General features: G+C 58.7%; 99 protein-coding genes, 2 tRNA genes and 1 other RNA gene (1 of these 102 running past the window's edge). 41 read left to right on the forward strand and 61 right to left on the reverse strand.

Features of this window, described 5'->3' with window-relative positions; all coding sequences use genetic code 11:
• Positions 1-547 precede the first annotated feature (547 nt).
• The 9 genes from msrQ to mrcB all read right to left on the reverse strand — a co-directional run bounded on the left by msrQ (position 548) and on the right by mrcB (position 10,368).
• Positions 548-1,168, reverse strand: a complete 621-nt coding sequence (msrQ, locus tag BLV67_RS25760) for a protein-methionine-sulfoxide reductase heme-binding subunit MsrQ (protein ID WP_069786528.1) — start codon at positions 1,166-1,168, stop codon at positions 548-550.
• A complete protein-coding gene (gene msrP, locus BLV67_RS25765) occupies positions 1,168-2,181 on the reverse strand; it encodes a protein-methionine-sulfoxide reductase catalytic subunit MsrP (protein ID WP_069786527.1) in 1,014 nt (337 codons plus the stop codon). The genes msrQ and msrP overlap by 1 nt, the downstream gene beginning before the upstream one ends.
• Positions 2,182-2,244: 63 nt before the next feature.
• The gene (pssA, locus tag BLV67_RS25770) at positions 2,245-3,102 is read right to left on the reverse strand and encodes a CDP-diacylglycerol--serine O-phosphatidyltransferase (protein WP_056859782.1); all 858 of its coding nucleotides are present in this window, start codon (positions 3,100-3,102) and stop codon (positions 2,245-2,247) included.
• A gap of 144 nt (positions 3,103-3,246) precedes the next feature.
• Positions 3,247-4,263 carry a ketol-acid reductoisomerase gene (gene ilvC, locus BLV67_RS25775; protein ID WP_003176099.1) on the reverse strand — a complete coding sequence of 339 codons (1,017 nt, stop codon included), beginning with the start codon at positions 4,261-4,263 and terminating at the stop codon, positions 3,247-3,249.
• Between the two features lie 47 nt (positions 4,264-4,310).
• Entirely contained in the window at positions 4,311-4,802 is a 492-nt protein-coding gene (ilvN, locus tag BLV67_RS25780; RefSeq protein ID WP_003176102.1) for an acetolactate synthase small subunit, read from the reverse strand.
• A gap of 2 nt (positions 4,803-4,804) precedes the next feature.
• Entirely contained in the window at positions 4,805-6,529 is a 1,725-nt protein-coding gene (locus tag BLV67_RS25785; RefSeq protein ID WP_065911210.1) for an acetolactate synthase 3 large subunit, read from the reverse strand.
• Positions 6,530-6,960: 431 nt separating this feature from the next.
• Entirely contained in the window at positions 6,961-7,290 is a 330-nt protein-coding gene (locus BLV67_RS25790) for a YqcC family protein (protein ID WP_065911202.1), read from the reverse strand.
• Positions 7,290-8,027, reverse strand: a complete 738-nt coding sequence (locus BLV67_RS25795; RefSeq protein WP_065911201.1) for a tetratricopeptide repeat protein — start codon at positions 8,025-8,027, stop codon at positions 7,290-7,292. The genes BLV67_RS25790 and BLV67_RS25795 overlap by 1 nt, the downstream gene beginning before the upstream one ends.
• Positions 8,028-8,043: 16 nt before the next feature.
• On the reverse strand, positions 8,044-10,368 hold the full coding sequence (gene mrcB / locus BLV67_RS25800) for a penicillin-binding protein 1B (RefSeq protein WP_069786526.1): 2,325 nt from the start codon (positions 10,366-10,368) through the stop codon (positions 8,044-8,046).
• A 118-nt stretch (positions 10,369-10,486) separates the two neighbouring features.
• On the opposite strand from mrcB, the gene BLV67_RS25805 reads away from it, so the two are divergent.
• From BLV67_RS25805 to BLV67_RS25815, 3 genes are all read left to right on the forward strand, one after another.
• On the forward strand, positions 10,487-12,043 hold the full coding sequence (locus tag BLV67_RS25805) for a bifunctional aminoglycoside phosphotransferase/ATP-binding protein (RefSeq protein WP_065911200.1): 1,557 nt from the start codon (positions 10,487-10,489) through the stop codon (positions 12,041-12,043).
• Positions 12,044-12,136: 93 nt separating this feature from the next.
• A complete protein-coding gene (locus BLV67_RS25810) occupies positions 12,137-12,481 on the forward strand; it encodes a pentapeptide repeat-containing protein (RefSeq protein WP_056859776.1) in 345 nt (114 codons plus the stop codon).
• A gap of 202 nt (positions 12,482-12,683) precedes the next feature.
• On the forward strand, positions 12,684-12,956 hold the full coding sequence (locus BLV67_RS25815) for a TfoX/Sxy family protein (RefSeq protein ID WP_017139226.1): 273 nt from the start codon (positions 12,684-12,686) through the stop codon (positions 12,954-12,956).
• A gap of 242 nt (positions 12,957-13,198) precedes the next feature.
• On the opposite strand, the gene BLV67_RS25820 is transcribed toward BLV67_RS25815, so the two are convergent.
• Genes BLV67_RS25820 through BLV67_RS25830 form a run of 3 tightly spaced genes read right to left on the reverse strand, consistent with a single transcriptional unit; the run spans position 13,199 to position 15,878 of the window.
• Positions 13,199-13,966 (reverse strand): heme ABC transporter ATP-binding protein, encoded by a 768-nt coding sequence (locus tag BLV67_RS25820; RefSeq protein WP_069786525.1) that lies wholly within the window; start codon positions 13,964-13,966, stop codon positions 13,199-13,201.
• Positions 13,966-15,003 (reverse strand): FecCD family ABC transporter permease, encoded by a 1,038-nt coding sequence (locus tag BLV67_RS25825; protein ID WP_065911198.1) that lies wholly within the window; start codon positions 15,001-15,003, stop codon positions 13,966-13,968. Before BLV67_RS25825 ends, BLV67_RS25820 begins: the two co-directional genes overlap by 1 nt.
• The gene (locus BLV67_RS25830) at positions 15,000-15,878 is read right to left on the reverse strand and encodes a heme/hemin ABC transporter substrate-binding protein (protein ID WP_069786524.1); all 879 of its coding nucleotides are present in this window, start codon (positions 15,876-15,878) and stop codon (positions 15,000-15,002) included. The genes BLV67_RS25825 and BLV67_RS25830 overlap by 4 nt, the downstream gene beginning before the upstream one ends.
• Before the next feature lie 156 nt (positions 15,879-16,034).
• Here BLV67_RS25830 and BLV67_RS25835 point away from each other — a divergent pair, with 156 nt between their 5' ends.
• Positions 16,035-16,352 carry a Rieske (2Fe-2S) protein gene (locus BLV67_RS25835; RefSeq protein WP_069786523.1) on the forward strand — a complete coding sequence of 106 codons (318 nt, stop codon included), beginning with the start codon at positions 16,035-16,037 and terminating at the stop codon, positions 16,350-16,352.
• Here BLV67_RS25835 and sfsA read toward each other — a convergent pair.
• Together sfsA and BLV67_RS25845 are read right to left on the reverse strand one after the other, a co-directional pair.
• The gene (gene sfsA / locus BLV67_RS25840) at positions 16,349-17,062 is read right to left on the reverse strand and encodes a DNA/RNA nuclease SfsA (RefSeq protein ID WP_069786522.1); all 714 of its coding nucleotides are present in this window, start codon (positions 17,060-17,062) and stop codon (positions 16,349-16,351) included. The genes BLV67_RS25835 and sfsA overlap by 4 nt on opposite strands.
• Complete coding sequence (locus tag BLV67_RS25845; protein WP_065911194.1) at positions 17,062-18,234, reverse strand: pyridoxal phosphate-dependent aminotransferase; 1,173 nt, start codon at positions 18,232-18,234, stop codon at positions 17,062-17,064. Before BLV67_RS25845 ends, sfsA begins: the two co-directional genes overlap by 1 nt.
• Before the next feature lie 321 nt (positions 18,235-18,555).
• Between BLV67_RS25845 and dksA the strand changes: the two genes are divergently transcribed.
• The 14 genes from dksA to BLV67_RS25910 all read left to right on the forward strand — a co-directional run bounded on the left by dksA (position 18,556) and on the right by BLV67_RS25910 (position 38,089).
• On the forward strand, positions 18,556-18,999 hold the full coding sequence (gene dksA / locus BLV67_RS25850) for an RNA polymerase-binding protein DksA (protein WP_003194150.1): 444 nt from the start codon (positions 18,556-18,558) through the stop codon (positions 18,997-18,999).
• Between the two features lie 95 nt (positions 19,000-19,094).
• A complete protein-coding gene (gluQRS, locus tag BLV67_RS25855; protein WP_069786521.1) occupies positions 19,095-19,982 on the forward strand; it encodes a tRNA glutamyl-Q(34) synthetase GluQRS in 888 nt (295 codons plus the stop codon).
• A gap of 62 nt (positions 19,983-20,044) precedes the next feature.
• A complete protein-coding gene (locus BLV67_RS32715; protein WP_003176118.1) occupies positions 20,045-20,221 on the forward strand; it encodes a hypothetical protein in 177 nt (58 codons plus the stop codon).
• Positions 20,205-23,159 (forward strand): sensor histidine kinase, encoded by a 2,955-nt coding sequence (locus BLV67_RS25860; RefSeq protein ID WP_167365893.1) that lies wholly within the window; start codon positions 20,205-20,207, stop codon positions 23,157-23,159. Before BLV67_RS32715 ends, BLV67_RS25860 begins: the two co-directional genes overlap by 17 nt.
• Positions 23,160-23,181: 22 nt before the next feature.
• Positions 23,182-24,612: a sigma-54-dependent transcriptional regulator gene (locus tag BLV67_RS25865; RefSeq protein ID WP_069786519.1), complete on the forward strand. Its 1,431-nt coding sequence runs from the start codon at positions 23,182-23,184 to the stop codon at positions 24,610-24,612.
• A 708-nt stretch (positions 24,613-25,320) separates the two neighbouring features.
• Positions 25,321-26,724, forward strand: a complete 1,404-nt coding sequence (locus BLV67_RS25870; RefSeq protein ID WP_056859766.1) for a polynucleotide adenylyltransferase PcnB — start codon at positions 25,321-25,323, stop codon at positions 26,722-26,724.
• A gap of 2 nt (positions 26,725-26,726) precedes the next feature.
• Positions 26,727-27,212 carry a 2-amino-4-hydroxy-6-hydroxymethyldihydropteridine diphosphokinase gene (gene folK, locus BLV67_RS25875; protein ID WP_069786518.1) on the forward strand — a complete coding sequence of 162 codons (486 nt, stop codon included), beginning with the start codon at positions 26,727-26,729 and terminating at the stop codon, positions 27,210-27,212.
• Positions 27,213-27,527: 315 nt separating this feature from the next.
• Entirely contained in the window at positions 27,528-28,328 is an 801-nt protein-coding gene (gene panB, locus BLV67_RS25880; protein ID WP_069786517.1) for a 3-methyl-2-oxobutanoate hydroxymethyltransferase, read from the forward strand.
• On the forward strand, positions 28,325-29,176 hold the full coding sequence (gene panC, locus BLV67_RS25885) for a pantoate--beta-alanine ligase (protein WP_058419971.1): 852 nt from the start codon (positions 28,325-28,327) through the stop codon (positions 29,174-29,176). The genes panB and panC overlap by 4 nt, the downstream gene beginning before the upstream one ends.
• Positions 29,177-29,400: 224 nt before the next feature.
• Positions 29,401-31,065: a glucose-6-phosphate isomerase gene (pgi, locus tag BLV67_RS25890; protein ID WP_065911187.1), complete on the forward strand. Its 1,665-nt coding sequence runs from the start codon at positions 29,401-29,403 to the stop codon at positions 31,063-31,065.
• 105 nt (positions 31,066-31,170) lie between these two features.
• Positions 31,171-33,108 (forward strand): acetate--CoA ligase, encoded by a 1,938-nt coding sequence (gene acs / locus BLV67_RS25895; protein WP_069786516.1) that lies wholly within the window; start codon positions 31,171-31,173, stop codon positions 33,106-33,108.
• 18 nt (positions 33,109-33,126) lie between these two features.
• Entirely contained in the window at positions 33,127-33,996 is an 870-nt protein-coding gene (locus tag BLV67_RS25900) for an oxygenase MpaB family protein (RefSeq protein ID WP_069786515.1), read from the forward strand.
• A 56-nt stretch (positions 33,997-34,052) separates the two neighbouring features.
• Complete coding sequence (locus tag BLV67_RS25905) at positions 34,053-35,069, forward strand: class I SAM-dependent rRNA methyltransferase (RefSeq protein WP_069786514.1); 1,017 nt, start codon at positions 34,053-34,055, stop codon at positions 35,067-35,069.
• A gap of 86 nt (positions 35,070-35,155) precedes the next feature.
• The gene (locus BLV67_RS25910; RefSeq protein ID WP_069786513.1) at positions 35,156-38,089 is read left to right on the forward strand and encodes a DUF748 domain-containing protein; all 2,934 of its coding nucleotides are present in this window, start codon (positions 35,156-35,158) and stop codon (positions 38,087-38,089) included.
• A gap of 294 nt (positions 38,090-38,383) precedes the next feature.
• Here BLV67_RS25910 and BLV67_RS25915 read toward each other — a convergent pair whose 3' ends face one another.
• From BLV67_RS25915 to rlmE, 16 genes are all read right to left on the reverse strand, one after another.
• The gene (locus BLV67_RS25915) at positions 38,384-39,004 is read right to left on the reverse strand and encodes a BON domain-containing protein (protein ID WP_065911183.1); all 621 of its coding nucleotides are present in this window, start codon (positions 39,002-39,004) and stop codon (positions 38,384-38,386) included.
• 296 nt (positions 39,005-39,300) lie between these two features.
• The gene (pnp, locus tag BLV67_RS25920; RefSeq protein ID WP_069786512.1) at positions 39,301-41,406 is read right to left on the reverse strand and encodes a polyribonucleotide nucleotidyltransferase; all 2,106 of its coding nucleotides are present in this window, start codon (positions 41,404-41,406) and stop codon (positions 39,301-39,303) included.
• 195 nt (positions 41,407-41,601) lie between these two features.
• Positions 41,602-41,871, reverse strand: coding sequence for a 30S ribosomal protein S15 (rpsO, locus tag BLV67_RS25925; protein ID WP_003176135.1), 270 nt, complete (start codon positions 41,869-41,871; stop codon positions 41,602-41,604).
• Positions 41,872-41,986: 115 nt separating this feature from the next.
• Positions 41,987-42,904, reverse strand: a complete 918-nt coding sequence (truB, locus tag BLV67_RS25930; protein ID WP_065911182.1) for a tRNA pseudouridine(55) synthase TruB — start codon at positions 42,902-42,904, stop codon at positions 41,987-41,989.
• Positions 42,905-42,907: 3 nt separating this feature from the next.
• Positions 42,908-43,303, reverse strand: coding sequence for a 30S ribosome-binding factor RbfA (rbfA, locus tag BLV67_RS25935; protein ID WP_003176137.1), 396 nt, complete (start codon positions 43,301-43,303; stop codon positions 42,908-42,910).
• Positions 43,304-43,462: 159 nt separating this feature from the next.
• Positions 43,463-45,985, reverse strand: coding sequence for a translation initiation factor IF-2 (infB, locus tag BLV67_RS25940; RefSeq protein WP_065911181.1), 2,523 nt, complete (start codon positions 45,983-45,985; stop codon positions 43,463-43,465).
• Positions 45,986-46,012: 27 nt separating this feature from the next.
• The gene (gene nusA / locus BLV67_RS25945) at positions 46,013-47,494 is read right to left on the reverse strand and encodes a transcription termination factor NusA (protein WP_043051766.1); all 1,482 of its coding nucleotides are present in this window, start codon (positions 47,492-47,494) and stop codon (positions 46,013-46,015) included.
• Positions 47,495-47,541: 47 nt separating this feature from the next.
• Positions 47,542-48,000 (reverse strand): ribosome maturation factor RimP, encoded by a 459-nt coding sequence (rimP, locus tag BLV67_RS25950; RefSeq protein ID WP_032865935.1) that lies wholly within the window; start codon positions 47,998-48,000, stop codon positions 47,542-47,544.
• 140 nt (positions 48,001-48,140) lie between these two features.
• Positions 48,141-48,217 (reverse strand) — tRNA-Met (locus BLV67_RS25955).
• 96 nt (positions 48,218-48,313) lie between these two features.
• Positions 48,314-48,399, reverse strand: a tRNA-Leu gene (locus tag BLV67_RS25960).
• 22 nt (positions 48,400-48,421) lie between these two features.
• Entirely contained in the window at positions 48,422-48,805 is a 384-nt protein-coding gene (secG, locus tag BLV67_RS25965) for a preprotein translocase subunit SecG (protein WP_010206600.1), read from the reverse strand.
• Between the two features lie 4 nt (positions 48,806-48,809).
• A complete protein-coding gene (gene tpiA, locus BLV67_RS25970) occupies positions 48,810-49,565 on the reverse strand; it encodes a triose-phosphate isomerase (RefSeq protein WP_043051841.1) in 756 nt (251 codons plus the stop codon).
• A gap of 66 nt (positions 49,566-49,631) precedes the next feature.
• Positions 49,632-50,969 carry a phosphoglucosamine mutase gene (gene glmM / locus BLV67_RS25975; protein WP_065911180.1) on the reverse strand — a complete coding sequence of 446 codons (1,338 nt, stop codon included), beginning with the start codon at positions 50,967-50,969 and terminating at the stop codon, positions 49,632-49,634.
• A gap of 16 nt (positions 50,970-50,985) precedes the next feature.
• Positions 50,986-51,837: a dihydropteroate synthase gene (folP, locus tag BLV67_RS25980; RefSeq protein ID WP_069786511.1), complete on the reverse strand. Its 852-nt coding sequence runs from the start codon at positions 51,835-51,837 to the stop codon at positions 50,986-50,988.
• A gap of 8 nt (positions 51,838-51,845) precedes the next feature.
• Positions 51,846-53,756, reverse strand: a complete 1,911-nt coding sequence (ftsH, locus tag BLV67_RS25985) for an ATP-dependent zinc metalloprotease FtsH (protein ID WP_032865933.1) — start codon at positions 53,754-53,756, stop codon at positions 51,846-51,848.
• 200 nt (positions 53,757-53,956) lie between these two features.
• The gene (rlmE, locus tag BLV67_RS25990; RefSeq protein WP_017139255.1) at positions 53,957-54,607 is read right to left on the reverse strand and encodes a 23S rRNA (uridine(2552)-2'-O)-methyltransferase RlmE; all 651 of its coding nucleotides are present in this window, start codon (positions 54,605-54,607) and stop codon (positions 53,957-53,959) included.
• Between the two features lie 105 nt (positions 54,608-54,712).
• Between rlmE and BLV67_RS25995 the strand changes: the two genes are divergently transcribed.
• The gene (locus tag BLV67_RS25995) at positions 54,713-55,021 is read left to right on the forward strand and encodes a YhbY family RNA-binding protein (protein ID WP_069786510.1); all 309 of its coding nucleotides are present in this window, start codon (positions 54,713-54,715) and stop codon (positions 55,019-55,021) included.
• Between the two features lie 8 nt (positions 55,022-55,029).
• On the opposite strand, the gene BLV67_RS26000 is transcribed toward BLV67_RS25995, so the two are convergent.
• The 8 genes from BLV67_RS26000 to grpE all read right to left on the reverse strand — a co-directional run bounded on the left by BLV67_RS26000 (position 55,030) and on the right by grpE (position 65,495).
• Positions 55,030-55,434 carry a hypothetical protein gene (locus BLV67_RS26000; protein ID WP_056858278.1) on the reverse strand — a complete coding sequence of 135 codons (405 nt, stop codon included), beginning with the start codon at positions 55,432-55,434 and terminating at the stop codon, positions 55,030-55,032.
• A 28-nt stretch (positions 55,435-55,462) separates the two neighbouring features.
• Positions 55,463-55,939 (reverse strand): transcription elongation factor GreA, encoded by a 477-nt coding sequence (gene greA, locus BLV67_RS26005; RefSeq protein WP_025857108.1) that lies wholly within the window; start codon positions 55,937-55,939, stop codon positions 55,463-55,465.
• A complete protein-coding gene (gene carB / locus BLV67_RS26010) occupies positions 55,936-59,157 on the reverse strand; it encodes a carbamoyl-phosphate synthase large subunit (RefSeq protein ID WP_058419962.1) in 3,222 nt (1,073 codons plus the stop codon). Before carB ends, greA begins: the two co-directional genes overlap by 4 nt.
• Positions 59,158-59,262: 105 nt before the next feature.
• Positions 59,263-60,399 carry a glutamine-hydrolyzing carbamoyl-phosphate synthase small subunit gene (gene carA, locus BLV67_RS26015; protein ID WP_069786509.1) on the reverse strand — a complete coding sequence of 379 codons (1,137 nt, stop codon included), beginning with the start codon at positions 60,397-60,399 and terminating at the stop codon, positions 59,263-59,265.
• A 259-nt stretch (positions 60,400-60,658) separates the two neighbouring features.
• Positions 60,659-61,465: a 4-hydroxy-tetrahydrodipicolinate reductase gene (gene dapB, locus BLV67_RS26020; protein WP_069786508.1), complete on the reverse strand. Its 807-nt coding sequence runs from the start codon at positions 61,463-61,465 to the stop codon at positions 60,659-60,661.
• A 10-nt stretch (positions 61,466-61,475) separates the two neighbouring features.
• Positions 61,476-62,600, reverse strand: coding sequence for a molecular chaperone DnaJ (gene dnaJ, locus BLV67_RS26025; RefSeq protein WP_056858273.1), 1,125 nt, complete (start codon positions 62,598-62,600; stop codon positions 61,476-61,478).
• 318 nt (positions 62,601-62,918) lie between these two features.
• Positions 62,919-64,832, reverse strand: coding sequence for a molecular chaperone DnaK (gene dnaK / locus BLV67_RS26030; protein WP_058419959.1), 1,914 nt, complete (start codon positions 64,830-64,832; stop codon positions 62,919-62,921).
• Positions 64,833-64,934: 102 nt separating this feature from the next.
• Complete coding sequence (gene grpE, locus BLV67_RS26035; RefSeq protein ID WP_017139264.1) at positions 64,935-65,495, reverse strand: nucleotide exchange factor GrpE; 561 nt, start codon at positions 65,493-65,495, stop codon at positions 64,935-64,937.
• Positions 65,496-65,749: 254 nt separating this feature from the next.
• On the opposite strand from grpE, the gene recN reads away from it, so the two are divergent.
• Complete coding sequence (gene recN, locus BLV67_RS26040) at positions 65,750-67,423, forward strand: DNA repair protein RecN (protein WP_069786507.1); 1,674 nt, start codon at positions 65,750-65,752, stop codon at positions 67,421-67,423.
• Positions 67,424-67,521: 98 nt separating this feature from the next.
• On the opposite strand, the gene fur is transcribed toward recN, so the two are convergent.
• On the reverse strand, positions 67,522-67,926 hold the full coding sequence (gene fur / locus BLV67_RS26045; RefSeq protein ID WP_017139266.1) for a ferric iron uptake transcriptional regulator: 405 nt from the start codon (positions 67,924-67,926) through the stop codon (positions 67,522-67,524).
• 98 nt (positions 67,927-68,024) lie between these two features.
• On the opposite strand from fur, the gene BLV67_RS26050 reads away from it, so the two are divergent.
• Positions 68,025-68,552 carry an outer membrane protein assembly factor BamE gene (locus tag BLV67_RS26050; protein ID WP_069786506.1) on the forward strand — a complete coding sequence of 176 codons (528 nt, stop codon included), beginning with the start codon at positions 68,025-68,027 and terminating at the stop codon, positions 68,550-68,552.
• 63 nt (positions 68,553-68,615) lie between these two features.
• Here BLV67_RS26050 and BLV67_RS26055 read toward each other — a convergent pair whose 3' ends face one another.
• Positions 68,616-68,918 (reverse strand): RnfH family protein, encoded by a 303-nt coding sequence (locus tag BLV67_RS26055; protein ID WP_069786505.1) that lies wholly within the window; start codon positions 68,916-68,918, stop codon positions 68,616-68,618.
• Positions 68,911-69,345, reverse strand: a complete 435-nt coding sequence (locus BLV67_RS26060) for a type II toxin-antitoxin system RatA family toxin (RefSeq protein ID WP_056858270.1) — start codon at positions 69,343-69,345, stop codon at positions 68,911-68,913. Before BLV67_RS26060 ends, BLV67_RS26055 begins: the two co-directional genes overlap by 8 nt.
• Before the next feature lie 167 nt (positions 69,346-69,512).
• Here BLV67_RS26060 and smpB point away from each other — a divergent pair, with 167 nt between their 5' ends.
• Positions 69,513-69,995 carry an SsrA-binding protein SmpB gene (gene smpB / locus BLV67_RS26065; RefSeq protein ID WP_003176160.1) on the forward strand — a complete coding sequence of 161 codons (483 nt, stop codon included), beginning with the start codon at positions 69,513-69,515 and terminating at the stop codon, positions 69,993-69,995.
• Positions 69,996-70,023: 28 nt separating this feature from the next.
• On the opposite strand, the gene BLV67_RS26070 is transcribed toward smpB, so the two are convergent.
• Positions 70,024-70,791: a GntR family transcriptional regulator gene (locus BLV67_RS26070; protein WP_017139269.1), complete on the reverse strand. Its 768-nt coding sequence runs from the start codon at positions 70,789-70,791 to the stop codon at positions 70,024-70,026.
• 252 nt (positions 70,792-71,043) lie between these two features.
• On the opposite strand from BLV67_RS26070, the gene BLV67_RS26075 reads away from it, so the two are divergent.
• The 8 genes from BLV67_RS26075 to BLV67_RS26110 all read left to right on the forward strand — a co-directional run bounded on the left by BLV67_RS26075 (position 71,044) and on the right by BLV67_RS26110 (position 83,243).
• The gene (locus tag BLV67_RS26075; protein WP_069786504.1) at positions 71,044-72,738 is read left to right on the forward strand and encodes a lactate permease LctP family transporter; all 1,695 of its coding nucleotides are present in this window, start codon (positions 71,044-71,046) and stop codon (positions 72,736-72,738) included.
• A gap of 72 nt (positions 72,739-72,810) precedes the next feature.
• The gene (locus tag BLV67_RS26080; protein WP_069786503.1) at positions 72,811-75,633 is read left to right on the forward strand and encodes an FAD-binding and (Fe-S)-binding domain-containing protein; all 2,823 of its coding nucleotides are present in this window, start codon (positions 72,811-72,813) and stop codon (positions 75,631-75,633) included.
• 125 nt (positions 75,634-75,758) lie between these two features.
• Positions 75,759-76,037, forward strand: a complete 279-nt coding sequence (locus tag BLV67_RS26085; RefSeq protein WP_065911172.1) for a hypothetical protein — start codon at positions 75,759-75,761, stop codon at positions 76,035-76,037.
• Between the two features lie 104 nt (positions 76,038-76,141).
• Positions 76,142-76,538: a transfer-messenger RNA gene (ssrA, locus tag BLV67_RS26090) on the forward strand.
• A 173-nt stretch (positions 76,539-76,711) separates the two neighbouring features.
• A complete protein-coding gene (locus tag BLV67_RS26095; RefSeq protein WP_069786502.1) occupies positions 76,712-77,980 on the forward strand; it encodes an integrase domain-containing protein in 1,269 nt (422 codons plus the stop codon).
• Positions 77,981-78,877: 897 nt separating this feature from the next.
• Positions 78,878-81,442, forward strand: a complete 2,565-nt coding sequence (locus BLV67_RS26100; protein WP_244160773.1) for a phosphoenolpyruvate carboxylase — start codon at positions 78,878-78,880, stop codon at positions 81,440-81,442.
• A 64-nt stretch (positions 81,443-81,506) separates the two neighbouring features.
• A complete protein-coding gene (locus BLV67_RS26105; RefSeq protein ID WP_065911170.1) occupies positions 81,507-82,562 on the forward strand; it encodes an NAD(P)-dependent oxidoreductase in 1,056 nt (351 codons plus the stop codon).
• A 27-nt stretch (positions 82,563-82,589) separates the two neighbouring features.
• The gene (locus BLV67_RS26110) at positions 82,590-83,243 is read left to right on the forward strand and encodes an RraA family protein (RefSeq protein ID WP_068931357.1); all 654 of its coding nucleotides are present in this window, start codon (positions 82,590-82,592) and stop codon (positions 83,241-83,243) included.
• 789 nt (positions 83,244-84,032) lie between these two features.
• Here BLV67_RS26110 and BLV67_RS26115 read toward each other — a convergent pair.
• The 12 genes from BLV67_RS26115 to BLV67_RS26170 all read right to left on the reverse strand — a co-directional run bounded on the left by BLV67_RS26115 (position 84,033) and on the right by BLV67_RS26170 (position 95,615).
• Positions 84,033-84,728 (reverse strand): M24 family metallopeptidase, encoded by a 696-nt coding sequence (locus BLV67_RS26115; protein WP_065911168.1) that lies wholly within the window; start codon positions 84,726-84,728, stop codon positions 84,033-84,035.
• Positions 84,722-85,858, reverse strand: a complete 1,137-nt coding sequence (locus tag BLV67_RS26120) for an FAD-binding oxidoreductase (protein ID WP_083269331.1) — start codon at positions 85,856-85,858, stop codon at positions 84,722-84,724. Before BLV67_RS26120 ends, BLV67_RS26115 begins: the two co-directional genes overlap by 7 nt.
• Positions 85,859-85,876: 18 nt before the next feature.
• Entirely contained in the window at positions 85,877-86,767 is an 891-nt protein-coding gene (locus tag BLV67_RS26125; RefSeq protein WP_239694223.1) for an alpha/beta fold hydrolase, read from the reverse strand.
• Complete coding sequence (locus BLV67_RS26130) at positions 86,764-88,086, reverse strand: ATP-grasp domain-containing protein (RefSeq protein WP_244160775.1); 1,323 nt, start codon at positions 88,084-88,086, stop codon at positions 86,764-86,766. The genes BLV67_RS26125 and BLV67_RS26130 overlap by 4 nt, the downstream gene beginning before the upstream one ends.
• The gene (locus tag BLV67_RS26135; RefSeq protein WP_069786498.1) at positions 88,035-88,967 is read right to left on the reverse strand and encodes an alpha/beta hydrolase; all 933 of its coding nucleotides are present in this window, start codon (positions 88,965-88,967) and stop codon (positions 88,035-88,037) included. Before BLV67_RS26135 ends, BLV67_RS26130 begins: the two co-directional genes overlap by 52 nt.
• A 14-nt stretch (positions 88,968-88,981) precedes the next feature.
• Positions 88,982-90,268 carry an MFS transporter gene (locus BLV67_RS26140; RefSeq protein WP_069786497.1) on the reverse strand — a complete coding sequence of 429 codons (1,287 nt, stop codon included), beginning with the start codon at positions 90,266-90,268 and terminating at the stop codon, positions 88,982-88,984.
• A 61-nt stretch (positions 90,269-90,329) separates the two neighbouring features.
• Positions 90,330-91,298, reverse strand: coding sequence for a class I SAM-dependent methyltransferase (locus BLV67_RS26145; protein ID WP_069786496.1), 969 nt, complete (start codon positions 91,296-91,298; stop codon positions 90,330-90,332).
• Between the two features lie 46 nt (positions 91,299-91,344).
• Positions 91,345-91,641, reverse strand: a complete 297-nt coding sequence (locus BLV67_RS26150; RefSeq protein WP_069786495.1) for a Rieske (2Fe-2S) protein — start codon at positions 91,639-91,641, stop codon at positions 91,345-91,347.
• Positions 91,622-93,073, reverse strand: a complete 1,452-nt coding sequence (locus BLV67_RS26155; RefSeq protein ID WP_244160776.1) for an iron-containing redox enzyme family protein — start codon at positions 93,071-93,073, stop codon at positions 91,622-91,624. Before BLV67_RS26155 ends, BLV67_RS26150 begins: the two co-directional genes overlap by 20 nt.
• Before the next feature lie 291 nt (positions 93,074-93,364).
• The gene (locus tag BLV67_RS26160; protein ID WP_069786494.1) at positions 93,365-93,658 is read right to left on the reverse strand and encodes an Ada metal-binding domain-containing protein; all 294 of its coding nucleotides are present in this window, start codon (positions 93,656-93,658) and stop codon (positions 93,365-93,367) included.
• Between the two features lie 39 nt (positions 93,659-93,697).
• The gene (gene ada, locus BLV67_RS26165; RefSeq protein WP_069786493.1) at positions 93,698-94,801 is read right to left on the reverse strand and encodes a bifunctional DNA-binding transcriptional regulator/O6-methylguanine-DNA methyltransferase Ada; all 1,104 of its coding nucleotides are present in this window, start codon (positions 94,799-94,801) and stop codon (positions 93,698-93,700) included.
• A 97-nt stretch (positions 94,802-94,898) separates the two neighbouring features.
• Positions 94,899-95,615 carry a 2OG-Fe(II) oxygenase gene (locus tag BLV67_RS26170; RefSeq protein WP_204839893.1) on the reverse strand — a complete coding sequence of 239 codons (717 nt, stop codon included), beginning with the start codon at positions 95,613-95,615 and terminating at the stop codon, positions 94,899-94,901.
• 503 nt (positions 95,616-96,118) lie between these two features.
• On the opposite strand from BLV67_RS26170, the gene BLV67_RS26175 reads away from it, so the two are divergent.
• Together BLV67_RS26175 and BLV67_RS26180 are read left to right on the forward strand one after the other, a co-directional pair.
• The gene (locus BLV67_RS26175; protein ID WP_069786492.1) at positions 96,119-96,373 is read left to right on the forward strand and encodes a DUF6124 family protein; all 255 of its coding nucleotides are present in this window, start codon (positions 96,119-96,121) and stop codon (positions 96,371-96,373) included.
• A 215-nt stretch (positions 96,374-96,588) separates the two neighbouring features.
• Complete coding sequence (locus BLV67_RS26180) at positions 96,589-96,864, forward strand: hypothetical protein (protein ID WP_069786491.1); 276 nt, start codon at positions 96,589-96,591, stop codon at positions 96,862-96,864.
• A 188-nt stretch (positions 96,865-97,052) separates the two neighbouring features.
• On the opposite strand, the gene BLV67_RS26185 is transcribed toward BLV67_RS26180, so the two are convergent.
• Complete coding sequence (locus BLV67_RS26185; protein ID WP_069786490.1) at positions 97,053-97,826, reverse strand: SDR family oxidoreductase; 774 nt, start codon at positions 97,824-97,826, stop codon at positions 97,053-97,055.
• Positions 97,827-98,048: 222 nt separating this feature from the next.
• On the opposite strand from BLV67_RS26185, the gene BLV67_RS26190 reads away from it, so the two are divergent.
• Positions 98,049-98,930: a LysR family transcriptional regulator gene (locus BLV67_RS26190; protein ID WP_069786489.1), complete on the forward strand. Its 882-nt coding sequence runs from the start codon at positions 98,049-98,051 to the stop codon at positions 98,928-98,930.
• Between the two features lie 170 nt (positions 98,931-99,100).
• Here the strand turns inward: BLV67_RS26190 and BLV67_RS26195 are convergent, their stop codons facing one another.
• Positions 99,101-100,267, reverse strand: coding sequence for an MFS transporter (locus tag BLV67_RS26195; protein WP_069786488.1), 1,167 nt, complete (start codon positions 100,265-100,267; stop codon positions 99,101-99,103).
• 230 nt (positions 100,268-100,497) lie between these two features.
• Between BLV67_RS26195 and BLV67_RS26200 the strand changes: the two genes are divergently transcribed.
• Both BLV67_RS26200 and BLV67_RS26205 read left to right on the forward strand, forming a co-directional pair.
• On the forward strand, positions 100,498-101,523 hold the full coding sequence (locus BLV67_RS26200) for a hypothetical protein (RefSeq protein WP_069786487.1): 1,026 nt from the start codon (positions 100,498-100,500) through the stop codon (positions 101,521-101,523).
• A gap of 127 nt (positions 101,524-101,650) precedes the next feature.
• Complete coding sequence (locus BLV67_RS26205) at positions 101,651-103,087, forward strand: ArnT family glycosyltransferase (protein ID WP_069786486.1); 1,437 nt, start codon at positions 101,651-101,653, stop codon at positions 103,085-103,087.
• A gap of 15 nt (positions 103,088-103,102) precedes the next feature.
• Here BLV67_RS26205 and BLV67_RS26210 read toward each other — a convergent pair whose 3' ends face one another.
• A complete protein-coding gene (locus tag BLV67_RS26210) occupies positions 103,103-103,591 on the reverse strand; it encodes a TIGR00645 family protein (protein ID WP_017139291.1) in 489 nt (162 codons plus the stop codon).
• A 162-nt stretch (positions 103,592-103,753) separates the two neighbouring features.
• Between BLV67_RS26210 and BLV67_RS26215 the strand changes: the two genes are divergently transcribed.
• Entirely contained in the window at positions 103,754-105,577 is a 1,824-nt protein-coding gene (locus BLV67_RS26215; RefSeq protein ID WP_069786485.1) for a hypothetical protein, read from the forward strand.
• A gap of 140 nt (positions 105,578-105,717) precedes the next feature.
• On the opposite strand, the gene BLV67_RS26220 is transcribed toward BLV67_RS26215, so the two are convergent.
• Both BLV67_RS26220 and BLV67_RS26225 read right to left on the reverse strand, forming a co-directional pair.
• On the reverse strand, positions 105,718-106,035 hold the full coding sequence (locus tag BLV67_RS26220) for a PA4575 family protein (RefSeq protein WP_065911150.1): 318 nt from the start codon (positions 106,033-106,035) through the stop codon (positions 105,718-105,720).
• A 318-nt stretch (positions 106,036-106,353) separates the two neighbouring features.
• Entirely contained in the window at positions 106,354-108,792 is a 2,439-nt protein-coding gene (locus BLV67_RS26225) for a Lon protease family protein (RefSeq protein WP_069786484.1), read from the reverse strand.
• A 280-nt stretch (positions 108,793-109,072) separates the two neighbouring features.
• On the opposite strand from BLV67_RS26225, the gene BLV67_RS26230 reads away from it, so the two are divergent.
• The 3 genes from BLV67_RS26230 to BLV67_RS26240 all read left to right on the forward strand — a co-directional run bounded on the left by BLV67_RS26230 (position 109,073) and on the right by BLV67_RS26240 (position 112,072).
• Positions 109,073-109,561, forward strand: a complete 489-nt coding sequence (locus BLV67_RS26230) for a DUF3015 domain-containing protein (protein ID WP_017139294.1) — start codon at positions 109,073-109,075, stop codon at positions 109,559-109,561.
• Positions 109,562-109,676: 115 nt separating this feature from the next.
• The gene (locus BLV67_RS26235; RefSeq protein ID WP_065911148.1) at positions 109,677-111,530 is read left to right on the forward strand and encodes an Lnb N-terminal periplasmic domain-containing protein; all 1,854 of its coding nucleotides are present in this window, start codon (positions 109,677-109,679) and stop codon (positions 111,528-111,530) included.
• 236 nt (positions 111,531-111,766) lie between these two features.
• Complete coding sequence (locus tag BLV67_RS26240) at positions 111,767-112,072, forward strand: chorismate mutase (RefSeq protein WP_069786483.1); 306 nt, start codon at positions 111,767-111,769, stop codon at positions 112,070-112,072.
• 157 nt (positions 112,073-112,229) lie between these two features.
• On the opposite strand, the gene BLV67_RS26245 is transcribed toward BLV67_RS26240, so the two are convergent.
• Entirely contained in the window at positions 112,230-112,520 is a 291-nt protein-coding gene (locus BLV67_RS26245; RefSeq protein ID WP_069786482.1) for a DUF3077 domain-containing protein, read from the reverse strand.
• A 566-nt stretch (positions 112,521-113,086) separates the two neighbouring features.
• Here BLV67_RS26245 and BLV67_RS26250 point away from each other — a divergent pair.
• Positions 113,087-113,443, forward strand: coding sequence for a hypothetical protein (locus tag BLV67_RS26250; RefSeq protein ID WP_017139297.1), 357 nt, complete (start codon positions 113,087-113,089; stop codon positions 113,441-113,443).
• A gap of 109 nt (positions 113,444-113,552) precedes the next feature.
• A complete protein-coding gene (locus tag BLV67_RS26255) occupies positions 113,553-114,041 on the forward strand; it encodes a GreA/GreB family elongation factor (RefSeq protein ID WP_065911145.1) in 489 nt (162 codons plus the stop codon).
• Here the strand turns inward: BLV67_RS26255 and gdhA are convergent.
• Positions 114,038-115,343, reverse strand: the 3' portion of a protein-coding gene (gene gdhA / locus BLV67_RS26260; protein ID WP_069786481.1) for an NADP-specific glutamate dehydrogenase. The gene runs 32 nt beyond the window's last position; the window shows 1,306 of its 1,338 coding nt (coding positions 33-1,338); the start codon falls outside the window, past its right edge — the gene reads right to left on this strand; it ends in the stop codon at positions 114,038-114,040. The two genes, BLV67_RS26255 and gdhA, sit on opposite strands and share 4 nt — an antisense overlap.

The raw sequence follows: 115,343 nt of genomic DNA on the forward strand, positions 1-115,343 counted from the left end.
TGCATGTGTTAGGCCTGCCGCCAGCGTTCAATCTGAGCCATGATCAAACTCTTCAGTTCAAACATCTTTGGGTTTTTAAGAAACCCTAAACTTGGCTCAGCAATCGTTGGTTACATCTTTGATTTCTCGCGGAGTAACTTGTGATGCTGATAATCTTGTTGACTATCAGTCTGACTCCACAAGCACCCACACGAATTGCTTGATTCAGTTGTTAAAGAGCGGTTGGTTAAGATCTTTCGTCTCAACCGAGGCGCGCATTCTACAGCAGCGTCATTTGCTGTCAAGTGATTATTTTCAGAAGCTTTCGAAGAATTCTTCAACAACTTCAACCACTTGCGCTTACGATCTCTCGCTAGCGGGAGGCGAATTCTACAGCGTTACACGCCGCTGTCAACACCTCTTTTTCAACTCCCTTCTGGCTCCGATGAACTGAAGCAACTTGCTGCCGAAAACTTCATAACTCTTTGTTTACCAAGGAGTTTTTCGTTTCGACTGCGCCGGAAGTGGGGCGAATTATAGACAGATATAAAACGCCGTCAATCCTTAATTACGCTTTTGTTGCAGAAAGTGGTTTTTTCGCAATAAGGCGGGGAATCCGGCGCATCACTGGCGGGATCCGCAGCACCAGCAGCAGCGCCCCTATAGATGCATAGATAGCCCACTCCTTCAGGTCGGCCCGCACAATCCACAACATATGCAACAAACCGAGCCCAAGAATTACGTACACCAGTCGGTGCAGCTTCTTCCAACGGCTGCCCAACCGACGCTGGCTATAGCGATTGGACGTCACTGCCAGTACCAACAGGCCAAGGAAACCCAACGCACCGACAATAATGTAGGGCCGTTTACGCAGCTCCACGCCGAACTGCGACCAATCCAGCCCCAGGATGAATACGCAATACGCGGCCAGATGCAGCGCCACATACGCAAAACACCACAGCCCCAGTTGTCGGCGCACGGCAATCCACCCTGCCCACCCGCTGAGCTTCTGCAGCGGCGTCATGCTCAACGTGATCAGCAACAGGATCAAGGTGCCAAGCCCCAACCGATCCATCAACACTTTGCCTGGATCAGGCCCGAGCACAGCACTCCATGCCTCGTACAGCCAGAAAAATGGCCATATCGCGGCCGCTATAAAGACGCCAACGCGCCAGATCGGATAACGCATCAGTAATTCTTCCGCAGATCCAGGCCCGTATAGAGAGAAGCGACCTCATCCGAATAGCCGTTGAACATTTGCGTCTCGCGCACATTCGGGCTGAACAGACCGCTCGGCAAACGGCGCTCACGCGCCTGAGTCCAGCGAGGGTGGTCGACGGTCGGATTCACATTTGCGTAGAACCCATACTCATTGGCCGCAATACTTTGCCAAGTCGTCTTCGGCTGCTCGCTGACCAGACTGATCCGCACAATCGACTTCACGCTCTTGAAGCCGTACTTCCACGGCACAACCAGACGCAATGGCGCGCCGTTCTGGTTCGGCAACTCCCGCCCATACATCCCCACGGCCAGGATCGCCAACGGGTTCATTGCCTCATCCAGACGCAGCCCTTCTACATAAGGCCAGTCGATCAAGCCGAAGCTGGAGCGCTGCCCCGGCATGCTTTTGGGATCCTGCAGCGTTTCAAAGCGGATGTACTTGGCTTTAGCGGTCGGCTCAACCTGCTTGAGCAAGGCTGAAATAGGAAAACCCATCCACGGGATCACCATCGACCACGCCTCGACACAACGCAGACGGTAGATACGCTCTTCCAATTGATAAGGCTTCATGAAGTCTTCCAGGGCATAGCGCCCAGGTTTACCGACTTCCCCATCAATCACCACACTCCAGGGTTCAGTCTTGAGTGAACCGGCGTTCTTTGCCGGGTCGCCCTTGTCCGTACCGAACTCATAGAAGTTGTTGTAGTGGGTGGCATCCTTGAACGGCGTGATGGCTTCGTCTTTTACCGTAACCGCCTGCCATTGGGTCTTGGGCAGTTTCTCGGCAAACCAGCCTGGGGCATTACCCGGCTCGACATCGGCATAACGCGCCGCATCGTCGGCACTGGCCCAACGCGGCAGCGCAGTGGCAGCAACGCCTGCCAGCGCACCGCCGAGCACGCTGCGACGAGAAAGATAGAAGGATTCAGGCGTGACATCCGACTCGTGACAATCGGACGTTTTAGGGATCTTGATTAACATGGCAACTCCGCAGCATTGGAGAACTGATGCACCAATAGACTGCGGAGTATGGGGGAAATTACATTAAGGCAATGTTTTGTCGCGGCGCAGATGCAACAGGTATTGAATCGGCCCCGAAGCGGCGTACACCAGGAACGCCAACAGCAGAATACGCGGCGGATCGCTGAAGACCACCGCAAACACCAGCACCACCACCAGGATCGCCACGAAAGGCACGCGCCCCTTGAGGTCGAACTCCTTGAAGCTGTTGTACTTGATGTTGCTGACCATCAGCATGCCGGCGGCTGCAACCATCAAGGCCACCAGGAACGACATCTTCGACCCCTGGATGCCGTAGTCACTGAACGCCCAGACAATACCGGCCACCACACCTGCCGCCGCCGGGCTGGCCAGGCCGATGAAGTAACGCTTGTCGGCAGTCCCCACTTGGGTGTTGAAGCGCGCCAGACGCAACGCCGCGCCGGCGACATAGATGAAGGCAACCATCCAGCCGACCTTGCCCATATCCCCCAGCGCCCAGGCAAACGCCAGCAGTGCCGGGGCAACGCCGAAGGCCACCATGTCCGACAGCGAGTCGTACTCGGCACCGAAAGCGCTTTGGGTATTGGTCATGCGCGCCACCCGGCCATCCAGGCCGTCGAGCACCATGGCCACGAAGATGGCGATAGCGGCAAAGCCGAAATACTTGCTGGCACTCGCCGCATCACCCGCCGCCAATGCGCTTTGCGCGCTCATGGAGTTGATAATGGAGTAGAACCCGGCAAACAGGTTGGCCGTAGTAAACAGATTGGGCAGAAGATAGATACCACGATGCCGGACCTTGCGACCTTCCGCATCATGCCCTTCTTCGACATGCTCATCGATCGGTAGCAGGCTTTCGGCGTCAGAAGCCTGGTTTGGCTCTTCGGGACGTTCGGTCATGGACTTTACCTTGCAACGGTGTGAAAAGAATTCGACAAATACTTGCAGCGCGTGTTCGCCCGCAAACGATGCAGCTTTATACCAGAACCCGCCCCCAAACGAAAAAACGCGGCCTAAGCCGCGTTTTCTCTTGATGCGTACGACTTAGTTTTTGGCTTTGTCGACGATCTTGTTGGCACCGATCCACGGCATCATGGAGCGCAGTTGCTCGCCGATCACTTCGATACCGTGAGCGGCGTTGTTACGACGCTTGGCGGTCATCGAAGGGTAGCCGGTAGCGCCTTCGCTGATGAACATTTTGGCGTATTCGCCGTCCTGAATACGTTTCAGGGCGTTGCGCATGGCCTGACGGGATTCGGCGTTGATCACTTCCGGGCCGGTCACGTACTCGCCGTATTCGGCGTTGTTGGAGATCGAGTAGTTCATGTTGGCGATACCGCCTTCGTACATGAGGTCAACGATCAGCTTGAGTTCGTGCAGGCATTCGAAGTAGGCCATTTCCGGCGCGTAGCCAGCTTCAACCAGGGTTTCGAAACCGGCCTTGACCAGCTCAACGGTACCGCCGCACAGAACGGCTTGTTCGCCGAACAGGTCGGTTTCGGTCTCGTCCTTGAAGGTGGTTTCGATGATGCCGGTACGACCGCCACCAACGCCAGCGGCGTAGGACAGTGCAACGTTTTTGGCGTTGCCCGAAGCGTCCTGGTAGATCGCGATCAGGTCAGGGATGCCGCCGCCTTTGACGAACTCGGAGCGCACGGTGTGGCCCGGTGCTTTCGGCGCGATCATGATCACGTCGAGGTCAGCGCGTGGCACAACCTGGTTGTAGTGAATGGCGAAGCCGTGGGAGAAGGCCAGGGTGGCGCCTTTCTTGATGTTCGGCTCGATTTCGTTCTTGTAGAGCGCGGACTGGAATTCGTCCGGGGTCAGGATCATGACCAGGTCGGCAGCTGCAACGGCGGAAGCAACGTCAGTCACTTTCAGGCCGTGGGCTTCAGCCTTGGCAACAGTGGCCGAGCCTTTGCGCAGGCCGACAGTCACGTCAACGCCGGAATCTTTCAGGTTGCACGCTTGGGCGTGGCCCTGGGAACCGTAGCCGATGATGGCGACTTTCTTGCCCTGGATGATCGACAGGTCACAATCTTTATCGTAATAAACTTTCATGAGGTTCCTCTATATATCCAGGCCGTAAGGCCATTCGCTAATTTGGGTTAGATGCTGAGTACTTTGTCGCCACGGGCAATCCCGGTGACACCACTGCGTACCGTTTCCAGAATCGAGGCCGTCCCGATCGACTGGATGAAGCTGTCCAGCTTGTCGCTTGTACCGGTCAGTTGAACGGTATAAACGCTGGCGCTTACATCAACGATCTGCCCGCGATAAATATCGGTAGTCCGTTTGATCTCGGCACGTTGGGCACCCGTCGCCTTGACTTTAACCAGCATCAGCTCACGCTCGATGTGGGCACTTTCCGATAAGTCGACAAGCTTGACCACTTCGATCAGTTTGTTGAGGTTTTTGGTGATCTGTTCGATCACCTCATCGTGACCAACAGTCGTCAACGTCAGGCGCGACAGGGTCGGGTCTTCGGTTGGTGCTACAGTCAGGCTTTCGATGTTGTAGTTGCGTTGCGAAAACAGGCCGACAACACGAGACAGAGCGCCGGGTTCGTTCTCCAGAAGCAGGGAGATAATGTGCCGCATGATTAGGTACGCTCCGTCTTGTTCAGCCACATGTCGCGCATAGAGCCGTCTTTGATCTGCATCGGGTAGACGTGCTCGCTGGTGTCCACTTGAATATCGAGGAACACCAGGCGGTCCTTCATGGCGAACGCCTCTTCCATCTTCGGCTTCAGATCTTTCAAATCAGTGATGCGCATGCCGACGTGGCCGTAGGCTTCAACCAACTTGATGAAATCCGGCAGCGATTCCATGTAGGAATGGGAGTGACGGCTGTTGTAGCTCATGTCCTGCCACTGACGAACCATGCCCAGCACGCCGTTGTTCAGGCACACGATCTTCACCGGAAGACCGTACTGCAGGCACGTCGACAGCTCCTGGATGTTCATCTGGATGCTGCCCTCGCCCGTCACGCAGGCGACGTCAGTGTCCGGGAAGCTCAGTTTCACACCCATGGCCGCAGGGAAACCAAAGCCCATCGTGCCCAGGCCACCGGAGTTGATCCAGCGGTTAGGCTTGTCGAACGTGTAGTACTGCGCAGCGAACATCTGATGCTGGCCCACGTCGGAGGTCACAAAGGCATCGCCCTTGGTCACTTCGCACAGGGTTTCGATCACGGTTTGTGGCTTGATGATGCTGCCGTCGCCCTTGTCGTAAGGGAACAGGCCGCGGTCGCCGCGCCATTCATCGATCTGCTTCCACCAGCTGGCAACCGATTCCTTGTTCGGCGTTTCGCCGATGTCCTTGAGCGCCGCAACCATTTCGGTCAACACGCTTTCTACCGGACCTACGATCGGCACGTCGGCCTTGATGGTCTTGGAGATGGACGCCGGGTCAATGTCGATGTGGATGATCTTGGCATTCGGGCAAAACTTGCTCGGACCGTTGATCACACGATCATCAAACCGCGCGCCCACCGCCAGGATGACGTCGGCGTGGTGCATGGTCAGGTTGGCGGTGTAGCTGCCGTGCATGCCGAGCATGCCGACGAACTGACGGTCCGTACCCGGGAATGCGCCGAGGCCCATCAGGGTATTGGTCACCGGCAGGTTGAGCAGTTTGGCCAATTCGGTCAGAGGTGCAGAACCGCCGCCCAAAATCACGCCACCGCCGGAGTACAACACTGGGCGCTTGGCCGCCAAGAGCATTTCTGCCGCCTTGCGGATTTGCCCCGAGTGCCCACGCACGGCCGGGCTGTAGGAGCGCAGCTTGGCTTTTTTCGGGAAGACGTATTCGAACTTTTCCGCCGGGTTGGTCATGTCTTTCGGGATATCGACCACCACAGGGCCCGGGCGACCGGACTGTGCGAGGTAGAAGGCCTTTTTCATGACTTCCGGGATTTCCGACGCATGCTTGATCATGAAGCTGTGTTTCACGATCGGCCGGGAGATACCGATCATGTCGGTTTCCTGGAATGCATCGGTACCGACCATGGTGCTGGGCACCTGGCCAGAAATGATCACCATCGGGATGGAGTCCATATAGGCAGTCGCGATGCCGGTAATGGCATTGGTTGCGCCTGGGCCGGAGGTTACCAGTACCACACCGGCTTTACCGGTGGCACGGGCATAGCCGTCAGCCATATGGGTCGCGGCCTGTTCGTGGCGAACCAGGATGTGGGTAACAGCCGGTTCCTTGAACAGTGCGTCGTAAACATGCAGCAGAGCACCACCTGGGTACCCGTAGATATAGTCGACGCCTTCGTCACGCAAAAAGCGGACGAGCATCTCACCGCCAGATAAAAGCTCCACGTTGTTCACCTCTAAAACGCCAGAATACCGTCCGTTAAAAACCGACGGGTCTTAATAGGTTTACTTCTCAACAGAGCATGAGCGACGGTGGTCGCCGACTACGTCAGCACTGACTGAGCAAGTATTGGGATCGTCCCAAGTGTTGCGGGCTTTTCCCACCCAGCGCGAGGTAACGCGTTGCGGGTGTTACAGGTCGGCGCGGATATGCGCCTCATGATCTGCTGAGCGGGCCTGCTTCTGGCAGTCCCGATACAGCGGACTTTGGATTCTTCTGTTTCAGCCCCTTCAAGTCAAGCAATAATTGCGCTTTTTTCCAACTAAGCGCATGAGAACGAAGATTAAAGGGGTTTGAGGAGGGATAAAACTCGCCTGAATGTCGTCAAGCGGTAGAAATGTGCGCAAGACTGCCGGAAAACCCGGCAGTCAGGCAATTAACGAGCGTCGACGATCAATTGGTCGAACTTTTTCAGCGCATTGCGTAGGCCAAGGCTCTCAAGCGGGCGATCGGCGTAAACCATCTCCGCCATCTCAAGAATCCCTGATGCATTGGGCAACGGCAGGTCCTGCTCGAGGATCTGCTTCATGCGCACCAGGAAGATCCATTGCAACCACTGGTGAAAGTCCAGCGTATCCACCGAAAACGGTTCGACACTGCCAAGCGCTTCAGCGCTGGGGGACACTTCGTCCCACCAACCCTGCACGCGTAACTCACGTTCAATCAGCAACAGCTGTTCGGCAATTGCCGGAAACCGTGCATCCATCAGAGGCTGACCTTGGCTTTTTGCCGCGCCTGGGCAGCACCGGCGGCGTCGCCTTGTGCGGCACGCGCGTCACCAATCAAAGCCCACAGGTTGGCTTGCAGGTCCGGGCGACCGTTGGCCAACGTCAGGCCGCGACGGGCGAACTGCTCGGCTTGCGGCGCGTCGCCCTGGGCCAGGCGCACCTGGGCCAGACGATACAGCACTTGCGGCTCACGCGGCGCCACACGCTGGGCGCGCTCAAGGCTCGACGATGCCCCGTTCAGGTCACCCCCCGATTGTTGCTGCTGGGCGGTGGTCAACAGAGCCAGTACCGGCCCGTCCAGCTGCTCGTCAGCCGACAGGCCGCCCGCGTTAGACGAAGACGGAATACCGCTCGGCGTCGACGGCGGCATGTTGTAAGTGCCCTGGTTGATCGGCGCGGTCTGGATCGGCGCGGAGCCAGCCGGCCCCGATGTGCTTGGCCCTGGCGTCCAAGGCTCGGCACTGATCGGCGCCGACGTCGCAGCACCGCCGCCCGGCACCATCACCACCACACCCGAATCCTGCGGTATGGACTGAGGCGTAGCCTGGGCAGGACGCTTGACCACGGTCTGACGGAAACCGCCAGTGGCCGAGATACGGTCGTTATTGGAAACGTTCGTGCTTGAGTCCACCACGGGAATGGAACCGCGCTGCACGCTGGAGCAACCGCCGAGCATAACCAGGGCGGTAATAGCTGGAATCCACAACTTGTTCACTTGAAACCCTCTTTGCTTAATGCATCCAGCCCTTGACCCAATCCATCACCGAATCCGCGTCAGCGGGGGCACTGCCACCGCACGCAGCACCAGCAGGTGGCTCGCTGCCGCGAATATACGGCATCTGTACCGCGCCCGGACAGTTGGCGTCGGAGCCTTGTCCCGTGTGCGGATCAATCCACGCCTGCACGATGTTGTCCGGCTGCGGCATGTTAAGCGGCAACGGATCGGCCTTGCGCATGAAACTGGTCCACACCTGCAGCGCACCGGTAGCACCGGTGAACGGGGTTTTGCCGTTATCGTCGCGGCCCAGCCACACCACGGCCAGCACATCCTGGCCGAAGCCTGCGAACCAGCTGTCACGCGAATCGTTACTGGTGCCGGTCTTGCCCGCCAGCGTCAGGTTCGACGGCAGCACGCTGTAGACCGAACGCCCGGTACCTTCACGCATCACGCGCTGCATGGCGTTCTGAATCAGGTAGATGGAGCCCGCGTCAAAGCGCTGCTGGATCTGGAACGGGTAACGCTTGAGCGGTTCGCCCTCGGCGGTCAGCACACTGCGAATGCCGCGCATCGGGGTATTGAAACCACCGTTGGCGAGGGTCTGGTACATCGTCGCCACTTCCATCGGGGTCATGGCGCCAGCGCCCAGCAGCATCGATGGGAACGCCGGGAACTCACGGGTGATGCCCAGTCGCCCCAGGGTTTTCAGCACATTCGGCACGCCCACTTCAAGCCCAAGGCGCGAGGTGGAGATGTTGTAGGAATGCGCCAGCCCCTGGTACAGGAACACAGTGCCGTGGGAGCGACGATCAAAGTTCTGCGGCGTCCACACCTGGCCATCCGCCCCTTTGACCGACAGCGGGTCATCCGACAGCCAACTGGTCAGGGTGTATTTGCTTGGTTTTTCCAGGGCCGTGAGGTAGACCGCCGGTTTGACCAGCGAGCCGATCGGCCGCACCGCATCCAGCGCACGGTTGAAACCGGCAAAACTGGCCTGGCGGCTGCCGATCATGGCTTGCACTTCACCGGTTTCCGGGTTGGTTACCACCATCGCCGCTTCGACTTCATCCGAGCCTTTGCGGCCGGTCAGGCGTTTAAAGGTGTCGTTGACCGACGTTTCGGCTTTCATCTGCAGGATCGGGTCGAAACTGGTGAAGATCCGCAGGCCTTCTTCGGTCAAGTCTTCGTCGCGGTAGTCTTCACGTAGCTGGCGTTTGACCAGATCGATAAAGCCCGGGAACGAACTGTCGGCCAGCTTGCCGCGAGTGGTAACACCCAGTGGCATTTTTTTCGCCGCCGCGACTTGTTCAGCGGTGGCCACGCCCTGCTGCTCGAGTACATCCAGCACCAGGTTACGGCGCTCAAGCGCACGTTCCGGGTTACGGCGCGGGTTGTAATAGGACGGGCCCTTGACCATCCCCACCAGCAACGCGACTTGATGCAATTTCAATTCGGACAAAGGCTGGCCAAAGAAGAACTGGCTGGCCAGGCCGAAACCGTGCACGGCGCGTTGGCCATCCTGGCCGACGAAGACCTCGTTGAGGTACGCCTCGAGAATCTCCTGCTTGCTGTAATGCAGCTCCAGCAGCATGGCCATCATGGCTTCGGTGAGTTTACGGGTCAGGCTGCGCTCGTTGGTCAGGTAAAAGTTCTTGACCAATTGTTGCGTGAGCGTACTGCCGCCCTGGGTCATCTTGCCGCCGGAAGTGTTAACCCAGATGGCGCGGGCAATCGACTTGGGCGACAGACCCCAGTGGCTGTAGAAATCGCGGTCTTCAACAGCGATCAGCGTATCGAGCAGGTACGGTGGCACCTGATCGAGCTTGATCAGGATGCGATCTTCGAGGTTCTTGGGGTAAATACCGCCGATCATCAGCGGCTCAAGGCGTACCACGGGCAGCTTCGAGCCATTGAGCGACGACAGCTCGGCTACGTAATCTCCGGAGAAGCGCACGCGCACCGGCTGGGCTTTCTCCAGGCCTTCATAGAACTGGAAGCCACGGGTATTCAGGTCGACGGTATTGCCGCTGACCGCTGCGGCGCCAGGGCCGTTGCTCACGGGTTCGCGGCGATAGCCCAAGGCGTCGAGTTCGGTAAGGAAGTCTTCCTTGCTCAGCTTTTGGCCGGTGAACAATTCCAGCGGGCGTGCATACACCTTGGCCGGGATGGTCCAGCGCTTGCCGGAGAATTTCTCCTGGACCACGGCGTCGAGGTACACCGCGAAGCCTGCGAGCACCACAAGGCCTACCAGGCTTAGCTTGATGGCCCAGCCCAGCCACGGGCGCAGGCCGCGTGAAGGAGGTTTTTTACGGGAACGGGGAGATCGGGTTCGAGTCATGGCGGCGGATTATACGCACTTTATTGACGATCAACATGAGCCGGACAGCGGTTTGCACGACCGACTGTAACCGCCATAATGCCGGCCATGATTTCCCCCAGACTTTGAAGGATCGCCCGTGAGCCAGTCCCTGATCGCAGCCCTGCAAAACCCGGCTTTGTATCCCCATCCGGTTGAAGCGTTCCAAGTCATTGAGACCCATATTTCCTGGGTCATACTGACCGGCCCGTATGCTTACAAGCTGAAGAAGCCGATGAACTTCGGCTTTCTGGATTTCACCCAACTGGACGACCGCGGCCACTTCTGCCGCGAAGAGCTGCGCCTTAACCAGCGCCTGACTGAAGATTTGTATCTTGACGTGTTGCCAATCACCGGCAGCGCCGAAGCCCCGCAATTGGGCGGTGATGGCCCGGTGATCGAATACGCGCTGAAAATGCGCCAATTCCCGCAAAGCCAACTGCTCAGCACCCTGCAAGCCAATGGCGAGGTCACCAGCGCGCACATTGACGACATGGCCAAGCAGATTGCGCACTTCCACCTCAGCGCACCGAAAGTGCCGCAAGACCACCCCGCCGGCACACCGGATGAAGTGATGGCACCGGTTCGCCAGAACTTCGATCAGATCCGCCCGTTCCTCAGCGACAAAGCCGACCTGGCCCAGCTCGAAGCCCTGCAAGCCTGGGCCGAAGCCAGCTTCGAACGCCTCAAGCCCCTGCTGGCCCAGCGCAAGCTCGAAGGGTTCACTCGCGAATGTCACGGTGATATTCACTTGGGCAACGCCACCTTGATCGATGGCCAAGTAGTGATCTTCGACTGCATCGAGTTCAACGAGCCGTTCCGCTTCACCGATGTGTATGCCGACACGGCCTTCCTGGCGATGGACCTGGAAGACCGCGGCCTCAAATCCCTGGCGCGCCGTTTTATCAGCCAGTACCTGGAACTGACCGGCGACTACCAAGGCCTTGAAGTGCTGAACTTCTATAAAGCCTACCGTGCACTGGTACGCGCCAAGGTGTCGTTGTTCAGCATGCCAAGCGAGGCCAGCCCGGTGCAACGCGCCACCACCCTGCGCCAATACCGCAACTACGCCAACCTGGCGGAAAGCTACAGCACCATTCCGTCGCGCTTCCTGGCGATAACCCACGGTGTTTCGGCCGTCGGTAAAAGCCACGTGGCCATGCGCCTGGTGGAAGCCTTGGGTGCGGTGCGCCTGCGTTCGGATGTGGAACGCAAGCGCCTGTTTGGTGAACAGAAGGTCGAGAACACCCCGCAAGCCGGTATCTACGCCGCCGAAGCCAGCGCCGCCACCTACGCTCGCTTGAATGAAATCGCCGATACCGTCTTGCGTGCTGGCTACCCGGTAGTGCTGGACGCGACCTTCCTGAAAAGCGCACAACGCAACGCCGCCGCCAAGGTTGCCGAGGCCACCGGCGCGCCTTTCCTGATCCTCGATTGCAACGCACCGCAAGCCGTCATCGCTAGCTGGCTGGCGCAACGTCAGGCGGATAAAAACGATCCTTCCGACGCGACACTCACCATTATCGAAGAGCAACAGGCCAACCGTGACCCGCTGACCGCCGAAGAACTGCTGCTGAGCAAACGTGTGGAAACCAACGAGAGCGGCACACTCGACGCTCTGGTAGCGCACATTCGTCAGCGCCTGCCTGGCCTGTAAGAAATATTTCTTGGTCGTGTCGCCGATCTACGGTGCACGACCGAGCAATAGTGGCACTATAATGGCGTCATAATTCCAACAGGAGTCGCCATCATGAGTCAGCCCAAGCTTCTTGATACTCCGCTCTACGCACTCCTGCATAAAGACGACATCCGCGGCTTCAATCAGGAGCGCCCCAAAGACGGCACCATCGACATGCGCGGTGGCGACTTCCGCGGGCTGGACCTGCGTGACCTGAACGCCACGGGCGTGGATTTCACCGACGCCTACTTCCGCTCTGCCGACCTGCGCGGCCTGGACCTGCGCGAGTGCTCATTGGAAGGTGCCAGCCTGGCCCATGCGCAGATTTCCGGCACCTACTTCTCCCCCGAACTGACGGCTGACGAGATCCTGATGTCGGTCAATTTCGGCACTCGTTTGCGCTACCGCACCAAGTAACTTCATCTTTCGGGCCCCGGCTGCGCCTGACGCGTAGCGGCGCCTCCTGCCCGCTTGTCGGCAATACCCTTAAAAATTCTTATAAGCTTTTCAGCCGTTCCTGACCAAAGAACCACGCTTTTCCTACTGAGCGCTACACTCCTTTTCAGGCTTGCCTGGTCACGATACCCACCGCACCATTCGGCCGTCGCAAGGAGGCTTGATGAACGATGAGCTGCAACACCTGAAAAACCTGGGCAAGACGTCGGCGCAGTGGCTGCATGCGGTGGGCATCCACAGTGCGTCCGACTTACGTCGCCTGGGAGCTGTAGATGCCTACCGAGCCGTGCGCACTCGCGGGTTTCGGGCCTCGAAAGTGCTGCTGTATGCAATCGAAGGAGCCTTGATGGACGTGCACTGGAACGACATCCCGACGGAGCGCAAGGAGGCATTGAACCGTCAGCTGGAGGCGATTTCAGCGCGTCAGAAGATTTAGGTCTGCAAGAATTCCCAATGTTTACGGGTAGTTCGAACGTGTGTTTGAGAAAAACCGCAGATCGTCGAAAAACAGAGGTTGACTCTCAAATGAGAATCGTTATGATTATCACAACTGGTCGCGAGATCAGCCGATAACTGAAAGACCATTGGTTCGGACTCTCAGATTATCTCCTCATCAGGCTAATCACGGTTATTTGACCCGGCTCTTGCCGGGTCTTTTTTTACCTGTAAAAAACCGATTCAGCGCGCAATGATCAACGGATGACCGCGCTCCGGGTGCGGCTGTACCAACACCTCCAAACCAAACACCGCTTTAAGTGGCTCAGGCCGCATCACCTGTGCCGGTGTGTCCAGCGCGTGTGGGCGCCCCTGCTCCAGCAACAGAATCCGGTCGCAATAACGCGCCGCCAGGTTCAGGTCATGGAGAATTACCAGCACCGCAGCGCCGCGATCAGCAAATGTACGTATGGCTTGCAGGGTCGTGTGTTGGTGCAAGGGGTCAAGCATCGAGGTCGGCTCATCCAACAGCAGCGTCTGGCCGGCTTCCCCTGGCCATAACTGCGCCAACACTCGCGCAAGATGCACACGCTGGCGTTCGCCACCCGACAACGCCAGGTAGTTGCGCCCGCTCAAATGGCCCACGTCTGCCGCGTGCAGCGCCGCCTGGATGATTTCGTCATCACGCACGCGTCCGGTCTGATGGGGCAAGCGGCCCATGCCCACAACCTCCTCGACGCGGAATGCGAAATCCAGCGTGGAAGTCTGCGGCAACACTGCCAAACGTTGGGCCCGGTGCGGCCCGCTCCAGTCCGTCAAGGCTTGCTGATCCAGCCACACCTTGCCCTGATCCGGCTTCAGTTCGCCGCACAACGCACCGAGCAGCGTGCTCTTGCCTGCTCCGTTAGGGCCGAGCACACCGAGCACTTCACCCGGCAGCAACTCCAGGGTGACATCCGCCAACACGGTTTTATCGCCACGCCGGACCTGTAACGCTTCTACTCGCAGCATCAGGCGCGCCCTCGCAACAGCAAATAAAGAAAAAACGGCGCGCCGATAAAGGCCGTCACGATGCCGATCGGCAGTTCAGCGGGCGCCAGCGCCAGGCGTGCCACCAGGTCTGCAAACAGCAACAGGCTCGCGCCCGCGAGCACAGACGCCGGCAACAGCACCCGATGATCCGGCCCGGCCAACAAGCGCACCAGATGCGGCACCACCAGCCCGACAAACCCGATCATGCCCGCCGCCGCTACCGCTGCACCCACACCCAGGGCTGTGCAGAACACCAGTTCACGCTTGAGCCCTTCAACATTGACCCCAAGGTGATTGGCCTCGGACTCACCCAGCAGCAGTGCATTCAAGGCTTTTGCCCGACGCGGCAACCACAGCGCCACAGCGGCGCTCACCAACAGCAATGGCCACAACCGCGAATAGCTGGCGCCATTTAGGCTGCCCAGGTTCCAGAAGGTCAGGGTACGCAAGGTGGCGTCATCGGCCAGATAGGTAAACAACCCCACCGCCGAACTGGCCAAGGCGGTAAGCGCGATACCGGCCAGCAGCATTGTCGCGACATTGGTCTGACCGTTGCGACGCCCCAGGCGATAGACCAGGGCAGTGACGCCCAAGCCGCCGAGAAATGCGCACAACGACAACAGATAAGGCCCGACCGCATCCGGCAGGCCGCCAAAAAAAGAACCGCCGACGATCGCAATAGCCGCCCCGAGCGCCGCACCGCTGGACACACCGACCAACCCCGGATCGGCCAACGGGTTGCGAAACAAGCCCTGCATCGCCACACCCGACAATGCCAGCACACCGCCCACCGCCAACCCCAGCAAGGTTCGCGGCAGACGAATCTGCCCAAGGATCAATTCGGCCTGCTCCAGGCCTTGGGCTTCAATCGGCACGCCCATCAGGCGCAAGGCGGCCTTGAGCGTATCCAGCAACGGCAGGCTGACCGGCCCCAACGCCAATGAAAGCCAGGTTGCCAGAAGGCATAACAGTGCGAGCCCGATAAACAGCGTTTTCGGTTTAACCAGAGTCGTCATTGGGCAGGTTTAGCCTGGGCCGGATAAAACCCGGCAGACAATTGCACCAGGCTTTGCGGCAAACGCGGCCCAAGCCCGCCGACCAGCAGGGTCGGGTCCAGCTCAAACACGCGGCCATCTTTAGCCGCCGGCGTTGACGCCAGAATCGGGTTTTCCTTGAACAAGGCCGCCCGCGCCGCATCGCCGGTAAGGGCACGATCAGCAAACACCAGCACATCAGGGCTCAGACCGGCCAGCGACTCCACCGAAAACGGCTTATAGCCGGTGTGGGTCGCGAGGTTATGCCCGCCCGCCTGCTGCAACAGCCAATCGGCGGCCGTGTCCTTGCCCGCGATCAGCGGCTTGCCGCCTGCATGCCCGAGCAACAGCAGCACACCCGGCGCCTTCTGCGTGGCCTGGGCCTTGGCGACCCAGGCTTTCTGCTGATCCAGCTTTTGTTCATACCCGGTAAACAATTCGTTGGCCCTGGTTTCATCACCCAACAGCTTGCCCAGGTGCTGAAGGGTGCCTTTCAAGGTCGGCAAATCCGGCTCGGCCGAGAACATCTCCACCTGCACGCCCGCTCCGCGAATCTGCGCCAGCACCGGCGGCGGCCCCATTTCTTCAGTGCCCACCAACACCTGTGGGCGCAGGCTTAAAACCCTTTCCGCGGACAATTGGCGCTGGTAACCAATGCTCGGCAACGCCTTGAGCGATTCAGGGTGCTGACTGGTGGTATCCACCCCCACCAGCTTTGACTCCCCGCCCAGCGCCGTGACCCATTCCGATAGCGCCCCACCGGCACTGACCCAGCGTTGCGGCAGTTCAGAGGCGTACGCCCCGTGGTTGACCAGCAGTGAGGCAACAAGCGCAATAGCGCTGGTACTCAGGCGCATAACAGGGTTTCCTTCCAAGGGCAGGGCCACTCAAGCACTCATGGATGTGACAGTTAAACCCTGTCTGGCATCGTACAGAGCACCCAATCAGCTAACGGGCGAAGCCGGCATTTGATAATTGTTTGCATTTGAACGTCAAGGCACTTAAGGATCGTTATGAAGTTTCTCTGCCCCTCGGATGCACTGGCGCCCAACAGCAGCTGCGGTTTTGAAATAGACGGTTGCAAAGTAATCGCCGTGCGCCGTGACGGCGTTGCCTACTTCTACCTCAACCGTTGCCCCCATCGCGGCATCCCGCTGGAATGGCAGCCCGACCAGTTCCTGGACAGCAGCGCCAGCCTGATCCAGTGCGCCACCCACGGCGCCTTGTTCCTGATCGAAAGCGGCGAGTGCATCGCCGGGCCATGCGCGGGCCAAAGCCTTAAAGCCCTGCCCGGCCGTGAAGACGCGCAAGGCCTGTGGGTTGAACTCTAGTCGCCGATCATCACGTCCAGACGCCGGTCGATGATAATTTCCTGCGGCGTGACCCGCGCACCGTAGGCCAACACCTCCACGCCGGCCGCCTTGGCCTCGCGCAGCGCAGCGGCGTAGCCCGCATCGATTTCCACCGCGGGGCGTACAGCGTCGATCCCCGACAGGTTCACGCAATACAACTGCACCGCCCGCACGCCCTCACGCGCCAGGTGCGCCAATTCACGCAAATGCTTGGCGCCACGTTGGGTCACTGCGTCGGGAAACGCCGCCACCGGCGAGCCGTCAAAGCCCAGGGTGACGCTTTTGACTTCCACATAGGCCGCGCCGTGTGGGTACTCCAGGCGAAAATCGATACGGCTTTTTTCCTGGCCATAAGGCACTTCGCGCTTCAGGGCAGTAAAACCGTTGAGTTCAGTGATCACCCCGGCGCGCAACGCTTCTTCCACCAGTGGGTTGGCACGCGCTGTGTTGACGCACGCCAGCCGGCCTTGAGGGGTTTCGGCAATTTCCCAGGTGCCCGGCAACTTGCGCTTGGGGTCTGTGGAGCGACTGAACCAGACCTGGCCGCCCTCCACCATGCAATTGAGCATCGAGCCGGTGTTGGGGCAGTGAATGGTCAGCAACTCGCCGGTCAGCGTTTCGATGTCGGTGAGAAAGCGCTTGTAGCGGCGGATCAGCCGCCCTTCTTCGAGGGGAGGATTAAAGCGCATCAGCCTTGCCAGCTCCGCAAGCCACGGGCGATGCGTTCCACCGCTTCCTGTAGCCGATCGAGGTTTTGCGTGTAGGCAAAACGCACATGGTGGCCGGCCTGATAACGACCGAAATCCAGGCCTGGTGTAAACGCCACATGCTCGGTTTCGAGGAAATGACGGCAAAACGCGAAGGCATCACCGCCGAACGCGCTGATATCGGCGTACAAGTAGAACGCGCCTTCGGGCTCTACGGCGATGCCGAAACCCAACTCGCGCAAGGCTGGCAGCAGGAAATCCCGGCGGCGCCCGAACTCGGCGCGGCGCTCTTCCAGAATGCTCAGGGTTTGCTCGGTGAAACACGCCAGCGCCGCGTACTGGGCCATGCTCGGCGCGCTGATGTAGAGGTTCTGCGCCAACTTCTCCAATTCACCCACTGCCGCCGGGGGCGCCACCAGCCAACCGAGGCGCCAGCCGGTCATGCCGAAATACTTCGAAAAACTATTTAAGACGAAGGCCTCGTCGTCGACTTCCAGCACGCTGGCGGCATCGGTGCCGTAGGTGAGGCCGTGATAGATCTCGTCCACCACCAAATGCCCGTTACGCGCCTTGATTGCACTCGACAACCCCGCCAGTTCGTCGCGGCTGAGAATCGTGCCGGTCGGGTTGGCCGGCGAGGCCACCAGCGCGCCAACGCTGTCTGCGTTCCAGTGTTTAGCCACCAGCTCGGCGGTCAATTGGTAGCGCACGTCCGGGCCAACCGGCACCAACTGCGCCGCGCCTTCCACCAGCCGCAGGAAATGTCGGTTACACGGGTAGCCTGGGTCGGCCAACAGCCAATGCTTGCCCGGATCGACCAGCAGGCTGCTGGCCAGCAGCAACGCGCCAGAGCCACCGGGCGTGATCAGGATGCGCTCGGGGTCGACGCTAAGGCCGTAGCGCTGCTGGTAAAAACCACTGATGGCCTGGCGCAACTCGGGCAGCCCGCGGGCCGCGGTATAGCGTGTCTTGCCGTTGGCCAGCGCGGCCTGGCCGGCCTGGATAATCGGCTCGGCCGTGGTGAAATCCGGCTCGCCGATCTCCAGGTGGATAACATCATGGCCGGCCGCCTGCAGCTCATTGGCTCGCGCCAGCAACGCCATAACGTGAAAAGGTTCGATGGCGCGACTGCGCGCACTGTAGGGCTGAGCCATTAGCCTTCCTTAGACGGTGAGGACAAAATTCGGATTCTACCGAACCCGCGCGGTAAAACATGCTCTATTGCCTGCTCGGTCCTCCGTGATGAACCGAGCAAGCGCCTGCAAAACGACTAAAATCAACCTTCGAGACACGCTACACCCAGCCATGGCGGGCCATGACAGTTTGCAAGCCTGCCACGTTGGGCCTCGACAACCGGGAGTGGCGCACCCCGAATCTATCTGGTAAGTTCGCCCGCTTGCAGCCGCAGGGCCGGCAGGTGTCGGTGACGTTGCAATCCTGCGCAATGGATTAGAAGAGTGAGAGGCGGTCTATTCATGTCCACCCAAGCAAAGCAACAGCAGACTCAAGGCCTCGGCGGCTTCGAACCCTATGTGGAAAAAAAGGGCGAGGAGTACATGGGTGAGCCCATGCGCGAGCACTTCACCAAGATCCTGAACAAGTGGAAACAGGACTTGATGCAGGAGGTTGATCGTACCGTTGACCACATGAAGGACGAAGCAGCCAACTTTCCTGATCCGGCCGACCGTGCGAGCCAGGAAGAAGAGTTCGCCCTTGAACTGCGAGCGCGTGATCGAGAGCGCAAGCTGATCAAGAAGATCGACAAGACCCTGCAACTGATCAAGGACGAGGAATACGGCTGGTGCGAATCCTGCGGCGTCGAGATTGGTATTCGTCGCCTGGAAGCCCGCCCAACCGCGGACCTGTGCGTAGACTGCAAGACCTTGGCTGAAATCAAGGAAAAACAGGTCGGCAAGTAATCCTGCCGGGCTGAATGCGAAAAACAAAAAATGGGGCGTGCAAACGCTCCATTTTTGTTTCTGGCGCTCAGTGGTTTTCCAGTAGTATCCGGCCCATGACAGCCTCTACCTATATCGGGCGTTTCGCCCCCACACCCAGCGGCCACCTGCACTTCGGTTCTCTGGTTGCCGCCCTCGCCTCCTACCTCGATGCCCGCGCCAATCACGGCCGCTGGTTGATGCGCATGGAAGACCTCGACCCACCCCGTGAAGAACCCGGCGCCCAGGCGGCGATCCTGCACGCCCTGGAAAGCTATGGCTTCGAGTGGGATGGGGAACTGGTCCGACAAAGCGACCGGCATGAGGCCTACGCCAAAGTCTTGAACGACCTGTTCAACCACGGCCTGGCTTACGCCTGCACCTGCTCGCGTAAACAATTGGAGCCCTACCACGGCATCTATCCAGGCCTGTGCCGCAACCTCGGGCATGAACAGCAAGACGCGGCGATCCGCCTGCGCGTACCGGAGCTGGCGTATCACTTTACCGACCGCGTGCAAGGCGAATTCCGACAGCACCTGGGCCGTGATGTGGGCGATTTCATCATCCGCCGTCGCGATGGCCTGTATGCCTACCAACTGGCAGTGGTACTCGACGATGCCTGGCAGGGTGTCACCGACATCGTGCGCGGCGCCGACCTGCTCGATTCCACGCCGCGCCAGTTGTACCTGCAGGAACTGCTGGGCCTGCGCCAGCCGCGTTACCTGCACGTGCCGCTGATCACTCAGCCGGACGGCAACAAGCTGGGCAAATCCTACCGCTCGCCGCCGTTGACACAAGGCCAGGCCACACCTTTGCTATTAAGAGCGCTTCGCGCCCTCGGCCAGCAACCCGGCAACGAACTGCTGCACGCCAGCCCACGGGAACTGCTGGATTGGGGCATTGCACACTGGGATGCCAGCCAGATCCCGCGCACACTTACCCTGGCCGAAGCGCAATTGAGTTGAAGGCGCTTGCAGCTTGCCAAGCATCCGTTACCATCGCGGCAGTTTTTTAATCAGAGGCCAACATGTACATCTATCGATTGGTCCTGCTGCTGGTCGTCGGGATCTACCTGTTTTCCCCCGCCATCATGGATTGGTGGATCGACGCCACGGGCGCCTGGTATCGCCCTTATCTGCTGTGGCTGATCCTGATCGTCGTGACCTTCATCCTGCAGAGCCAAAAAGATGCCGATGAGCTTTAGCCTCACCCAGATGCTGCTGATCAGCGCCGCCTACCTGGCCGCGTTGTTCGGAGTTGCCTGGATCAGTGAGCGCGGAATGATTCCGCGGGCGATCATTCGCCATCCGTTGACCTACACCTTGTCCCTGGGCGTCTACGCCAGCGCCTGGGCATTTTATGGCACCGTGGGGCTGGCCTATCAGTATGGCTACGGCTTTTTGTCCAGCTACCTGGGCGTGTCCGGCGCGTTTTTGCTGGCGCCGGTGTTGCTGTACCCGATCCTGAAAATCACCCGCACCTATCAGCTATCGTCCCTGGCAGACCTGTTTGCCTTCCGCTTTCGCAGCACCTGGGCCGGCGCGCTGACCACGATCTTCATGCTGATCGGCGTGCTGCCGTTGCTGGCCCTGCAGATCCAGGCCGTGGCCGACTCCATCAGCATCCTCACCCGCGAACCGGTACAGCACCGCGTCGCCCTGGCTTTTTGCGCGCTGATCACGCTGTTCACGATTTTCTTCGGTTCACGCCATATCGCCACGCGCGAGAAGCACGAAGGCCTGGTGTTTGCGATTGCCTTCGAGTCGGTGATCAAGCTGATCGCCATCGGCGGCGTCGGCCTGTATGCGCTGTATGGCGTATTCGACGGCCCGCAACAGCTGGAGCTGTGGCTGCTGCAAAACCAGACCGCCCTCGCCGCCCTGCACACCCCGTTGCAGGAAGGCCCCTGGCGCACGCTGCTGCTGGTGTTTTTCGCTTCGGCGATTGTGATGCCGCACATGTACCACATGACGTTCACCGAGAACCTCAACCCGCGCTCATTGGTCAGCGCCAGCTGGGGCTTGCCGCTGTTCCTGCTGTTGATGAGCCTGGCGGTGCCGCTGATCCTGTGGGCCGGCCTCAAGCTCGGCGCCACTACCAACCCCGAATACTTCACCCTTGGCGTCGGTATTGCCGCCAACAGCAAATCCCTGGCATTGCTGGCTTATGTGGGCGGTTTGTCGGCGGCCAGTGGCTTGATCATCGTCACCACGCTGGCACTCTCCGGCATGGCGCTCAATCACCTGGTGCTGCCGCTGTATCAGCCGCCGGCCGAAGGTAATATCTACCGTTGGCTGAAATGGACGCGCCGCGCGCTGATCGTCGCCATCATCATGGCCGGCTATGGTTTCTACCTGCTGCTGGGCGCCGGGCAAGATCTGGCCAACCTCGGCATCGTCGCGTTTGTCGCGACCTTGCAGTTCTTGCCGGGCGTGTTGTCGGTGCTGTACTGGCCGACCGCCAACCGTCGCGGCTTTATCGCCGGGCTGCTGGCAGGCATTCTGGTGTGGATGGTGACCATGCTGCTGCCGCTGGTCGGCAACCTGCAGGGCTTCTATATTCCGCTGCTGAACATGATCTACGTGTTGGACGACACCAGCTGGCACATGGCGGCGATCGCCTCCTTGGCCGCCAACGTGCTGATGTTTACCTTGATCTCGCTGTTCACCAACGCCAGCCCCGAAGAGACCAGTGCCGCCGAGGCCTGCGCGGTGGACAACGTGCGGCGCCCGCAACGTCGCGAGCTGCACGCGGCCTCACCGCAAGAGTTCGCCACCCAATTGGCCAAGCCGCTGGGCGCCAAGGCTGCGCAAAAGGAAGTCGAGCAGGCGCTGCGCGACCTTTACCTGCCGTTTGACGAGCGCCGCCCGTATGCCCTGCGCCGTTTGCGCGACCGCATTGAGGCCAACCTGTCCGGCCTGATGGGCCCCAGCGTGTCCCAGGACATGGTGGAAACCTTCTTGCCCTACAAGGCCGGCGGCGAAAACTACGTCACCGAAGACATCCATTTCATCGAGAGCCGGCTGGAGGACTACCACTCACGCCTCACCGGCCTTGCCGCCGAACTCGACGCCCTGCGCCGCTACCATCGCCAGACCCTGCAGGAACTGCCGATGGGCGTGTGTTCCCTGGCCAAGGATCAAGAGATCCTGATGTGGAACAAGGCCATGGAAGAACTCACCGGCATCGCCGCGCAACGTGTGGTGGGTTCACGCCTGAATACCTTGGGCGACCCCTGGAAAGAACTGTTGCAAGGTTTTATCAACCTGCCCGACGAGCACTTGCACAAACAGCACCTGGCGCTGGACGGCCAGACCCGCTGGCTCAACCTGCACAAAGCCGCGATCGACGAGCCGCTGGCACCGGGTAACAGTGGCCTGGTGTTGCTGGTGGAAGACTTGACCGAAACCCAGATGCTCGAAGACAAGCTGGTGCACTCCGAGCGCCTGGCCAGCATTGGTCGCCTGGCCGCGGGTGTGGCCCATGAAATCGGCAACCCGATCACCGGTATCGCGTGCCTGGCGCAAAACCTGCGCGAAGAGCGCGAGGAAGACGCCGAAATCACCGAAATCAGCGGGCAGATCCTTGAGCAGACCAAGCGTGTGTCACGCATCGTGCAGTCGCTGATGAGCTTCGCCCACGCCGGCGCGCATCAGAACCTGGACGAAGCGGTGTGCCTGGCGGAAGTGGCGCAGGATGCCATTGGGCTGCTGGCCTTGAACCGGCGCAATTTCGAAGTACAGTTTTTTAACCTGTGCGACCCGGACCACTGGGTCGACGGCGACTCCCAACGCTTGGCGCAGGTGCTGATCAACCTGCTTTCAAACGCCCGTGACGCAACCCCTGCCGGCAGTGCGGTACGCGTCAAGAGCGAGGCTTTCGAGCACACGGTCGACTTGATCGTGGAGGACGAAGGCAGCGGTATTCCACAGAACATCATGGACCGATTGTTCGAACCTTTCTTCACCACCAAGGACCCGGGTGAAGGTACCGGTCTGGGCCTTGCACTGGTCTATTCCATCGTTGAAGAGCATTATGGACAAATCACCATCGACAGCCCGGCTGACACCGAAAGCCAACGCGGCACCCGTATTCGGGTGACCTTGCCGCGTCATGTCGAAGCGACGTCCGCTGTGAACTGAGACCGTCGAGAGAATTGAATCAATGCCGCACATTTTGATCGTCGAAGACGAAACCATTATCCGCTCTGCCTTGCGTCGCCTGCTTGAACGTAATCAGTATCAGGTCAGCGAAGCCGGCTCGGTGCAGGAAGCCCAAGAGCGTTTCAGCATTCCCACGTTCGACCTGATTGTCAGCGACCTGCGCCTGCCGGGCGCACCGGGCACCGAGCTGATCAAGCTTGGCCAGGGCACGCCGGTGCTGATCATGACCAGCTATGCCAGCCTGCGCTCGGCGGTGGACTCGATGAAGATGGGCGCGGTGGACTACATCGCCAAGCCTTTCGATCACGACGAAATGCTCCAGGCCGTGGCGCGCATCCTGCGTGACCGTCAGTCGGCCGGCAGTGCTGCGCCCGAGCAGCGTCCTGCCGGCAAGGCTGCCGAGAAGCCGGGTGTCGACAACAGTAACGGCGAGATCGGCATCATCGGCTCCTGCCCACCGATGCAGGACCTGTACAGCAAGATCCGCAAAGTGGCGCCGACCGATTCCAATGTATTGATCCAGGGCGAATCGGGCACCGGTAAAGAGCTGGTAGCCCGCGCCCTGCACAACCTGTCCAAGCGTGCCAAGGCACCGATGATTTCGGTGAACTGCGCGGCGATCCCCGAATCCCTGATCGAGTCCGAACTGTTCGGCCACGAGAAAGGTGCCTTTACCGGCGCCAGCGCCGGGCGTGCAGGGTTGGTCGAAGCGGCGGACGGCGGCACCTTGTTCCTCGACGAAATTGGCGAACTGCCCCTGGAAGCTCAGGCGCGCCTGCTGCGCGTGTTGCAGGAAGGCGAGATTCGCCGCGTCGGCTCGGTGCAATCACAGAAGGTCGATGTGCGCCTGATCGCCGCGACCCACCGTGACCTCAAGAGCCTGGCCAAGATCGGCCAGTTCCGTGAAGACTTGTATTACCGCCTGCACGTCATCGCCCTCAAGCTGCCGGCCCTGCGCGAACGCGGTGCCGACGTGAATGAAATCGCCAACGCGTTTCTGCTGCGCCAGAGCGCGCGCATCAACCGTACCGACCTCAGGTTTGCCGCCGACGCCGAGCAGGCGATTCGGCATTACTCGTGGCCGGGTAACGTGCGTGAACTGGAGAACGCGGTCGAGCGTGCGGTGATTTTGTCGGAAAGCCCGGAAATTTCCGCCGAGCTGCTGGGTATCGATATCGAGCTGAGCGACCTGGAAGACGACGATTTCATCGGCCTGGCCCCGCAACAGGGCGGTGGCAGCAATACCAGCCATGAGCCGACCGAAGATCTGTCACTGGAAGACTACTTCCAGCACTTCGTGCTTGAGCATCAGGACCATATGACCGAGACCGAACTGGCGCGCAAGCTGGGCGTGAGCCGCAAGTGCCTGTGGGAACGCCGCCAGCGTCTGGGCATTCCACGGCGCAAGACCGGGGTGGCCAGCGAAAGCTGAGGGCGCGCCCCCACAGGTAACACCCTCAGATGTGAAAAAACTGTTACCGCAGCTTTTTCACGTAACAGAAGCCGGGGCTTACGGTAACGAAGCCCCGGCTTTTTTTCGCCCCTTCAAAAGCCAAAACCAGCTCAAACCCCCGGTTTTGCTGGGCGGAACAAAAGTTGGCACGCACCCTGCTATATGCTTAGTACAAAAACAATAACAAGCTTTGTACAAGACAATAAAAATAAGACGAATCGACTCACGCATAACAAAAACAACACGGCGGAGGCGCAGCTAACTGATTCTTTTGGAGAGGCGTTGCATTTGGGGCTTGCCCCGCAACCAGGCCGAGAACAACAAAAACTGCCCTAAGGCAGAGCCTGAACTGGTTGGATCGTAGATCAGCAACACAGCGACCAAAGCAATCCGTTTGCTCTTGGCTCCCGATTGGGAGTGTCATGAAGGTGAAGCTTCATGGCGAGGGCGATCAACAAAAACAAAAAGCCCGCAACCATAATAAAAATAGAGCACGCAACTACTTCTGGGGGAGCTTCGGCTCCCCTTGTAGTTTCCGGCATTTGACCCGCTCACACCTTTCTTTAAGCTTCTGGCTCAAGCCTTGCAGCTTGTTCCTACACCATCCCTCGACTAAATGCTAGAATCCCCGCCCATCATGCGGTCATTCTTCGTTATGGCCGAACATTCCTTCAAACAGTGCATCCCATGCTGAAGAAGTTGTTCCAGTCATTCCGTTCCCCCTTGCGTCGTACGCAACACATTCGCAGCACGCCTGAAGTGCTTAACAGCAATCAGCATTCATTGCAGCGCGCTCAATTCAGCCGTTATGCGGTGAACATCGTCGAACGTTTGCAGAACGCCGGCTACCAGGCTTATCTGGTGGGCGGCTGCGTACGTGACATGCTGCTCAATATCACGCCCAAGGATTTCGACGTCGCCACCAGCGCCACGCCGGAGCAGGTGCGTGCCGAGTTTCGCAATGCGCGAATCATCGGTCGCCGCTTCAAGTTGGTGCACATCCACTTTGGTCGCGAAATCATCGAGGTCGCGACCTTCCGCGCAGGCCATCCGCAAAACGATGATGAGGAAGACACCAATCAGTCTTCCCGCAACGAGAGCGGCCGTATCCTGCGTGACAACGTGTACGGCACCCTGGAAGAAGACGCGCAGCGCCGCGACTTCACCATCAACGCCCTGTATTACGACCCGGTCAGCGAGCGCATCCTCGATTACGCCAATGGCGTACACGACATTCGCAACAACCTGATCCGTCTGATCGGCGACCCTACGCAGCGTTACCAGGAAGACCCAGTACGCATGCTGCGCGCCGTGCGCTTTGCCGCGAAGCTGAACTTCGGCATCGAGAAACACACCGCTGCGCCGATTCGCGAGCTGGCGCCGATGCTGCGGGAAATCCCTTCGGCGCGTCTGTTCGAAGAAGTGCTGAAGTTGTTCCTCTCGGGTTATGCCGCCGACACGTTCGAAATGCTGGTCGACCTGCAGTTGTTCGACCCGCTGTTCCCGGCCAGCGCCGAGGCACTGGAATACAACCCGACGTACACCCACACGCTGATCAGCGAAGCGCTGGTCAACACCGACCTACGCATCAAGCAGAACAAACCGGTAACGCCGGCGTTCCTGTTTGCCGCCCTGCTGTGGCCCGCCCTGCCCAAGCGCGTATTGCGCCTGCAAGACCGTGGCATGCCGCCGATTCCGGCCATGCAGGAAGCCGCCCACGAGTTGATCGCCGAGCAATGCCAGCGCATCGCCATTCCCAAACGCTTCACCATGCCGATCCGCGAGATCTGGGACATGCAGGAGCGCCTGCCGCGCCGCAGTGGCAAACGCGCCGACCTGTTGCTGGACAACCCGCGCTTCCGTGCCGGCTACGACTTCCTGCTGTTGCGCGAAAGCGCCGGCGAGCAGACCGACGGCCTGGGCGAATGGTGGACCGATTACCAGGACGCCAATGACAGCCAGCGCCGCGACATGATTCGCGACCTCGGCAGCAAAGGCGATGGTGAAGGCGCCGGCCCGAAAAAACGTCGGCGCAGCGGCACCAAGCGCAAACGCAGCGCGGCCGATGCCTCGGGCGCTGCGGGCGAATAAACGTGGAACGTATCTACATTGGCATGGGCAGCAACCTCGCTGCCCCGGACCAGCAATTGCGCAGCGCTGTCGAAGCGCTGGCGCAATTGCCAGACACCAACCTCGTTGGCGTGTCGGCGTTCTATCAAAGTGACTCCCTGCTCCCCGGCCAACCGCGCTACACCAATGCGGTCGCTGCGCTGAACAGCGATCTTGCGCCACTGGATCTGCTCGATGCATTGCAAGCCATCGAGAACGACCAGGGCCGCGAGCGCCTGGAACGCTGGGGCCCACGCACCCTGGACCTGGATATCCTGCTGTTTGGCGAGCGCCTGATCGACGAGCCGCGCCTCAAGGTGCCGCACTATCAGATGCATCTACGCGCGTTCGTGCTGTACCCGCTGGCAGAACTGGCACCCGCCGACCTGCAACTGCCCCACGGCCAAACTCTCAGCGAGCTGCTGGCCGCCTGCCCGTTTGTTGGCCTGGAGCGCCTGCCCCAAGACTGACTCGGTCAATGTGGGAGCTGGCTTGCCTGCGATGCGAGCAACTCGGTACACCCGCCATTGCGCGGTGATGCCATCGCAGGCAAGCCAGCTCCCACCCGTAACAGCGGTAACACCCCACTCGTAACAATGCGGTAACACATCCAATTGACTTCCCGTGTCCTCATCACGACTATAGGCGTCCCGCTGCCGCCAACCCGGCGCTGAAGGGCGCAATCCAGGCCTTATAAGCACTGCTCTCAAGACAGTGCGCCTGTATAAACGAAGACTCACGCGCGTTACTCGCTGTTTCCAAGCGCCTGAACGAGGACCCTTTCCATGCCAGACATTACCCTGACCACCTTGCAGAGCCTCAAGCTCAAAGGTGAAAAAATCACCATGCTGACCTGCTATGACGCCACCTTCGCCCACGCCAGCTGCGAAGCCGGGGTTGAAGTGCTGTTGATTGGCGACTCACTGGGCATGGTTCTTCAAGGGAATGACAGCACCCTGCCGGTCACCACTGACGAACTCGCGTACCACACGGCCAGCGTCAAACGCGGTAACAACGGCGCCTTCATCATCGCTGACCTGCCGTTCATGGGTTACGCCACCCTTGAACAAACCTTCCAGAACGCCGGCAAGCTGATGCAAGCCGGTGCGCACATGATCAAAGTCGAAGGCGCGGTGTGGCTGGCGGAGTCGATCCGGCTGCTGGCTGAGCGCGGCGTTCCGGTGTGCGTGCACATGGGCCTGACACCGCAATCGGTAAACATCTTCGGCGGCTACAAGGTGCAAGGCCGCAATGAAGCCCAGGCGCGACAGATGCGTGCCGATGCCATTGCCCTGGAGCAAGCCGGCGCCGCGATGATCCTGCTCGAATGCGTGCCCAGCGAACTGGCGGCAGAAATCACCCAGGCCGTCAAAGTGCCGGTGATCGGCATTGGCGCAGGCTCGGCCACCGACGGCCAAGTGCTGGTGGTACATGACATGCTCGGCCTGTCGCTGACCGGCCGAGCGCCCAAATTCGTGAAAAACTTCATGGCCGGCCAAGACAGCATCCAGGCAGCTCTGGCGGCTTACGTGCGTGAAGTCAAAGCCGTGACCTTCCCAGCCGACGAACACGGGTTCTCTGCATGAACACCGTTAAAACCGTAAGAGAACTGCGCGCCGCCGTCGCCCACGCGCGCAGTGCCGGCAAACGCATTGGCTTTGTGCCCACCATGGGCAACCTGCACAGCGGCCACGCCACCCTGGTGACCAAGGCCGCACAACAATCGGACTTTGTGGTGGCGAGCATTTTCGTCAACCCGCTGCAGTTCGGCGCCGGCGAAGACCTGGACAAGTACCCGCGCACGCTGGCGGCCGACCAGGAAAAGCTGCTGCAAGCCGGTTGCAACCTGTTGTTCGCGCCCAGCGTCGACGAAATGTACCCCGGCGGCATGACCGGCCAGACCCGCGTCAGTGTCCCGCAACTGTCCGAAGGCCTGTGCGGCGCCAGCCGGCCTGGGCACTTCGAAGGTGTGGCGACGGTGGTGAGCAAGCTGTTCAACATGGTCCAGCCGGACATGGCCGTGTTTGGCCAGAAGGACTACCAGCAACTGGCGGTCATCCGCGCCATGGTGCATGACCTGAACATGCCCATTCAGATCATCGGCGAGCCTACCGTGCGTGCCGCCGACGGCCTGGCGCTGTCCTCGCGCAACGGTTACCTCAACGAAGAACAGCGCGCGATTGCGCCGGTGCTCTACCGCAGCCTCAGCCAGATTGCGGCGGCTATAAAAGGCGGTGAGCAGGATTTCGCCAAGCTGCGTGCCGAGCAGATCGCGCAGATCGAAGCCGCCGGGCTGCGCATGGATTACTTGGAAGTGCGCCAGGGCGTGCACCTGCGTGCGGCCACGCCTGAGGATCGGGATATTGTCATCCTCGTGGCGGCCTATCTGGGTGCGACACGCCTGATCGACAACCTGCATTTGACCCTCAACTGACCCCGCCAGGCACTTCGCCTGTTGCCCTGATCGCTGTGCCGGTATAAAAAAGTACCGGCAACAGCGCAGACAAAGCCAAGACATATCGACACGCTAGGTTTAATGTAATCGCCCTGCGCCATTGTTGGCGCTGACCGGACTCAAACGCCTGATGAAAGACTCAACGTTCCGGATTTAGAAGTGTCCTAAAGGCAAGTCCCCGTAATAAAAGGAAACCCGCAGCGATGGCGTACTACCGCACTCCTCATGACGTTACCGCTCTGCCCGCTTGGCAAGCGCTCAACCAACACCGCCAAGCCATGCAGGATTTCAGCATGCGCGACGCGTTCAATGCCGATCCCCAGCGCTTTTCCCAGTTCACCTTGAGCAGCTGCGGGCTTTTCCTCGATTACTCGAAAAACCTGATCACCGCCGAAACCCGCGCCCTGCTCGTGAACCTGGCCAATGAAGTCGGCCTGAAAGACGCGATCAACGCGCTGTACGCAGGCGAACCGGTCAACTCTTCCGAAGGCCGCCCCGCCCTGCACACCGCGCTGCGCCGCCCAGTGGGCGACAAGCTGTCGGTCAATGGCGTGAACATCATGCCGGACGTGCACAAGGTGCTGAACCAGATCACTGACCTGGTCGGCCGCATCCACGACGGCCTGTGGCGGGGTTACACCGAGAAGCCCATCACTGACGTGGTGAATATCGGCATCGGTGGTTCGTTCCTCGGCCCGGAGCTGGTTTCCGAGGCCTTGCTGTCCTACGCCCACAAAGGCGTGCGCTGCCACTATCTGGCGAACATCGACGGCAGCGAGTTCCACGAGCTGACCCAGAAGCTGCGCGCCGAGACCACGCTGTTTATCGTTTCGTCCAAATCCTTCAACACCCTCGAAACCCTGAAAAACGCCCAGGCCGCCCGCGCCTGGTACCTGGCCCAGGGTGGCTCGGAAGCCGAGCTGTATCGCCACTTTATCGCCGTATCGAGCAACAACGCGGCCGCCGTGGCGTTCGGTATCCGTGAAGAGAACATCTTCCCAATGTGGGACTGGGTCGGCGGCCGTTACTCGCTGTGGTCAGCCATTGGCTTGCCAATCGCCCTGGCCATCGGCATGTCCAACTTCAAAGAGCTGTTGTCCGGTGCCTACACCATGGACCAGCACTTCCAGAACGCGTCGTTCGAGCAAAACATGCCGGTGCTGCTGGGCCTGCTGGGCGTGTGGTACGGCAATTTCTGGGGTGCGCAGAGCCATGCGATCCTGCCGTATGACCACTACCTGCGTAACATCACCAAACACTTGCAACAGCTGGACATGGAGTCCAACGGCAAAAGCGTGCGCCAGGACGGCACGCCGGTGTCGACCGATACGGGCCCGGTGATCTGGGGCGGCGTCGGCTGCAACGGTCAGCATGCTTACCACCAGTTGCTGCACCAGGGGACACAACTGATCCCGGCCGACTTCATTGTGCCGATCGTCAGCTTCAACCCGGTGTCCGACCATCACCAGTGGCTGTACGCCAACTGCCTGTCCCAGAGCCAGGCACTGATGCTCGGCAAGACCCGCAGCGAAGCCGAAGCCGAACTGCGCGAAAAAGGCCTGCCGGAAGCCGAAGTGCAGAAGCTGGCGCCCCACAAGGTGATCCCGGGCAACCGTCCGAGCAACACCATCGTGGTCGAGCGCATCAGCCCACGTCGCTTGGGCGCACTGGTCGCCATGTATGAACACAAAGTGTTTGTACAAAGTGTGGTCTGGGGCATCAACGCCTTCGACCAATGGGGCGTGGAGCTGGGCAAGGAGCTGGGCAAAGGCGTCTACAACCGCCTGACCGGCGCCGAAGAAACCCTGGCTGACGATGCGTCGACCCAGGGCCTGATCAACTACTTCCGCGGTCGTCACCGCGGCTGAGGCCGGTACACCAGGGCCAACGTCCGTTTGGACGTTGGCCTTGAACCCTCTCCCCACAGCGTGCATCTTTATGCCTTGTCGCTAAAACAAGAATAAGGACCGCTCATGTTCGATATCCGCACATTCCCCCGCGCCGATGCCGTCCGCCAGGCCGCGCAGCTCAGTCAAGACGAGTACCAGCGCCTCTATCGCCAATCCATCGAGCAACCCGATACTTTCTGGGCCGAACAGGCCAAGGGCTTTCTCGACTGGATCAAACCCTGGCACACCGTGCAACACTCGGACATCACCACCGGCGCCGCCCAGTGGTTTGCCGGCGGCCAACTGAACGTCAGCTACAACTGCATCGACCGTCACCTGGCGCAACGCGCCGACCAGCCGGCCTTTATCTGGGAAGGCGACGATCCTGCAAAGTCCTCCAAAATTTCCTACCGCCAACTTCATCAAAACGTCAGCCGCCTGGCCAATGTGCTGAAAAGCCGTGGGGTGAAAAAAGGCGACCGGGTGTGTATCTACATGCCGATGATCCCGGAAGCCGCCTACGCCATGCTGGCCTGCACACGGATTGGCGCGGTGCACTCGGTGGTGTTCGGCGGCTTCTCTCCGGACGCCCTGCGCGACCGTATCCTCGATGCCGACTGTCGCACCGTGATCACCGCCGATGAAGGCGTGCGCGGCGGCAAGCCGGTGGCGCTGAAAAAAAATGTCGACAAAGCCCTGGCCAGTTGCCCGAACGTCAGCACGGTACTGGTGGTGGAGCGCACGGGTGCGGAACTTGACTGGGTAGAAGGCCGCGACCTCAAGTATCAAGCCGCGCTGGACGCCGCCAGTGCTGATTGCCCGCCCGAGCCGATGGACGCCGAGGACCCGCTGTTTATCCTCTACACCTCCGGCAGCACCGGCAAACCCAAAGGCGTGCTGCACACCACCGGTGGTTACCTGCTGCAAGCGGCGATGACCTTCAAGTACGTGCTCGACTACCGTGACGGCGAAGTGTTCTGGTGCACCGCCGACGTGGGCTGGGTCACCGGCCACAGCTATATCGTGTACGGCCCGCTGGCCAATGGTGCCACTTCGCTGATGTTCGAAGGTGTGCCGAGCTACCCGGACAGCTCGCGTTTCTGGCAGGTCATCGATAAACACCAGGTGAATATCTTCTACACCGCGCCCACCGCACTGCGTGCGCTGATGCGTGAGGGCCACGGGCCACTGCAGAACACCTCGCGCGCCAGCCTGCGCCTGCTGGGCAGCGTCGGTGAGCCGATCAACCCCGAGGCCTGGGATTGGTACTTCAACGCCGTGGGCGAGCAACGCTGCCCGATTGTCGATACCTGGTGGCAGACCGAAACCGGCGGCATCATGCTCAGCCCGCTGGTCAGCGCGCAACGGATCAAACCCGGTTGCGCAACCCAACCCATGTTTGGTGTACAGCCCGTGCTGCTGGATGAGCACGGCAAGGAGCTCAGCGGTGCCGGCAGTGGCGTGCTCGCTATCAAGGCCAGTTGGCCGGGGCAAATCCGCAGCGTCTACGGCGACCCGCAGCGCATGCTCGACACCTATTTCAAACCCTACCCCGGCTACTACTTCACCGGCGACGGTGCGCGCCGCGATGAAGACGGCGACTACTGGATCACCGGCCGCATTGACGACGTGATCAACGTGTCCGGGCACCGCATCGGCACCGCCGAAGTGGAAAGCGCGCTGGTGCTGCATGACCGAGTGGCCGAAGCCGCTGTGGTCGGTTACCCCCACGATGTCAAAGGCCAGGGCATCTATGCGTTTGTCACCCCCATGAACGGCGTCGAGCCCAGCGATGAGCTGAAAAAACATCTGCTGGAGCTGGTCAGCAAGGAAATCGGCAGCTTTGCCAAGCCGGAACTGATCCAATGGGCGCCCGCCTTGCCGAAAACCCGCTCGGGCAAGATCATGCGGCGTATTTTGCGCAAGATCGCCTGCAACGAACTCGACAGCCTCGGCGACACCTCGACCCTGGCCGACCCGAGCGTGGTGGACGGCCTGATCGATAAACGCCTGAACCGATAGGAGCCACCCAGAGTCGCCATGGAATTTATCCGTAGCCGTATCGAAACCCAGTTGATGAGCCTCACCGGCTTGTCACTGGGTCAGCTGGACCTGGAAAACCCCAAGGGCGACCCTGGCCTGTTCGGGCCGGACTCTATCAGTTGGCAGGTGCATGGCGACTTCAGCAGCATGCTGATCGGCGGCATCAGCGCGTTGATGCTGCAAGCCTTGCACCCGCTGGCCCTGGCTGGCGTGTGGGACCACTCAAACTTTCGCCAGGACATGCTCGGTCGCTTGCGCCGCACCTCGCAGTTTATTTCCGGTACCACGTTCGGCTCGCGCCAGGACGCCGAATGGCTGATTGAAAAGGTGCGCACCATCCACCTGCAAGTGGTCGGGCATGCACCGGATGGTCGAGCCTATGCGGCCAGCGACCCGGAGCTGCTGACGTGGGTACACGTGGCGGAGGTCAGCAATTTCCTGGCGGCGCACCTGCGTTATCGCAACCCGCACCTGTCGGGGCGCGACCAGGACCGCTACTACAATGAAATTGCCTTGGTGGCCGAGCGACTGGGCGCCCGCCACGTTCCGCGCTCGCGGCAGGAAATTTCCGAATATATGGCGCGTATTCGTCCGCAACTGCTGTGTGACGATCGCAGCCGCGAAGTGCTGCGCCTGCTGGTCAATGCACCCGCGCCCAGCACCTTGGCCAAACCCTTTGGCAGCTTGATGATGCAGGCCGGCATCGACCTGCTGCCGGACTGGGCCAGCGCTATGCTCGGGCAACACCAAAGCTCGATGCAACGCTTGGTGATCCGCGCGGGTGTGAAGCGCAGCGCGCCCTTGCTGCGCTGGGCAATGCGCAATGGTTCGGTGCAACGCGCCCAGCGGCGGATGGGGTTGATGTAGCGCGGAGCCTATAACTGTTAAACTTCGCGCCCTCTTTTACCCGCAAGGCGCGCTCCATGACTCCCTTGAATCAGGCGCTGCGCGCCGCTCTCAACCATCGCCAAGACCTGATCAACGAGCTGCACGCCCAAAACACCGACTGCTACCGGCTGTTTCATGGCAGCCAGGAAGGCGCCGGCGGCTTGACCATCGACCGTTACGGCCCGCAATTGTTGGTGCAAAGCTTCCACCAGTCGCTGCACACCGAGGAGCTGCTGGACCTGCATCAACAGGTCAATCAGTTCATGGGCCTGGAATTGCAGCTGGTGTACAACGACCGCTCCCGTGGCAACTCGCGCATCGACCGTGAGGACACGGTGTACCGCGCCGAGCCCGCGGCGTTGGCAGATCAGGTCGGCCACGAGTGGGGCCTCAACTACCGTGTACGCGGGCGCCATGCCGGGCAAGACCCGCTGCTGTTCCTGGACCTGCGCAACACCCGTGGCTGGGTCAAGGACCACAGTGCCGGCAAAAGCGTGCTGAACCTGTTCGCCTACACCTGTGGCGTAGGCTTGAGCGCCGCAGCCGGGGGCGCAAGCGAGGTGTGCAACCTGGACTTCGCCGAAGGCAACCTGGCGGTCGGGCGCGAAAACGGCCTGCTCAACCCGCACTTGCCGACCATGGCGTTCGTGCAGTCCGACTACTTCCCGGCGATTCGCCAACTGGCCGGTTTGCCGATCACCCAGCGCCGCGGGCAGAAGCTGCCAAGTTATCCGCGCCTTGAGCAGCGTCAGTTCGACCTGGTGCTGCTCGACCCACCTGCCTGGGCCAAGAGTGCTTTCGGCACTGTCGACCTGTTGCGCGACTACCAGAGCCTGCTCAAACCCGCACTGCTGACCACCGCCGACAATGGCGTGCTGATCTGCTGCAACAACCTGGCAAAAGTCAGCATGGATGACTGGTGCGAACAGGTGCTGCGGTGCGCCGAAAAAGCCGGCCGACCGGTACGCGAGTGGCAAATCATGACGCCGGGGGCTGACTTCCCTTCGCAAGATCAGCAGCCACCGTTGAAGACCCTGATCCTGCAGTTGTAGTACTTTTCCCAAGGAGCCCGGTACTTCGGAACCGAAAACCCGTGCCATACTCCAAGGCACTCTCGTTCTACTAGATGGCGTCACTCATGCCCAAAGGATTGATCCGCGCCGCTGGCGCCTTGTTGACCGCCCTGGCTCTGTACAGCTTGCTGGGTTTTCTGATTCTGCCGGGCATTGCCCTTCGCATTGCCAACCAGCAACTGGCCAATTACGCCACGGTGCCGGCCCGCATCGAGCGTATCGAGCTCAACCCGTTCAGCCTGGAACTGACGCTGTGGGGCCTCAAACTCGGCGAGCCGGGCAAGGAGCAAGTCGGTTTCGAGCGCCTGTACGCCAACTTGCAGATCGACAGCCTGTGGACGCGCGCTCTGCACCTGGCAGATGTGCAGCTGGACCAGCCGAAGACTGAAGTGCTGTTCGACAAATCCGGTCAGTTGAACCTGGCGCAGCTGTTCAAACTGCCTGCGAGTGAGCCGACCCCGGCCGACCCGAATGCCAAGCCGTTCCCGCTGCGCATCGACAGCATCAAGCTGGCCGGCGGCTATGTGTACTTTCGCGACCTGCGCCCCAGCGAGCCGATTGAATTCCTCTACGACAAACTCGACTTCGAGCTGAAAAACCTCAGCACCTTGCCCGAAGACAACGCCGACATGACCCTGGTGGCCGCTGGCCCTGAAGGCGGGCAGATCGACTGGAAAGGCAATTTCAGCCTGGTGCCGATCACTTCCGAAGGCACGCTGAAAGTCACCGATGGCAAGATGAAAGCCTGGTGGCCGTATGTGCGGGACGCCCTGCCGCTGGTGCTTGAAGACGGCGTGCTGAACTTCAGCACCGACTATAAATTCAGCCTGGCCAAAGAAACCGAACTGAACCTGACCAACACCGCCGCGAGCATCGCGCCGTTTGCGATCAAGGCGCCGGATGGCCGGCCACTGGTGCGCCTGGAGCGCCTGGACGTCAGCGACACCACGGTGGACCTGGCCAAGCAGCAAGTGGTGGTCGGCAAGATCCGCAGCAACAAGCTGGAAACCTGGGCCGCCCGCGAAGCCGATGGGCAACTGGACTGGCAGAAACTGTTTGCCAGCCAACCGAGCAAACCGGCCAAGGAACTCAAGCCTGCCAGCGCACCTGCAACCGCCGATACGCCAAACGCCCCACCTGCCGCACCCAGCAAACCCTGGCAAGTGCTGCTCAAGGACGTGCAACTGCGCAACTATCAAGTTCACCTCGCAGACCGTGCTGCCAAACCGGAAGTTGCATTGGAGCTAGGCCCGCTGAATGTCGATATGCAGAACTTCGACAGTCTCAACCGCAGCCCCTTTAGCCTGAAGGTCGACTCCGGCCTGGGCAAGCAAGGCAAGATCAGCGCAACCGGTGAGGTCAACCTCAACCCGGTCAGCGCCAGGTTGAAAGTGAGCACCCAGGACATCGACCTGCGGGTCGCGCAATCCTATATCAGCCCGTTTATCCGCCTGGAACTGCGCAGCGGTATGTTGGGCAGTAACCTCGATGTGAACCTTAAAAGCACCGAGCCCTTGGCGCTGCAGGTCACCGGCCGCGCCCAGGTCGACCAGTTGCACACCCTGGACACCCTCAAGACCCGCGACTTCCTCAAGTGGCAGCGTCTGGTACTCGAAGGCGTGAACTACCAGCACGGCGACAGCCTGTCGATCGACAAGGTCAACCTGCTGCAGCCCTATGCGCGCTTTATGATCAACGACGACCGCACCACCAACATCGATGGCTTGCTGATCCCGCAACCGGCCGACAATGGCACCAAGTCGGCAGCCAAGCCGGCGGCGAGCAAAGACAAACCGTTGGGTATTCATATCGGGCAAATTGCGATCAACGATGGTTCGGCCAACTTCGCCGACTTCAGCCTCACGCCCAACTTCGCCACGGCTATCCAGCAACTCAACGGGCAGATTGGCACTATCGACAGTCGCCAGGCCAAACCGGCCAGCGTCGACATTAAGGGCAAGGTGGATCGCTACGCGCCGGTGACGATCAAGGGCAGCGTCAACCCGTTTGACCCGATGGCGGCGCTGGATATCGCCACCAGCTTCAAGCGCGTCGAACTGACCACGTTGACTCCGTATTCCGGCAAGTTCGCGGGTTTCCGCATTCGCAAGGGCCGGCTGAACCTCGATTTGCACTACGTGATCACCAAAGGCCAGTTGAAGGCTGAAAACAAAGTGGTGGTTGAGCAATTGCAGTTGGGTGAGAAGGTCGACAGTGCCGATGCCGTCGATTTGCCGATTCGCCTGGCCATTGCGCTGCTCAAGGATACTGACGGCAAGATCTCCATCGAACTGCCAGTAACCGGCGACTTGAATAACCCGCAGTTCAGCGTCATGCCGATTGTGTGGCAGACCCTGCGCAACCTGGTGGTGCGCGCAGCCACGGCGCCGTTCAAGTTTATCGGCGGGCTGGTCAGCGGTGGCGGCTCGGAAGACCTGGGTAACGTGTCGTTTGCCGCAGGCTCCAGCGAGCTGAACAAAGATGCCGAGGGTGCCCTGAACACCTTGGCCAAGGCACTCAAAGAGCGCCCTACCCTGCGCCTTGAAATCGAAGGCACGGCAGCCGCCAGCAGCGATGGCCCTTTCATCGCCGCAGATCGCCTGGAGCGTGAATACCAATACAACTACTACAAAATCCTCCAGCGTCGCGGCGACAAGGTGCCGGCTCAGGCGTCATTGCTGGTGGTGCCGGAGAAGGAAAAAGCGCCATTGCTCGAAGGCATTTACCGCACCCGTCTCAAGCAACAACCACCGGCCGAATGGAAAGACCTGAGCAGTGATGATCGCACTGCGAAGCTGCGTGATGGCTTGATCAAGTTCTGGGGGGCCAGTGATGTGTTGCTGCGCCAACTGGGGCAGGACCGTGCCAGCACTATCAAGGACTACCTGGTGGACAAAGGCCAGCTGGAAGATGACCGGGTGTACTTCATTGATGCCAGCCTGGGGCAGGCGGAGAAAGACGGTCGAGTGGTAACGCCGATGCATTTGGATGCCGAGTAACATTCAGCTAAAACAGATCTAAATGTGGGAGCGGGCTTGCTCGCGAATGCGGTATATCAGGCACATTTCCAGTGACTGACACACCGCATTCGCGAGCAAGCCCGCTCCCACAGTTTTATCTCCACCGGCCATGCAAATGTATTCCAGGCCTGAATAGAACAGGCCCCGACACAAGTGCCGGGGCCTGTAATGACCACATCCGTGTGGTCGGTCGCATGAACTTTAGAGGTGCATCGGGTGGATATCTAACTCACCCTAAGCCGCCGCCGTCTAGCTCAGACGATTCTTTTAGCGTTACTGAGCTTTCAGGCCATCGGCCGATACAGCTTTAACGCCTTTGATTTTCTTGGTGATCGCAACTGCGGTGTCTTTCTGAGCCTGGGTCACGGCAGCAGTCGACGACAGCGACACTACACCTTTGTTGGTTTCGACTTTGATGTCGGTACCAGGAATGCCTTTTTCGGTAACCAGGTCAGCTTTTACTTTGGTGGTGATCCAAGTGTCCGAAGTGGACTCTTTGGCATCTGCTGCTGCGCCTTTGGTTTTGTCGATGTTATCTGCCTTAGTGGCACCGCCAGCCATCAGGCCGTCAGCGGAAACAGCGGTAACACCTTTGATTTTCTTGGTGATCGCTACAGCCGTGGCTTTCTGGGAGTCAGAGATAGCGACTGTGGAGGACAGGGAAACCACGCCTTTGTTGGTTTCAACCTTGATGTCCGAACCAGGAATGCCTTTCTCGGTCAGCAGGTCGGATTTAACTTTGGTAGTGATCCAAGTATCCGAAACGCTTTCCTTAGCCTTGGTGGCTTCACCAGCCGCCAACGTCATAGGGGCTTGGGAAGTCTGAGCAAAGGCTACGTTAGCACCCATGGCCAGAGTCAGAGCGGTAGCGGTAGCGAGAGCGAACTTCTTCATACGAGTAACTCCTGTTTTATGAAAAGTCTGCAGCGTGTAAACCTTGATGCTGCAGCGTTAACAGGGTTATTGCAGGCAGTGTGCCAAGTCACAGAATCATATTAATCCCTTTATAAACAACAACTTATAAAAACAGCTAATTTTCGAAATCGTGCATCTTGCATGAAGTCGACCGTGCCTGCATGCAAGTTGCGGCTTTTGGAATTTACTAAGCAACTGATTTCCCGGTACTTTCCTGTGGGCATAAAAAAAGGACTCCGAAGAGTCCTCCTTTTCAGCGTAAAGCCAGCGGGTAATTAAACGCCCGAAGCCTTGGCTGCTGCTACGTCCTTGATGGACAGCTTGATACGGCCGCGGTTGTCCACGTCCAGTACCAGCACTTCCACTTCCTGGCCTTCTTTGAGAATGTCGGTCACTTTCTCAACACGAGCGTCGCTCAGCATGGAGATGTGTACCAGACCGTCTTTGCCCGGCAGGATGTTGACGAATGCGCCGAAGTCGACGATGCGCTCAACCTTACCCACGTAGATCTTGCCGATCTCGGCTTCAGCGGTGATGCCCAGAACGCGCTGACGTGCAGCTTCAGCCGCTTCCTTGGTTTCGCCGAAGATCTTGATCGAGCCGTCGTCTTCGATGTCGATCGAAGCCTTGGTTTCTTCACAGATCGCACGGATGGTCGCGCCGCCTTTACCGATAACATCACGGATTTTGTCGGTGTCGATTTTCATCGCGATCATGGTCGGAGCATTTTCCGACAGTTCGGTGCGGGACTGACCAATGATCTGGTTCATCTGACCGAGGATGTTCAGGCGCGCTTCCAGGGCTTGGCCCAGAGCGATTTCCATGATTTCTTCGGTGATGCCCTTGATCTTGATGTCCATCTGCAGCGCGGTAACACCTTTAGCGGTACCGGCTACTTTGAAGTCCATGTCGCCCAGGTGGTCTTCGTCGCCCAGGATGTCGGTCAGGATGGCGAACTTCTCGCCTTCTTTAACCAGGCCCATGGCGATACCGGCAACCGGTGCCTTCATCGGTACACCAGCGTCCATCAGGGCCAGGGAAGCACCGCAAACGGAAGCCATGGAGCTCGAACCGTTGGACTCAGTGATTTCCGACACAACACGGATGGTGTACGGGAACACGTCGGCAGCAGGCAGCATCGCAGCGATCGAACGACGAGCCAGGCGGCCGTGACCGATTTCGCGACGACCAGCGCCACCCATGCGACCACACTCGCCTACCGAGAACGGAGGGAAGTTGTAGTGCAGCATGAACGGGTCTTTTTTCTCGCCTTCCAGGGTGTCCAGCAGCTGTGCGTCACGGGCAGTACCCAGTGTTGCAACGACCAGAGCCTGGGTTTCGCCACGGGTGAACAGCGCCGAACCGTGAGTCTTCGGCAGAACGCCGACTTCGATGTTCAGTGGGCGCACGGTGCGCGTGTCGCGACCGTCGATACGTGGCTTGCCGTTAACGATGTTTTCGCGAACGGTGCGGTATTCGATTTCGCCGAAGGCAGCTTTGACTTCGCTGGAAGAAGGCTGGCCTTCTTCACCGGACAGTTTGGCTACAACCTGATCCTTCAGCTCGCCCAGGCGCGCGTAACGGTCGGCCTTGACGGTGATGGTGTAGGCGTCGGAGACGGCAGCACCGAACTCGGAGCGGATAGCGCCCAGCAGTTCAGTCGCTTCAGCTTGTGGAGCCCAGGCCCATGTCGGCTTGGCAGCTTCGGCAGCCAGTTCTTTAACGGCCTTGATCACGGACTGGAACTCGTCGTGAGCAAACAGTACAGCGCCCAGCATCTGGTCTTCGGTCAGCTCTTTGGCTTCCGATTCAACCATCAATACGGCTTCAGAGGTACCGGCAACGACCATGTCCAGGCTCGACGCTTTCTGTTGCTCGTAAGTCGGGTTCAGCAGGTAGCCGGTGCTTTCGTGGAAAGCAACGCGCGCCGCGCCGATCGGGCCATCGAAAGGAATGCCGGAGATGGCCAGGGCAGCCGAGGTACCGATCATCGCAGCGATGTCCGGATCGGTCTTCTTGCTGGTGGAAACGACGGTGCAGACAACCTGCACTTCGTTCATGAAGCCTTCTGGGAACAGCGGACGGATCGGACGGTCGATCAGTCGGGAAGTCAGGGTTTCTTTCTCGGAAGGACGGCCTTCACGCTTGAAGAAACCGCCAGGGATCTTACCGGCAGCGTAAGTCTTTTCCTGGTAGTGAACGGAAAGAGGGAAGAAGCCTTTGCTCGGGTCAGCGGTCTTGGCGCCAACAACGGTCACCAATACGGTCACGTCGTCGTCAACGGTAACCAGCACTGCGCCGGACGCTTGACGGGCGATACGGCCTGTCTCGAGGGTAACGGTCGACTGACCGAACTGGAATTTTTTGATAACCGGGTTCACGGTGTCCTACCTTCTTTGTGGCTCTTGGGGGAACTTGTCTTCTTGCGAAATTCTTGGGCAATGCCGGGAATCGGCCCGACGCTCGTCCAGGGTAAAACGTGTATCCAGATAAAACTTGAGGCTGGGAGCCTGCCATGGGCCAGCGGGAATCCCACTGACACACGGCAGACAACCAACCTCTAGCGCAATCGCTTATTAGCGACGCAGACCCAGGCGACCGATCAGAGCCTGATAACGACCCAGATCCTTGCCTTTCAGGTAGTCCAGCAGCTTACGGCGCTGGTTTACCATGCGGATCAGACCACGACGGGAGTGGTGATCTTTACCGTTGGCCTTGAAGTGACCTTGCAGCTTGTTGATGTTGTGGGTCAGCAGTGCAACTTGCACTTCTGGCGAACCAGTGTCACCAACAGCTTGCTGATAGTCAGCAACGATTTGTGCTTTTTCTTGAACGTCGAGAGCCATGAGGCAATCCTTTTTTCAGGAAACTACCCAAAGGGCAGTTTCAACAGGCCAGGGACAAATCCCTGTATCTAAAAATGAGTGTTGACCGTGCCTGTTAACAGCCACACTCGTCCGGTCATTCTGACCGAATCAGTCGACGCGGCGCTATACGCCCGTCTTCGCTCACTTCACCGATACCGATGAAGCGACCGTTATGATCCTGTACCCGCACCATACCGAACTTCGGAGCATCCGGGGCACGTACCGGTTGGCCGTTTAGCCAGTAGAACGCGCTGTGCTCCGAGAAGTGCAGCAATGGCCAATCCAGCAAACCGCTGTCCGATGGCATCAGGAAGCGATCAACCGCTTCATTGCCGCCTTCGGCATGTACCGCTTCCAACTCTTCCAGCGTGACCGTCTGGGCCAGGGTGAAAGGTCCGGCTTGAGTACGTCGCAACTCTGCAACGTATGCACCACAGCCCAGTTGCTCACCGATATCTTCCACCAGGGTACGAATATAGGTGCCTTTGCTGCAGTCCACCGCCAGTCGTGCGGTGTCGCCTTCACTGGCGAGCAATTCAAGCCGCGCAATAGTAACAGAACGCGGTTCACGCTCCACTACTTCGCCCGCACGTGCCAGCTTGTAAAGAGGCTGGCCATCACGCTTGAGCGCCGAGTACATCGGCGGTATCTGACTGATTTGCCCACGAAAAGCGGGTAAAACGGCCTCGATATCAGCACGACCAACGGTCACGTCGCGAACCTGCAGAACATCACCTTCGGCATCGGCCGTGGTGGTGGTCTTGCCCAGTTGCATGAGGGTTTCGTAACCCTTGTCGGAATCGAGCAGGTATTGCGAGAACTTGGTGGCCTCGCCAAAGCACAAGGGCAGTACGCCGGTGGCCAAGGGGTCGAGGCTGCCGGTGTGCCCGGCCTTCTCGGCATTGAGCAGCCAGCGAACCTTCTGCAGCGCGGCATTGGAGGTAAAGCCAATGGGCTTGTCGAGCAGAATGATGCCGCTGACGTTGCGACGGATACGTTTGACCTGAGCCACCGCTTACTCCTTGGCGTCTTCAGGTGTGGACGGGTGCTGGCTGTCTTCAGCCACGGCGCGCTCGATCAATGCCGACAGGTGCGCACCACGCACGACGCTTTCGTCGTAGTGGAAGTGCAACTGGGGAACACTGCGCAGCTTCATTTCACGGGCCAACTGCATGCGCAGGAAGCCGGCAGCCGAATTGAGCACCTTGATGCTTTGCGCAATTTCTTCGCTGTTGTCCTGCCCCATCACGGTGATGAAGATCTTGGCGTGACCCACGTCACGGCTCACTTCAACGGCGGTGATGGTGACCAGGCCGACGCGCGGGTCTTTGACTTCGCGACGGATCAGTTGGGCCAGCTCACGCTGCATCTGATCGCCGATACGTTGGGTACGGCTGTATTCTTTTGCCATGTCTTGTTACCTGTTACTGCCACACGGTGAAACCCGTGGGGTCTGAAAGCGGCAAACGCCCGGCCTGACAAAAGCCAGACCGGGCGTTGCGTTTAGAGTCCGTACGCTGCGCGGGGCATTTGCATGCCCACACGCAACGTGGCTCCGGAAGTGCGCGAGTTAGAGGCTGCGAGCAACCTGGACCTTCTCGTAGACTTCAATCTTGTCGCCAGCCTTGACGTCGTTGTAGCTCTTGACGCCGATACCGCATTCCATGCCGGCACGTACCTCGGAAGCGTCATCCTTGAAGCGGCGCAGGGATTCCAGCTCGCCTTCGAAGATAACGATGTCTTCACGCAGTACACGGATCGGACGGTTACGGTACACAGTACCTTCGATAACCATGCAACCGGCGATCGCACCGAATTTCGGCGAGCGGAACACGTCACGCACCTCGGCAACACCCAGGATGTTCTCCCGGACATCGCTGCCAAGCATGCCGGTAAGGGCTTTCTTGACGTCTTCGATGATGTCGTAGATGACGTTGTAGTAACGCATGTCCAGGCCTTCCTGCTCGACGATCTTGCGAGCGCCAGCATCGGCACGCACGTTGAAGCCGAACAGTACAGCGTTGGAAGCCAGTGCCAGGTTGGCGTCGGATTCGGTGATACCACCGACACCGCCACCCACAACGCGCACTTGCACTTCGTCGTTACCCAGGCCATTCAAGGCGCCGTTCAACGCTTCGAGGGAACCACGAACGTCAGATTTGAGGACGATGTTAAGCGTCTTCTTCTCTGCCTGGCCCATGTTCTCGAAGATGTTTTCCAGCTTGCCGGCGTGAGCACGAGCCAGTTTGACTTCGCGGAACTTGCCTTGACGGAACAGAGCCACTTCACGGGCTTTCTTCTCGTCCGACAGCACGCTCATCTCGTCGCCAGCGTCCGGCGTACCGTCCAGGCCGAGGATCTCGACCGGGATGGAAGGACCGGCTTCCTTGATTGGCTTGCCGTTCTCGTCGAGCATGGCACGTACACGGCCATAGTTCGAACCGACCAGGACCATGTCGCCCTGGCGCAGGGTACCGTCTTGAACCAGAACGGTTGCAACCGGGCCACGACCTTTGTCGAGACGCGATTCAACCACAACACCGCGACCCGGGGCCGATGGTGTTGCTTTGAGTTCCAGGACTTCAGCTTGCAGCAGAACAGCTTCGAGCAGCTCGTCTACACCGGTACCGACTTTCGCCGAAACCGAAACGAACGGCGTATCACCGCCCCACTCTTCAGAAGTCACGCCGTGCACCGACAGTTCGCTACGGATGCGATCGAGATCGGCGCCCGGCTTGTCGATTTTGTTCACTGCAACTACCAGTGGAACACCAGCGGCCTTGGCGTGCTGAACAGCTTCAATGGTCTGCGGCATCACGCCGTCGTCCGCTGCAACTACCAGGATCACGATGTCAGTCGCCTTGGCACCACGAGCACGCATTGCGGTAAACGCAGCGTGGCCAGGGGTGTCCAGGAAGGTGACCATGCCGCGCTCGGTTTCAACGTGGTATGCACCGATGTGCTGGGTGATACCGCCGGCTTCGCCAGCAGCTACCTTGGCACGACGGATGTAATCGAGCAGCGATGTCTTACCATGGTCAACGTGACCCATTACGGTCACAACTGGCGCACGGGAGAACGTCTCACCTTCAAACTTCAGGGACTCGGCCAGGGAATCTTCCAGGGCGGTGTCGCTGACCAGGGTCACTTTGTGGCCCAGTTCTTCGGCTACCAGTTGAGCAGTTTCCTGATCAAGCACCTGGTTGATGGTCGCTGGAGTACCCAGTTTGAACATGAACTTGATGATTTCAGCGGCCTTGACCGACATCTGATTGGCGAGATCGCCAACAGAAATGGTCTCGCCGATCTGCACATCACGCACGACAGGGCCGGTTGGGCTCTGGAAACCGTGGGCGTTGCGCTTTTTCAGCTTGGCCTTGCCGCGACCACCACGACGGAAGCTATCGCTTTCTTCGTCGGTAGTACGTGGGGCAACGCGTGGAGCCGGCGCCTTCTCTTTGACCGAAGCGCGATGCGGAGCGTTTTTACGCTCGCCATCACCACCGCCACTGCGACGATTGTTGTCGTCGGCACGTGGTTTGTCCGGACGACGAGGTTCGTCGCGCTTGCGATCAGCTGCTGGAGCCGGAGCGGCGGCAACCGGAGCGGCCTCACGCACAGCTTCTACAGGAGCGCTAGGCGTGGCGACCGCTTCAGTACCAGCAGGTTGCGCAGCAGCAGGCTGGCGACGCGCTTCTTCTTCGGCGCGACGCTTGGCTTCTTCTTCAGCCTTCTGACGAGCAGCATTTTCTACTGCGCGACGCTCTTCCAGCTCGCGTTTGCGCTCGGCTTCGATTTCTTCCGGGCTGCGCTGTACGAAGACTTTCTTCTTGCGTACTTCAACGCTGATGCTCTTGCTACCAGCAACACGCAGGGTGCTGGTGGTTTTGCGCTGCAATGTAATCTTGCGCGGTTCTTCCACTTTCGCCTTGTGGCTGCTCTTCAAGTGAGTCAGCAAAGACTGCTTCTCACTATCGCTCACACCTTCATCGGCGGCGGTGTGCGGCAGACCTGCCTCACGCATCTGCTGCAACAGGCGCTCTACCGGTGTTTTGACCTCATCGGCCAGTTGTTTCACCGTGACTTGCGTCATGCACTTCTCTCCTCAGGCCGCGCCTAGTTACTCGAACCAATGGGCTCGGGCGGCCATGATCAACTTGCCGGCACGATCATCGTCAATGCCGTCGATGTCGAGCAGATCGTCAATAGACTGCTCGGCCAGGTCTTCGCGGGTAATTACGCCGCGCACCGCCAGTTCCATCGCCAAATCCTTGTCCATACCCTCAAGCGAGAGCAGGTCTTCGGCCGGATGGGCGTCTGCCAGCTTTTCCTCAGTAGCGATGGCTTTAGTCAACAAGCGATCCTTGGCCCGAGCGCGAAGCTCGTTGACGGTGTCTTCGTCAAAGCCGTCGATGTTGAGCATTTCTTCCAACGGTACGTAGGCAATCTCTTCCAGGCTGGTGAAGCCTTCATCAACCAGTACCTGTGCCAGGTCTTCATCGACTTCCAACTCTTCGATGAAGTTGCGCAGGATGTCACCGGTTTCAGCTTGCTGCTTAGCCTGGATGTCCGATTCGGTCATCACGTTCAGGGTCCAGCCGGTCAGTTGGCTGGCCAGACGCACGTTCTGACCACCACGACCAATGGCCTGAGCCAGATTGTCTGCGCCAACGGCGATGTCCATTGCATGGGCATCTTCGTCAACGATAATTGCCGCCACTTCAGCCGGCGACATGGCGTTGATCACGAACTGCGCCGGGTTATCGTCCCACAGGACGATGTCCACACGCTCACCGCCCAACTCGCCCGACACTGCCTGGACGCGCGAACCGCGCATACCAATGCAAGCGCCTTGCGGGTCGATACGCTTGTCCTTGGAGCGGACCGCGATCTTGGCGCGCGAACCCGGGTCGCGGGACGCAGCCATGACTTCGATCAGGCCTTCGGCGATTTCCGGCACTTCGATGCGGAACAGCTCGATCAGCATTTCCGGCGCGGTACGCGACAGGATCAGCTGAGGGCCGCGGTTCTCGGTGCGGATTTCCTTGAGCAGCGCACGCAGACGCACGCCGACACGGAAGGTTTCGCGAGAGATGATGTCTTCGCGGGCCAGCAACGCTTCGGCGTTGTTGCCCAGGTCAACGATCACGTTGTCGCGGGTCACTTTTTTCACGGTGCCGGAGATGATCTCACCCAGGCGTTCGCGATAAGCGTCAACGACTTGAGCGCGCTCAGCTTCGCGAACCTTTTGCACGATGACCTGCTTGGCGGTCTGTGCAGCAATACGGCCGAACTCGATCGACTCGATCTTTTCTTCGACGACATCACCGACCTGGGCGCCCGGATGCGTTTGCGCAACCTTGCTCGGCCAGGTTTCGATGGCCGGATCATCAAGATCGGCTTCTTCGACGACCGTCCAGCGACGGAAAGTCTCATAGGCACCGGTGTGGCGGTTGATTTCCACACGCAGATCAACTTCGTCTTCAAAACGCTTTTTGGTAGCAGTGGCCAGGGCCAGCTCCAGCGCTTCAAAAATCACGTTTGCCGGTACGCCCTTTTCATTGGATACCGACTCAACAACCAGCAGTACTTCTTTGCTCATCGTACGCCTCGCCTTTCGCAAGCCATTGGATCCGCGGGATCCGCGTCTCAGTCAAAACTGGGAATAATGTTGGCCTTGTCGATCATATCGATCGGCAACAGGAATTCATGGTCTTCTACCTGCACCACGACATCCTGTTCTTCTACACCGCGCAGAAGGCCCTGAAAGTTGCGTCGCCCTTCAAAGGGAGAGCGCAGCTTGATCTTCACTTGTTCACCGGCAAATTTTGCAAACTGATCAATAGTGAACAGTGGGCGTTCCATGCCTGGCGAGGAAACTTCGAGGGTGTATTCAACGGCGATTGGATCTTCAACATCCAGCACACCGCTGATCTGACGGCTGACAATGGCACAATCGTCCACCAGCACACCGCCCTCTTTATCGATATAAACGCGCAACATTGAGTGGCGACCTTGAGCCGAAAACTCAATACCCCAGCATTCATAGCCTAGGGCCACGACCACCGGGGCCAGCAAGGCCTGCAACTCTTCTAGCTTGCTCGACACCTGAACCCCCTCGTGCATGTATGTGCATGCTGTGCAAAATAAAAAAATGGGCGAAACGCCCATCCTTGAAACGCCGTCGAACAGCGGCGTTGAAAGTGTCCAGCTAACAAAAAGCCCCTTAAAAGGGGCTCCGCTAAAACTGGTTGCGGGGGCCGGATTTGAACCGACGACCTTCGGGTTATGAGCCCGACGAGCTACCAGACTGCTCCACCCCGCGACAAAGCTGGGGCGGAAGTATACGACCGATCCCTTACAGGGTCAATGTAACCTTCCACCTACAAGAAAGCCCGCAACAGCGGGCTCTCCTGATAATTGGTACCGAGAAGGGGACTCGAACCCCTACACCCTATGGGCACAACCACCTCAAGGTTGCGTGTCTACCAATTCCACCACCTCGGCAATACAGCGTTTACAACCCTTCTTACTTCTGCTCTTGAGCTGGAGGTACGTCAGTCGCTGGAGTAGCCGACTTTTGCTCTTGAAGCACCGGGACATCATCAGAAGCCGGTTTTGCTTTTGGTACTTCCAACACTGCTGGGTTTGGGAGACCTACTTGAGTCAGCACATGAGCTTTCTCTTTAGCAAAGTAACCTAACCCCAAGCTGGTTATGAAGAAACCGGCGGCAAGTATAGCAGTAAACTTACTAAGAAAGGTAGAGGAACCTTGGCTTCCGAACACAGTATTTGAAGCACCTGCACCGAAAGACGCACCAGCATCCGCACCTTTACCCTGTTGCAACAAAACCAGGGCAACTACGCCCAGGGCAGCCAACAGATGAAAAACGACTACGACTGTTTCCAGCATTTTTTCAGTTTCCCGCGGCGCGACAGATCGCACCGAACTCATCTGCATTCAGGGAAGCTCCACCAATGAGCCCCCCATCGATATCCGGCATGCCGAACAGTTCGACCGCATTGGCCGCCTTCACGCTGCCGCCGTATAGAAGCCGCACACCTTGTGCGACTTCAGAATTCTCTGCCGCTAACTGCGCGCGAATGGCTGCGTGCACATCCTGCGCCTGTTGCGGTGTAGCAGTCAGCCCGGTGCCAATGGCCCAGACCGGCTCGTAAGCGATTACTGCCTTTGCAAATGCACCAACACCCAGCTCCTCGATGATGCTGCCCAGCTGACGCGAGACAACTTCCAGAGTCTTGCCCGATTCACGCTGCTCCAGGGTCTCCCCTATGCACAACACGGGAATCAAGCCACAAGCCTGTGCAGCTGCGAACTTGCGATTGAGTGTCCCATCACGCTCGCCCATCATCTGACGGCGCTCGGAGTGCCCGACAAGCACATAGGAACAACCCGCATCAACCAGCTGACTCGGTGAAATCTCACCGGTCAACGCACCTTGCATGGGTTCCACCGCAGAGTTCTGCGCGCCGACCTGAATCGACTTGCCTTTCAAGCCATCAACCACTTGGTTGATATGCAAGCAAGGCGGGAAAACCGCAACATCAACACCGCCAGGCAAGGCCAAGTGACGAAGGCCATTGATCAGCTCAGCGACACTGGCGCGGGTACCGTGCATCTTCCAGTTACCAGCTACCATAGTGCGACGCATGCTGTACCTCGTCGGTCAAAGTGGGCGCAGATGTTACCCAACCACATCATCACTGGCAAGCCGAATTCAGGCGCAAATTTCAGTTACCAGTTTTGCCAGGTCTTCGGCGTGGCCGCGAACCTGCGTTTCGTCCTCGCCTTCGACCATGACACGCACCAACGGCTCTGTGCCGGACTTGCGCAACAACACGCGGCCACGCCCCGCCATTGCGAGGGTCACACGCTCACAGGCGTCTTTGACAGCAGGGTGCTCGATAGGGTTTTCGCCACCGGCAAAGCGCACATTCAGCAGAACCTGCGGGCATTTGCGCAGCGCCTGGCGCGCTTGAGCCAGACTCTCTTTGCGACGACGCAACGACAGCAGCACCTGCAGCGCAGCAATAATGGCATCGCCCGTGGTGGTGTGCTGGAAGCAAACCACATGCCCCGAGTTCTCTCCGCCCACCAGCCAGTTACGTTCCAGCAACTCGGCGATGACATAGCGGTCACCGACATTGGCGCGTACAAACGGAATCCCCAGCTCTGCCAAGGCCAACTCGAGCCCGAGGTTGCTCATCAGCGTGCCAACCACACCGCCTTGCAGCCTGTCACGCTCATGCAGGTCGCGGGCAATGATGAACAACAGCTCATCGCCATCCACCACTGCGCCGGTGTGATCCACCATCAATACGCGGTCACCGTCGCCATCGAAGGCAATGCCGAGGTCAGCGTGCTCAGCCAGGACAGCAGCCTGCAGCTGCTCCATATGCGTCGAGCCGCAGTTATCGTTGATGTTCAAACCATTTGGCTGGGCCGACAGCACCGTCACATCGGCGCCCAGCTCCTTGAATACGCTGGGAGCCACTTTGTAGGTTGCACCGTGAGCGCAGTCGACAACAATTTTGAGGCCGGCAAAATTGGTACTGGTCGGCACGCTGCTCTTGCAAAACTCGATGTAACGGCCCGAGGCATCATTGATACGCGAGACCTTGCCCAGTTTGCTGGACTCAACCACGGTCATCGGCGCATCCAGCAACTCTTCGATCATCAGTTCGATCTCGTCCGGCAGCTTGGTGCCCTGGCCCGAGAAGAACTTGATGCCGTTGTCATCATGGGGATTGTGCGAGGCACTGATCACGATACCGGCTTCAGCGTGGAAGGTACGCGTCAGGTAAGCGATTGCAGGTGTCGGCATGGGCCCCAGCAGCATGACATCGGCGCCTGCGGCAGACAGCCCCGCCTCCAGCGCAGATTCGAACATATAACCCGAGATGCGGGTGTCTTTGCCCACCAGGATGCGGCAAGCGCCCATGCTGCGGAACGCCATACCGGCCGCCCAACCCAGCTTGAGCATAAAATCAGGAGTAATCGGGAATTCGCCGACCCGACCACGAATACCGTCGGTGCCAAAATATTTTTTAGTCATAAGTGCTCCATCATTCTTATTCGGCTGATTCTACCGCGGCCAGCATGCGCACCACATCAACCGTCTCGGCGACGTCATGCACCCGCAAAATACGCGCGCCCTTGGTCACGGCAAGTGCCGCCAACGCCAGGCCACCGTGCAACCGCTCACCCACCGGGCGATTCAGGGCCAGCCCTATCATGCTCTTGCGCGACACGCCGACCAACAGGGGTCGACCAAGTGCGTGCAAGGCCTCCATATGCTTGAACAGGCTCAAGTTGTGTTGCAGGGTCTTGGCGAAGCCAAACCCGGGATCCAGGATAATCTGTTCGGCGGCGATACCCACCTTGGTGCACTCAGCCATTCTTTGCGCAAGAAACCCACTCACCTCCCCCACAAGATCATCGTAGTGCGGGCTGTCCTGCATATTGCCGGGCTCTCCCACCATATGCATAAGGCACACCGGCAGCCCGGTGGCCGCCGCCGCATCCAGGGCGCCATCACGCTGAAGGGAGCGCACATCATTGATCAGCCCGGCACCGAGGCGCGCCGTCTCGCGCATTACGGCGGGAGTCGAGGTGTCCACCGAAATGATCACGTCCAACTCACGGGCAATCCGCTCGACGATTGGCGCAACCCGCTCAAGTTCCTCCAAGGGGGAAACCACGCGAGCGCCCGGCCGAGTTGACTCACCACCGACATCAATCAGTGTCGCGCCGGCCGCCACCATCGCCTCGGCATGACGCAACGCGGCATCCTGCTGGCTGAAGCGGCCGCCGTCAGAAAAAGAATCGGGGGTTACATTAAGAATGCCCATGACATGCGTATGGGCCAAATCAAGAACCCGGTTGCCGCAAGGCAACCGGGTGGAGGACAGCACAGAAGTCATTTCAAACCTTAGTGGTCAGCTGCGGGGCCGCCGATCGGGGCTTCAGGGCGCTCGTTCTGCACCACAGGCGGGGTGCCCGAAGTGCCCGAACCACCTTCCCAATCCCGAGGCTCACGCGGTGCGCGACCCGCCATGATGTCGTCGATCTGATCGGCATCAATGGTTTCGTACTTCATCAGCGCATCAGCCATTGCATCCAGCTTGTCGCGGTTATCCGTCAGGATCTGCTTGGCCGTGCCGTAGCACTGGTCAATGATGCTGCGCACCTCGGAGTCGATCAGTTTGGCCGTCTCACCCGAGAAGCTGGCAGCTTGACCGCCACCACCACGCCCCAGGAACACTTCGCCTTCTTCCTCGGCATACATCAAAGGACCGAGTTTTTCCGACAAGCCCCACTTGGTCACCATGTTCCGTGCGATCTGGCTGGCACGCATGATGTCGTTGGAAGCACCGGTGGTCACACCGTCGAAGCCAAGCGTCATCTCTTCAGCAATCCGGCCGCCATACAGCGAACAGATCTGGCTGATCAGCGCCCGCTTGGAGAGGCTGTAACGATCCTCTTCCGGCAGGAACATGGTCACACCCAGCGCACGCCCACGAGGAATGATCGACACTTTGTAGACCGGGTCATGCTCAGGCACAACGCGACCAACAATGGCGTGACCGGCTTCGTGATAAGCGGTGTTCTGCTTCTCTTTCTCGGACATAACCATGGATTTGCGCTCGGCGCCCATCATGATCTTGTCTTTGGCCAGTTCGAACTCTTTCATTTCAACAATGCGCTTGCCGGTACGGGCAGCGAACAACGAAGCCTCGTTGACCAGGTTGGCCAGGTCGGCACCGGAGAAGCCTGGCGTACCACGGGCAATCACGGCCGGAGCCACGTCGTCACCCATTGGCACTTTGCGCATGTGTACTTTCAGGATCTGCTCACGACCGCGAATATCCGGCAGACCGACCACAACCTGACGGTCGAAACGGCCTGGACGCAGCAACGCCGGGTCGAGTACGTCCGGACGGTTGGTCGCGGCGATGACGATGATGCCATCATTCATTTCGAAGCCGTCCATCTCAACCAGCAATTGGTTGAGGGTCTGCTCGCGCTCATCATGACCGCCACCCATGCCGGCGCCACGATGGCGACCCACGGCATCGATTTCGTCGATGAAGATGATGCACGGCGCGTGCTTCTTGGCCTGCTCGAACATATCGCGGACACGGCTGGCACCGACACCGACGAACATTTCGACGAAGTCAGAACCGGAAATGGTGAAGAACGGCACCTTGGCTTCACCGGCAATTGCCTTGGCCAGCAAGGTTTTACCGGTACCCGGAGGACCGACCATCAGCACGCCGCGAGGAATGCGGCCGCCCAGGCGCTGGAACTTGCCCGGGTCACGCAGGAACTCAACCAGCTCGCCGACTTCTTCCTTGGCTTCATCACAACCTGCGACGTCAGCCAGGGTGGTCTTCACCTGATCTTCGGAAAGCAGGCGCGCCTTGCTCTTGCCGAAACTCATCGGCCCGCCCTTGCCTCCCGCACCACCTTGCATCTGGCGCATGAAGAACATGAACACGGCGATAATCACCAGGATCGGGAAGCTCGCTACCAACAACTGAGTCCAGATGCTCTGCTGCTCAGGCTGTTTGCCTTCAACCACTACGTGGTTATCCACCAGGTCGCCGATCAGACCGTTGTCCTGGATTGCCGGACGAATGGTCTTGAAGCTGTCGCCATCGTTGCGCTTGCCGGTGATCACGTAGCCATCAACCGCTACGCGCTCGACCTTGCCATCCTTAACTTGCTGGATGAAGTCGGAATAGTTGAGGGTCTGCGGCTCGTTAGGGCTGGAGAAGTTGTTCATCACCGTCACCAGGACAGCCGCGATGATCAACCACAGGATCAGATTCTTTGCCATATCGTTCAATTAACTACCCTCTGAAGCAAGCTCCGCTAGTGGCGCGCGCTTCGCATGATATTCACCGGCCTAACTTACTACATTACCTACAACTCTGGCAGGCGCCGTCTGTAACCCTTTGTGAAACTTTGACTACACAATATTCGTAAAGCTTCGTGACGAAAGCGATATAAAAAAACCTATCGCCCTCCTCGAATTCCTCAAAAACGCTCTTCGCTCTCAGCCCCTTCAACACCACGGAAGCCGCGGCACAGCAGGTATTGCTCGCGTGACCGGTCTCGCGAAGAGTCAGGTTTGCGCGTCTGTACCTTGTCGAACAGCTTGCGGATGTTCTTGTGGTACTCGTCAAAACCTTCGCCCTGGAAGACTTTCACCAGGAAATCACCGCCCGGACGCAAAACCCGACCCGCCAGATCCAGTGCCAACTCGCACAGGAACATGGCTCGCGGCATATCAACGGCCGGTAATCCACTCATATTGGGGGCCATGTCGGAAATCACAAGGTCTACCTGCGAATTTCCCACAGCCTCGAGAATCTCGGCCAGCACCGTGTCCTGGGTGAAGTCGCCGTGTACAAAGGTCACATCCGGGATGCTGTCCATCTCAAGGATGTCGGATGCGATCAATCGTCCTTGCCCACCAATCAGACGACTGGTCACTTGGGACCAGCCACCAGGGGCTGCGCCAAGGTCAATAACGCTCATACCTGGACGAATCAATTTGTCCTTGTCCTGGATCTCCAGCAGTTTGTAGCTGGCCCGGGAACGGTAGCCGTCCTTTTGCGCCTTTTTGACGTAAGGATCGTTGAAATGTTCTTGTAGCCACTTAAGGCTGGTTTTGGAACGGGCCACGGGCCACCTCGAAAATAAAACGGGTCGTGATTAACTGGGCGGTCCCGGACTCGCTCGGGTAAACTGGCCGCCGCTTTTTACAAGATCAGACGCAGGGGTCAGATTATGCCGCTCACTCAAGAGCAGAAGAAACAGTACAAATCCATTGGCCACCATCTGAAACCAGTTCTGATTGTGGCAGACAACGGTTTGACTGAAGGTGTGTTAGCCGAACTGGAACGCGCATTGAGCGATCACGAACTGATCAAGATCAAGGTCAACATCCTTGACCGCGAAGCGCGTTTGGCCGCCATTGCAGAACTGTGCAAGGTCGGCAAAGCGGACCTGGTCCAGGTCATCGGCAAGATGGCACTGCTGTATCGCAAGAACTTCAGCGTCAACAAGCAGCTGTCGAACGTACACCGCTTCAAGTAATACAAGGGTCACGGGCGTGCTTCGCGCGCCCTGCCGCTCCATCCCGGTGCCGGCTGTATAACCAGCACCAGGCCGGAGAACCCTAGCACAAGATAGCTGAATAGCTGCCAGCGCAACGCTTGCGGCAGCCACACATGCACCACGCAGAACATTGCGCACGCATACAGCGCCATCAACAGCAGTTGGCCGCGAATATCCCGCCACAAGCTCTCCAAACCCTCGGCCTTGACCAGCACCAATGCCTGGAGCGTCACGCACGCCGCTGCAAAACCCACCAGCAGCGCACTCAGCATTCCGTTGAGCTCATCAATCAGCAGCGGCGCCAGGCCAATCAGGCCCAACACCGGCAGCACACCGATATGCAACAACCACAGGCCGCCCACCCACAGCATCTGGGCAAGCTGCCAAAGCATGGCGCCCGCACGAAGCGGGCGCCGTCTTTCAGATGTGACGAACTTCAACAATCTCGTACTCGATTACACCACCGGGCGTTTTCACAGCCACCACATCACCCTCTTCCTTGGCAATCAAGGCGCGGGCCAGTGGCGAACCGACGGAGATTTTGCCGAGTTTGAAGTCGGCTTCGTCTTCACCGACGATGTGGTAAACCACGCTTTCGTCAGTTTCGACGTTGGCGATTTCCACGGTGGTGCCAAAAATCACTTTGCCGGTCTTCGGAATGGTCGTTACGTCGATCACCACCGAATTCTGCAGGCGGCCTTCGATATCACGGATCCGCGCCTCAACCATACCCTGCTGCTCACGGGCAGCATGGTATTCGGCGTTTTCCTTCAAATCACCCAGCTCGCGAGCCGTACCGATGTCCTGGCTCAGCTTTGGACGAACGACCTTGGTCAGATGGGCGTGTTCCTCTTCCAGGGCTTTAAAGCCCTGGACGGTCATTGGGTATTTGGTCATGCCTTCAATCCTGCGTGTAGATCCTGCAAGCGACGCACGGTCTTTTCCGGACCGAACTTGAGCGCTTCGCAGATGGCTTCGCCAGCAGCAATGGTGGTGGTGCAGTAGATCTTGTGCTGCAAGGCATTACGACGAATGGAATAGGAGTCCGCGATCGACTGGCGACCTTCGGTGGTGTTGATGATCAGGGTGACTTCGTCATTCTTGATCATGTCGACCACGTGCGGACGGCCTTCCGTTACCTTGTTCACGCGACGTACTTTCAGGCCGGCAGCCTCAATCAGCTTGGCCGTCCCGGCAGTCGCCACGACTTCAAAGCCCAAGTTGATCAGATCACGGGCCACGCCTGCAACCAGTGGCTTGTCATCATCACGCACGCTGATAAACGCAGTACCACCGGTCGGCAGCACTTCGCTGGCGCCCATCTGGGCCTTGGCGAACGCTTCACCGAAGGTATCGCCCACACCCATCACTTCACCGGTGGACTTCATCTCCGGGCCCAGGATCGGGTCCACGCCAGGGAATTTGGCGAAGGGGAACACCGCCTCTTTCACGCTGTAGAAGTTCGGAATGATTTCCTTGGTGAAGCCGATTTCCTTCAGGGTCTTACCGGCCATCACGCGAGCAGCGATCATGGCCAGGGACACACCGATGCACTTGGAAACAAATGGCACGGTACGCGAAGCGCGCGGGTTCACTTCGATGACGTAGATGTCTTCGCCTTGCAGCGCCAACTGAACGTTCATCAGGCCAACCACGCCCAGTTCCAGGGCCATTTTCTTGACCTGCTCACGCATCTCGTCCTGGATGTGCGCCGGCAGCGAGTACGGCGGCAGCGAGCAAGCGGAGTCACCGGAGTGAACGCCAGCCTGTTCAATGTGCTGCATGATCGCGCCGATGACAACGTCAGTGCCGTCGCACACCGCATCCACGTCCATTTCGATGGCGCAGTTGAGGAAGTGATCCAGCAGCACCGGGCTGTCGTTCGACACTTTCACCGCATCACGCAGGTAGCGCTTGAGTTCGTCTTCTTCGTAGACGATTTCCATCGCCCGGCCGCCCAATACGTAGGACGGACGCACCACCAGCGGGTAGCCGATCTTGCTGGCTGCGCGGATGGCTTCGTCTTCGCTGCGCACGGTGGCGTTTGGCGGCTGACGCAGGTTCAGGCGTTCAACCATTTGCTGGAAACGCTCACGGTCTTCAGCACGGTCGATGGCGTCAGGGCTGGTGCCGATGATCGGCACGCCGGCCGCTTCCAGGGCACGCGCCAGTTTCAGCGGGGTTTGGCCGCCGTACTGCACGATCACGCCTTTTGGCTTCTCGACGCGGCAGATTTCCAGCACGTCTTCCAGGGTGACCGGCTCGAAGTACAGGCGGTCGGAAGTGTCGTAGTCAGTGGAAACAGTTTCCGGGTTGCAGTTGACCATGATGGTCTCGTACCCGTCTTCGCGCAGCGCGAGGGCGGCGTGTACGCAGCAGTAGTCGAACTCGATGCCCTGGCCGATACGGTTCGGACCGCCACCCAGGATGATGATCTTGTCACGGCCCGACGGCGCAGCTTCGCACTCTTCCTCGTAGGTGGAGTACAGGTACGCAGTGTCGGTGGCGAACTCGGCGGCGCAGGTGTCAACGCGCTTGTAGACCGGGAAGATATCCAGCTTGTGCCGATGGGTACGCAGGTTCTTCTCGGTCACACCCAGCAGCTTGGCCAGACGCTGGTCAGAGAAGCCTTTGCGCTTGAGGCGGAACATCAGGTCGCGGTCGATGGAGGACAGACCGAGGGTCTTGACCTTCTCTTCTTCCTTGATCAGATCTTCGATCTGCACCAGGAACCAAGGGTCGATCATGTTCATGCCGAAGATATCTTCAACAGTCATGCCCGCGCGGAACGCGTCAGCCACGTACCAGATACGCTCGGCGCCCGGCACAGTCAGCTCGCGCTTGAGCACACTCATGCTTTCCGGGTTGCTCAGGTCGAGCTTCTCGTCCAGGCCGCAAACACCTACTTCCAGGCCACGCAGGGCTTTCTGCAGGGATTCCTGGAAGGTCCGGCCGATGGCCATGACTTCACCAACAGACTTCATCTGCGTGGTCAGGCGCGCATCGGCTTTCGGGAACTTCTCGAAGGCAAAGCGCGGCAGCTTGGTCACAACGTAGTCGATGGACGGCTCGAAAGACGCCGGCGTAGCGCCGCCCGTGATTTCGTTTTGCAGTTCGTCCAGGGTGTAACCGATCGCCAGCTTGGCAGCGATGCGCGCAATCGGGAAACCGGTTGCTTTCGATGCCAGCGCCGAAGAACGCGACACACGCGGGTTCATCTCGATGACGACCATGCGGCCGGTGTCCGGGCAGATACCGAACTGAACGTTGGAACCGCCGGTTTCAACGCCGATCTCACGCAGCACCGCCAACGAGGCGTTACGCATGATCTGGTATTCCTTGTCCGTCAGGGTCTGCGCCGGAGCAACGGTGATCGAGTCGCCGGTGTGCACGCCCATCGGGTCGAAGTTTTCGATGGAGCAGACGATGATGCAGTTGTCCTTTTTGTCGCGGACAACCTCCATCTCGTACTCTTTCCAGCCGATCAGGGATTCGTCGATCAGCAGCTCTTTGGTCGGCGACAGGTCCAGACCACGGGCGCAGATTTCTTCGAACTCTTCACGGTTGTAAGCGATGCCGCCACCGGTGCCGCCCATGGTGAAGGACGGACGGATAATGCACGGAAAGCCCAGCTTTTCGAGAACCGCATTGGCCTCTTCCATGCTGTGGGCAATGCCGGAGCGCGGGCAGTCAAGGCCGATGGATTTCATGGCCTTGTCGAAACGCGAACGGTCTTCAGCCTTGTCGATGGTGTCGGCGTTGGCGCCGATCATCTCTACGCCGAACTTCTCCAGAACGCCTTCGCGCTCCAGGTCCAGGGCGCAGTTCAATGCGGTCTGGCCACCCATGGTCGGCAGCAACGCGTCCGGACGCTCTTTTTCGATGATCTTGGCAACGGTCTGCCACTTGATCGGCTCGATGTAGGTGGCGTCGGCCATGTCCGGGTCGGTCATGATGGTGGCCGGGTTGGAGTTCACCAGGATGACGCGGTAACCCTCTTCGCGCAGGGCTTTACAGGCCTGGGCGCCGGAGTAGTCGAATTCGCAGGCCTGGCCGATCACGATCGGGCCAGCGCCGAGAATCAGGATGCTTTTTATGTCTGTACGTTTTGGCATGGGTTTGTCACTCAAATCCGCAGGTCAGTCGGCAAGCCGTCTTGAACAATCGTTGAAGAGCCTGCGGGGGCCACCGAGGTTCGGGGCCGCCCGCAGGCCTCTCAGTCAGCGTCGCTTGGCCATCTCATTGATGAAACGGTCGAACAGCGGCGCCACGTCGTTCGGGCCAGGGCTGGCTTCAGGGTGGCCCTGGAAGCTGAACGCGCTCTTGTCGGTGCGCTCGATGCCTTGCAAGGAGCCGTCGAACAGCGACTTGTGAATCGCGCGAACGTTGCTCGGCAGGGTGGCTTCATCCACCGCAAAACCGTGGTTCTGGCTGGTGATCATCACAACGCCGGTGTCCAGGTCTTGTACCGGGTGGTTGGCACCGTGATGGCCGTGGCCCATTTTCAGGGTTTTGGCGCCGGAGGCCAGGGCCAGCAGTTGGTGACCGAGGCAGATGCCGAATACCGGAATTTCGGTTTCCAGCACGTCCTTGATGGCCTGGATGGCGTAGTCGCATGGCTCAGGGTCACCCGGGCCGTTGGACAGGAACACGCCGTCCGGTTGCAGGGCCAGCACGTCGCTCGCAGGGGTTTGCGCCGGCACCACGGTCACGCGGCAGCCGCGTTCAACCAGCATGCGCAGGATGTTGTACTTCACGCCGTAGTCGTAGGCCACAACGTGGTATGGCAGATCAGCAGCTTCGAGGGTCGCGTGACTGTCGGTCTTCAAGTCCCAGACAGTGGAGCGCCACTCGTACCTCTCTTTGACGCTGACAACTTTTGCCAGGTCCATGCCTTTCAGGCCTGGGAAACCTTGCGCAGCAGCGATCGCCGCCTCTTCGGAGATAGCGTCACCGACCATGATGCAGCCGTTCTGCGAGCCTTTTTCACGCAGAATGCGTGTAAGGCGGCGCGTATCGATACCGGCGATCGCCACAACGTTGTTGGCTTTCAGATAATCGGACAGCGACATCGTGTTACGCCAGTTGCTCGCAACCAGGGGCAGGTCACGAATCACCAGACCGGCCGACCAGACACGATCAGACTCGACGTCTTCCGGTGTAGTACCGGTGTTGCCGATGTGCGGATAGGTCAGGGTAACGATCTGCTGGGCGTAGGAAGGATCGGTAAGGATTTCCTGATAGCCGGTCATGGCAGTGTTAAACACTACCTCTCCAACGGTTTGACCGTCGGCTCCAATGGCTTCGCCGCGAAAAATGCTGCCATCAGCAAGGGCGAGTATGGCTGGCTTAGTCAAGAAGACCTCCCGTAAATAAAGCCTGAAAGGGCGATCGCAGGTTGTAAAAAAGCGGAGTGACGTATGGACACGTCACCCCGCTTCTTCACTGAATTATTCTGCGCGCTTTTAGTGGACACACTAAAGCTGTAGCTTACAGAAAAAAGCTTTTTGGGTCCACCGCTAATGAGCCTTAAAGGCAGGGGAATGCGACAGGACGTCGCTTAGCGGGTAAAAACGGGGCCTAAGCATAAGCTTGAGGCCCGATTTTAGCTACTGATTAGTGCAGATCCAGCACGTCGCGCATGTCATACAGACCAGGCTCGCGACCTTCCAGCCAGAGCGCCGCACGCACCGCACCCTTGGCGAATGTCATGCGGCTGGAGGCCTTGTGCGTGATCTCCAGGCGCTCGCCTTCACTGGCAAACAGCACGGTGTGATCACCGACCACATCACCACCGCGCACCGTGGCAAAGCCGATGGTGTCACGGGCCCGCGCACCGGTATGGCCTTCACGGCCGTAAACAGCGACTTTGGACAGGTCGCGCCCCAGAGCATCGGCAATCGCCTCGCCCATGCGCAGCGCAGTACCCGACGGCGCATCGATCTTGTGGCGATGGTGGGTTTCGATGATCTCGATATCCGCCTCATCACCCAACACGCGCGCGGCCAGGTCCAGCAACTTGAGCGACAGGTTCACGCCGACGCTGAAGTTGGCGGCGAAGACGATCGGAATATCCTTGCCCGCCTCCACCAGCAACTGCTTTTGCTCGGCATTCAAGCCTGTGGTGCCAATCACCATGGCCTTGCCTGCCTTGCGGCAGAACGCCAGGTTTTTCAGCATCACTTCCGGCAGGGTGAAGTCGATCAGCACGTCGAATTCGTCAGCCACCTGCTCCAGGTTGCCCGACAACGAAACGCCGATGCGACCCAACGAGGCCAGTTCACCGGCATCAGCACCGATCAACGTGCTGCCGGGACGAACAATCGCCGCCGTCAGCCCGGAGGCCGGCGAGCGCTGCTGCACCGCCTCGACCAGCGTCTTGCCCATGCGCCCGGCAGCGCCCATTACGGCTATACGTCGCATATTCACGTCCTTACAAGTCGCCGAAGAAGCGCTTCACGCCATCGAAGAAGCCGGTGGTTTTCGGCGAATGGGAGTCATCGCCTTCCAACGAGCTGCGGAACTCTTCAAGCAGTTCGCGTTGACGGCGACCCAGATTGACCGGCGTTTCCACCGCCACACGGCACATCAAGTCGCCAGCACCGCCACCGCGCACCGGCGCAACGCCTTTGCCACGAATGCGGAACTGCTTGCCGGTCTGGGTGCCTTCCGGGATCTTGAGCTTGACCCGACCATCCAGGGTCGGAATTTCCAGCTCGCCACCCAATGCCGCGTCGACAAAGCTGATCGGCACTTCACAGAACAGGTGCTTGCCATCACGCTGGAAGATCGAGTGCTCACGCACATTGATCACCACGTACAGGTCGCCCGTCGGGCCACCTTGAGCGCCCGCCTCGCCTTCGCCCGACAGGCGAATACGGTCACCGGTATCAACACCCGCCGGCACTTTCACCGAAAGGGTTTTGTACTCTTCGACACGGCCTTCGCCATGGCAGGAGTCGCACGGGTCGGAAATGATCTTGCCCTGGCCATGGCAGCGCGGGCAGGTCTGCTGCACCGAGAAGAAGCCCTGTTGCATGCGCACCTGACCAATACCGCCACAGGTTGGGCAGGTGATCGGCGAGGAACCTTTCTTGGCCCCCGAACCGTCGCACGGCTTGCAGTTGACCAGCGTCGGCACACGGATATTGACCGTGGTACCGCGCACAGCTTCTTCCAGGTTCAGCTCCAGCGTGTAGCGCAAGTCACTGCCGCGCTGGGCACCGCCGCGCTGACCGCCACGGCCGCCGCCAAAAAAGTCACTGAACACATCGCCGAAAATATCGGAGAAGTTCTGACCACCAAAACCGGCACCGCCGCCGCCCATGCTCGGGTCGACACCGGCATGGCCATACTGATCGTAGGCCGCGCGCTTATTGGGATCACTCAGGCATTCGTAGGCCTCATTGGCCTCCTTGAACATCTCTTCGGATTCTTTGCTATCCGGATTACGGTCCGGGTGGTGCTTCATCGCCAGGCGACGGTAAGCCTTTTTCAGGTCCGCCTCGCTGGAGCTGCGCTCCACACCCAACACTTCGTAATAGTCACGCTTTGCCATAAGTCTTTGCACTCTTAAGGACGTTCAGCCCGGCCCTCCTGAGCCTTGCCAAACTCGTTGAGCCCCAATACAGGCCCGGACCCAACTCACGTCAATTCAACGATCCTGGTCATAACTACTTTTTAGCCAGTGACCCGGCCAAAAATGCGGTATTTACTGCTCGGAAAGCAGGAGCATTCCCGATCACACCGCCAGCACCCGAACCTTGTCGCATGCTGTAAAAATTCACATATCCCAGACACGCCAACGCGGGAGCAAGCTCCCGCGCGGCGACATCCTACCAGTCACCGCTTGATAGCGGTCAACCGGGCAACCAACTTACTTCTGCTCTTTGACTTCTTCGAACTCGGCATCGACAACATCGTCGTGCTTGGCTTCAGGCTCTGCTTGTGCAGCGCCTTCTGCCGGCTGGCCTTGCTCGGCGTACATTTTCTGAGCAACCGGAGCGGAGACTTTCGACAGCTCCTCAACCTTGGCTTCGATGGCAGCCTTGTCGTCGCCTTTAATGGCGGTTTCCAGGGCAACCACAGCGGCTTCGATCGCGGTCTTCTCTTCGGCGGTCACTTTGTCGCCTGCTTCGGAGACCATTTTACGCGTCGAGTGAACCAGGGCATCGCCTTGGTTACGCGCACCGGCCAGCTCAGCAAACTTGGCATCCGCATCAGCGTTGGCTTCAGCATCACGAATCATCTGTTGAATTTCTTCATCAGACAGACCGGAGTTGGCCTTGATGGTGATCTTCTGCTCTTTGCCGGTCGCCTTGTCTTTGGCACCTACGTGCAGGATACCGTTGGCATCGATGTCGAAGGTCACTTCAATTTGCGGCACGCCACGTGGTGCTGGTGGAATCTCGGCCAGGTCGAACTTGCCCAGAGACTTGTTCTGAGCGGCTTGCTTACGCTCACCTTGCAGCACGTGAATGGTCACAGCGCCCTGGTTGTCGTCGGCCGTCGAGAACACTTGCGATTTCTTGGTAGGAATCGTGGTGTTTTTCTCGATCAGCGCGGTCATCACGCCACCCATGGTTTCGATACCCAGGGTCAGCGGGCTGACGTCAAGCAGCAGCACGTCTTTCACGTCGCCGGCCAGTACCGCACCCTGGATCGCAGCACCCATGGCAACCGCTTCGTCCGGGTTCACGTCTTTACGCGCTTCTTTACCGAAGAACTCGGTGACCAGCTTCTGAACCAGTGGCATACGGGTCTGACCGCCAACCAGGATCACGTCGTTGATCGAGCCAACGTCGATACCGGAGTCTTTCAGCGCGATGCGGCAAGGCTCGATGGTGCGTTGAACCAGGTCTTCAACCAGCGCTTCCAGCTTCGAACGGGAGATCTTCACGTTCAAGTGCTTAGGACCAGTGGCGTCTGCAGTGATGTACGGCAGGTTCACGTCGGTCGACTGAGCCGAAGACAGCTCGATCTTGGCTTTTTCAGCGGCTTCTTTCAGGCGCTGCATCGCCAGCGGGTCACCCTTAAGGTTCATGCCGCTTTCTTTCTTGAATTCGTCAACGAGGTAGTCGATCAGACGAATGTCAAAGTCTTCACCACCCAGGAAGGTGTCGCCGTTGGTGGCCAACACTTCGAACTGGTGCTCGCCGTCAACTTCAGCGATCTCGATGACGGAGACGTCGAAAGTACCACCGCCCAGGTCATAAACGATCACGGTGTGGTCGCCCTTGGCCTTGTCCATACCGTAGGCCAGAGCGGCTGCGGTGGGTTCGTTGATGATACGTTTTACATCCAGGCCCGCGATGCGGCCGGCGTCTTTGGTCGCCTGACGCTGGCTGTCGTTGAAGTAGGCCGGAACGGTGATCACCGCTTCAGTCACGGCTTCACCGAGGTAGTCTTCGGCGGTTTTCTTCATCTTTTTCAAGATTTCAGCCGAGATTTGCGGCGGCGACATTTTCTGGCCGTTTACTTCAACCCAGGCGTCACCGTTGTCAGCCTTGGCGATTTTGTAAGGGACCATCTTGATGTCTTTCTGTACGACTTCTTCGTCGAACTTACGACCGATCAGACGCTTAACCGCGTACAGGGTGTTGTGCGGGTTGGTCACAGCCTGACGCTTGGCCGATTGGCCGACGAGGATTTCACCGTCGTTGGCGTAAGCAATGATCGACGGCGTGGTACGCGCGCCTTCGGCGTTTTCGATAACTTTAGCAACGCCGTTTTCCAGCACGGAGACGCAGGAGTTGGTAGTCCCCAGGTCGATACCGATAATTTTGCCCATGATTTACTCTCCCGAAACTTTAATTTGGTTGCCGCAGCAGTGGTGGCTAACTGCGGTAGCACTTAAACGCTTGACTTATAGATGGGGCCGTTACGACTGATTTCAAGCCTGCTCATCAATAGAAGGTGCAACGGGTGCAGGAGCCTTGCTCACCACCACCATCGCCGGGCGCAACAAACGACCGTTGAGCTGATAACCCTTCTGGAACACTTTCAATACGCTGTTGGGCTCCAGGTCATGGCTTTCCTGCATGGCCATGGCTTGGTGATGCTCAGCATTGAACGGCTCACCGCCTTGTGGATCGATGGCTTCCAACTGATAACGCTTCAGGGTGTCCTGGAACATTTTCAGGGTCAGCTCGATCCCTTCGCGCATCGGACGGATGTTTTCGTCGTCCGGGTTGGACAACTCAAGGCCACGCTCCAGGCTGTCGATAATCGGCAGCAGGTCATTGGCGAATTTTTCCAGCGCGAATTTGTGAGCCTTTTCGACATCCTGCTCGGCACGGCGGCGGACGTTCTGCAGATCGGCGGCAACACGCAAAGATTGATCCTGCGCAGCGGCCAATTGCTCTTCGAGCACTTGCACACGAGTCGCCAGTTCATCACCGGCAGCCGAATTGGCGTCTGGAGTTTGCGTATCCTGCGTCTGTTCGTCAGCCATAGATTTCTCCTTTCAAAATCATGCGCGAACTCAACTCGCGCTTCTGTTCCGGTATATGGGGCCACAATTTCCAGGTTCAAGGGCGCAGGCGTTACCAAAAGTCTTTCAGTTGCTCTGGATCAATTCCGGCAGCGTCATTGCGCTTTGCGCTAAAAAACACGTCCATTCAAGCAAATTGAGCTAAGCATCAGGATTGTCAGCCCCAAACAAAACACTGTATAAATAACCAGACCTAAAGCCTGGGAGCGGCCGTCATGCTGGTGCACCTGTCCGTACATAACTACGCCATCGTTGAACACCTGGACCTCGAACTGGATCGCGGGATGAGCGTAATCACAGGCGAAACCGGCGCCGGCAAATCGATCATGCTCGACGCCCTGGGCCTGACCCTGGGCGACCGCGCCGACAGTGGCGTGGTACGCCCAGGCGCAGACAAGGCCGATATCCTCGCCACTTTCGACCTCGCCGATATTCCCGAAGCCGAGGCCTGGCTGGCCGAGCGCGACCTTAATAATGAAGGCCCGTGCATCCTGCGCCGCGTCATCACGGCGGAAGGTCGTTCACGCGGCTACATCAATGGCACACCCTGCCCGCTCGGCGATTTAAAGGCACTGGGCGAGTTGCTGATCGATATCCACAGCCAGCACGAACACCAGTCCCTGCTCAAAACCGACACCCATCGTCGCCTGCTCGACGAATACGCCGGCGCCACCGACCTGGCCCGCCAGGTGCAACTTGCCGCCCAGCGCTGGAGGCAAACCCGCCAGGAGCTGGAGCGACTCTCCAACTCCGGCGACGAACAACGTGCTCGCCATCAACTGCTCAGCTATCAGCTTGAAGAGCTGGAAAGCCTGGGCCTTGGCGAAACCGAGCTGGAGCAACTGGAGCAGGAACACAAGAACCTGACCAACGCCGAAACCCTGCTGGGTATCTGCCGGCAAGTGGTGGAACAATGCAGCGAAAGTGATTCGGGCAATGTACTCAATGCACTCACCGCCAGCCTCAATCGCCTATCAAGCGTGAACAGCGGGTCGGGCTCCTTGAGCGAGGCCACAACCTTGCTCACCAGTGCGCAGATCCAGGTAGAAGAAGCCGTTGGCGAACTCAATCGCTTCCTCGATCACTTCGACGCCGACCCGGCGCGCCTGCAGGAAATCGAAGAGCGCCTGGACACTATCTATACCCTGGCGCGCAAACACCGTATCCAGCCGACCGAAGTGGCGACGATGCAGCAGAAGCTGCTGGATGAAATCGAAACCCTCAACGCCAACGACGAGTCGATTGAACGGCTGGGCGATGAACTCGCCTCCTTCGCCCGCCACTACCAGGAAAAGGCCCGCGAACTCAGCGACCTGCGCCAGCAAGCCGCTACCAGCCTGGCCAACGCCGTGGAGCAGGAAATTCAGCGCCTGGGCATGCCCGGCGGGCGCTTCACCATTGAGCTGCACGCCAACACCAGCAACGAGTTGCAACCCCATGGCCTGGAACAGGTGGAGCTGCTGGTCAGCGCCAACCCTGGCCAGCCGCTTAAGGCACTGGCGAAAGTGGCCTCCGGTGGTGAGCTGTCGCGGATCAGCCTGGCGATTCAGGTGATTACCGCCCAGACCTCACGGGTACCCACGCTGGTATTCGACGAAGTGGACGTGGGTATTGGTGGGCCAACTGCGGAGATTGTCGGCCAACTGCTGCGCCGCCTTGGCGAACGTGGCCAGGTGCTCACCGTGACTCACTTGCCGCAAGTGGCCGCCCAAGGGCATCAGCATTTATTTGTACACAAAGTGCGCGGCAGCGATGCGACGCATACGGCCGTGTCCAAACTGAATAAATCGGAGCGGGTAGAAGAAGTGGCGCGGATGTTGGGCGGCATCGACCTGACGAAAGAATCCCTGGCCCACGCCAAGAAAATGGTGGTGGCTGCCAAGGCCTGAATCGAGCTTTTTTCGCTCTATTTTCTCTCCTATAGAAAGCACGAAGGCGACCCTGGGGTCGCCTTCTATCGTTTCACAGAGCAAATCTGTGTCGATTTTTACTTTTTCTTACGGATGTACAGGACCAGATTATGGTCCACCAAATCGAATCCATGCTGCTCAGCGATCTGGTGCTGGAGCTTCTCGATTTCCGGGCTGGTGAACTCGATAACCTCATTGGTATCCAGGTCAACCATGTGATCGTGATGACCACCGTCAGCCAATTCGAACACTGCATGACCGCCGTCGAAATTATGACGAACCACCAGCCCTGCGGCTTCAAACTGGGTCAGCACACGGTAAACCGTGGCCAGGCCAACGTCCTCGTTAGACTCCATCAGCGCCTTGTAAACATCCTCGGCACTCATGTGGCGCTGCTCAGCAGAATCGAGCATTTGTAGAATCTTGACTCGTGGCAGAGTCACTTTAAGACCGGCTTTGCGTAGTTCGCTATTTTCAACCATGGTTAGCTTTCTCGCGGATGCTGCTTCGCAGCTTCTCTTAATACGGGTATGATCGGCGTTTACGTTGTCCCAGCCAAGATAGTGGAAGTCGCCCACCGATGCAAAACACCAAGCTCTTGCTAACCAGTTTCACCCTTGTGGGACTGCTCGCACTCGCCGGTTGTTCATTCCCCGGGGTTTACAAAATCGACATCCAGCAGGGCAATGTCGTCACGCAGGACATGATAGACCAGTTACGCCCGGGAATGACCCGACGGCAAGTACGGTTTATTATGGGTAACCCCCTGCTGACCGACACTTTTCATGCCGATCGCTGGGATTATCTCTACAGCATCCAGCCAGGTGGCGGTGAGCGCCAGCAGGAGCGCGTCAGTGTCATCTTCAATGGCAATGACCAGCTTGTGAGCCTGTCCGGTGACTTCATGCCCGGCGTAAGCCGTGATGAAGCCTTGCTCGGCAAGGACACCGGCACCAATGTGACTGCGCCAGCGCAGGAAGCAGAGAAGCCGAAGTCCGAAGTGCCGGCCAAGCCTGGCTCCTTGCTGGATCAGATCCAGAAGGACGTCGACGGCGTGCAGACCGTTCCTGTCCCGACGCCACAGCCTCTGGACACCAGCCCGCAGTAATTGTGCGGCGCTCGATAAAAAGCCCGGCATGCCGGGCTTTTTATTGCCTGCCGATTGGCAGCCTTATGGGTTCTGCTGCCGCGCCAAGGCCGCCTTGGCCGCACGCAGCCTGCGCACTTCCTTGGGGTCTGCCAGCAAGGGCCGGTAAATCTCGATTCGATCACCTGGCTGCGCCACACGCACGTGCGCATCAGCGATCACTTTGCCGAATATGCCCAGCGGGCAATCCGCCAATACCAACCCTGGAAACTGCTCAGCAATCCCCGACGCCAGCACCGCGGCCTTCAGGCTAGTACCCGCAGGCACCGTCACCGTCAGCAAGACCTGGCGATCCTCGGCGGCGTACACCACTTCAATCTCAACCATGCAGTTGTTTGGCCCGCTGGCAGAATGCATCCACCAGGGTATTAGCCGCCTGGTTGAACAAAGGCCCCAAGGTCGCCCGCACAATCGGGCCGGCGTAATCAAAAGACAGGTCCAGGCTGATCTTGCAGGCCTTGTCGGTCAGCGCCTTGAATACCCATACCCCATGCAACTGGGTGAACGGCCCTTCCTGCAGGTTCATCTCAATGGATTTGCCCGGCACCAACACATTGCGCGTTACAAAATGCTGGCTAAGCCCACCCTTGGCCACCCCGACACTGGCGACCATATGCTCATCGCTGCTTTCCAGCACGTCGGCGGTTGAGCACCAAGGCAGGAACTCCGGGTAACGCGCTACGTCATTGACCAGGTCATAGAGCGCCTGCGCCGGATAAGGCAATAAAGCCGAACGTTGAATATGCGTCGTCATGTGAGCGTTACTTCCACTGCTTGAGGCAAACATCGCGAAAGAACAGCCCAATCCGCGAGAGAAAAAAACCAGAGAACTGCCGGTATTGTCCGGGATTCGTCCAACACGCTCAAGCACGCAGGTTGACCGTAGCCGACACGCTCGCAACTCCCTATAATGCCGCCCCTATGGCTAAACAAAAGAAACACCCCACAGGGACCATCGCGCAAAATAAAAAGGCGCGACACGATTACTTTATCGAACATCGGTTCGAGGCTGGTCTGGTCCTGGCCGGCTGGGAAGTAAAAAGTCTGCGCGCCAGCAAGCTGCAACTGGTCGACAGCTACGTATTGCTCAAAGATGGCGAGGCATGGCTGCTGGGCAGTCATATCACCCCGCTGACCACCGCGAGCACCCACGTGATTGCCGACCCGGTGCGCACGCGCAAGCTGTTGCTCAACGCCCGCGAACTGGAAAAGCTCGCGGCCGCCGTACAGCAGAAAGGCTATGCCTGCATCTGCCTGTCCTGGTACTGGAGCAAACACCTGGTCAAGTGCGAGATCGCGCTGGGCAAGGGCAAGAAGGAATACGACAAGCGCGATACCGAGCGTGAGCGTGACTCCAACCGTGAGTTGCATCGCGCCGTGCGCAACAAGGGCAAGGAAGAGTAATCCTTGTAACGGTGTAGCCCCGCGCGGGCTACATCCCTTTACGTCGCTCCGCCCGAGCCACGCGCTGGACCTCCTGACGCACCTCCTCCAACACTTCCTGCACATACAGCAGGTGACGCGTTGAGACTTCCCGCGCCTGCTCGGCGCGCCCTTCGATAATCGCCAAATACAAATCCCGATGCTGGCTGATCAACATGTCACGGGTTTCTGTGCGTTGCTGGTACATGCCACCGATATTGGTCACCACGTTGCGCTTGAGCAAATCGAACAGGCCACGAATGGTGTGCAGCAACACGGCGTTATGGCTGGCTTCAGCGATGGCCAGGTGAAAACGTGCATCCGCCGCGCCCTCTTCCAGCCGGCTGACCTCATCAGCGCGGGTGTAGCAATCCTGTAGCGCCTCAAACGCTGCAGTCAGCCGCTCGCGGTCGACCTCAGTGGCACGCAATGCGGCGTAGTAAGCGCAGGACGCTTCCAGGGTCTGACGAAACTCCAGCAAATCCCGCTGAGCCTCTGGGTTATTTTCCAGCAGGTGCAGCAACGGATCACTGAAGGTCGAACCCAGTGAGTCCGCCACATAGTTACCGCCGCCCTGACGACTGACCAACAACCCCTTGGCCGCGAGCTTCTGGATCGCCTCCCGCAACGAAGGGCGCGACACGCCAAACTGTTCAGCCAAAGCGCGCTCGGCTGGCAAGCGCTCGCCCGACTTGAGCGTGCCCTCGAGGATCATGCCCTCAAGCTGCTCGACAATATCGTCAGACAAACGGCGCTGACGCACCTGATCAAACCCCATAACTCACTCTCCACAAACCCGACCACTCGCCAGGCCCTCTATTCTCGCCTATCGCCGCGCTTGCGGCACCTATCAGAACGCCTTCGATTCACCCAACCAGAACACCCCACCCACACCGCTACGACCAAAGTTTCGTGAGCGGCAAATTGACACACCCCTGCCGAGGCTTTTACTCTAGCCGACAGCGACTGTAAATTGGTATTACCAATTATCCAAGCTGACCAAACAACAACAATCAGGGGCCACCCCATTATGCAAACCTGGCAACAGCTCTACAGCCCACTCGGCAGCCTCGGCCTGTCCGCACTGGCCGCCGTTATCCCGATCGTATTTTTTTTCCTGGCACTGGCGGTGTTCCGCCTCAAAGGCCACGTGGCAGGCAGCATCACCCTGGGGCTGTCGATCCTGGTGGCTATTTTTGCCTTCCAGATGCCGGTAGACATGGCCTTGGCCGCCGCCGGTTACGGGTTTGCCTACGGCTTGTGGCCCATTGCCTGGATCATCGTCGCCGCCGTATTCCTCTACAAACTGACGGTCAAGAGCGGGCAGTTTGAAATCATCCGCAGCTCGGTCCTGTCGATTACCGATGACCAGCGCTTGCAAGTGCTGTTGATTGGCTTCTGCTTCGGCGCCTTCCTCGAAGGTGCGGCCGGTTTCGGTGCACCCGTGGCAATTACTGCCGCGCTGCTGGTAGGCCTGGGTTTCAACCCGCTGTACGCCGCCGGCCTGTGCCTGATCGCCAACACCGCGCCCGTAGCATTCGGTGCGCTGGGTATTCCGATCATCGTCGCCGGGCAAGTCACCGGTATCGACTCGTTCAAGATCGGCGCCATGGCCGGCCGCCAGTTGCCGCTGCTGTCGTTGTTCGTGCCGTTCTGGCTGGTGTTCATGATGGACGGCCTGCGCGGTGTTCGCGAAACCTGGCCAGCCGCACTGGTAGCGGGCCTGAGTTTTGCCGTCACCCAATACTTCACCTCCAACTTCATCGGCCCGGAGCTGCCGGACATCACCTCGGCCCTGGCCAGCCTGGTGGCGCTGACCCTGTTCCTGAAAGTCTGGCAGCCCAAACGCAGCGCCGGCGCACAAATTGCCGGTGCCACTTCCGCCGCAGCGGTCACCGCCAGCGCAGGCGGCTTCGGCCAGCCACGCCAAACCATCGCCTCGCCTTATAGCCTGGGGCAGATTTTCAAAGCCTGGTCGCCCTTCTTGATCCTCACCGTACTGGTCACTATCTGGACGCTCAAGCCGTTCAAGGCGATGTTCGCCGCCGGCGGCGCGATGTACAGCTGGGTGTTCAACTTCGCGATCCCGCACCTGGATCAACTGGTGATCAAGGTCGCTCCGATCGTCACCAACCCCACAGCGATTCCTGCCGTGTTCAAGCTGGACCCGATTTCAGCCACCGGTACCGCAATTTTCTTCTCGGCACTGATTTCGATGCTGGTGCTGAAAATCAACCTAAAGACTGGTCTTACCACTTTAAAAGAGACCTTCTACGAACTGCGCTGGCCGATCCTGTCGATTGGCATGGTGTTGGCGTTCGCTTTCGTTACCAACTACTCCGGCATGTCCTCGACCATGGCCCTGGTATTGGCCGGCACCGGCGCGGCGTTCCCGTTCTTCTCGCCGTTCCTCGGCTGGCTGGGGGTTTTCCTGACCGGCTCCGATACCTCGTCCAACGCCCTGTTCAGCTCGCTGCAAGCCACCACGGCGCATCAGATCGGCGTTAACGACACCTTGCTGGTCGCAGCGAACACCAGCGGCGGCGTGACCGGCAAGATGATCTCGCCACAGTCGATCGCCGTGGCCTGCGCCGCCACCGGCCTGGTGGGCAAAGAGTCCGACCTGTTCCGCTTTACCCTCAAGCACAGCCTGTTTTTTGCCACCATCGTCGGGCTGATCACGCTGGCGCAGGCCTACTGGTTCACCGGTATGCTGGTGCACTAAAAGCCTGCACGTAAGTAGGGTAAGAATCGACGCCGGACAACGGTTCCGGCGTCAGCTATTTCTGGAGGACCGATGAGCCTGCCTGCTGCTTTCCTGAGCGACGTCGCACAACTGATCCCGAAAGATCGTCGCTTCGACGACCCTCTTTCCACCCTCGCCTTCGGCACTGACGCCAGCTTTTACCGACTGATCCCACAGCTGGTGGTTCGCGTGGAGTCGGAAGACGAAGTCGTGGCGCTGCTGCATCTGGCCCAGCGCGACCGCATCCCCGTGACCTTCCGCGCAGCCGGCACCAGCTTGTCCGGCCAGGCCATCAGCGACTCGGTGCTGATCGTGCTGGGTGACAATTGGAACGGCCGCGAAATTCGTGGCCAAGGCACACAGATTCGCCTGCAACCCGGCGTGATCGGCGCCCAGGCCAATGCGTGGCTGGCGCCGTTCGGGCGCAAGATCGGCCCGGACCCGGCCTCGATCAACGCCTGCAAGATCGGCGGCATCGTCGCCAACAATGCCAGCGGCATGTGCTGCGGCACCGCGCAAAACACCTATCACACCCTGGCCGGCATCCGCCTGGTGCTGGCTGATGGCAGCCGCCTGGATACCGAGGACGCGGCCAGTGTCAGTGCCTTTCGCCAACAGCATGGCGAACTGCTGGAGCGCCTGGCCACGCTGGGCCGGGAGACGCGGGCAAACGTCGAACTGGCTGCAAAAATCCGCCACAAATACCGTCTGAAAAACACCACCGGCCTGTCACTCAACGCCTTGGTGGATTTCGATGAACCCCTGGATATCCTCAGCCATTTGCTGGTGGGCTCCGAAGGCACCCTCGGTTTTATCAGCGCAGTCACCTACGACACCGTGATCGACCACCCGAACAAGGCCTCAGCGCTGATTGTGTTCCCGGATGTGGAAACCTGCTGCAATGCCGTAACGGTGCTCAAAACCCAACCTGTCTCCGCCGTTGAACTGCTGGACCGGCGCAGCATGCGCTCGGTGCAGGACAAACCGGGCATGCCGGCTTTCGTACAACAGTTATCGGAAAACGCCTGCGCGCTATTGATCGAATCGCGGGCCGCGTCGCCATCACTGCTGCAGGAACAACTGGCGCTGATCATGGCCTCCCTGGCCGCTTTCCCGGTGGAAGAACAGGTCGACTTCACCCAGGACCCGCTGGAAAACGCCCGCCTGTGGGCCATCCGCAAAGACACCTTCCCAGCCGTCGGCGCCGTGCGTAAAACCGGCACCACGGTGATCATCGAAGACGTGACCTTCCCGGTCGAGCAACTGGCTATCGGTGTAAACCGCTTGATCGAGCTGTTCGACAAACATCACTACGACGAAGCCATCCTTTTCGGACACGCCCTGGAAGGCAATCTGCACTTTGTGTTCACCCAAGGCTTCAACAGCGCGGAAGAAGTCGCACGCTACCAGGCGTTCATGGACGACGTCGCACAGCTTGTGGCGGTGGAATTCGGCGGTTCGCTGAAAGCCGAACACGGCACCGGCCGCAATATGGCGCCCTTCGTCGAGCTGGAATGGGGCAGCGATGCCTACCAGTTGATGTGGCAGCTCAAACGCCTGCTCGACCCCAACGGCATTCTTAACCCTGACGTGGTGCTGAGCGAAGACCCGCAAATCCACCTCAAGCACCTTAAGCCACTGCCCGCCGCCGACGAGCTTGTGGATAAGTGCATCGAGTGTGGTTTTTGTGAACCAGTGTGCCCTTCCAAAGGCCTGACACTCAGCCCGCGCCAGCGCATCGTGATCTGGCGCGATATCCAGGCGAAGAGACGCGCAGGCGTCGACACCACCGAACTGGAAGCCGCCTACCACTACCAAGGCATCGACACCTGCGCCGCCACCGGCTTGTGCGCGCAACGCTGCCCGGTGGGAATCAATACCGGCGACCTGGTGAAAAAACTGCGCACCCGCGATGCCGACCGTACGAAAACCGCCGACTGGCTGGCCAGCCATTTCGCCACGGCCATGCAAGGTGCGCGCTTTACCCTGCATGTGGCCAATGGCGCGCGCATGCTGCTGGGCGCGCCCCGCCTGGCGAAGCTCTCGGCCAAAATCACGCAGCTGTCCAAAGGGCAGATTCCGCAGTGGACCAACGCCATGCCGCAGCCGGAAAAAGCCATCCGCTTCAGCCCGGCAGTGAATGACGAGCGCCCGCGCGTGGTTTACCTGGCCGCCTGCGTCTCACGCGCCATGGGCCCATCAGCCGACGATAAAGAGCAAATGTCGCTGTACGACAAAACCCGCGGCCTGCTGGAAAAAGCCGGTTACCAAGTCGTGTTCCCCGACAACCAGGACAGCCTGTGCTGCGGCCAGCCATTCGCCTCCAAAGGCTACGCCGAACAAGCCGAACACAAGCGCCAGGAACTGATCGGCGCCCTGCTCCACGCCAGCCGTGGCGGCCTCGACCCGATCTACTGCGACACCAGCCCCTGCACCCTGCGGCTGGTGCAAGACCTCGGCGAAACCCGCCTGGACCTCTACGACCCGGTGCGCTTTATCCGCACCCACCTGATGGACCGCCTCGACTTCACCCCACAGCAAGCCCCGATCGCCGTGCACGTCACCTGCAGCACCCAGCACCTGGGCGAAAGCCAGGCCTTGATCGACCTTGCGCGGCGCTGCGCCACCACCGTGGTGATCCCGGAAGGCATTCACTGCTGTGGCTTCGCCGGCGACAAAGGCTTCACCACCCCGGAACTCAACGCCCACTCACTGCGCTCGCTCAAGGACGCGGTGCAACATTGCAGCGAAGGCATTTCCACCAGCCGCACCTGCGAGATCGGCCTGAGCCAGCATGGCGGCATTGATTACCACGGCCTGGTGTACCTCGTGGACCGCGTCACGCAGGCCCGCGCCCATGAAACCTGCAAATAAAACAGAACCCCTGCGTGCCGGCGCAGTCATTTGAATAGGCCTCGGCGAACGAGGCTCACCCGTGACCTCGCTGGCTGCCCCGCCTCGGCGCAGCATCGAGCCTTATTTGCTCAAGGAGATACCCCATGAAGCGTACTGCTCTTGCTGGCGTGTTCATCACCGCCGCGATGTTGGCCTCGCCTGTTTTTGCTGCCGGCGAGCCGGACCTGTGCAAAATCAACCTGGATAAAATCAACAACGGCCAAGCCCTGCTCGCCACCGACACCAGTGGCAAAAAAGGCGAAATCGACACCGCCGTGTCCCAGGCCAGAGCCGCGCACGCCGCTGGCGATGACAAGAAGTGCATCGAGATCACCTCCAAGGCCCTGCAAGATCTGCAGAACGGCGACAAAGGCGGCCAATAAGCGGCTCACTCGCTGAGGGCCAACCTTCGGGTTGGCCTTCCGTGACGGTTTGGCGTACACTGCACAGGCTTGTCACTCACTAAGAAACAACGAGTTACAAGCACGGGGCCGTTTAGGATTCGACGCCGGTCGCGAAACTTTAGGTGCATGCCGAGTTGGTAACAGAACTCGTAAATCCACTGTTGCAACTTCTTATAGTTGCCAATGACGAAAACTACGGCCAGGAATTCGCTCTCGCTGCGTAAGCAGCCTTAGCCCTGAGCTTCTGGTACCTTCGGGTCCAGCAATCACCAGGGGATGTCTGTAAACCCAAAGTGATTGTCATATAGAACAGAATCGCCGTGCAGTACGTTGTGGACGAAGCGGCTAAAACTTACACAACTCGCCCAAAGCACCCTGCCCTTCGGGTCGCTGAGGGTTAACTTAATAGAAACGGCTACGCATGTAGTACCGACAGCGGAGTACTGGCGGACGGGGGTTCAAATCCCCCCGGCTCCACCATTTGATCAACTAAAGACGTCCACGGACGTCTTTTTTTGTGCCTGAAATCCAGTAAATACGGGCGTTTCAGGGCTATTGCGGGCTTTCGAGGTTTTTTGAGTTCCGGGCGATTTGGTATTCCCAATGGTATTCCCGGCTACCCGGCGCTAATCTTGGGAATACCAAAAGGTGTCATGGAGTACTTCTCATGTGCGCTCAAACCACCCCGCCTCTCCGACCGCCAGCTCAAGGCGGTCAAACCGAAAGACAAGGATTACGTCCTCACCGATGGCGACGGGCTCCAGCTGAGAGTCAGGGTCAATCGCTCGATGCAGTGGAATTTCAACTACCGGCATCCCGTCACCAAAAATCGAATCAACATGGCCCTCGGCTCTTATCCCGAGGTTTCTCTTGCGCAAGCGAGGAAGAAAACCGTTGAGGCCAGAGAGCTGCTTGCACAGGGCGTCGACCCAAACGCTCAGCGCAATGAGCTACAGGAAGCCAAACGAGCGGAAACGGAACACACCTTCGAGAACGTGGCCACCGCCTGGTTCGAGCTGAAGAAGGATTCCGTCACGCCGGCGTATGCCGAAGACATTTGGCGCTCCCTCACACTGCATGTTTTTCCGAGCATGAAATCAACGCCTCTCTCGGAAGTCAGCGCCCCAATGGTCATCAAGCTCCTTCGTCCGATTGAGGCCAAAGGCAGCCTCGAGACAGTTAAGCGAGTGAGCCAGCGCCTTAACGAGATCATGACCTACGGGGTCAATTCCGGAATGATCTTTGCCAACCCTCTCAGCGGCATTCGAGCGGTGTTCAAGAAACCTAAGAAAGAGAACATGGCAGCGCTACCACCAGATGAGCTTCCGGAGCTCATGATGGAAATCGCGAACGCCAGCATCAAGCGGACGACCCGCTGCCTGATCGAATGGCAACTTCATACCATGACACGCCCTGCCGAGGCGGCCACCACTCGATGGGCAGACATCGACTTCGACAAACGCATCTGGACCATCCCTCCGGAGCGAATGAAAAAGCGTCGTCCGCATACAATTCCGCTGACCGAACATGCACTCTCGTTATTGGAGACGCTCAAGCACCATAGCGGCCACAGGGAATATGTGTTCCCGTCAGATAGAAACCCGCGCACCCACGCGAATAGCCAAACAGCCAACATGGCGTTGAAACGGATGGGCTTTCAGGACCGCTTGGTCAGCCACGGCATGCGCTCCATGGCCAGCACAATCCTGAACGAGCATGGATGGGATCCGGAACTGATCGAAGTCGCGCTGGCGCATGTTGACAAGGACGAAGTTCGGAGCGCCTACAACCAAGCCATCATCGAACGCCGGCGTCCGATGATGGCTTGGTGGAGTGAACATCTCCAGAAGGCGGCCACCGGCAGCCTTTCGGCAACCGCGATCAATTACACCAGAGACTTCAACGTCGTACCGATACGCTGAGCATCCTAGAGCTGGTGGCACCGGCGAAAAACCGTGTAACCGTATGGTGCAGTATGGGGACAGGATTCACGACTATCGCAAAACCTCCCGCACGCCTGTGCTCCTTAGTCAAAGTCCCTGAGTATGGGAAGGCTCTGCATTCCCATACTCAGGGACTCACGCTTGAATGATCTATCAGCCAACAACGACTGCGATTTTCGCACGTGATCACCCCACCGCTGAAATAGCTTGTCGTTCACCATCAAGGGAGCCGCCGAGACGAGCTTTCCAGCGCCAACTGGCGTATTTAACCTCCGATAGTCTTATTTGGATCATATAAGGCTCTTCTATGGGAACGGGGAGCGGCTGTTAGCATCGTGAAACTTTTTTCATATTCATCTAGAAAACTACCTCCCCGCTCCACCAACGCTTTTCTGGCTTTTTTTCTTTCAGCTTTTTTCTCCTAGAAAAACAGAAGCTTAAGAAAATATCGGCGTTCGAAATTAGAACTTCATCCAACTATATTGAATAGCTCCCTATCATTTTTTCGAGGCCATTTATTCCAAAAAGGTCTTTTGTCGAAAAAACTGGGGCGTGCTTTATTGCTAACAGATGTAACGAGTTGTTTCGAATTTATTGCCGCTTTTCGGTACCGACAAGGGCTTTCTGTCGGCGAACAGGTGAGTTCCGTTCGTTCTGACGCAGTGGGTTAAGCCTGGGACATTGATGATTTTGCTTGTGTCTGTTTGGCGCAATGCAAACAAGGGATTTGTACAATTATCGAGGCTTGAACCCATGAATCATGTGATCAACTCCATACTGGAAAACACGTCAACTCGCCCCTCAATCGGCCATACCAACCCCGCGTTACTGCATGACGTTCTATGGCGAGCATTGGAGCACGCACTCAAGGCAAACATGGATGATGCTTCGCAAACCCCGCACACTCGCGCCTGCCTGAGGATCTACGCCGAAATCGATACGTTGTCGTATCTGGACAAGGCTGATTCGAAACTGGCGGCGGCTCTGGGCAAGGCGTTTTTCGAATCCCGCTCCAGCAAAGACGTCGAGGCTTTCTGGAAGCTGTTGCTGATCAAGCAACTGCTGTTCGAATTGTCGGTTAGGAGTGTGGCGACCCAGATCGCTTCGCAAGCCAGCCTGCCCCGTCAGTTGCTCACGCTCGACTCGCAGTTGATTGCAGCGCCGTCGGGGGTAAATATCAGCCTGGGGCTGCTGTGCAAAGAGACCGACCAGCTCAAGCATTCCGTCGTGCTGGTCTTGCAGAAACTGGCGCAGCACGTCGAAGACCGTGGCATGAAAAAACCCCAGGCCACTGCGCAGCTCCTGCTGGAGTTGTACAACGCCGTGTGGTCGGGCAGTAATGGCACCGATATCGAGTCGCAGATTTTTTACGCCGACAGTGTGTATGACGCGTTACCCGACGTGCATCACGCCCTGGGCCTGGCGCCGCAGGAAAAATGGCTGACCTTGTTTACCTGGTTATACGGCGACAAAGATGGCCGCCCCTATGACACCAACCAGCACACCGAAACCCTGGTCGTGGCGCTGGAAACCGCGCTGCGCAATCGCTACATCACTGATATCGACAGCCTGATCAAGGACGGCGGCGCACGGCATCGCCTGGAAGAGATTCGCGCACGCCTGGACAAGGATCATCCCGAGCATTTCGAGCAGCCCGCCGAGCTGATCGAAGCGCTGGGTAGCATACGTTTTACTCAGCCGGCCGCCATTGACCGCTTGCTGCTGCGGGTGCATGCGTTTGGCTTTCACTACCTGGATATCGAGTTTCGTGAAAACGCTGAGATGTTCAGCAGCGTGATCGATGAGATTCTTTCCAGTCAGTGGCTGGAAACCATCGGCCTGGGCCAGAGCCGGCACTATCATGAGCTGGATGAGCGTGCGCGCCTGGCCGCGCTTGAGGTCGCGCTGGAAGGCGACGAGTCCCAGGCTCCCGCTGCCCTGTGGCAAGACTATCTGCAACGCACCGCGTTGATTTACACCAAGAAAGCCGAGCAATACGCCGGCCAGGATTACATCGCGCTGATGGAGCAGGACCCGAGCTACATCCGCATGCACGATGCGCGCAATGCGCTCGAGCGGTTTGAAATGATCGATCGGTATCGCGACCGCATGAAAATCCACGGGATCGCCGAATACACCTCGGCCCTCAGCACGCTGGAGGTGCTGTTCCTGATGAAGGCGGCTCAGGTGCGGGACGGAATCGACATCGCCCTGCAACCCGAAGACCTTGCGGGTGCCGAGCGCACGCTGGCGACGGTGCATGAGGTGTACGAAAACCCGTGGTACCGCCAGCACCTGGCAACGCGAGGCAACCGCCAATACATCACGTTTGGCCCAAGCGACACCGGCAAACAAGGCGGCAAGGCCATGCACAAACTGAACATGGCTATTGCCAACCAGCACAAGCGGATCGCGGCCCGCTACGGTGTCGAGGTGGTTGTCCACGTAATCATGGGCGGGGAACACGCACGGTGTAACGGAGTGATCGCCGAGACCTTGCAGGAGTTCGGTGCGCTGGAGGGTCCGGAAACCCGCTTCATGCTGGCCGGGTGCGCGGAGATGCGCGCTAATCTGCTTACCCGCAACCAGTCCGTCAACTTCCTCAGCCAGTTGTACCGCATGCACGCCGAGCCCCAGCCGCAACCGTCCGAGGAGGTCGTTACGGGCAGGATTCAACGCTGGGCTGAGGTGGTGCGCCGCTACCAGGCGACATTCTTCGAGCATCCAGCCCTGCCTTCCCTGCTGCGGGACCTGGCGCGATTCGATGTGGTCAGGGCCACCGCCAAGGGCACCAGGCCGCCTTCTCGCATCTTTAACATCAAGGTTTTCGAGTCCCGGCCAGATGCCATTCGTGCGATTCCCTGGACCCGTGCGCTGTTGGCCGGTGGGTTACACAGCGAACTGATCGGCGTCGGGCAGTTTTCGCGAGAGCCGGCAGCGCAATTGTCGACGGCGTTTAACGAGGATGAGAGTTTTCATACCTACGTCAAAGGTATGGCCTATGCCATCGCGCGAACCGACCTGAAATGCGCCTGGCTGACCTTGACCGGCAGCATCCCGGAGAAGACCAACATCCTGGCGCTGGCTGAAGCCTTGAAGACTGAAGCAGTCGGAACGGCAGAACAGCTGCTGGCCAGCCTGCACCTAGAAGTGATTGAAGGTAAGCGCTTCGTGTACAGAGCCATTACCGGCACCGAGTGGGTGGATCCATGGAAAATCAAGGAAAGCAGCTTGCTCAACCCGTGGCCTAGCCTCAAGGCAGAGGTCTACCGCAAAGAAAAGAACCTGAGAATCTATCGGTTGTTTCTTATCTACGCCAAAAGCAATCCCGAGTTCATCCAGTCTTCGTCGCTGAATGATTTCTACAGCGGGTTCCTCGCGGCCGCCAGTACCGATGCAGGTCTGGTCGATCCCACCAGCGCCCAACATTTCACTTGGTGATCAGTCCCGATACCCAGGGCAACCTGGGTATCGGCAGGCGCTACCCTCCAAGAGGATCAACTGTATGGCGTTTACTACCCTGATACTCGACGCCCCCGGGCCACCGTTGCTGTTTGAAGAAGTCGATCGCTTCCTTAACCTGGGCCTGGCCGTTACCCTCAATCTGCACTATTTCGCGGACAAGGACCGCATCCGGCAGCATTACACCACGCGCATTCAGTATGCCGAGATTAACTGCCACGACGAGCCTGACTTTATTGCTGCCGTGAATCAGGCCGGGGGTTATAGCGTATTCAAGACACGCCTGAATATCCCCTTCGGCGCTAGCCTGATTCGCGCAGCCACCTCACCCGCGCTGTCTACACCACTGCGCGCCATTGCCCAGGCAGGCACCGGGGTTAACCATATTGATCGACTAGAGTGCGAGCAGTGTGGCGTGGCGATACTCAACACGCCGGGTTCCAACGCGGCCGCTGTTGCCGAATACGTCGTGGCCCAGGTGCTGTTTCTGTCTCGCGATTTGGATTACTACAACGCCGAAACCCACAACGGCCATTGGGCAAAAGGCGCCTTGGCACCTACCTCCGAATACGCCGAACTCACGCTTGGGCTGGTGGGCACCGGCAGCATTGCCCGGCAGGTAGCACGCAAAGCTACGGTGTTGGGCATCAAGGTGATCGCCACCGGGTCGGAGCGTTTCACCGAACCGGTGGCGCGCAGCCTTGAGCTTGAACGACGAGCAAACCTGGCGCAGTTACTGGCCGAGGCGCACATCGTTTCGATCCACGTCCCGCTAACCACGCTGACCCGAGGCTTGTTCGGCACTGCCGAGTTCCGGCAGATGCGCCAAGGTTCAATCCTGATCAATACCGCACGCGGCGGGATCGTTGACGAACAGCAACTGGCAGCCTTCATGCGCCAGTTTCCCAAGCATATCAAGGCGGTCGCCATCGATACCTTTGCCCTGGAAAAGGACCGGTTCGACTCTCCACTGACCGGCATTTCCCGCGCGCAATTGACGCCGCATATTGCCGGCAATACCACCACGGCAATCAGGTCGGCATCGCGCCAGATCGTCGACAAGATCCATGCATTCAGTAACGCCGCCATCGTGCGTTAACCGACCGGACACAAGGAAGGCCATATCATGCAAACCTCTATTTTTACCCGTATCAACGCCCTGAGTTGCACCGACCTCAGCGACGCGATGGACCGCCTGAAAATCGTTTGCCAGTGCACCGACATCATGCCCCTGGATCGCACGTTCAATCTCACAGGCAAAGCATGGACCCTGCGCTACGGCCCTATTGGCCTGGACGGCGGCTCGGTGGGAGATTACATCGACGACCTTGAGGCCGGCCAAGTGGTGGTGATCGACAACCAAGCGCGGCTCGACACTACAGTGTGGGGCGACTTGTTGACCTCTACCGCCGCCCGTAAGCAGTTGGCCGGGACGGTGATTGACGGTATCTGCCGCGATATCGACCGTGCGCTGGAACTCAACTACCCGATCTTTTCCCGAGGTAACTGGATGCGCACCGGCAAGGATCGTGTGCGTGTCGAAGCGATCCAGGCGCCCGTGACGCTGGGCGGCGTGCGGGTACAGCCCGATGATTGGTTGCGCGGCGACGGTGATGGCCTCGTAGTGATTCCAGCCGGTTCACTGATCGAAGTGCTGGCGGTAGCCGAAGAAGTCCACCAGGCCGAAGAGCATATCCGTGCGGCTATCGAGGCGGGAGTGCCTTTGCGCCAGGCGCGGGCCGACTATGGTTACCACGCGCTACAAACCCCACGTAGCTGACGATAGCGTTGACTGATGGCGAGCGTGCCTGATGGTGGCGCCGTCAGTGCTACCCGATATCCATCAGCTATACGCCGGCACTTTGCGAGACATCGGTTAATGGCGACATCTTCTGCAAAGCAAACAGCTTCAAGCACATCACGGCCGCAGAACGTCTGTAACAGGAATTGAAAAAGTCCGTATCGCTCCCCTCAGGCAACGCCGGTTTGCAAAGTTACGGATGGCGATGTGAATGAACTAGAGGAAAGCCGAGTAGATCACCGCGCGAAGCAAGGTTGTCAGATCGATTAAAAGCAGGGAGGGGGTCAATGGAATGCCATTTTGTGAGGTATTCCAATCGGTATTCCAACCAAAATACAAAACGATTATTGATACTATTAATCAATAGCATAAAAGACCGATTCAGATTACCCCAGCCCACCACTTCATCATCAAAAGACGTCCACGGACGTCTTTTTTTGTGCCTGGAATCCAGCAAACACACGGCTTTCAGGGCCATATGCGCCCGCGTAGGGGTTGTTGTCGATTATGCGTTCGGGCGCAGGATGTCGGCATGATGCCTGCTTTTTTTGGCCAATTGCTGACACTCACACGTCCTCACGCATGCCGCACCGAACCACAGGATAGACGACCAATTGCATTGATTCCTTTCTTTAAACCGATGCGCTCCCGCCCCGTCTGCGTGCCGGTATTGCATAGATGAATGCAAAGGAGCCCTATCTGAAGGAGCAAAGGGGGCGGATTTATCAGGGAACGACCATCTGCTTTTCATCAAGACAGCAAGCATGGTCAAAAATCGTCGAAATACTCATCTTCAAGCAGCATGTCTTCAAAAAACGCGCCAAAGGTGTTTTCCTGGTTGCGGATATGAATTTCCAATACCCATAGCTGACTGCTTGGGGTGAACTCAATGTCGGACATTGCGCCGCCGTAGGCCGCAGAGTGAGGGAAATCTGAAAGCCTGTGGCCATTCAGGTCCAGGTTCAGCAGCCAGCCGCGACGTTCAGTGGCATCGACCGCAAACTGATAAAGCGCTTTGCCCGTGGCTCCGGTGTTGAGCCAATGGCTGCGTACTTCATGGAAAATCGCTTTCGAATCAGCCGCGCAGCGCGCCTTTTCCGAGTCGTCGCCTGTTACAAACGTCTGACCGCCGTCGCCCTCCCACTCTTGCCAAGTCGGGCCGATATCGATGAAGAAAATATCGTCCCCACCCAGCACCCTACCGGGCTGCGAAGGCGCGCCAAAGGTTTTGGTCGTATTTGCGCCAAACCTTACAAAAACACCATGCCACCCTTTAAGCATCTCACGCTCGGCCAGCACATCCTTGGCCAGTTCCAGCGCATCCTCTTCGACCATGCCTGGTCCGATTTGACGAGCGATGTCCAAGATTGCGTTCCGGGTCATCTGCCGCACTTTCATCATGGTGCTCACATTGTAGTGTTGGCCGACGGCCTCCAGAGCGTCACGATCAGCTAAGTTCAACATGGGTATTCTCCCGCTTTAAGAGTGAGTCGTGGACTTTCGGTGAGTAAAACCTGCAGACCTTCCAAGTCAGGGCTCAGGGCGATCTGACAGGCAAGGCGGTCGTGGGGGCCTGCACCTGGTAAAGCCCGCAGAAGTCGGGCTTCGGAACGCGTGGCCTGGGGCAGCGCCTCAAACCACGTTTTAGGCAGCCTCAGCCGGCAGGTGCCACATGACTGTTGGCCATTGCAGACGCCCTCGACCAACTGGACGTCGCGCAATGCCCGCATCAGAGTTCCATCGGCGCGGACCTGCACAGGCTCCGAAAATCGGCTGTCTGGACGTGTCACGTTGACTGTAAGTGTGGGGATGTCAGCCGCTTTCGAGGCACCGGCGGCGGCATGCGGCAGCGTATTCGACGCGCTGAATGGGTCGGCGTAGAACTGCGATGCCGGCAGACCGTTGCACTCGCCAAGCAGCTTCGCGGCGGCGCTAACCATTTCCGGTTTGCCGCAGGCAACTACCCAGGCATGGGCCAGAGAAGTGTGCTGCGCTGAAGCTATGTGCTGCACATAACGCTTGTCGCCGGGGATTTCGCGGCTAAGCACCGGAACAAAGTGAAACTGTGAATACCGCTGCTCGAGCGCGGCGAATTCGTCATGCAGATAAAGATCGTCGCGCGATGGAACCCCCCAATACACACGAATATCCTTGCCCTTACCGGCTATCAGGGCATCCGTGACCAATGCTCTGATGGGCGCTATACCCGTGCCGGTCGCCAGCAGGATTGCCTGCCCCGTCTGATCAAATGAACCTGGCCAGACGCACTGACCGAACGGGCCACGCACCTTCAACAGGCCCAACGCCTGGGCTCCTTGCTTAACACGCTGCGAAAACCGCCCCCCCGTGTGCAACTGCACATGCAGTTCCAACCGGCCATCAGCCTGCATGCCAGTGGCGGGAGAATATGCCCGGAGCGTCCCGTCGTTCAGTTCGACAGTGACGTACTGCCCGGCACGGTAGCGAAGTGCGGTCAGACCTGCGGGCTCCAAATGCAACACCGCCACGCGTGCGCCGGCCCGCGTTACAGCGACTGCACGGTATGAATGCACCCCTGGACCCTGTTCAAGCACATGCATGGGGCAACCTTTCATGCAGCAAACCCAGGCGGCTCATCGGCAATGCGCCCTGATGTGCCCTAACACTTCTTCATTGTCCTCAATAAAGCCGAACGAACCACTGCGTTCCAGGAATGCCAGTTCGACGCGTGCGCGCTGGAACCCGAGTTGAAGCGCCGGATATAAGGCACGGTCAAAACGTCCGGCCAATACCTTGGTCGGCGGCACCAAGTGGTCGAGCAACGGCCTGAAATCCGGGATCTGCAGCAATTGCCCGCCAATGGTGAAATCAACATCGGCACCGCAAAACAGCGGATAAAGCTCGGTATTGCGTGAGCCTGGCTCACTGAACAATTTGCCCGCGTTAGCCGGGTCATAGAACCTGACAAGGGTGGCCGCCTGGCCGAACAGCGCTTGCATGCGCGGCGAGGTGGACACTTCGCCTTCCGCGTGCAATTGGCTTATCTGCTCCCATACATGGGGCAACTGGGTGGCAATGACCTGATTGATATTTTCATGGTTCTGCTGCCACATCTGCGGGCTATGCAGAGAGTTGCAAAGCAGCACGGATCGCACCAGGTCGGGCTGGTCCAATGCCACCTGCAGGCTGATCAGGCCCCCATAAGAAAAGCCGAACAGGTGAGTACCCTCAGGGCAAAGTTGGCTGATCAATACCGTTATATCGAGTACATCCTGCGCGAAGCTGATAGCGTCCAGATCGTCCGGTTTATCGGAGCGCCCACGGCCATACAGGTCGACATAGATGACCCGAAAATCGGCATGCAGGGCGTCAAAGTGCGGATGAAACAGGGCGTGAGAGCCGGCCGGCCCCAGCCCGGAGAGCAACATCAACGGTTGCCCGTTCCCCGCCTGCTCGACCCAAAGGCGTTTACCGCGCACCTCATGGAACGCGCCGGGCGCGTGTTGTACCGATGAAGCCGTCATGCAACCCCCTGCATATCCTGTTGAAAAACCTCGGCTTCGGCCTGCCGTACAGCCTCCACATCCTTGGCAAGTTGCTGCGGGTCGTCATTAGCCAGTACCACAAAGCCCAGTGCCAGGGTTGCGAACAGATCGCGCGTGGCCGGCACAGCCTGACCTTCCTTGACCTGAATGCTCGCATCAACATAACTGCGCAGAGCGCCAAGGGCGTGCAGTTTTTCAAGATTGCGCGCGATGCAAGGCGCCAGTGCCCGGAAAAAAACCACGTTCATATGCTTAAGCAGGGTGAAGCGCTTGGGCGGTGTGACGCCTTGGGTAAAGTACCTCACTGCCCGATGAACCTGGCTGTCGCCGGTGGCGATGAGGCACAGCGCCGGGTGACCGCCACCATGGGGCCTGGCGCCCAATTCGATCAACCGTGGGCCATCTGTCGTCTGCATGATTTCGATATGGGAGTTACCCCAGGCAATGCCCAGCGCATCGAGCACCCGCTCGGCATAGTCGGCCAGGGTTTGAATGATCGGGTCGTCGTGGCTGACCCATTCCATCCGGTCATAGATGGCCATGCCATGAGCGTTGGCCAACTTGGTGTATTTGCATACGCTGCACAGCGTGTGAACCCCTGCGTAACTGAAGGTATCGACGACGTACTCGGTGCCGGCAAGGTACTCCTGAACCAGCACCCTGTCGTTGATAATGCCCAGGCGGTTGGGCTTATCGAGCAGCCGCGTGAACGCCACCTGCAAGCTTTCATCGGGGCTGACCTTGCTGACGCCATCGGTGCTCGCGCTTTTGGGTGGCTTGACCACCAGGTGCCGATGAGCCAAGCCATTGTCCACGCGCCAACGTTCCACGCTCGCAAAGTCATTGGTGCATATCTGCTTCATCATGGGTACGCCCGCCGCGGACGCCGCAGCGGCCATAAGGCCCTTGTCGCGCCGTGCGAGGGCAAGCCCCGGCGCATTGGCAGCCTGGGGCAGCAGCATGGGTGCGAGGCGTTCAGCAAGCTCCACCCCGGACTCGCAACCTGTTAACACGCAAATCGGCGAGTAATCGCGTAGCTCGTCCGCCAACGCCTTCAAATCGGCGGCAGGCGCTACATACACCTTGAAAAAATCCTGAGGTCGATACGACGCGGCATACACCTCTGGCGGTTCGGCGCACGACAGTACCGCAACCAGCCTGACACCCTCACGCGCAAACTCTTTGGCGAACTGATTGCCGGATGAATACGGATCGACAATCACCGCGTAACGCTCGATGGCCCGCGTCATGATACGGCCCTCGTCATTTCGCTGATCTTGCTGCAGTAACGCGTCCATGCATCTTCCACCGTAGGGCTGAGGGAGCGGGCGCGGATGGCGGCGTGGACCATGCCGGGCTCGATGACCAATTCCACGTCGATGCCTTGGCGCTGCAGTGCTTGCGCGTAAAGCTGCGCATCAATCGCCAGTGAATCTTTCTCCGCGCCCATTACATAGGCCTTGGGCAAACCGCTGAAATCACCCGCAACCAGGGGCGAGACGTAAGGGTGCGCGGTGGTCGAAGGGTCCGGGGTATAACAGGCCGTATAAAACTCCATCTCGCCTCCGGTCAGCAGTGGCGCATCAGCACCGCCGTTGCGCCAGCGGGTGAAATCCAAGACCGGGCTTATCAGGGCCTGGCCGGCAACCGCGGGGCCATTGCGGTCACGCGCCATCATGGCAACCACCACCGCCATATTGGCGCCTGAACTGTCGCCTGCCAGGATGATCCGGTGTGGGTCGATACCCAGAGTATCCGCGTGTGCGTGGGCGTAGAGCAGTGCGGTGTAACAGTCTTCCAGCGCCACCGGGAATGGGTGTTCCGGTGCCAGCCGGAAGTCCACGGCCATGACGTTGATACGAGACTTCGAAGCGATTTCCGCCGCGACAGAATGATGAGTGTCGAGGGTCCCCATGACAAACCCGCCGCCGCGAATATAAATAACCAGACCGTCGCTCCCCGCCCGCGACGGTTCGTAGAGCCTGAACCGAAGGTGCGCATCGCCATGGGTGACGTTATGTTCCGCCCAGCGCACATCCAGCGGCAGCTCATAGGGAAACTCGACCACAAGGCTCTGGTACAGACGGCGCTGCTCCTCCATCGCATAGGTGAAGAAATCAGCAGGCATTACCGCGTTACAACGATCAACGAATTCTTCGATACCCGGTGCGTAAGTCATCGCAATGGCTCCTGTCAGCTGTGGGAAGAGTCTGTACTAAAGGGAATATTGGGTTCACGCAGATCCGCCAGTATTCCGCGGCGAATAAGCGGTAACAGACATAGCGCGGTACCCACGCCGCCCACCCAGAGTGTCCACTCGAGCCCGACGTATTTAATGATCAATGAGGTCATCACGCTGCCCAGGGGAATTGCGCCCCAGATCATGAAGCGCTGCACTGAGTTGACGCGGCCGAGCAGGGACAACGGCGTGTCGGTCTGCCTCAGGGTCAGGGACGTGGGGCCGAACACCCCCTCCCCCAACCCGTGCAATACGCTGGCGGCGATCAGGCCGGCGATCGATCCGGAGGCACCAAAAACGGCAATCAGAAACAACCCGCTGACCGACGTAGCGGCGGCAATCACCAGGGTGCGCGCCATGCCCAATTGGTTGAGCAACCGCGCGGCAATCAGGTTGGCGATCGGAAAACCAATAGCTGCTGCACCAATGACCAGGCCAATCACGTTGGGCGCCAGCAGCAGGATGTCCTTGCAATACAGCACCAGGCTGGTCTCGATAACCGTCAAAAACAGCACATACACGGCACCGCATAAAAACACCGGTTCGAGCTTGGGGTGCGAAAACACGAACTTCAGGCCGGTTTTTATATCCGCCATGATGGAGGTGCGCACTGCGGGGACATGAGTCTGCGCGGGTGCCACGGCCGTATCGCGGATAACACCCAAGGTAAGGATCGACATCAGGAACGAGCAGCCGTTAAGAAGAATCGCCATTGGCGGGCCGAATACCGTGATCAACGGGCCAGCGCCTATTGGCCCCAAGGTGCGGGCAATCGACTCGGAGAAAAACAATTTGGCATTGCCTTTCTGCAAGTCGGATGCAGCGCAATAGATTTCCGGCAAGAACGAGTTGTACGCGACCTGAAAGAACACCGTTGCAATGCCGGCAATCAGGATCAGGCCCATCAGCATCGGGAATGTCAGCAGGCCACCCATGGCCATGAGCGCGACCGTCGCGTAGACCACCATTTGCACAAGGTCCGCCAGGATCATGGTTTTTCGCTTGGGCAGCCTATCGATCAAGGCGCCAACCGGCAGGCCAAGCGCCAGGAACGGCACAAACATTAAAAATGGCAAAAGCACGGCTTGCGCCGCCGATGCGCCGACGGTTTGCACCGCCAGGAACGGCAGAGCGATCACCAGGAATTGATTGCCCAGCAGGCTCAGCGACTGCCCCGACCAGAGCAAATTAAAGTTTTTGTGGTCGGTGCGCCGTAACGGATTTTTTTGTTCAGTGTCCATACACCCTCTCCTAACTCAATAAAACCAATGTCGCTTGACACCTGCGAAACGACGCGGCCTATCAACTGGCGATATTTTCAAACAGCCGGGTGGTAAGTTGTTTTCCAAACCGAACGCCGTCACAACTCAGGTTTAACGAGATCCGGTAATCATGGGATTTTCTAACGTAAATGGGGCAGTCAAATAATTGAACGGCCTGCATCCAGTGCGAACGAACATTATGTGGATCATTGGATAAACACGTGTCTTTTTTAAGATAGAGATCAAACCAAAACACAATGCCATGCGCCAGCGCACTGGCATCGGCGGTAAATGTCAGCTCTTGGTGGGCATCAAAAACAAATTCGTTCTTGAAGTCGGCACTGTAGAACTCCAAGGTGTTACTGACCAGTCGATGCGGCCACGTCTGCAAGCGCACTGGGAAATAACCAGCGGTTTGGAAACTGTTGAATGCACTGACGTCGAGACCAAAAATATCGTCATACACACAGTTGAGGTTGGCCACTTCCTGACTTGATAATAAGCAGGCGTTCAGTTTCACCGATTCAGGAATGATAATGGCGTCGGGGCTGAGCAATTCACGTTTTGCATGAACCAGCGCGTGACCAAAACCTTCGCCGAAAAAACCGCAATCCACGGTTTCGGAAATCATAATCTCGATATTGCGTGGAATATCTTCACCCGGAATCATATCCGTTGACAATTTATTGATAACGGTAATGCGATGCTCCAAACCATTTATTCGGATGATTTCCTCTGCCTTGGCAGCCACCACTGGGTTAAGTTCACACGTGTAAACATGCCGCGCGCCCTTTCGGGCAATCAGCATCGCCAACAGGCCGGAGCCGGTACCAATATCAAGTACGGTTTTATTGGTAAGGTCGGTTGCATCAATGGCGTCAAAAAAAGCCTGATTGCGTTGCTGGTCGTTCAACATAGAAAAATGCCAGCGGGGGATGGTAGCTATCAACGGGTCATTTACATTGATGGTGGTAGCTTTAAACACAGCCTCATTGTTATGACTCAACATGCTAAATCTCCAAAGTTTGGCGATGCGTCCAGTTCAGCGGGTTTGATCAGACGTTGTAAATAAGCCTTTCGAAATCGTTAAGCCCAACCCAGACCGTGTTCGCGTTTTCCACGAAGGCTATATCCAGGTAATCAATCTTGCACTTCTTAGTCTTTTTGCCATGCCAGGGACAGATCACCGACTCATTGTCTTCAGTGCCATGGGTCAGCGGGCCGCCTCGATGCCGGCAGGTCATGTCCTTGAACTTTATCTGCCCGTCTTCGTCGCGCTGCATTTGGATATATTTACTGACCGTCTTGATAACCGGCGGTGTCTGAGATCGATCAAAGGCTATAAGTTGCATATTGGCGATAATCCCCGATAGACAGAATTCGATATTTGCAAAAGTCAGACAAGACCAGCGCACCGTGCAGCCGGTTTTTTGCGATCACCACACAGTCGCCGGGCGACAGATCACTGAAACAATCCGGGCCGTGACAAAACCGCAGCAAGCCTTCATCGACAATACAAAACTCGTCACCATCATGAACGTGCGGAACAGACAGCTCGTTCTTGGGCTCATTGAGGTAGGCGACAGGGATGTTTTCGATGTTTTCCAACACCCTCTGTTTGATATCCATCGCCAGCTGGCGATAGAGGGGGCGCTTGTTCATCCAGGTGATCTGCGCGCACAAATCATCTTCCATGATCTGCTGGAGCATGCAGGACATTTCAATACCACGCACAAACTCGGGATACACCGTCGGCCCGTAGCGTTCCGCCAGCGGCAATAAAATTTCATTCAAGGTCATGGAACCATGGAAGTCGTCGATATGCACGTGTTCGGTGTAATAGCGCGCGTCCACATCAGGAAAGTGTTGCAACAGTAAGTTCCTGACTCTGCCGCAATAAGGCCCGAACGAGTTCTCTGCATAAGTGATTGCGCCGACGTATTCAAAAAAGCATTCCGGGCTTCGCGTCAATTTATGGAAGTAGTTATTGTTGAGCAGCGAAGACGTCAGGTAGAAATTCCAATAAGCATGGGAATTATCCAGCATGCCGATAGATTTCAGCGTCGACTTGAACAGCGTACTGTGCTTTGTCGCATGTTTGCCATAACCGAACTCATCGAGTAATACGCGGAATACTGCAGATTGCGCGTCGCCATAATCGCCTTTTGCAAACCTCGCCATGTGCGAAGACTCAGGAAGGAAATCCACGGCGTGTTGCATCAGTAACAACTTCAGCATCAATTGCGGGTCATCGGCACTCTGAATCAGGCTCAAAGCATCTAATACGGCGTCGCCATGAGGTTCAAGTTTTTCTGCAAGAAAGCACTTGAACAGCTCCTTGTTCCACCCCCCACCGACTTTTACCTGAGCCTGTAGATCACCCAAAACCTTTTCCTCAAGCGGGGCAATCAGCTCATTTGCCAGCGTTCTCAGCGGAGTGCTATAGGCAGTTTTGAGGTCTTCTATAATATTGTTGGACGTAGCAGGCAGGTAGAGAAAATCTTGTTCGTACAGCGCCGTAAGCGTTCGATTCATTGTCAGGGATGAATAATTGAACAGCGTACTTTGCGTAACGCTGTCAAATGTAGTGTAGGGAAAAGCTTGCGGTCGAAGGGGGCGTTTCCAGACAGATTCACATTCTACCCAGTCTTCGCCGTCATGATATAGCTCTGTTTCACCCAAACGTTTCATAAGACGTTCAAAGTCTTCAGTTGCCTGCACATCCATTGCGCCACCCCAAATGATTAGGTTTATCGATAGAACCAAAGCATTATCGTTCGGCATATCGCATGTCGGCGATGCAATAGCCTTGCACCTCGCGTCAGCACTACACTGATTACGAGGGGCAGGGTCAAAATATTGCAAAACATTTCATGGAAAACTCTGTTTCTTGCTTTTATATTTTTAATATCTAATTTTTCACACGCCACACAGAACGCATCCCGCTGCAGGATCCGCACTATGGTTTTTTTCGCGCACAAAATTTCACATGCACGCTGTTACTTAACCGTTCGGGCCTGCCAAGTTTCGTGCTTTATCAAGTTGATAACCGCGGATACAGCGATAGTCTAAGGTTCACATTGCTTTGTTATCACCTCCCCCTTTTATGAGCCCTTCAGTTGTCAGCTTCCACTCACGGTAACTGGCGGGCATGCATCGAAAGCAGGGGCGATAGCCTGCCAATCGCGCAGTCTGTTCATCGATAAAAAACACACGATCCTCCACATATCCGCCTTTGCTCAATGCCCGCAGTGCAGCCGGGCAGTCCAGGAGCCCGTAGATCTTGCTTCCTTTATGCCCGCCAAACTGACCCGGCTTGGAACTGAGGGCGGGCTTGCCGTGGGAATCTATGACTTTCCAACGCCTCATTACGCGTCCTCCCCCCGTCAAGTCCCCATCCGGCGCAGTTCATCCAGCAACTTGTGTCGCGTGCATGCTCTTCTCGCGCTCGATCAATTTGCGCTTACGCTCCACTCCCCAACGGTAGCCAGACAAGGATCCATCACTGCGCACCACGCGATGGCATGGAATCGCCACCGCGAGCTTATTGGCCCCGCATGCGTTGGCCACTGCACGGGTGGCACTGGGCATACCTATCCGCGCGGCGACCTGGGCGTAAGTCTCGGTCGTTCCTGCGGGAATATCCCTCAGCGCCTGCCAAACCCGCTCTTGGAATACGGTGCCGCGGATGTCCAACGGCAGCGCAAGGCCTGTGCCCGGCGATTCGACAAAGCCGACGACAGTGGCCACCAGCGCCTCGAACTCGGCGTCGCCACCAATCAGGTTGGCGTTGGGGAACTGGTCCTGAAAGCTCTCCACCAACGCATTAGGGTCATCGCCCAATAAAATCGCGCAAATGCCGCGCGCGCTTCTGGCCACCAGGATCGAGCCCAGCGCGCTTTCGCCCAATGCGAATTTGATATCCACATTGGCCCCCCCTGCACGGTACTCGGTGGGTTTCATGCCGAGGATATTTTGAGACGCTTCATAGAATCGACTGTTTGAGTTAAAGCCCGCCTCATAAAGAGCGTCGGTGATGGTGCCGCTGAGCGAAAGCTGGTCTCTGACGCGCGAACGCAACGAAGCGACGCTGTAGGCTTTAGGCGTGAGGCCCGTGAGTTTCTTGAAGACTCGGTGGAAGTGGAAGCTGCTCATGCCCACCTGTTCGGCCAGATCACCCAGGTTGGGAACCATGTCCGATACGTCGATAAGCCGGCAGGCTTCGGCAACAGCCACCGCATGCTTTTGGGCGACGACCGCCGGGTTGCTGCTGTCGCGCTTGGAGGGGCGAAACCCGGCCCTTTCGGCTTCGGCTGCGGTGTCGAAAAACACGATATTTTCCGGCCGAGGCAGCTTGGTCGGACTGAAGGGTTTGCAGTAAACCCCGGTTGTCAGCACGCCGTAGACGAAATCGAGGTTTGCATCAGCCTGGCGGTTGACGAGAATACTCCAGCGCGGATCGTCCTCGGCCTTCAGCACGGGCTGGATGGTTTGGTCTTTAACGCATTCCATGGCAACACCCCACTTTCGCAATTTGCACAAGCCTATCGCTATTGAAGCGCATTAAAACTCCGAGTCTTGCTTTCAAATTCGAACGCTTGGCCGTCCATCACTGCGCATCATGAAATATTACCCCAAGGGTAAACCGGTCCCCCGCTCTGACCTCGCTCACGCCGTGGCGTGTAAATACGGAGTAGAAGCCTCTGGCCCCCTTAACGGGCCTGCGGTTGACGGCAAAAATCACTGCATCGCCCTTGCGCAACGGCACCACGCTGACCCTGGACTGCATCCGTGGCCGCTGTTCGGTAAGCACAAATTCGCCGCCGCTAAAGTCGTCATTGGGCTCAGACAGGAGGATAGCCATCTGCACGGGAAACAGAATGTCTCCATACAGGTCGCGGTGCAGGCAATTGTAATCGCCTGCACCGTAGCGCAGCAGCAGCGGCGTGGGGCGCTCTTGCCGGGCATCATGGCACTGGCTTAGAAAGTCTTCGTGGCGTTCGGGATAGGGAGGTTCAAGGCCAAGTTTAGTGTTCCAATAGTTGGCCAGTGGAACCATCTGCGGGTAAACACAGGATCTCAATGTGGCGATAATAGGCGGCAGCGGGTATGCAAAATATTTATATTGCCCTAAACCGAAGCCGTGGCTGCCCATATTGATACACGACCTAAAAATGGCCGGTTCGCAGTAGCTATCGATAAGACCCTGGCAGACGTCTGGGTCGAGCAGGTTCTCAATGACGCTAAAGCCGCTGGCGTTTACGCGATGTAGATGCTCACTCCAGTTTTCGCAAGCGAGCCTTGTTTCCAATGCCGTGTCGATCATTGCCATTCCCGTGTGGATCGCATGATTGTCAACATACCGCAGGCAATCCGTGGGAGCCTCCGGTTTATTGCTATCAAATTAATCCAGTGAACCGCCCCGGATTTCCATTTCAGATTATCCCGGCCCACCAATTCAAAGCATCGACAAAACCCGCCCAGTGCAGGTTTCGTTGTTTCTGAGGTCTGAAAACCCCAGCCAGCATGCCTTCGGATTTTTCCTTCAAGATATCGCGCCGTTGGTGAACTGTTCCCACCCCATCTACACGGCTAACCTCCTCCCGTCGCTGCAAAATCAGCGACCGGGTTTAGCAGCTCGGTTAATATCAAGGCCTGCAACGCCACCATCCGTTCAGCATCTGCTGGACTGCGTTATGGCGGCTGTGCGTGGGGCACTTTCGGGTGCGCTGGGTTCCTTGATTCCTGGTCTGCTAACCCGCGTACAGTCGCCACCCACTTCGTTTAGCAGCGATGCCTGGCGACTCCACCAATCAAGGAGTTTGCGCCATGAAAAAAATCCCCCCCAATCCCCCAGCGAGCCTTTTCACGGTCGCTCAAAACATCGACCCCGAAACCCTCCTGATTCAAGCCAGCGAAACCCTTGCCTCGCTGAACGCTATCACCACTGACCTGGCTTTCGAACTCGAAGGTGAAAACCGTCAGAAGCTTTTGGGTAGCCAACAATTAATCGTGCTCGGTGAGTTATTGATCGAGCGGGTGTTGACCCTACTGCAGCCCACAAGCTCACCGTCCCCGCAATAGCCACAGCCCAAAAAGCCGAGTCGCCATGCAGCAGCTCGGCTTTAAGAATCTTCAGTGCTCAGCGTCCCTTCGCTCACTCGAAATAAACCTGCTCAACCACGCCACCCGCTCAGCTGCTGCCGATCTTAAAATTAAAGTCATGTGGATAAACGCTTGATCCAACCCTGTAGCCTTTAGCGAACGATGTTTACCACCCGCTATACGAGGAAGCGCTCATGGGTCAGTCCAGCGAAAGTCGTGTTGAGCAGCCGCAGGAGAATATCGAAGTCTCACTGGCTGCCGAGAAAGTGGAACTTGAAGCATGGCTTGATTTATTCGAAGCGGCGCCTGTCCACGTGCGTGCTGCTTTCGACTTAGCCAGTACCAGGATCGGCGCGATGGGGTTGCTGGCTAGCCGAGGCATTCCAATCACCGAGTTCAATCGTGTCATGGGTGTCAACACTGCAACGCTGTCAGAGGCTGATAGCGAGTTCGAATCGTCGCGTTGGTAAACCGAACGATCAGACCGATGCTGTAAAGGCATATTGCATGCCCAAGAGTCGCCCCCTCCCCCCAAGGCCTGGATTCAAAACAGGCCAGTACAGAGTCGGGTTATTAGGCTCTGCTAAATTGCTGGGGAGGGCGTCGGCTGTTTGCGTGTTGGCAGTGTGTCGTCGGCCGCAATCAGACCGACGTGGTCTCACATCACGCTGGGCACCAAATTCTCTCCACCCGAGACTTCAATCACAGTGCCGGTCATATAGCGATTAGTCATTAAGAACAGCGCGGCATGGGCAATATCGGCCGCCGTACCCGCAAGTCTCGCTGGAAAGTTCTGGCGAACTTTCTCACGCAAGCCTTCGCGTTGATCTGCGGGCAGCACGCTCCACATATCGGTGTCGACAAAACCCGGACGAATCGTATTCACCCGAATCGGCGCGAGCTCAAGTGCCAGTGAACCGGCCAGTGCTTCTACTGCGATAAAAGCAGACGTCGGTGCGGTGAAACCGAGTTTTGGCCGAACGGCCGAGCCCCCGGTAAGGAAGGTGATCGTGCCGCCAGCCCTCAGGTGTGGCACCGCATACCGGGCGCAGGCCCAACTGCCGAGGAACTTGCCTTCGATGTAACTACGCACCCCTTGCATATCGGCATCCATAAAAGCGCCCCAAGTCCCGAAATCGGGAGCGGCCGTGATCGCCAAATGGTCGAAGGCGCCTATGCGATTGAAGGCCTCGCGCACATCGGCTTCGTTTCGAATGTCCAGGCTAATCTGTTCGAAATCAGCCAGATCCGGACGCTCCTGCAGGGATGTAATGCGGCGACTGGCGACCGTTACCGACGCGCCGGCCGCATGCGCCGCCTGAGCAATGCCGAGGCCCATCCCGGTTTTGCCGCCTACAACTACCACCCTTTTGCCTCGAAGGCTCAAGGAAGGGACGGCGTTTTGGTTCTGATCAATCACTTCGCTGCTCATGATTCTGTACCTGTTCATTAGTGGATGTGTGTATGCAGTAACCGTCGCCGTGTAGCCGCTAGCCGTTAATCCGGTTACCTGACCGCGCCAGCGACCGGCGATGAATCCATATTAATTAAGTGCCCCTAAGGTGATAATCATCAAAAAACACATATGGTTTATTCATATTTAGAATGAATTGACTCATGTGTTGGAATCGCGCAGATAGCCTGGGAAATTTCAATGGACCGATTTCGTGAACTGACGGCGTTTGTAACCGTTGCTGAAATGGGCGGCTTTTCTGCTGCTGCCCGTCGACTGGGCGATTCGCAATCGGCCATCAGCAAATCCATCAGTGCCCTGGAAAAACGCCTGGGGGTGATGCTGTTCAACAGGAGCACGCGCAGCGTGGCCCTCACCGATCAAGGCCGCCGATACTATGACCGGACCAAACCGCTGCTTGAGGAGATCGATGAAGCCGACGGTGAGCTGGCGAGTAGTGTCGGGGACGTGAGTGGTTTAGTTCGAATAGCGGCGCCGGCTACGTTCGGCCGGCTGCATGTGGTTGCGCTCATCCCGCAACTGCTGGCACTTCACCCGAATATCAAACTGGATGTCTGCCTGTCGGACAGTGTCCGGGATTTGGTTGATGATGGTATCGACCTCGCGATCAGAGTCAGCCCCAAGCATGATCCTGATTCGGTGGTGAAGCCCGTCGCGGCTACAACGCTGGTATGTGTCGGTTCTCGCCACTACTTTGATCGCTATGGCACGCCAGCTGTGCCCGAGGATCTGGCGCAACATAACTGCCTGATCTACAACGACATGACGCAATGGCCATTCCAGGGGCCGGATGGACCGTTCACCGTTCCCGTGCAGGGCAATCTTTCTTCCAACAGTGTAGAAACCATTTTGGCCGCGGTGCTGGCGGGTGTCGGCGTTGGAATGTTCAATAGCGCCTCGTTGGTAGGGGATCTGCAGCATCCTGATATCGTGACGGTGTTAGGCGAGTTTATGAATTCATCGAGAGAGATAAGCCTGATATGGCCCCGGCGTCGGTTCGTTCCCGCAAGAGTCAGAGCAGTTACGGACTTCTTTGCCACACAGCTCGCGTTACGCCTGTGAGTAGCGGCACCAACAGAGCAATTGGAACGTTAAGCGTTGGCGTACCGCGTATCGCCAGGCAGGCGCGCGAGCTTTCACGATAGCGTTCACGCATCAAATGCCGGGTGGGCCACCGAAGTAGGCGCCGCCGGGCGCGGGTTTATTGCGCGCATCATGCCGTGTTCCAAGCATCACGGGCCGGGGTTTCTGCGCACCGTCAGCAGAGCGATGAAAAGCGCACCGGCGACCCCCACCGATATCATCAACCCATGCCCACCCACATAAGAAACCACCACCCCCGTCGCAATCGGCCCCACCACACTCCCCAACGTATAAAACATCGCAATCGCCGTCATCGCCGTAGACACCTGATGCTCCCCCACCCGATCTCCCGCTTCGATCACCGCCAGGGTGTTCATGCCGCCAATCGCCCCACCCCAGAGGAATACGATGAGCGTCGCCAACCAGGGAAGCGGCTGGCTGAACGGAATGGCGAATGTGCCCAGCAGCAAGACTAACCCGCAAACCAATTGGCCGATTGTGTAGGAGCTGCGGTCGGCCATCCAGCCGATGGGCAGTTGCAGGAGCGTGCCGCCGATGCCGAAGACCGAGATCAGCAGGGTCGCGGCAGTGAGCAGGTAACCGGCCGAGAGGCTGTAGCCGGCCAGGAATGAAACGGATGAGGTTTCGGCAAAGCCGGCGATAAACGCGCCGCAGAGTGCGGTGGGGATGACGCTGAATAATTTGCCGTGGCGTTTTTCTGCCGGGGTTTGTGGTTGGGTGTCGTAGGGTGTGAGAGTGAGCGCCAGTAGGCCGGAGAGCAGGACGATGACGGCGCAGGCGTAGTATGGCGCGGCGCTGCCGACGCCGAAGGCCACCAGCAGCAACGGGCCGACGGCGATGCCCAGGCCCATGAGGGTTTCGTGTACGCCGATCGCGCGGCCGCGTTCGTCTTTGGAGGCGACGGCGACGATCCAGGTGTCGCAGGCGATCCAGCGCAGGATCAGGCCGATACCGAGGACAAAATTCAGCGCAAAAATCAGCCCCAGGTGGTGGGTCAAGGTCATGCCGATCAATGCGCCCACGGTGAGCACCGCACTGAGGATGTTGGTTGTGACCAGCCCCAGGTAGGCGAGCAGGCGCGGCACCCATTTGTACAGCAGCAGGATCGCCAGCCACGAGGCGCTGACGATCACGCCGATCTTGGCCGGCTCCACGCCTTGCTGTTCCAGCGACAACGAAAGCAGCGGCGTGACGGTGCCGATCTGCACGATCTGCGAGAGTGCCGAGAGGGTGTTGATCTTGGTTAAGGCAAACCAGCGCTGTTTGTCGGTGTATTCGATGATCGGACTTTCCATGGGTGAAAGGCCTTGGTTAAGCAGCAATAGAACGCCCGAACTGCCAAGGGGCAAAGTAGCGATTAGTACCCTGCCAACCTGCCAGGCACCCATATTCTTAATGACTAAGGATATAAAAACCGAGAGTTACCTTATCTAAAAAGAAGGTGTTTGAATCGCCCCAGGTTTCGTAGACACCTCATTCCCATTACCCTGACGACCTTTATCAGACAACCGGAAGTCAGATACCCGTGCTCAAGCCCCTCGCCGTCATCGCCCTCGCCTTCACGCCCTTGCTCGCCAACGCCGCCGACCTTGCGGGCGTATGGCAAGGCACGCTGGGTAAATCCGCCATCACCGCCTGCTTCAACGGCGTCGACGGCGAGCAGGGCAGTTACTACTACCAGCGCATTCTCACGCCGATCCAGCTGACCCAGGCCAGCGACAACGCGCCGTGGGTCGAAGCCGGCAATACCGGTTTGTGGACGCTGGGCAAACCCCAGGGCGATACGCTCGCGGGCACCTGGAGCAAAACCAAAGACGCCAACTCGTTGCCACTGGCCTTGAAACGCATCAGCACCGACGGCTGCGGCAGCGATGCCTACAACGCGCCCATGGAAGCCGCGCCGTTGCCGGTGAAGACCGAGAAGAAAAGCTTCGAAAACCACGCGTATTTGCTCAAGGCCCAAGGCGCGCAGGTCACGATCAAGCTTGCGGGCGATAGCCCGGCGATTCAGAAGATCAACCAGCAACTCGCTGCCATGGCTGTCAGCGATGAGGCGCAGGCGGACTACTTTCAGGAGCGCCGTGAGTACCTCGGGCGAAACGGCTCGGGCTACACCAGCGAAATCGACGTGGAGCCAACCTATTGGTCGTCGCAGTTCATCACCGTGAAGTTTTATCGCTGGGCGGCGGGCACTGGCGCGCGGGGCATCAGTTGGGGCTTGCACTCCTGGAACCTGCAAACCGGCGAACGTGTCGACCCATGGACCTGGCTCGGCGGCCAACAACAAGGGTATGACGTCTACTCCGGGCACGTGAAGTTGCCTGCCAGGTTCAGCGCCTGGCTGGCCAAACAAACCACCACCGACGAAGGTTGCCCGGCAATCACCGACTACGACAGCTTCGACCTGAGCTTCAACACCCAAGGCTTGCAACTCGCCACACGTGCCACGGGCGACGGCTGCGACAACGACTTGAGCTTCACCTGGGCGCAATTGGAGCCGGTACTCACCGAGCCTGGCAAAGCGGCATTGCCCAGCTTGAAACTGCCCTGAATATGGGGCTGAGTGGGCCTTACAAAAACCCCACATTCGTTCACGAAATGTTAAGAAACGGCTACCTATACTGACCGATTAACATGGCCGCTCCCCCGAGCGGTCCCCTGCTTCGGTAGCCAGAACCATGACGCGTCCCGCTCCTCTGCTGCTCTTTCTTCTCGCTGGTCTGTTGTTCTTCTTCGCCCTCGGCGGCCATGAGCTGCAAGGCTCCACTGAAGCCCGCGTCGCCGGGATCGCCATGGCCATGCACCTGGACAATGACTGGGTGATCCCGCGCCTGTTCCGCGAGCCCTTTCTGGAAAAACCACCCCTGAGCCTGTGGCTGGATGCTGGCGCCATTCGCCTGTTTGGCGGCACCACCTGGGCCGTGCGCCTGGCGTCGGCGTTTGCCGGGTTGTTCAGTGTGATGCTGTTTTACGCGATGCTGCGCAAGTTCGGGCGGCCGCAAACCCTGGCGTTCTGCGCCGCGCTGATCCTGGCGACCATGGCCAGTTACTGGGGCAATGTGCGCGGCGTGGGCGAGGACTCGTTGCTCAGCCTCGGCGTGACCACCGCGCTGCTGGGGTTCTACCAGGCCGTGCGCACTGATCGCGAAGGCTCAAGCGGTTGGGCCTGGGCGCTGTTTACCGTCGGCATGGTCATCGCCACCTTGAGCAAAGGTGTGCTCGGCCTGGCGATGCCGGGCATTGTGATTTTTGTGTATTTGCTCAGCACCAGCCTGATGGACAAACGCCTGCGCCTTGGCGACTGGCTCAAGCCGGCGCTGTTCACCTTGCTGGCGCTGGTGCCGCTATTGATCTGGCTGGGCTTCCTGTTTCAGCGCGGCGGTATGCAGTCGGTGGCGGAAGTGCTGTGGACCAACAGCGTCGGGCGCTTCAGCGGCTCCTTCGTCGAAGCCGGGCATTACGAGCCGTTCTATTACTACATCGCCAAGCTGCCCGAGGCTTTCCTGCCGTGGAATATCCTGGTGTACCTGGGCTTGTGGCACTTTCGCAAAAGCCTGGTGCGTAACCGTTACCGTCTGTTTTTCAGCGTGTGGCTGGTGGCGCAGTTCACCCTGCTGACCCTGGCGTCGAGCAAGCGTGTGGTTTACCTGATGGCACTCACGCCCGCTGCCGCCGTACTGGCGGCCGAATATGCCGGGGTGTTGCTGGAGTGGCTTAAAGCCAATAAACCGTCGATTTATCGCTACCACCGCAGGGTGATCGGCGGGGTTTTCACCCTGGCGATTGCCTGCTACCTGGCGGCGGCCTTCTGGTTTGCCCCCAAAGCCGACGTGCGCCAGTCGTTTGTGCCGGTGATCAGCCAGATACAGGCCTACCAGGCACAAGGCAAAGACGTGGTGCTGTTCCAGCCCAACGAACGCATCGCCGGGGCCAGTGTGTTCTACCTGCAGGCCTACTTGCCGATCCTGCAAACCGAAGCCGAGTTGCGCACTTACCTCACAGCCAAACCCGGCAACGTGGCGCTGCTGGACCGTACTGAGCAACTGAGCGAGAAAGTCACGGTGATCAAGGAAATGGCGATCAACCGCCAGCCTTACTACTTCGTCGAGCAGTAAGGCCGGCGCTGCACATCAGTGCTTGGTGAGTTTGTCCAGGTAACCCATGGCAAACGCCGAGACCACGAAGGTCATGTGGATGATCACGTACCACATCAAATGCTGCGGATCGACGTTCTTGGCGTCCATGAAGATCCGCAGCAGGTGGATGGACGAAATCGCCACGATGGAGGCCGCCACTTTCATCTTCAGCGACGAAGAATCCATGGTGCCCAGCCAGTTGAGCTTTTCTTTGTTCTCATCGATATCCAGCTGCGAGACGAAGTTCTCGTAGCCGGAAATCATCACCATCACCAGCAAACCGCCGACCAGGGCCATGTCGATCAACGACAGCAGCAACAGGATCACCTCCGATTCCAGCATGGTGAAGATGTTGGGCAGGACGTGGATGATTTCCTGGAAGAACTTCAGCGCCAGGATCAGCAGGCCCAACGAAAGCCCCAGGTAGATCGGGGCCAGCAGCCAGCGCGAGGCGTACATCGTATTTTCGATAAAGCGTTCCATCAGATCTCACACAGCCAGGCTAAAAATGGCCGCGAGTATACCAGCCGCCTCCAAACAGCTGGAACCACGAGAAAACTGATCTGTACGGCATCTGTAAGAGAATTTTTCTGCTAGTGTCGAGTCCTCTCACTCGGCTTGATGATGTCGGACAGGAAGATTCAGATGACGGATGTGCGATCCCCTTTGGCCACCCTTGGCCTGTGTGCGGTGTTGCTGATGGCTGGCGGCTGCTCCCCGAAAGAAGAGCAGAAGCAGGCCACCCTCGAAGAGAAAACCGCAAAGTTCGAACAATCGCTGGACAGCATTCAAGACCCCAAACTCAGAGACGCCATCGCCGACCTCGGCGGCTCCCTGCTGTTGCTGGAACGGGCGCGGGTCAAGCTCGCCAACAAGCCTGTCGAAGCCGAATACGGCGAAGACACCCTGGCCCTGCTCACGCACTACCCCACGCCCCAGGCCCTGGTCGACACCTACATCAATGGCCTGTTCGTGCTACGCAAAGCCTCGCACTCCGACTACCTGACCGATCTGCAGCCAGTGTTCCCGTTCAGTTTCAACAGTCCCGACCAGTTCCCCTTCCCCCACAGCCTGGAATGGCAGTCGGTGACCTTGAGCAACAATAAGGTTATCCCCTTCCAGCCGGAATGGTCGGAAACCGACCCGGGCATCCAGTTGAGCCCCAGCAGCTCCAACCTGACCAACCCCGATGACCTGACCGTCACCTACCCGTTTATCGAAGGCATCGAGACAGACAACAAGAGCCAGCCGCAACCCGTCAGCCTCAAAGGCTCGGTTGAAGTGGTTGCGCCGGGCAAGGTGCTGACCTTCGACCTGTCGAAAAAAGACGTGGGCCACAAACGCACCGAGGGCACGGTCACCCTCAACCTGCTGTTGCTGGAGAAGAACTACGCCGAGATTGAACTGACCAACAGCGCACCGCTGGCGCCGGAAGTCGGTGACGAATCGCCCAACCCTTTGCTGGTGCAGGCACGCGACAGCACCGGGCAGTACCTGACCCGCTCGGGCTCGATCAACGAAAATGCCGCGCAAGTGGCGTTCTACGAGAAACAACTGGCCGAGATGCAGAAGCAGAAGGCCTGGTCGGATGACTTTGAGAAGCAACTTACCGACGAGCAAAAAGCCTTCGAGCACAAACAGAGCAGCCACTACGCCAAGGTGTATTTCAATGGCGTAATCGACACGTTGCAGGTCGATGTCCTGGACTTCTCCACCGCCACCCTCACCCGCAAAGACCTGGACCTGCCGGTGCAGCGTTTCGACAAGAACAGCCTGCAAAGCAGCGTACAAGCGCTGCCGATGCCGGTCACCGTGTACGACGACAGCGCCGCCAGTTGGCTTAAAGACGCCGCCATGACCGAGGACCAGCTGAAAAAAAGCGTGACCATCACCCAGTCGACCGAAGACGCCAGCGCGGCGAAAATCGTGTTTGACCACCCGTTCACGTTCAATGACGACCTGGTCGGCGCTGATCGCAACAACAGCGACGCGCCCATCACCTTCTTCACGGCGGACGACAAAGGCGAGCGCGGCGAGCCGATTGAACTGCCCACCGAAGCTTTCGAGCTGAACGCCGGCAGCGGCACACTCACCTACGACCTCAACCTGTTCCCGGAAACCCCGGCCTTTGTGGTGGGCTCGGTGCCGCTGTTTTTGGCCACCATCGAGAAAAACACCCTGGATGCGAGCAAGCTGCCTAAAGGCTTGTCGCTCAAGGACAACGCACTGATCGTCGACCAAAAGGAATTCCCCGCCGACAGCTGGCGTTTCTACGCCAAGGACGCCAGCGGCAATTACCTCAAGGAAATCCTCGGCGTAAGCCACCGCGCCGAGGAATACGGCACGGCGCTGTTTGACGTGCACTACTTCTACGGCCAGCCCACCCGCCTGGAAAGCTACCAGCGCACCGACCTGGATACCGTGCAATACGGTTTTGAGGTCAAGCTGGATAAGCCCGAGGGCAAGTAACCGCAACGATCGTTCCCACGCTCCGCGTGGGAATGCATCCCGTGACGCTCCGCGTCACCTGCCCACGGCTTGAACCTGCGCTGGCTGCGGGACGCGGAGCGTCCGGGGCGGCATTCCCACGCAGAGCGTGGGAACGATCATCACAGCGCCAATCGCTCTCGCCCACCGTTGAGTTGGCGCAGATGGGCCTGCAGGTGCAGACACCAGATCTGCGGGTCATCGGCCAGCGCATAGCCGTGCAGGGTCAGGCTTTGCACAATCGACTCCAGAATGGTTTCTGCCACAAAAGGCCCATGGAACGGGCCTTGGGATTTGACGGTGGACGGCTGCTCGCCGGTCATGCCGGCGGCAAACAACAAGGTCCACATCCCGTTTTCCCCGGCGAGCGGGCGAATGGAGCATTCGATACGGGTGACCAGGCCCAGGCATTGGCGGGTAAGGCAAAGGCTGCGCGGCATGGCGGCGACCCTCGGTAGATCGGTGTTCAGCCCCAATCACGCGGCGAGGCTGTCTCTGTCCTGCGACTCCTGTGGATATCCCTTGAAGTGAGAATAGAAGAAAACCGGTGCAAACCAAGGTTGTAGGGACCAACGGGCGTTGGTCTTTGGGAATGGAGTCAATTTAGTGGCGAATTTACCGATATTGTAGATACACCGCTGATCCAATGTGGGAGCGGGCTTGCTCGCGAATGCGGTCGGTCAGACACATTGATACTGACTGATCCACCGCCTTCGCGAGCAAGCCCGCTCCCACATTGACTGCACTGCGACGAAACATCAGGTTGGCTGGGTTTGCGCCAACGCCTGCTGCGCCAGCTCCTTCTCCGCCTCCTTCAAATCATCCTCGCTGATCATCTCGGCAATCGCACGCAACCGCTCAACCACGCGCGCATTCACCGTGCCTTCGGGGAATTGCCCTTCTTCGTCCGGCTCACCGGCAGGCTCGCCCACCAACAGGCTCAGCGCCTCGTCGGCCTGACGCACGGCGTAGATATGGAACTGCCCGTCGCGCACGGCTTGCAGCACCTTCTCATCGAGCATCAGCGTGGCCACGTTGGCCTGCGGGATGATCGCGCCCTGCTCGCCGGTCAAGCCGCGGGCTTCGCAGAGGCGGAAGAAGCCTTCGATCTTCTCGTTGACCCCGCCCACCGCCTGCACTTCACCGAACTGGTTGATTGAGCCGGTGATGGCAAAGCACTGCTTGAGCGGCGTTTTCGACAAGGCCGAAATCAAGGTGCACGCCTCGCCCAGAGACGCACTGTCGCCGTCCACGTAACCGTAGGACTGCTCCAGCGCGATACTCGCCGAGATCGCCAGCGGGAATTCCTGGGCATAACGACTGCCCAGGTAACCGGTGAGGATCATCACGCCCTTGGAGTGGATCGGCTGGCCGAGGTTAACTTCGCGCTCGATGTCGACAATGCCGCTGCCGCCGGGGTACACCGTGGCGGAAATCCGCGCCGGCACGCCGAACGCCGAATCACCGACTTCCAGCACCGTCAGCCCGTTGCACTTGCCCACTGCCGCACCGGCGGTGTCGATCAGGATGACCCCGGCGAGCATGTCGTCGAGAATCCGCGCCGATACCCGCCCGGTGCGCGTGGCCTTGGCCTTGAGCGCACGTTCGATATGGCCGGCATCGGTCATCTCGTCGCCCGCCAGGTGGCGGATAAAGTCCGCCTCGCTGACCAGTTGGAACAAGTCGCCAATGCGCGCCGACAAACGGCCCTGATGCTCTGCCAACCGAGCGCTGTAAGTGGCCAGCCGCGCCACCGCGTCCGAGGTCAGCGGCGCCATGCCTTCTTCCGAGGTGCGGGTTTTGAGCAACTGGGCGAACTGTTCCAGGCTTTCGTCGACCATCGGGATGTCTTCGTCGAAGTCCACCAGCACGCGGAACATCTCCTGGAAGTCCGGGTCGGCGTCCTGCAACGCGTAGTACAGCTGGCGCGAACCAATGATGATGACCTTGACCTGCAACGGGATCATCTGCGGGTTGAGGGTCACGGTGGCCAAGCGCCCCAGCTCACCCAGCGGTGACTCCATCTTCAGCTTGCGCGACTGCAAGGAACGCTTGAGCGCGTCCCACACAAACGGCTCGCTGAGCATTTTTTCGGCTTCCAGGATCAGGAAACCGCCATTGGCACGGTGCAACGCACCTGGGCGCAACTGGCGATAGGTGGTGTAGAGCGCGCCCTGGTCGGTGCTGTACTCGATACGGCCGAACAGGTTGTCGTAGGTCGGGTGCGGCTCAAACACCACCGGCGCGCCGCCGTTGACCGAGTGGCCCACCACCAGGCTTGGGCAATATTGCTCTTCGAGCAGCTTGCGCGCCTGGGCGTCGGTCTTGGCGTCGTCGACCAATTGCTCGACCACGGTTTTCAGCAGGTAGACCTGCATGGCTTGCAGGTAACCGCAAACGCCTGCGTTTTCTGCGTATTTTTCCGACAAGGGCGCCAGCAAAGGTTGCAGGGCCAGGGTGATGGTTTCTTCGTTGAATTGGCGCAGTTGGTTGTTGGACTCACGTTTCCACTGCGGCAAGCTGGCCAGCTCTTCGTTGAGGCGTTCTTCCAGCTCGGAAATATCCGTGTGGAAACGCTCGCGATCGACTTCCGGCAGTTGCGAGAACTCCGCCTCATCCAGCGCCTTGCCGTCGAGCATCGGCGTGAAGGCGATGTTGGAGCTGTCGCGGTACAGCGCCACGTCTTTTTCCAGCGCCAGGCGCTCGATCACGTCCAAGGCCTTGTCGTAACGCTGGTTGAAGGCGCGGTCGATGGCGCTTTTGCGCTGTTGATAGGTCGGGTGTTCAAACACGGCCGGGAACGTGGCGACAAGGTTGTCGACCAAGGCGTTGATATCGGCAATGAACGCCGCCGCAGCGCCGCCCGGCAATTCCAGGGCACGCGGTTCGCGCGGCTCATCAAAATTGTTAACGTAGACCCAGTCCGACGGGGTCTGCAGGCGTTTGCCTTCGGCTTTCAGGTAGCGTTTGACGAACGAAAAGCGGCCGGTACCGGGCTCGCCCATGACAAACACGTTGTAACCGGGGCGTGGCATCGCCACACCGAACTGCAACGCTTCTACTGCGCGTTCCTGGCCAAGCACACCGCGAAAGGGCTCCAAATCATTGGTGGTCGAGAAGCTGAACTGTTCAGCGGAGAAAGGGCGAGTCAGCGCTTCGGGCGCTAGACGCAAGCTGGCAGCAACAGGATCAGGCATCGGGCTTCCTTACATCAGGCGGGGCAGATGTCGGCATTCTGGCTCTCGCTGACGCGCTCTGGCAAGGCGAGGCTGTGGGAAAGCATAGACAGGGCATGCGTCTTACAAAAAAATCGCTGCCACGCTCGACAACCACACCGATTGTTTTATAAAAAATCACGGAACCCTGGGATCGTGCCTAAACTCCAAACTGCGCGGGTTGGACTAATAACTGGCCCCTAGGGCGCTGCGACGCGCCTGAACCCTTGTCCATTGGTTTGCACACAAAGAGAACAAAGCTATGAAACGGATCCTTCTTGGTACTCTCTTCACCGTTGTCTCCCTCAATGCAATGGCTGAATCGCCAGGTGGCCCGAACTGCGGTTGGGGCAACATGCTGTTCGAAGGCCAGCGCGGTACTCCGGCTCACTTCCTCGCTTCCACCACCAACGGCACCTCGGGTAACGCCACCTTCGGCATGACCTCGGGCACCAACGGTTGCAGCACCAACAGCGCCCTGACCTACGGCGGCAAGTCCTGGATTGCCATGAATGGCATGATGAACGAGCTGTCCGAAGACATGGCCAAAGGCAACGGCGAAGCGCTGACCACCTACGCGGTGGTACTGGGCGTTGCACCGGAAGATCGCGAGCACTTCGCGGCCGTGACCCACGAGCACTTCCAGCAGATCTTCAGCAAAGCTGACGTGACCGCCGACGACGTGCACAACAACACCCTGGCTGTACTGAAAAGCGATACCCGCCTGGCCAAATACGCTACCCAGGCTTAAGCTCGACTGGCCCGCGCCTTTCGAGGCGCGGGTTTTATTTCTGGCTTTATTTTTGGTTCTATTTTTGGGCCCGCCTCCCCTTTGGGTCTCACTACTTCCGACTTAAGTTGCCCTTATGCTCAAACGCTTTGCCTGGCTGGCACTCTTCGCCTGCGCCCCGCTGTACGCGGCGCCGCATATTGATGATCAACGTTTGCAGCAACTGGCCAATGATCCGTTCTGGCTGTCTTTGGGTCATTACGAGGCCGGCAAGCTCAAGGGCTGGCGCAGCTATGTCAGCGACAAAAAGTTCTTCCTCGCCCCCGATGGCGCCCACCACCCGGACCAGGAACTGCAGGCCACCGTGGAGGCGCTGTACGCCCCGGCCAGCCTCGGCGAAAAGCACGCCCAATGCGTTTACCCCGCACGTACCCGCTGGCTCAAGAGTCAGTTGAACCTGACCGATTTGCCCGCGCTGGAGTGCAAGGAATTCACCCAATGGTTCAAGGACGTCGCGCCCCACAGCGCGGTGATGATCTTCCCGGCGGCCTACCTCAACAGCCCGTCGTCGATGTTCGGCCACACCCTGTTGCGCATCGACCAGGCTGACGTGCAGAGCAACAACACCGCGCTGCTCAGCTATGCGATCAACTTCGGCGCCTATATCGAAGGCTCCGACAACAGCATCCTCTACGCCTGGAAAGGCCTGATGGGCGGCTACCCCGGCCTGTTCGCGCTGGTGCCGTACCAGGAAAAACTCTCGGAATACCGCAGCCTCGAGAACCGCGACCTGTGGGAATACCGCCTGAACCTCACCGAAGTCGAGACCAAGCGCATGGTCGAGCACGTGTGGGAGCTCAAGCAGATCCAGTTCGACTACTTCTTCTTCGATGAAAACTGTTCCTATCGCCTGCTGGAGTTGCTGCAAGTGGCGCGCCCGAGCCTGCGCCTGACCGAGCAATTCCCGCTCACGGCGATCCCCACCGACACCGTCAAAGCCGTCAAAGAAGCGGGCCTGGTGGAGAAGATCGACTACCGCCCGTCCCGTGAACGCGAGTTGCTGGAACGCGCCAAGCCACTGGATGGCGACGAGCAGCAATGGGTGCTGAAAATCAGCGATGACCAGAAGCAGTTGCAGGAACCGGCCTTCAAAGCCCTGCCCCGCGAACGTCAGGCGCTGATTATCGACGCTGCCTATCGCCTCGGCCGCTACCGCGCCAATGGCCTGGAGCGCGACACCGAACGCTCGCAACGCAGCTTCGAACTGCTGCGCGCGATCAACCAGAACCCGGCGCCCGACCTTAAAATCGAACGCCCCGGCCTGCCCGAAGACGGCCACGAATCGCGCACCTGGCAGGCCGGCATCGGCACCCGCGGTAGCAAAACCTTTGGCGAATACGGCCTGCGCATGGCCTACCACGACCTCAACGACAACGCCGAAGGCTTCCCGCTGGGCGCGCAGATCGAAATTCTGCAAATGAAACTGCGCCAGTACGAGGGCAACCACTGGCAACTGCAGCAACTCGACCTGGCCACCATCCGCTCCCTGACCCCGCGCAACGCGCTGTTGCAGCCGTGGTCCTGGCAAGTGACCGGCGGCCTGGAGCGCGTGCCTGGCAAACACGACGACGAAACCCTGGTTGCCCACGTCAACGGCGGCGCGGGCGGCACCTGGCAACTCACCGACGACATGCTGGGCTTCGCCCTCGGCACCGTGCGTGTGGAGCATAACAACGACTTCAGCGAAGCCATCTCACCGGCTGCCGGGTTCAACACCGGCGTGCTGTGGAAAAACCCGCTGGGGAATCTGAGCCTGGAAGCCAAGGGTGATTTCTTCACCAATGGCGAAGTACGGCGCAGCATCAGCCTGAACCAACAGTGGGAATTGTCGCGCAACCTGGGCCTGCGTTTGAGTGCCCAGCGTGAGTACAGCCATTTGTCGACGCCGGTGAATGAAGTGATGCTTGAAGTGAAGTGGTATCACTACTAACCACCCCAGATCGTTCCCACGCTCCGCGTGGGAATGCATCCTGTGACGCTCCGCGTCACGCCTTTAAAGCGGACGCAGAGCGTCCAGGGCGGCATTCCCACGCAGAGCGTGGGGACGATCAATGGTGGAGTGTCAGTTGTTAATTTTTAGCTGACATACCGCCATCGCAGGCAAGCCCGCTCCCACATTTTGCCAGTGCATATCCCAAATACATCGAAATCAGGAGCTCCCTCAACATGGCTGTTAACTGCACCACCCTTGAACAAGTCCGCGAAAACATCGACCGCCTCGACCAACAAATCGTCACCCTGCTGGCCGAGCGCGGCCACTACGTTTCCCAGGCTGCGCGCTTTAAGAAAGACGCCGATGGCGTCAAGGCGCCGCAACGGGTTGAACAGGTGATCGCCAAAGTGCGGGGGTTATCCGAGGAGGTGGGCGCCAACCCTGAGGTCACTGAGCAGGTGTATCGCGCGATGATTGCGGCGTTTATTCAGCAGGAATTGGCTGAACATTCCGCATTGACGACCTACCAGACGACATAACCCCTTTGTGGCGAGCAGGCTTGCCCTGCGTTGGGCTGCGCAGCAGCCCCAAAGTAGTCAACCGAAGAGTGCCAGATACACCGCACTCCTCCTTATTGGGGCCGCTTCGCAGCCCAACGCAGGGCAAGCCTGCTCGCCACATGAGCCGGCTCAGCCGCTAAGTGGTAGGGGTCATCGCTTGGGTCAGGTCGTCGACGACGGCCTTGCCCATTTCACACAGGTAATGCGCGGCCCAGGCGTATTGCTCGCCGCGCACGTCCATGGCGGCTTCCATGGCGAGTTTTTTGGAATAAAACAGCAGGGTGGAGGCGTGTTCCAGCGCTTCGTCGATCGGCATGCCGGCATTGATGCGGAACAGCGGCTTTTGGTTTTCGCCGTAGTCGCCAAAGGTGACGACGCCGAGGGTGGTGATTGAGGACAGGGGTGGATCGGGGACGACTTTAGACATGGTGTACCTGCTAAGTGAGATAAAGGACCACCAGAGCACGTCGCTAAACATGAAAGGGTGGCAGCTGTACGCAGGTTAGCGAACCGGTCACCTAGACACCCGGCAGATCCGAAGATCTCCCGCGCACAGCCGCCATAACACGATATCGACAGGTATAAAAACCGCCTGCCAAGTGTGTAAAGAGGATGAGTCTCGATGGTTCGGGTCGCTAAACCCGGCCGCTGTTTTCACAGCGGAGCCAGGAGACTAGTGCCCCAAACCCTAAGGCACAATAGGCCAGCGATTCTCTAGGAAACGTCCTGCAAGTTAAAGGGAATCGTCGTTGATGGCCCTTTAATAGATCGTTCCCACGCTCCGCGTGGGCATGCATCCTGTGACGCTCCGCGTCACGATTTCAAAGCGGACGCAGAGCGTCCTGGGCTGCATTCCCACGCAGAGCGTGGGAACGAGCGCTCGTCGTTGATGGCCCTTTAACTCAACACTTTTCTCACCGCCCTTTCACGCCTCCCCGACAATTCCCTGACTAGACTTCCCCTATCAGCCGTAAAGCGGCCAGGGAGTACGCCATGTGGCGGTCTGCGGTAATGCTGTGTGCGCTAGTGTGGTTGTCGGGTTGCCAGTCCACCCATCAGGATTTAATCGCCAAGGGTTATCCTCCGGCCTTTGCCGATGGTTTTGATGACGGTTGCAGCAGTGGTCGCCAGGCGGCGGGTGTGATCAGCGGGGAGTTTCGCAAGAACGTGCCGCGTTATCTGAAGGACCGTGAATACGCCGAGGGCTGGGAAGACGGTTTCCGCCAGTGCAAGGCCATGCGCGAGAACGAGGAGTTGCGCGACTACAAGGACAATCACTGGGATGACCGTGAACGCGCCTGGCAGCAGGAAAAAGATCGTGACGCCGCCCGCGCCTATCGCACGCAATAGGACGCTTTCCTGAAAAGCGGACGCAGAGCGTCCAGGGCTGCATGCCCACGCAGAGCGTGGGAACGATCGCGCGGCGACCATGGCCCAACCTTCATAGAAGGAGAACGTCATGAGCCGAGCTTTTGTAAATGAAGACAACGCCGCCGCCCAGGCCGATCAGCCGGTGGAGCGCCAAGTGAGTGAGCAGCCCAACCGCCTCACCGCGCAAGGGTTGGCGCAGTTGCAAGCCAAGGTTGCGCAGTTGCAGCAGGAACACAGCCTCGAATCCGCCAAGGACGATAAACAACGCCTGGCGGACCTTGAGCGCGATTTGCGCTACTTCAACCAGCGCGTGCAAAGCGCCCAAGTGGTAGCACCGGCCACTTCCACCGACAAGGTACAGATCGGCAGCTGGGTGACTTTTGCCAACGAGCAGGACGAACACCAGCGCATTCAACTGGTCGGCGAAGACCAGGCCGACGCCCACGCCCATCTGATCAACTGGGGCTCACCGCTGGGCCGCGCATTGCTGGGTGCGCAAGTCGGCGACGAGGTGCTGTGGAAACGCCCCGTCGGCGATCAGTTGATCGAGGTGCTGCGCGTCGAGCCCGAGGTTTAGACGATACCTTGAGCCAGCATCGCATCGGCGACTTTCACAAAGCCTGCGATGTTCGCGCCCTTCACGTAGTTGACCCGGCCGTTTTCTTCGCCGTAGTGCACGCAGGCGTGGTGGATCGACTGCATGATGTTGTGCAGCTTGCTGTCGACTTCGCCTGCCGTCCACAGCAGGCGCATGGCGTTCTGCGACATTTCCAGGCCACTCACGGCCACGCCACCGGCGTTGGAGGCTTTGCCCGGCGCGAACAGAATGCCCGCCTCGATAAAGATATCCACAGCCTCCAAGGTGGTTGGCATGTTGGCGCCTTCGGCCACGCAGATACAGCCGTTGCGCAGCAGCGTGCGGGCGGCTTCGGCGTCGAGCTCGTTCTGGGTGGCGCAGGGCAAGGCGATGTCGCAGGCCAGTTCCCATGGCGTTTTACCGGCGCGAAATTCCAGCCCGTAACGAGAAGCCAATTCACTGATCCGCCCGCGCTGCACATTTTTGAGCTCCAACAGCGCCGACCATTGCTCCTCGGTCAAACCGCTTTCGGCGTACAAGGTGCCTTCGGAGTCGGACAGGGAAACCACCTTGCCGCCAAGGTCCATGACTTTGCGCGCAGCATATTGCGCGACATTACCCGAGCCGGAGACCGCCACGCGTTTACCCTCAACCCGCTGGCCGTTGCGCTTGAGCATTTCTTCAGCGAAGTACACGCAGCCAAAGCCGGTGGCTTCAGGGCGGATCAGGCTGCCGCCGTAGGCCATGCCTTTGCCGGTCAGTACTGAGGTGAACTGGTTGCTCAGGCGTTTGTACTGGCCAAACAGGAAGCCGATTTCACGCGCGCCCACACCGATATCGCCAGCCGGCACGTCCACGTCGGCGCCGATGTGGCGGTACAGTTCGCTCATGAATGCCTGGCAGAAGCGCATCACTTCGGCGTCGCTCTTGCCCTTGGGGTCGAAGTCCGAGCCGCCTTTGCCGCCGCCCATGGGCAGCGAGGTCAGGGAGTTTTTGAAGGTTTGTTCGAAGGCGAGGAACTTGAGCACGCCCAGGTTCACCGACGGGTGAAAGCGCAGGCCGCCTTTGTAGGGGCCGATGGCGCTGTTCATCTGGATGCGAAACCCGCGATTGACCTGAACCTTGCCGTGATCATCCACCCACGACACCCGAAAGGTGATCGCGCGTTCCGGCTCGCAGATGCGCTCCAGAATGCCCGACGTCAAGTAGTGAGCGTTGGCCTCAAGAAACGGCCACAGGCTGCGCAGGACTTCTTCTACGGCCTGGTGGAACTCCGGCTGGTCGGGGTCGCGTTTCTTGAGG

Source organism: Pseudomonas salomonii (assembly GCF_900107155.1).
Lineage (GTDB): Bacteria > Pseudomonadota > Gammaproteobacteria > Pseudomonadales > Pseudomonadaceae > Aquipseudomonas > Aquipseudomonas salomonii.

Excerpts from the sequence above, each read along its gene's own strand:
- acs (WP_069786516.1), top strand. The coding sequence starts at position 31,171 with ATGTTCGATATCCGCACATTCCCCCGCGCCGATGCCGTCCGCCAGGCC.
- dnaK (WP_058419959.1), bottom strand. The coding sequence starts at position 64,832 with ATGGGCAAAATTATCGGTATCGACCTGGGGACTACCAACTCCTGCGTC.
- pgi (WP_065911187.1), top strand. The coding sequence starts at position 29,401 with ATGGCGTACTACCGCACTCCTCATGACGTTACCGCTCTGCCCGCTTGG.
- BLV67_RS26255 (WP_065911145.1), top strand. The coding sequence starts at position 113,553 with ATGAGCCGAGCTTTTGTAAATGAAGACAACGCCGCCGCCCAGGCCGAT.
- ilvN (WP_003176102.1), bottom strand. The coding sequence starts at position 4,802 with ATGCGGCACATTATCTCCCTGCTTCTGGAGAACGAACCCGGCGCTCTG.
- tpiA (WP_043051841.1), bottom strand. The coding sequence starts at position 49,565 with ATGCGTCGCACTATGGTAGCTGGTAACTGGAAGATGCACGGTACCCGC.
- BLV67_RS26195 (WP_069786488.1), bottom strand. The coding sequence starts at position 100,267 with ATGGAAAGTCCGATCATCGAATACACCGACAAACAGCGCTGGTTTGCC.
- BLV67_RS26105 (WP_065911170.1), top strand. The coding sequence starts at position 81,507 with ATGGCGTTTACTACCCTGATACTCGACGCCCCCGGGCCACCGTTGCTG.
- BLV67_RS26220 (WP_065911150.1), bottom strand. The coding sequence starts at position 106,035 with ATGCCGCGCAGCCTTTGCCTTACCCGCCAATGCCTGGGCCTGGTCACC.
- BLV67_RS25790 (WP_065911202.1), bottom strand. The coding sequence starts at position 7,290 with ATGGATGCACGGTTTCCGGCAATTGCCGAACAGCTGTTGCTGATTGAA.
- BLV67_RS25845 (WP_065911194.1), bottom strand. The coding sequence starts at position 18,234 with ATGGCTCAGCCCTACAGTGCGCGCAGTCGCGCCATCGAACCTTTTCAC.
- gluQRS (WP_069786521.1), top strand. The coding sequence starts at position 19,095 with ATGACAGCCTCTACCTATATCGGGCGTTTCGCCCCCACACCCAGCGGC.
- BLV67_RS26215 (WP_069786485.1), top strand. The coding sequence starts at position 103,754 with ATGACGGATGTGCGATCCCCTTTGGCCACCCTTGGCCTGTGTGCGGTG.
- BLV67_RS25905 (WP_069786514.1), top strand. The coding sequence starts at position 34,053 with ATGACTCCCTTGAATCAGGCGCTGCGCGCCGCTCTCAACCATCGCCAA.
- BLV67_RS25830 (WP_069786524.1), bottom strand. The coding sequence starts at position 15,878 with ATGCGCCTGAGTACCAGCGCTATTGCGCTTGTTGCCTCACTGCTGGTC.
- BLV67_RS26170 (WP_204839893.1), bottom strand. The coding sequence starts at position 95,615 with ATGATCGACACGGCATTGGAAACAAGGCTCGCTTGCGAAAACTGGAGT.
- smpB (WP_003176160.1), top strand. The coding sequence starts at position 69,513 with ATGGCTAAACAAAAGAAACACCCCACAGGGACCATCGCGCAAAATAAA.
- rbfA (WP_003176137.1), bottom strand. The coding sequence starts at position 43,303 with ATGGCAAAAGAATACAGCCGTACCCAACGTATCGGCGATCAGATGCAG.
- BLV67_RS26055 (WP_069786505.1), bottom strand. The coding sequence starts at position 68,918 with ATGGTTGAGATTGAAGTGGTGTACGCCGCCGAGGATCGCCAGGTCTTG.
- infB (WP_065911181.1), bottom strand. The coding sequence starts at position 45,985 with ATGACGCAAGTCACGGTGAAACAACTGGCCGATGAGGTCAAAACACCG.
- BLV67_RS26250 (WP_017139297.1), top strand. The coding sequence starts at position 113,087 with ATGTGGCGGTCTGCGGTAATGCTGTGTGCGCTAGTGTGGTTGTCGGGT.
- msrP (WP_069786527.1), bottom strand. The coding sequence starts at position 2,181 with ATGTTAATCAAGATCCCTAAAACGTCCGATTGTCACGAGTCGGATGTC.
- BLV67_RS25820 (WP_069786525.1), bottom strand. The coding sequence starts at position 13,966 with ATGCTGCGAGTAGAAGCGTTACAGGTCCGGCGTGGCGATAAAACCGTG.
- BLV67_RS26080 (WP_069786503.1), top strand. The coding sequence starts at position 72,811 with ATGAGCCTGCCTGCTGCTTTCCTGAGCGACGTCGCACAACTGATCCCG.
- BLV67_RS26060 (WP_056858270.1), bottom strand. The coding sequence starts at position 69,345 with ATGACGACGCATATTCAACGTTCGGCTTTATTGCCTTATCCGGCGCAG.
- BLV67_RS26190 (WP_069786489.1), top strand. The coding sequence starts at position 98,049 with ATGGACCGATTTCGTGAACTGACGGCGTTTGTAACCGTTGCTGAAATG.
- carB (WP_058419962.1), bottom strand. The coding sequence starts at position 59,157 with ATGCCAAAACGTACAGACATAAAAAGCATCCTGATTCTCGGCGCTGGC.
- recN (WP_069786507.1), top strand. The coding sequence starts at position 65,750 with ATGCTGGTGCACCTGTCCGTACATAACTACGCCATCGTTGAACACCTG.
- dapB (WP_069786508.1), bottom strand. The coding sequence starts at position 61,465 with ATGCGACGTATAGCCGTAATGGGCGCTGCCGGGCGCATGGGCAAGACG.
- BLV67_RS26230 (WP_017139294.1), top strand. The coding sequence starts at position 109,073 with ATGAAACGGATCCTTCTTGGTACTCTCTTCACCGTTGTCTCCCTCAAT.
- BLV67_RS26150 (WP_069786495.1), bottom strand. The coding sequence starts at position 91,641 with ATGCAACTTATAGCCTTTGATCGATCTCAGACACCGCCGGTTATCAAG.
- pssA (WP_056859782.1), bottom strand. The coding sequence starts at position 3,102 with ATGACCGAACGTCCCGAAGAGCCAAACCAGGCTTCTGACGCCGAAAGC.
- BLV67_RS26130 (WP_244160775.1), bottom strand. The coding sequence starts at position 88,086 with ATGGACGCGTTACTGCAGCAAGATCAGCGAAATGACGAGGGCCGTATC.
- BLV67_RS26160 (WP_069786494.1), bottom strand. The coding sequence starts at position 93,658 with ATGAGGCGTTGGAAAGTCATAGATTCCCACGGCAAGCCCGCCCTCAGT.
- secG (WP_010206600.1), bottom strand. The coding sequence starts at position 48,805 with ATGCTGGAAACAGTCGTAGTCGTTTTTCATCTGTTGGCTGCCCTGGGC.
- BLV67_RS26185 (WP_069786490.1), bottom strand. The coding sequence starts at position 97,826 with ATGAGCAGCGAAGTGATTGATCAGAACCAAAACGCCGTCCCTTCCTTG.
- dksA (WP_003194150.1), top strand. The coding sequence starts at position 18,556 with ATGTCCACCCAAGCAAAGCAACAGCAGACTCAAGGCCTCGGCGGCTTC.
- BLV67_RS25835 (WP_069786523.1), top strand. The coding sequence starts at position 16,035 with ATGAAGTTTCTCTGCCCCTCGGATGCACTGGCGCCCAACAGCAGCTGC.
- dnaJ (WP_056858273.1), bottom strand. The coding sequence starts at position 62,600 with ATGGCAAAGCGTGACTATTACGAAGTGTTGGGTGTGGAGCGCAGCTCC.
- BLV67_RS25810 (WP_056859776.1), top strand. The coding sequence starts at position 12,137 with ATGAGTCAGCCCAAGCTTCTTGATACTCCGCTCTACGCACTCCTGCAT.
- BLV67_RS26110 (WP_068931357.1), top strand. The coding sequence starts at position 82,590 with ATGCAAACCTCTATTTTTACCCGTATCAACGCCCTGAGTTGCACCGAC.
- ada (WP_069786493.1), bottom strand. The coding sequence starts at position 94,801 with ATGGAATGCGTTAAAGACCAAACCATCCAGCCCGTGCTGAAGGCCGAG.
- BLV67_RS25910 (WP_069786513.1), top strand. The coding sequence starts at position 35,156 with ATGCCCAAAGGATTGATCCGCGCCGCTGGCGCCTTGTTGACCGCCCTG.
- BLV67_RS26095 (WP_069786502.1), top strand. The coding sequence starts at position 76,712 with ATGGAGTACTTCTCATGTGCGCTCAAACCACCCCGCCTCTCCGACCGC.
- glmM (WP_065911180.1), bottom strand. The coding sequence starts at position 50,969 with ATGACTAAAAAATATTTTGGCACCGACGGTATTCGTGGTCGGGTCGGC.
- BLV67_RS25915 (WP_065911183.1), bottom strand. The coding sequence starts at position 39,004 with ATGAAGAAGTTCGCTCTCGCTACCGCTACCGCTCTGACTCTGGCCATG.
- BLV67_RS26100 (WP_244160773.1), top strand. The coding sequence starts at position 78,878 with ATGGATGATGCTTCGCAAACCCCGCACACTCGCGCCTGCCTGAGGATC.
- BLV67_RS26180 (WP_069786491.1), top strand. The coding sequence starts at position 96,589 with ATGGGTCAGTCCAGCGAAAGTCGTGTTGAGCAGCCGCAGGAGAATATC.
- BLV67_RS26205 (WP_069786486.1), top strand. The coding sequence starts at position 101,651 with ATGACGCGTCCCGCTCCTCTGCTGCTCTTTCTTCTCGCTGGTCTGTTG.
- BLV67_RS26140 (WP_069786497.1), bottom strand. The coding sequence starts at position 90,268 with ATGGACACTGAACAAAAAAATCCGTTACGGCGCACCGACCACAAAAAC.
- rpsO (WP_003176135.1), bottom strand. The coding sequence starts at position 41,871 with ATGGCTCTCGACGTTCAAGAAAAAGCACAAATCGTTGCTGACTATCAG.
- BLV67_RS25865 (WP_069786519.1), top strand. The coding sequence starts at position 23,182 with ATGCCGCACATTTTGATCGTCGAAGACGAAACCATTATCCGCTCTGCC.
- msrQ (WP_069786528.1), bottom strand. The coding sequence starts at position 1,168 with ATGCGTTATCCGATCTGGCGCGTTGGCGTCTTTATAGCGGCCGCGATA.
- BLV67_RS25870 (WP_056859766.1), top strand. The coding sequence starts at position 25,321 with ATGCTGAAGAAGTTGTTCCAGTCATTCCGTTCCCCCTTGCGTCGTACG.
- BLV67_RS26210 (WP_017139291.1), bottom strand. The coding sequence starts at position 103,591 with ATGGAACGCTTTATCGAAAATACGATGTACGCCTCGCGCTGGCTGCTG.
- BLV67_RS26240 (WP_069786483.1), top strand. The coding sequence starts at position 111,767 with ATGGCTGTTAACTGCACCACCCTTGAACAAGTCCGCGAAAACATCGAC.
- BLV67_RS25825 (WP_065911198.1), bottom strand. The coding sequence starts at position 15,003 with ATGACGACTCTGGTTAAACCGAAAACGCTGTTTATCGGGCTCGCACTG.
- BLV67_RS25995 (WP_069786510.1), top strand. The coding sequence starts at position 54,713 with ATGCCGCTCACTCAAGAGCAGAAGAAACAGTACAAATCCATTGGCCAC.
- BLV67_RS26235 (WP_065911148.1), top strand. The coding sequence starts at position 109,677 with ATGCTCAAACGCTTTGCCTGGCTGGCACTCTTCGCCTGCGCCCCGCTG.
- BLV67_RS26245 (WP_069786482.1), bottom strand. The coding sequence starts at position 112,520 with ATGTCTAAAGTCGTCCCCGATCCACCCCTGTCCTCAATCACCACCCTC.
- BLV67_RS26145 (WP_069786496.1), bottom strand. The coding sequence starts at position 91,298 with ATGTTGAGTCATAACAATGAGGCTGTGTTTAAAGCTACCACCATCAAT.
- greA (WP_025857108.1), bottom strand. The coding sequence starts at position 55,939 with ATGACCAAATACCCAATGACCGTCCAGGGCTTTAAAGCCCTGGAAGAG.
- mrcB (WP_069786526.1), bottom strand. The coding sequence starts at position 10,368 with ATGACTCGAACCCGATCTCCCCGTTCCCGTAAAAAACCTCCTTCACGC.
- BLV67_RS25815 (WP_017139226.1), top strand. The coding sequence starts at position 12,684 with ATGAACGATGAGCTGCAACACCTGAAAAACCTGGGCAAGACGTCGGCG.
- folP (WP_069786511.1), bottom strand. The coding sequence starts at position 51,837 with ATGACTTCTGTGCTGTCCTCCACCCGGTTGCCTTGCGGCAACCGGGTT.
- BLV67_RS26085 (WP_065911172.1), top strand. The coding sequence starts at position 75,759 with ATGAAGCGTACTGCTCTTGCTGGCGTGTTCATCACCGCCGCGATGTTG.
- BLV67_RS26155 (WP_244160776.1), bottom strand. The coding sequence starts at position 93,073 with ATGCCGAACGATAATGCTTTGGTTCTATCGATAAACCTAATCATTTGG.
- BLV67_RS26050 (WP_069786506.1), top strand. The coding sequence starts at position 68,025 with ATGCAAAACACCAAGCTCTTGCTAACCAGTTTCACCCTTGTGGGACTG.
- BLV67_RS26075 (WP_069786504.1), top strand. The coding sequence starts at position 71,044 with ATGCAAACCTGGCAACAGCTCTACAGCCCACTCGGCAGCCTCGGCCTG.
- sfsA (WP_069786522.1), bottom strand. The coding sequence starts at position 17,062 with ATGCGCTTTAATCCTCCCCTCGAAGAAGGGCGGCTGATCCGCCGCTAC.
- BLV67_RS32715 (WP_003176118.1), top strand. The coding sequence starts at position 20,045 with ATGTACATCTATCGATTGGTCCTGCTGCTGGTCGTCGGGATCTACCTG.
- BLV67_RS26115 (WP_065911168.1), bottom strand. The coding sequence starts at position 84,728 with ATGTTGAACTTAGCTGATCGTGACGCTCTGGAGGCCGTCGGCCAACAC.
- BLV67_RS26000 (WP_056858278.1), bottom strand. The coding sequence starts at position 55,434 with ATGCTTTGGCAGCTTGCCCAGATGCTGTGGGTGGGCGGCCTGTGGTTG.
- ftsH (WP_032865933.1), bottom strand. The coding sequence starts at position 53,756 with ATGGCAAAGAATCTGATCCTGTGGTTGATCATCGCGGCTGTCCTGGTG.
- BLV67_RS26070 (WP_017139269.1), bottom strand. The coding sequence starts at position 70,791 with ATGGGGTTTGATCAGGTGCGTCAGCGCCGTTTGTCTGACGATATTGTC.
- fur (WP_017139266.1), bottom strand. The coding sequence starts at position 67,926 with ATGGTTGAAAATAGCGAACTACGCAAAGCCGGTCTTAAAGTGACTCTG.
- ilvC (WP_003176099.1), bottom strand. The coding sequence starts at position 4,263 with ATGAAAGTTTATTACGATAAAGATTGTGACCTGTCGATCATCCAGGGC.
- BLV67_RS25860 (WP_167365893.1), top strand. The coding sequence starts at position 20,205 with ATGCCGATGAGCTTTAGCCTCACCCAGATGCTGCTGATCAGCGCCGCC.
- nusA (WP_043051766.1), bottom strand. The coding sequence starts at position 47,494 with ATGAGCAAAGAAGTACTGCTGGTTGTTGAGTCGGTATCCAATGAAAAG.
- BLV67_RS26135 (WP_069786498.1), bottom strand. The coding sequence starts at position 88,967 with ATGACTTACGCACCGGGTATCGAAGAATTCGTTGATCGTTGTAACGCG.
- BLV67_RS26175 (WP_069786492.1), top strand. The coding sequence starts at position 96,119 with ATGAAAAAAATCCCCCCCAATCCCCCAGCGAGCCTTTTCACGGTCGCT.
- BLV67_RS26125 (WP_239694223.1), bottom strand. The coding sequence starts at position 86,767 with ATGACGGCTTCATCGGTACAACACGCGCCCGGCGCGTTCCATGAGGTG.
- BLV67_RS25900 (WP_069786515.1), top strand. The coding sequence starts at position 33,127 with ATGGAATTTATCCGTAGCCGTATCGAAACCCAGTTGATGAGCCTCACC.
- BLV67_RS26120 (WP_083269331.1), bottom strand. The coding sequence starts at position 85,858 with ATGAAAGGTTGCCCCATGCATGTGCTTGAACAGGGTCCAGGGGTGCAT.
- grpE (WP_017139264.1), bottom strand. The coding sequence starts at position 65,495 with ATGGCTGACGAACAGACGCAGGATACGCAAACTCCAGACGCCAATTCG.
- panC (WP_058419971.1), top strand. The coding sequence starts at position 28,325 with ATGAACACCGTTAAAACCGTAAGAGAACTGCGCGCCGCCGTCGCCCAC.
- BLV67_RS26225 (WP_069786484.1), bottom strand. The coding sequence starts at position 108,792 with ATGCCTGATCCTGTTGCTGCCAGCTTGCGTCTAGCGCCCGAAGCGCTG.
- panB (WP_069786517.1), top strand. The coding sequence starts at position 27,528 with ATGCCAGACATTACCCTGACCACCTTGCAGAGCCTCAAGCTCAAAGGT.